Origin of the sequence: Cohnella phaseoli, assembly GCF_003386235.1 — a bacterium.
Taxonomy (GTDB): Bacteria; Bacillota; Bacilli; order Paenibacillales; family Paenibacillaceae; genus Cohnella; species Cohnella phaseoli.
This window is the reverse complement of the sequence record NZ_QRDZ01000033.1, coordinates 1-113,518: the sequence shown is the minus strand read 5'-3', so window position 1 is coordinate 113,518 and position 113,518 is coordinate 1. Positions and strand designations below refer to the sequence as shown.

Here is a 113,518-nt window from a genome sequence, read left to right as displayed (position 1 = left end):
AAAATCTGATTGGAGAATACTTCTACATCACATACCGAAAACCCTTTAAAGCAGAAAACATCTCCCTAGGATTTCAGGGAGACGTAAGTAGTAACTCTGGGAGGGACTTATTCGATCCGTCTGAGCCGATGCCGGGGTAATAGGTATCTGGGAGGGACTTATTCGATCCGTCTGAGCCGATGCCGAGGTGATAGGTATCTGGGAGGGACTTATTCGATCCGTCTGAGCCGATGCCGAGGTGATAGGTATCTGGGAGGGACTTATTCGATCCGTCTGAGCCGATGCCGAGGTGATAGGTATCTGGGAGGGACTTATTCGATCCGTCTGAGCCGATGCCGGGGTAATAGGTATCTGGGAGGGACTTATTCGATCTGCTCGAGCCGATGCCGAGGAGATAGGTATCTGGAAGGGACTTATTCGATCCGTCTGAACCGATGCCGAGGAGATAGGTATCTGGAAGGGACTTATTCGATCCGTCTGAGCTGATGCCGAGGAGATAGGTATCTGGGAGGGACTTATTCGATCTGCTCGAGCCGATGCCGAGGTGATAGGTATCTGGAAGGGACTTATTCGATACGTCTGAGCCGATGCCGGGGTAATAGGTATCTGGGAGGGACTTATTCGATCTGCTCGAGCCGATGCCGAGGTGATAGGTATCTGGGAGGGACTTATTCGATCCGTCTGAGCCGATGCCGAGGAAATAGGTATCTGGAAGGGACTTATTCGATCCGTTTGAGCCGATACCTGGGTAATAGGTATCTGGGAGGGTTCTACTCCAACTAGCGCGCAGCAGCATAAACGGCGGTGCGGGACCCGTTCCCCTGCACCGCCGTTTATGCTGCTGCTTTAGTTACTCGAAGCTGATCTGCACCTTCATCAACTCGGCGGCCTTGCCGGCCTCGAAGAAGGCCGGAACGTCCTCCAGGCGAATAACCTTGGAGACGAGCGGCGCCGTATCGAACCGTCCGGCGGCGATCCAGTCCATCGCCGGCTTGAACGTATGGTTGACCGCCATTGATCCGACCAGCTTCCAGTCGTTGTGATAAATATCGAACGGACGTATGCCGATCACGGCGTCGCGGGGCGCAACGCCGAACTGCAGATGCGTCCCCTTCGGCGCCAAATACTGAAATTGCGACTCGATGACAGACGGAATGCCGGTAACGTCGATAACCGCGTCGAAGCCGTTATGCCGTCTGCGGCCGTCGAGCGCAGTTTCGATCTCGCTGCTGAAATAAGCATGCGTAGCGCCGTTGCGCAGCGCCATGTCCAGCTTGCCCTGCGCGACGTCGACGACGGCCAGCTCCCCCGCGCCTGCGTGCGACAATGCCTGGATCAGCAGCTGGCCCATGCTTCCGGCCCCGAACAGCAGCACGCTCTGTCCGACCTTCAGTTCAAGCTGATTCATGCCGTGCACGACACAGGCGATCGGTTCGATAAACGCCCCTTCGGCAAACGTCATGCCCTCAGGCATCGCGAACGCGGTCTCCTCCGGCACGCGCACGAACTCCGCCATCGCCCCGTTTACCGTGTCGCCCGTCGCCTGCCACTTGACGCAATGGTTACCCCGGCCGCTCAAACAGTAATCGCATTTGCCGCAAAACAAGGACGGATCGACGGCCACCCGATCCCCCGGCCGAAAACGGACAACGCCCTCTCCGACCTCATGCACGACTCCCGCGAACTCGTGCCCGGGAATAAGCGGATAAGCGGGCAGGAACGTTCCCTGATAAATGTGCAGATCGGTGCCGCAAATGCCGCAGGCCATCACGCGGATCGTCAACTCCCCCGGGCCGGGCGCCGGATAGGGAACCTCCTTGACGACCGCTCGTCGTGCCTCCTCCATCACCAGCGCTTTCATGGCATTGCCTCCTCGTGTTCGAAAATAACGTGCGCCTTCGCTTTTCTCCTCGGTCCCTGCTTCAGTACCCATTCCCGCGCTTCCCCAAGCGACAGGCGGTCGCCCAGCAGCAGCTCCGCGTCGACGGTGCCGGCGCTCAGCAGGGACAAGGCCCGGTCGAGCGTCGACGGGCCGACATAGCTGGCCACGATCCGCAGCTCCTTGCGGAACATCGCTTCAGGCTTGAGCGCAACCGTATCCTCCGGATTCATGACGCCGTAGACGAGCAGCGTTCCTCCGGGAGCGAGCGCGTCGAAAGCCGGTCCGAACGCCGACGGCGAGCCGGACGCCTCCACCGCCAGATCGACCTCAAGTCCGATTCTCGCTTCCTCCTGAGTCATCACTTCCGTCGCTCCGGCACGCAGCGCAAGCCTGCGGTGATCTTCATGATGGCTTACGCCGACGATTCTAGTCTGGCCGAGCGCCTTCAACAGCTGAATCATCATGATGCCGGCCGTGCCGAGCCCCCATACCGCGGCTCGTCCTCCCGGCTTGATCTCCGCCCGATCAAGAGCGTGCACAACGCACGACAGCGGCTCTCCCAATATCGCGTGTACGGGAGACAGCCCTGCCGGAAGCGGCGCGAGCAGCTCCGCCGGCACGCACACATAGGGAGCTAGTCCTCCGTCCCGGGTGACGCCTACCGCCTGGGCGTTGGCGCACAGATGGGGCTTGCCCGCGCGGCATCGTTCGCAGGCCCGGCAGGCCAAATTCGGATCGACGCCTACCGCCGTCCCGACAGTCAGGTCCCTGACTCCCGAGCCGACTTCGACGACGACGCCCGCCAGCTCATGCCCGAGCACAATGCCGGGCGCGCCGCGATAGCTGCCGTCCGCGATATGCCGGTCCGTGCCGCAGAGCCCCGCGGCGGCGACCCGGATGAGCGCTTCCCCCGGCTTCGGCGCGGGAATCTCCCGTTCCTCGATGCGGACGTCCCCGGGCTGCTTGTAGACTAACGCTTTCATTTTCTCTCCTCCTGTCCGATCGTAGATTCGATCGCCCTTTCCTTAAAGTACGACAGCAGTCCGGACGCGAGATGCGCCCGGACTGCTTTCCCATCATCCGTTCCTGTCTCGGCCCCGTCCGTTATTCGTATAGAGCGGCTTTAATTTCCTCGCTGTCGATATTGGACTGGTCGTACCAGAAGAAGCCTGTGTCGATAATCGGCTCGACTTTCTCGCCCTTCACCGCGGCGACGGCCGCCTTGACGGTTTCGTAGCCGATGCCGACCGGATTCTGAGTAATCGCCCCGGCCATCTTGCCGGATTTGATCGCATCGATCTGCTGCTTGCCGGAATCGAAGCCGATTACGGTAATTTTGCCTTCGAGGCCGAGCTCGGTCACGGCGTTGAACACGCCGATGGCGGAGCCTTCGTTGGAGCCGAAAATGCCTTTCAAATTCGGATGCGCCTGAATAATTGCCTTAGCAAGGTCGGTCGATTTCAGATGGTCGCCGCCGCCGTACTGAATGTCCACGATTTTAATGTTCGGGTGGTTCGTCTCAATCTCGTTCTTGAAGCCGTCGCGGCGATCGACGCCAGTGCGGCTAGTCTGATCGTGGACAACCATGGCGATCTCGCCCTCGTTGCCGATCAGCTCGGCCATTTTTTTGGCCGCCATCGCGGATGCCGCGACGTTGTTCGTTGCCGCCGTCGTAACCGGAATCCTGCTCTCTACGCCGGAGTCGAAGGCGACGACGGGAATGCCCGCAGCCTGCGCCTGCTCCAGATAAGGCACCGACGCCTGGCTGTCCAGCGCCGCGAAACCGATAGCTGCGGGCTTCTTATCCAATGCCGCCTGCAGCATTTCGATCTGCTTGTCGACCTGAGCTTCCGTCTCCGGTCCTTCGAACGTAATTTCGACGCCGAGCTCGGCCGCCGCTTTCTCGGCGCCTTGCTTAACCGCCTGCCAGAATTGATGCTGGAAGCCCTTGGAGACGATCGGGATGTACAGCTTGCCTTCGCTGGCCGCAGGCGCGCTTCCGCCTGCATTCGATGCCGACGGCTGTCCGCCAGATTCCTTCTTGCCGCCGCAAGCGCTCAGCGTCAGAGCGACGAGCAATGTCGATACGAGAAGCATGGTCCATTTTTTCATAACCGGAGTTCTCCCCTTTTTCCTCATGAAATGGTTGTATGGAAACTCCGGGCCGAAGCCGCGGAGTGCCTACCGCTGTCAATGGTCATCTTTTTCGTCTGCGCAGCATGTCCGTGTACACCGCCAGCAATATGACCAGGCCGACGACGACAGTCTGCCACTCCTGCGGCACGGACAAAATTCTCAGACCGTTCGTCAATACGCTCATGATCAATGCGCCGATGACGGTGCCGACGATCGTGCCTTTGCCCCCGCTCAGCGAGGTGCCTCCGATGACGACCGCCGCAATCGCTTCGAGCTCGTAGCCCGCTCCCAGCGCCGGCTGGGCGGAGTTGAGACGGGAGGCGATCAGCACGCCGGCAAGACCGGTGAACAGACCGGTAATCGTGTAGATGACGATTTTCCAGAAGTTCACGTTGACTCCGGACAACCGCGTCGCTTCCTCGTTGCTGCCCAGCGCGAAGTTGTAGCGCCCGACGATCGTGCGGGACAAAATGATGCCGGCAACAATCGCCGCCAAGAAGAAGATCAACACCGCGTTCGGAATGGTGAAGCCCGGAATGAGATCGCCGAGCAATGAGCCCTGAGCAATTTTGCGGAATACCGGATCGTCGTTGAAATAGATCGGCTTCGTTCCGGAGATAACGAGCGCCAGCCCTTTGGCGATCATCATGACGGCCAGCGTCGCGATGAAGGGCATAATTTTCAGCTTCGCCACGAGCGTCCCGGACAGGAAGCCGCATAGCGCGCCGGTTAGCACGCCCCCGACGACGCCCAGCCATACGGGAAAATCCCAGAAGGTGATGAACACCCCGGTCATGACCGCGCTCAACGTCATCACCGTACCGACGGATAAGTCGATGCCTCCGGTAATAATGACGAAGGTCGAGCCGAGCGCCAGCACGCCGATGACCGCCGTAGAGAGTAGAATGCCGACAATGTTGGAAAACTGGAAGAAGTTCTCCGATGCAAACGAAAACACCAGTATAAGAACGATCAGACTCGTAAACGCCAGCAGCTGCTGCAGCATGCCCGAGCCTAGCTTAAGCGTCTTTTTCGCTTCTGCGGGTTGCATATGAAGCTCTCTCCCCTTTCGATTGCTTGATTCAGGCCATTCGAGCGGTGGCCAGGCTCATGATTTTCTCTTGCGTCGCTTCCTCGCGGGAAAGCTCTCCGGTAATCCGGCCCTCGCACATGACGACGATGCGATGACTCATCCGCAATATTTCCGGAAGCTCCGAGGAGATCATAATAATTGCCTTCCCTTGGCCGGCCAGCTCCTCCAGCAGCTTGTAGATTTCGCTCTTGGCGCCTACGTCGATGCCCCGGGTCGGTTCGTCGAAAATGAGGATGTCGCAGTCGCGGGTCAACCATTTGCCGATGACGACCTTCTGCTGATTGCCGCCGGACAAAAATTTGACCTCCTGATCGATACCCGGCGTCTTGACCTTCAGCTTATCCACGACGGACTCGGCGACTTCAGCGACCGCTCCCGCCTTCATCCAGCCTCCGAGCCGCGTAAAGCCGCGCAGGCTGGCGACGGCGACGTTCGTCTTCACGTCCATGTCGACGAGGAGCCCGAATCGCTTGCGATCCTCGGACAAGTAGCCGATCCCGGCCCGAACCGCATCGTACGGGCTTCGGATACGAACCTGGCGGTCATGGACGCGCACCTCTCCCGAATCGATCGGGTCCGCCCCGAAGATCGCCCGGGCCAGCTCCGTCCTTCCCGCTCCGACCAGACCCGCGAAGCCGAGAATCTCTCCTTTGCGCACGGCAAACCCGATATTTTTGAGCGCCCGGCCGCGGTTCAGCCCGCTCACCTCAAGAGCCGTTTCCCCGTACGTCGAAGCCTTGGCGCGGGATTCCTGATAGACGGCGCGCCCGACCATCATCGAGATGATCCGGTCGATCGTCACCTCGTCCGTACGGACCGTATCGATGTAAGCGCCGTCGCGCATGACTGTCACGCGGTCGGTAATCCGCTTAATCTCGTCCATCCGGTGGGAGATGTAGACGATCCCGACGCCGCTTGCCTTCAGCTCGCCGATGATCCGGAACAGGTCGGCGATTTCGCTGTCGCTGAGCGCCGCCGTCGGTTCGTCCATGACAAGCGCTTTGGCGTTAAACGACAGCGCCTTGGCGATCTCCACCATTTGCTGCTTGGCTACGGTCAGATCGGCAACGGGAGTGTCCGGCTCGAGGTGCAGGTTCATTTTCTTCAGCAACACTCGCACCTGCTCGTTGAGCTTCTTCTCGTCGATGAACAACGGGAAGCCCTTCATTCTCGGCTCTCGGCCGATATAAATGTTCTGGGCCACGGTCAGATCCGGCGCCAGATTCAATTCCTGATGAATGATGCTGATGCCGGCGTCCTGCGCCGCCTTCGTATGGGAAAACTCCACTTCCTTCCCCTGATAGCGGACCGTTCCGGCATCTTTCCTGTACACGCCGGTCAGCACCTTCATCAGCGTCGACTTGCCCGCGCCGTTCTCTCCCATCAGCGCGTGCACCTCGCCCGCAAGCAGCTCGAATTGCGCCTGCTGCAGCGCTTGAACGCCGGGAAACGACTTGTCGATGCCTTCCATGCGGAGCAATGGCTCGCTCATCCTCTCACCCCTTCTGACTTGCCTTGCGGCGGCTTTGCTGTCTATCCGAATTGTAGAGTTAAACGCTTACAGACGAAATGGAATAATCTCTTGGCCTAGTTGAAAAATCTCTGACGATCTCCGGACATGCCAAAAAAACCGTTCTCCGGCAAACCGCGGCCAAGTAGCCGCCGTTGCCGGGAACGGTTGCGCAAAATCGATTTTATTTAAAAGGGAATACGAGCTGCTGGTTCTCCTCTTCGTACATATTCGCCTTCGTAATGACGATCGAGCCGGTGTCTGTGGAGGCCGGCGCCTTCCGGCCGGCGCTCAGATCGACCGCCGTTTTGACGCCGAGATAGCCCATGTTGAACGGGCGCTGGACGACAGTCGCCTGGATGACGCCCTCCTCCAGCAGGCGGACTTCGTCGACCGAGCTGTCAAAACCGACCAGCAGAACTTCGCCGCCGCGCCCCATATCCTTGATCGCCCGGCCCGCGCCTACGGAGGAAGGCTCGTTCAGGCCGACAACTCCTTTCAGATCCGGATATTCGCGCAGCAGCTCCTTCGTCGTCTCGTAAGCGATGTTCTCGTCCCCGTTGCTGTAGTAAGTGCCGACGATCTCGAAGCGGCCGTCCGGCTCCAACACCTCCCGGACGCCCCGCTCCCTCTCGATCTGCGTGGCCGTCTCCTTCACGTAGCTGATGACGGCGATTTGCGACGGCCCCTCGAGCAGCTCGGCCAGCTTCCTCGCCGCCTTCTTCCCGGCCTCCACGTTGTCGGTCGCGATAAAGCCTCGGGGAACTTCGCTGTTCACCCCGGAGTCGATCGTGATGAGCGGGATGCCCGCCTTGTCGATCTCATCGGCGAGCGGCGCCAGCCGGTTATAATCGGCCGCGGCGAGCAGAATGACGTCCGGCTTCTCCCGCACGACCTGCCGCAGCATGTCGATCTGGACGTCGATATCCGTCTCCCTCTGGGGGCCGACGACGCGGGCGTTGACGCCGAATTCCTTGGCCGCAGCATGAACGCCTTCGGACAGCACCTGCCAGAACTCCATCTCCTTGGACACCGATTTGATGACAACGGTGACGTTCAGCGGCTTGTCGGCCTCGTTTCCGCGCAGCGCGGCCAGGCCGTAGCTTCCAGCCAGCGTAACGGCGAGCACCGCCAGCACGAACGTCAGCAATCGCTTCGTATCGCTTCGTCTGGCCATTACGATCCCCTCTCCTTCCCGGACGACTCCGCGCTACCGGCCGGCTTGTCGAGCACCGGAAACTTCACCGTCACCGTCGTGCCCTCGTCGGGTTCGCTGTCGATCGTCAAACCGTAGATCTTGCCGAAATAAAGCCGAATGCGCTCGTGCACATTCATCAGTCCTACGCCCTTGCCTTGTTTGGCGTCGGTCGCGGGGCTCAGCAGCGATTTGCGCGTCTCCTCGTCCATGCCCACGCCGTTGTCGTTCACCCGCAGTACAATCGTCTCCCCTTCCCGCTCTCCCGTTATCCGGATCGTGCCCGTTCCGTACTTGTTTTTGATGCCGTGGTAAATCGCGTTTTCGACCAGCGGCTGCAGCAGTACCTTCAAGGTCAGGTTGCCTTTGATCGCGTCGTCCACGTCGATACAGAAATCGAGCTTGTCGCGGTAACGCATCTTCTGAATCGTCAAGTAGTTGCTGATATGCTCGACTTCGTTGCGGACCGGCACCAACTCGGAGCCTTTGCTGATCGAAGCGCGGAACAATCGAGCCAGCGCCGAAGTCATTCGAACGACTTCCGCCGACTTGTCGTTCTCCGCCATCCAGACGATCGAATCGAGCGTGTTGTACAGAAAATGCGGATTGATCTGCGCTTGCAGCGCGTTCAGCTCGCTCTTCCGCTTGAATTCCTGCTCTTTGACCACCTGGGCCATCAGCTCGCGAATGCGCACGACCATCAGGTTAAAGGCGCGGTCCAGCATCCCGATCTCGCGCGTCGAATCGACCGGCACCTGAATGTCGAAGTTGCCTTTTTCCACCTCGCTCATATGCTTCTGCATCTGATGGATCGGTCGGGTCAGGTTGCGCGACAGCAGAAAGTACAGAAGCAGCGCCACGACCAGGCTGATTCCGCCAAGGATGAAGAACGACGTCTGCATTTCGCCTTTGTTGTTGACCAGCTCGCTGACGTAGGACACGCCGACGATTTTCCAGCCGAAGCCGGAATCCTGCACCGTATAGATGCGGCTCTGGCCGCCTTCGTTCGTAATGAAGCTGCCGTTGTCGAGAGCCAGCGCCTCCTCGATCTTCTCCGTCTTGAGGTTGCTGTACAGCAGCTGCTGCTGCGGATGGTAGACGACGCGACCGCTCCGGTCGATGATGTACACGTACCCCCGCTTGCCCAACTCGATTCCGTTCAAAATATCGTTGATGACGCTGAAGTTGAGATCGACCAGCAAAATTCCGAGCCCTTTCGTATTGTCCGGGCTGCGGATCTCCCGGCTAAGCGAGACGACCCACCGGTAATCCTCCTTGAATACGGGCTGCACGTGCGAGGGGGAAATGAACACCTTGCCGCGTCCCTCCTTCGCCTCGCTGTACCAGCTTTGCTCCTTCACGTCCACGTAAGGATTCAAGTTCCCGCTTCCGCCGTCGGAGACGAAGCGGCCGTTATAGCCGAATACGCCGATAGAGGCGATGTCCTTCCGCGACAGCATGATCGTCTTCAGAAAGTCCGTTACCGCGGCGTCGTCGTCATTCACTCCGCTCAGGTAGCCGCTCAAGCCCCGGTGATTCAGCGCTAGCAGCGAAATATTTTCCATATTGTTGACGTAAGACTGGATGTTGCTGTTGACCTGCTTGATCAGCTCGGCCGTAAAATCCTGGGCGGTCCGCTGGACGGCGGACGTGGACAAGCGATAGGCGCTGAAGCCCATGACCAGAGCGAGAATGACGATCAGTAAAGCGAGCGCCGCGGCGATGTTGGATTGGATCGTGCGGAAGCGAAACAGGTTCATGTCGCCCTCTCCCGGTCAACCGCCGCCTTCTGGCGGTATTCGGTGGGCGTGTCCCCGGTCGCTTTCTTGAAGAGCACGCTGAAATAATGCGGATCGGCATAGCCGACCGCCGCGGCGATCTCGTAGCTCTTCAGATCGGTGGACGCGAGCAGCTCCTTCGCTTTCTCGACCCGCTGACAAGTCAGAAATTCGACGAACGTCTTCCCCGTCCTCGCTTTGAACAAAGCGCTGAAATAACTGTTGCTCATATGGACGATCTCGCACACCGCCTTCAGGGACAGATTCGGATCGGAGAAGTTGTCCCGGATATGCGCTTCGGCTTTGACCATCAGATCGCGGGCCATATCGCTGCGCTTCTCGGCAAGCATCCTGATCGAATCCCTGCACAGCTCCTTGAGCCAGATCTCGATTTCTTCCAGCGTCTTGAAGCGGTAGACCTCCGTGATCGGATTGACGGCTTCCCCGAACGGACTTGCTCCTCCGCCCGGCTCCTCCAGCGCGTTAAGCAAAGAGACGATCAGCTTCTGAATGCGGATATAGACCTGCTCGATGGAAGGAGCGGCCTCCTTCAATCCGGAGACGATCGCGGCGACCGCCTGGTCCGCCTCCTCCCTGGAGCCTGTTTTAATGCCGACGACGAGCCGTTTCTCCCAATCTCCCGTCGTCTCTGCGGACAGACGACGGCGGGTTTCGACGTCCGTAATGCTAATCACCCGATTCGTCCCGAGCAGCACGCGGTAGTCCAGAGCCGCGACGGCGGAGCGATACGACTGGCGGAGATCGGCCAGGCCGAAGACGGGGAGGCCGATGCCGACCGTGACCGTAAAACGCAAATACGTCTCCACCGATCGCCGGATTTCCTCCGCCAGCGCCTGCGCCCGATCGAACAGGCGGATGTCCGAGCCTCCGGACAGAATACACACGACCTTCTCCTCCCGGCTGCGGAACTCGGCCGACGCCGGCTCCCGGGCGGCGATCTCCTGCACGATGTTGTGCAGCGCGAAGCGCAGCAGCTCCCGATCGGCTTCAGGGGCCGCCTCGCCGAAATGATCCGCGTCTGCTGCCAGAACCACATATTCGGGACCGGGCAGATTCAGACCGAAGTAAGCCATTCGCTGCTTCATCTCGCCTACGCCGATCGAGGTGCCGACCATCCTTTCCAGAAAACGCTCCTTAAGGGCGGGCAGGCTTTCCCGCAGCTGGCGTTCCAGCCGCACGAGATTTTCGAGCCGGTCCCTCTCTTCGTCCAGCTCCCGCTTGACGCTCTCCAGAACGCGGATCAGCTCTTCGGCTGTAATCGGTTTCAAAATAAAGTCGTTCACGCGCAGCTTCACCGCTTGCTGGGCGTAATCGAAATCGTCGTATCCGGTCAAGATGACCACCTTCGTCCACGGGAGACGCTCGGACAGCTGACGCGTCAATTCCAGACCGTCCATAAACGGCATATTGATATCGGTCAGCACCACGTCGGGTCTAAGCTGCTCCGCCGCCTCGAGCGCATCCATGCCATTCTCGCAATCGCTTACACATTCAAAGCCGTGCTCGTGCCAGGCGATGCGCCTGCGGATGCCTTCCCGCACCTCCGCTTCGTCGTCTACCAGCATGATTTTGTACACGCCGCGCCCTCCTCTCCTTGGGGATAACGCCCTCCCCTGTCTTCGCATCTTTTTATTATGTCGTCGAATTCGAGGTTAGGCAAGCATTCCGCGGCTAATGCCACAACTTGGACGGCGAAAAGCGCCTGCTCCGCATACGGAAGCAAGGCGCCCTTCGGGCTTTCTATTTTTCAACTGCCTCTTAAGAATTCTAATTGCGTCGGCTTATGCTATTTCTTATTTCAGTTCAGCTACGCTAATAGCGACCTGTTCCATTTGGCTGCTGCTGAGGGAACCGTCAGGGGAGCTGATCGTCACTGTCCGGTCGTCCAATTGGAAGCCCAGCATCGGCGTATCGGAAGGCGTATACCACTTCGCGCTCACGCCGTTGGACAGCTTAACCTCCTTGGATTCATAGCCAGCGGAGTAATCCCGCGGCGACACATTCACGATCATATGCTTAAAGATCAGATTGACTCCATCGCCTGTAGCTGCCGCTTTAACATAACTATCGTTTTGGGCCATTTGCTTCGGTGCGTAAGCCGTCTCAAACGATTCAAACTGGGCATAGGCCTCTTTGATGGCTTTGATCTGCGCTTGACTATATTGGATAGTTGCCCATTGATTTGCAGGGACTTCGGCGTCCTCTTTGGTTTCCAGCCGAATCCGCTGGTTGGCGGCATCGTAGTATACGTTGATCCCGGCCAGGTTGGAAATGGCCCTCACCGGCAAATACGTCGTATTCTGATAAGTGATCGGCGCCAGTTTTTTGCCGTTGCTGTCTAACAAAGATTGATCGGCTCCGTTTACGTTAAAAGTAATGCCATGATTCAGATAGGCGTTGATTTTCTCCAGCTTGCTTCCGGCATACACCCCGGCGGCTCCGGTTACAGTCATTCCCAGTACGATGGCGGTCAACAATGTTTTTTTCATAACGAATCTCTCCTTTTTTCTGAACAAAAATCATTTTTTGAAATCTACAATATGCGTAACGATTAGCTTCTCTTTATCGTCCACGGTAATGCCCAGCCTACTGCCAGAGGGACTCCAGCTCAGCGGATATACCGGGTAATACGATAGCCCTAGCGGCGATACTTTGCCGGAAACCGTATCAAAAATATAGATCCCGTTCATGCCGCCCTTATCCTCGGTATAGACGGCAAAGGCCAGCTTGGAAGAATCGGGAGACCACGATTGATGGGAGAGCAGGTCGCCTTTGCCGATTAGCAAGCCTTGTAAGTGACCGCTCGTATCGTAGATGAGCAGGCGCGAGTCTTCCCTTCCACCGCTCCCTGTCGTGGAAACGGCAATCCGCTGACTGTCGGGCGACAGACTCATGGCGGAGACATCCTCTACAAGAGAGGTTGGCCGGGATTGTGTGGGGGTGAAGCTTTTCATGCGGTTTTTGGAATCGGTATAATAAATCTTCCCATTGCCCGCAGCAAATTCGGTGAAGCTCTCCACATCAGGATCCTGCAGCTCGATTTTCTCACGAGTACCGTCCACGGATATGTTCCATATTTCGCCCCGGTTCTCCATCGAGCCGGCGGCGAGAACATAGGAATCAGAATCAAGCCAGCCGCCCGTTTCCATATAGTTGTCGACCGCGATCTCCTGCCGCTCCCCGGTAGTCCTGTTTTCGATCTCGTTTACGGCCGTATATTTGTCCTTCCAGGTCTGAATAAAGGCGTATTTCCCATCCGGCGACAAGAATGTTTTGACGACTTCTCCCTGAGCCGCTCCTGGCGGTTCCTCGATGCCTTGCCTCTCGCCGGTCTCCAGATCGACACGGAACCGCTGGTAGCTAAATTGCGCTTCCTCCGTCGCGGTAGCTTGTTTCTCCATTGTGGTGACCTGGATCTCCAGTTCATTGTCCGAGAGCCATTTCTCGATATTTGCGGCATCCACCCGGTGGATTCGCTGCACCGCAATTCCCTGTTCGGCAGGCGGCTTGCTCTCTTTGACTACAGTCAGTTCGCGTTTTCCTCCTCCCGTCCCGGAGCCAGGTTGGTCAGTTGTCCCCGGGCTGATGCGTACCTCTGCTGTGTCGCCCTTCCGCTCTGCATTACATCCGGACAAAATGCCAACTGACAGCAGGGTCGCCGCAATCAGACCGGCGATATATTTCTCTTTGTTCATCAGGGACCTCCCGCTCCTCCGCAAATGATTCTGACCTGGGACAATTCTCCCCCACGGCCTTCAGTATAGATTGATAATATTGCGCAAACATATCCGGCTTGTAACTAACTTGTAAACAATCCAGAGATGACTTCTACAGCATGGCGAAAAGAGGCTGCCCCATAAGCCAACCAAGTTGCTGTGAAAGATAGACTTTTATGGCGGATCAACTCGATTCAAGCTCTAACGACGAACATTTGTATGAAAAACCGAAAAACCGCATAAATCAATCAAGATCATGGATTGTAAGTCACTAAAACATCTTCGATTGTTATATGGACAACTACTGGTTATTACCTGGAAGTGTTATGGGCCATGATTAGGTCTCCGGGAGGTACATCCCCCTCTTCTTCTATATATCGATTATCTCAAGCAACTCGGCTTATGAGTCAGCCCCTTCGTCATCTGCTGTATAGATTGTCTTATTCGAATCGCCGGCATGCAGCAGAAGCTCCACTCTAAGGCGCGACCCGCTGGGGCCTGTCTCTACAAGCTGCACCGTTCCGCCTTGCTTCTCGGTCAGATTGCGCACTAGGGCTAACCCAAGTCCGGTTCCGCCGCTGGCTCTTGACCGGTCTCGGCTGACCGTATAGAACGGATCGAAAATGCGCGATACGGCTTCCTTCGGAATGCCGATTCCCGTATCGGCCACCTCGATCCTCATCCGCTGTGCTCCTTCTGCTGACGCTGCTACGTAGTTTAGTAAGCGAACTTGTCCGCCTGGGCGGTTATATTTTATCGCGTTATCCAGCAGATTGAGCATGATGTGCATCACGTTCTCGGGATCGGCCCACACCTCGCCTTCCACAAGCGAAGTATGGATCGTAACGCCGCAGCTGTCCGCCTTGCCTTGCAGCCGGGCCGCGGCTTCCTCCAGCAAGGGTCTCAGCGAAACCGACTCCGCTCGCGTCTCAAACTCGTAAACGTCCATCGCAGACAACTGCAGCGCCTTCTCCACAAGACTGTACAATCTTTGCGCCTCTGCATGGATACGCCTCCCGGCATCGTCCAGCAGGGCAGGATCGTCGCTGTACATCGTCAACAGATCGGCGTACGCGATAATTGAGGTTAAGGGCGTCTTTAGCTCATGGCTAATATTGCCGATGAATTGCTTTTGCTGCTGCTCCAACTCCCTCAGCCGCCCTACCGTTTCAATCAGCTTTTGTTTTTCTTCATGCAGAGCGCCGACCGATGCGGAGATGCTGCCGCTCATCTCGTAGATTCCTTGCGCAAGCTCGCCCAGCTCATCCTTTCTGACAATCGGAAGCGTCAACAGATACTCTCCTTGACCGATTTGCACTGCCGCTTTGTTCAGCCGATCGATCACATTGACCTGCCGCCGGACATACACGTACCCGATTAGAAAACCGACGCCCAGAACGGTCGCTCCGGCAAGTATAAACAACTGACAAATTCGGGCGTAAAAAGCATTCTGCTCGACGAGCGTAGCATGAAACTGCACCGTGCCTAGACGCTGATCGGCATTGTATAGCGGAGCGAGGAACAACAGCTGATCTCCTTGGGTAATGTAAGCCGAATGCCCTTGAGCCGTATATTGCAGGGCATCCTGCACATCGGCCTTAGACTGAAAGGGCAGCGAGGTGCCGGCAAAAGCGCCGTCCGCCGTATACAGCGTCACGGCCATGCCGCTTTGCGCGCCCAGATCCACGGCCAGTCGTTGACCCGTCTGCTCCATAAATCGGTCCGGCGGAATTTTGCTTTCGGACAAATATTCCTCCCGTACGCGCAAATTAGCGGCCTCCGCCTGTCGGGAAAAAGACTGCTCCAGCATCGTGCGCTGATTGTCCCGGATGCCTCTTAACACCAACACGCTCAAGCAGGTTACGATAAAAACGAGCAGCAAGGCGAGCAGCAACGACATTTTCCCCTTCAGGCCCAGCCGAAATTGGCTTGCCATCTAAGGCGTCCCCGTGCTTTTATAGCCGATGCCGTAAACGGTTTGAATCAGTCCGTGGTGACTGCCCAGCTTTTTGCGCAGACGCTGCACATGGATATCCACCGTGCGGGTGCCGCCAGCAAAATCCATATCCCATACTTTCTCCAGCAGCACTTCCCGGGAGTAGACCCGCTCCGGATTGCGCATCAGCAATACCAGCAAATCAAATTCCTTCGGCGTTAAATCCAGCAGTTCGCCTTGGATAGACACTGCGCGGCTGAACAGCTCTGCGGACAGTTCCCCCAATCTCAGCACTTCTTGCTGCTCCTGCTCCTGCTGCGTCTGCTCGACATAACCTCCACGACGCGATAACGCCTTGACTCTGGCCAGCAGCTCCCGCATATCAAAGGGCTTGGTCATATAATCGTCGGCCCCGAGCTCCAACCCCAGCACTTTATCGACGATATCGTCTTTGACGGTCAGCAGCATAATCGCAGGCCGCGGCCGCCCATCCAATTTGCGGCATACGTCATAACCGTTAACACGAGGCATCATGACATCGAGCACAATCACCGCCGGCCGGAACGTCTCCACCTTGTCCAGCGCCTCCTGACCGTCTGCAGCCGTCTCCACCTCATACCCTTCTCTGCGCAGCGCGTAAGCTACAGCCTCCCGAATGCTGCTCTCGTCATCCACCACAAGTATTTTGGTCATGAAAATCTCCTCGTATGATTTGTTCCCTGTAGTATAACAAATAAGGAGAAACCGTTGCCACGGTCTTCAAGGACATAATCCCCACACAGCAAATCAGGCCAACCGGATTTTATCCGATTGGCCTGACGATTGAAAACTACTTAATTTTTCACGATTTCGACGACTTTGCCCCGCACAATATAAATCGTTATCGCATTCCCGTTCTTGAATTCGGACATTAGCATCGTCCTCGTACCTTGGTGAACGTATACTTGAGGATGCAAATCGTACGTATTACTCTCGCTCAACGATGGTCTAGCAACATACAATGTGGTCGAGTTGTGATTGTTGTACGTTTTGCTGATTCCAGGAATGATCTCAATAACGGCTTTGCCGCTCTCATCCACCCGCACTTCGACACGATCGTCCGCTTTGATCGAAGACAGCGAACCGACGACGGAATTGTTCCTCACGACCGATGGAGCCGCTGCGAAAGTTCTCGTAACCGTCGTGCCTGCATTCGTCAACAGTTCGACCGAGTTTGCCGCAGCGTTCACGGACGTCACTTTTCCGTAGGTGACCGGATACGCTTTGATCTTGACCGGCGTTCTGCCTTTGAATGTCACATTAAGCAGCTTGGTGTTTAATTGATTCAATGCGTTCAGACTGATCGGGTTGTCGTTCTCGTCCACAAGGGACAGCAGCGTCGTATTCAGGCTCCATTCTTCGAACACGCCGTCGGACCGTTTCGCGCGAACCTTGTTCAGCGACAGATCCACTTTTTCCAGTTCAAACTGTACTGTTTTCTCTACTTGGACGGCAATGACCGTATCCTGCGTATTGTAATCCATCAGCGCCGTAACTTTGTCTCCGACGCGAATATCAAGATAGCTCGTCGAGGACGTTCCGTAGATTTCAGCCGAGAAATAGTTCGGATAAGGCAGTACGACCTCATTCTTATTGTCCAGCTGCAGCTTAAGCGTCTTGGCCGACAGGTTGTTCTCCAGCACTGTGCCGGAGTACTGGGAAACGACCGAAATGTAAGCCGCGTTCGAGTTGGTGTAGCCTACGTTAATTTTCTTGCCTTTGATGATATATTTTACCGCATCTTTCTTCGTGAGAACTGTTCCATTCAGATCGAACCGGGTCGTCTCGGTGAGAATAAGCGGAACCTTCTTGTTCGTGGAATCGGTCACGATCAGAATGTCGTTATCCAGGTCGGCGGAAAACACCACCGCTCCGTTCAGGAAGTTGACGGAACGACTCGTAATTGTGATGATCGCGACTTTGCCGCTGTCGTTCAGTGTCATAGATACTGTATCGCCCGGGAACAAGTCGTTCAATGTTACATTGGACAGTCCTTCAAGCTTGACAGTGACATTATCCGCCAGCTCCTGGACCTCGAGTTTCCCGTTCACCCGATACTGGATCGTTTTCGTTCCTTTGTCCAGCAGGTTTACAGTACCTACGATCGGAGGCTGAACCTTCTTCGTCACCGTAATGCTCGTCACCGAGCCCATCTTCACTTCATAGGAAATGGCATCGCCGGCGACAAGCTGATCCAGCGTCAAATTCGTGCTGTTATGTTTAACGACTACATTCGCATCGATAGGATATGATTCCGATTCGCCTGCTGCATCCTTAACTTGCAGGGTCAAGCCGCTTACATTGACAGCTTCAACCGTACCTGTGCCAGACTTGTTCGTAACCGCCTTGTTCACCGTTAGTGACAGGAGCTTGCTCTCAGTCGCCACATCCACGCCTAGCGTCACAGGCACGTTAACGGGAAGATCGGCGATCGTAAGCGATTTGCCGTTAATATCTTTGATCGTTAAAGCTTGCGCATTGTAGGAAACGCTTTTAGGCTCCCCGTCGATCGAGACGGTCAGCTTATTTTGCGCTTCGGATACGAGCAGCAGCGTTCCTTCGATATTTTTCACCTTCGGCGTTTCGCTTGTCTGCTCGACATATCCGACCGTTCCGTCGGTATTGCCGATCAGAATCACTTCGCCGTACAGCTTTAAAGCAGAAATATTGGTCGTCTGTTCCGAACCGAATCCGTAGACAAAAGAGGATGAGCTCAGCGTGTAGCTCTTCACGACGCCGTCGGAATGAAGCAGCGTCAGTTTGCTGCCTTCCACTGCGGTTAGCGCTCCGGATACTTGCCCGGAGTAGGCGACGTCGACTTGGGATTGCGCGCGGCTGAACAGTGTGGATGCCATCTCTCGCGTCACCGATGCCGTCGGATCGAACTTGGTCGCCGTAACGCCGTTAACGAGTCCGAGCGTCGTTGCAACGCTGACGTAGCCTTTCAGGCCGGCGTCGATCTGCCCGTCGTCGCTGAACGAAGTCGCTTTGTCCGCGACATCCTTGGCTGCCTGGTCTTTGCCGATGGCGCGCACGAGCAGCTTGGCCATCCATTCGCGCGTAGCGGGGCTGCTGCCCCACTCCTTGCCGCCGTCTTTTTGAACCAGTGCGATTTCTTCCTGGAGATTCAAAATATTTTTTTGTACCGCAAGTTTTATGTAAGGTTTGTAGTCGTCTTTAATGACCAGATCGCTTGGAAAAACAAGAGGATCGCCGACCTTCACTTCGTTCTCGACGCCCATAAATCGGATCGCGATAATAACCGCTTCCTGGCGCGTCACTTTATTGGCGGGGCTGAACATGCCTGCTTGCTTGCCCGTGCCGCCCTTCAAAATGCCTTGCATAGCCAGCTTCGTAATATGCTTCTCCGACCAGCCCGGCTTAACGTCCGTGAAAATGGAAGCGGCCCATACGGCCTTACTTGTGTAGGAGACCCCCGATAACACCAGCGATGCGGCAAGTAAACCGGTAACGCCTTTCGATAACCCCTTTTTCATCGTCAACCTGTCCCCTCTCCCAAAATATGCGCATGCCGGCCCCTGATTCGGGGCCGGACGGCTTATTGCAAATTCAATTGCATTTTGATTCCCGTCGCGATTGCTTCGGCGACGCGGTTTTGTAGCTCTTCAGTCCACAGCTGGGGCTCGTCGATGCTGCTCGACAAGTAGCCTACTTCCAGCAAAATGGCCGGCATCGTCGTCTTCGTCGTTACGGCGAGGTTGACGGAGTGCTTCTTGAAGCCGTTGTCCTTCAGCCCCGTCGACGGAGCGAAAACGGAGTGCATCAGCTCGGCGAACGCCTTGCTGTCTGCGCGAGTATAATAGGTTTCCGTGCCGTTCGTTTTCGGAGAGGTGCTGCTATTCGCGTGTACGGAAACAAAAATGTCCGCCTGAAGCGAATTGGCCAGCGTATATCGATCCGTCAGCGTCGGGTACGTATCGCCTTCGCGCGTCATAATCAGCTTAATCCGCTCTTCTCCCGCGAGCAGCGCTTGCACTTTCAGCACGACAGCGAGATTAAAATCCTTCTCCGAACGCTTCGTAATGCTGATGGCGCCCGGGTCGCTTCCGCCATGCCCGGCATCGAGGACGACGGTGTACAAAGACTTGTCTTCCGGCGGGCGCTTAAGCGCAATGGTAAGAACGCCGGCGCTCGGGTCGTTGTGCAATTCGTAATCCCATGCTTGATTCAAATCGAGCACGAATCTTGGCGCTTTCGTATCCGTGCCGAACATCGAATAACGAATCGATCGCAGCGCCTCGTGTCCTTCAATCGGAATATTGCCTTCATTAGCCGCGGCAAGATCGACCGCAGGCACGAATTCCGGAGAGTAAGCTCCGCCCGAGATATCGATCACAATGCGTTTCGGGCCATCCAGCTTGAAGTCGCGCGGAACGATCAGTCCGTCGTATTTCAGCACGACCGATTCCGTTCCGGGATCGTAATAGATTTCGTTTAACGTTCCCGTTACGACGGGAGGGACGACCGTGCCCGGCGAAGATCCGTTCCCCGAACCTTCCGCGCCTTCGACCGGGTCGACGACTCCGATCAGGCCGCCATCGGAAGGATCTGTCGGCTTGCTTCCGCTCCCATTTTCGGGATCCGGCTTCGAAGGCGAATATAGGAATACGGATTTAATTTGATTATCCCAGAAAACCTGGACGTCCAAAGATTCGCCAAGAAATCTTAAAGGGATAAGAGTAGTGTTGGATTGGATTAGCGGCGGTTTTGTCATCTCTACGGGGGTTCCGTCCAAATAGGCCGTAGGCTTGTCCACCGTCATGACGAGTTCCTTCTTGCCGTTCGATACCGTCACCTGTTTCTTACGGTTGTCGTAGTCCACCTTGTATCCCAAATTTTCGGTCGCGATGCGAACAGGCACCATTACCGTGCTTTTCAGGAGAAGGGGCGGAACTTTAGGCTCTAATTCCATGCCGTCCAAAATTAATTTGGGTGTCGGCGTCTCCGCTTTGGCGGCGTGCGCCATGCCCGAACTCAGAACCAGCATGCCGGCGACGACAAACAACAGGGAGAGCCACTTCTTCATGCTTCACCTCGATGTCTAATAGATTTGCGAACAAGGTCGATTTATGTAAGCTTACGAGCGGTTTGTCCACGAATCATTAGACGTATAAAACGAAGAAAAGTTGCGTAACCGAGGAAAAAAAGACCCTTTGTCCCGAATTTTGCCGAATCGGTGACAAAAGGTCTTTCTCCTGCCGTTTACTTCGTCCGCAGATTCGGCGTTATACGACCGCGCTTGCGGCGCGTTTTTGCTCGTAGGCCGTAATGGCAGCTTCGTGCTGCAGCGTAAGACCGATGTCGTCCAGACCTTGCAGCAGGAAGTTGCGGCGGTGAGCGTCGAGCTCGAACGGAATGTTAAGTCCGTCTTCGTCGGTAATGACCTGATTTTCCAGATCGACGTTCAGCTTGTAGCCTTCCTTCGCTTCCGTGCGCTTGAACAGGTCGTCGACTTGCTCCTCGCTCAGCTTGATTGGCAGAATGCCGTTTTTGAAGCAGTTGTTGTAGAAAATGTCGGCGAAAGACGGCGCGATCACGCAGCGGAAACCGTAGTCCAGAATGGCCCAAGGCGCGTGCTCGCGGGACGAGCCGCAGCCGAAGTTGGCGCGGGACAGCAGGACGGATGCGCCCTGATAGCGGTCCTTGTTCAGGCTGAATTCAGGAATGACGTTGCCCTGCTCATCCCATCTCCATTCGAAGAACAGGAATTGGCCGAACCCGCTTCTTTCGATTCTTTTCAAAAATTGCTTCGGTATAATGGCGTCCGTATCTACGTTAACCCGGTCAACCGGGGCGACAAGTCCGTTCAGTTGTACGAATGCTTCCATGTTGGTGGTTCCTCCCCTTACGCCGTCACTTCGGCTTTGAAATCCCACTTGCGCACGTCGACGAAACGGCCTTGGATCGCAGCCGCAGCCGCCATCTCCGGCGATACGAGGTGCGTGCGCCCGCCGCGGCCTTGACGGCCTTCGAAGTTGCGGTTGGACGTCGATGCGCAGCGCTGTCCCGGTTGAAGCACGTCGGGGTTCATCGCGAGGCACATGCTGCAGCCTGCTTCGCGCCATTCGAAACCGGCTTCGGTAAAGATTTTATCCAAGCCTTCCTTCTCGGCTTGCAGCTTGACACGTCCCGAGCCCGGAACGACGATCGCAGTTACTTGAGAGCTGACTTTGTGACCGCGCGCTACGGATGCCGCAGCTCGCAAGTCTTCGATCCGTCCGTTCGTGCAAGAACCGATAAATACATAGTCGATCTCGATATCGGTCATCGGCGTGCCCGGCTTCAGTCCCATGTACTCGATCGCGCTCTTAGCGGCTTTGCGCTCGTTCTCGGTTGGCAGTTCCTCCGGAACCGGCACGGAATCGGTAATGCCCGTACCCATGCCAGGGCTCGTGCCCCAAGTCACTTGCGGAATCAACGACTCTACGTCGAAATCGAGAGTCAAATCGAACGTTGCGCCTTCATCCGTGCACAGCGCTTTCCACTGTTCAACCGCTTTATCGTATGCTTCGCCTTGCGGAGCGTACTCGCGGCCGCGCAAGTATTCGAAAGTCGTTTCGTCCGGAGCGATCAGACCGGCGCGAGCGCCGGCTTCGATGGACATGTTGCAGACGGTCATCCGCTCTTCCATCGACAGCTCGCGAATCGCTTCGCCCGTATATTCCATAACGTAGCCCGTACCGAAGTCCGTGCCGTATTTGGCGATCAGACCGAGAATCATGTCTTTAGCGGTAATGCCCGGCTTGCGCTTGCCGTTAAAGCGAATGCACATCGTTTTCGCTTTGGCTTGCTGCAAGCATTGCGTCGCCATAACGTGTTCGACTTCGCTCGTTCCGATACCGAACGCCAGAGCGCCGAATGCGCCGTGAGTCGATGTGTGGCTGTCGCCGCAGACGATCGTTTTGCCCGGATGGGTCAAGCCCAGCTCAGGTCCCATAACGTGAACGACGCCTTGGTCGATCGTGTTCAGGTCGTACAGCTTGACGCCGAACTCTTTACAGTTTGCCGTCAGCGTGTCGACCTGCTGCTTGGAGATCGGATCGGCAATGTTGAAGCGGTCTTTGGTCGGAACGTTGTGATCCATTGTCGCGAACGTCAATTCCGGACGTCTCACCTTGCGGCCGGACAGGCGCAGTCCCTCGAACGCTTGAGGGGACGTAACCTCGTGCACCAGATGGAGATCGATATAGAGAATGCTAGGCTTCCCTTGTTCGGCTACGATCTCGTGGTTTTCCCAAATTTTCTCGAACATCGTCTTTTTGCTCATTTGTTGTCACCCCAAAAGTTCTCTTTAACTTGCTCTTATCTTAACATTTCGTCTATCATTGTTCCAAGATATAATTTCTATAAGGTTAATAGTTCCAGACTATAGGAGGGCCGCCATATGGAGTTCCGACAATTGCAATACGCCATCCAGATCGCACAGGAAAGAAACTTCTCGCGCGCCGCGGAGAAGCTTCATATCGCGCAGCCGTCGCTCAGCCAGCAGCTGTCCAAGCTGGAAAAGGAGCTTGGCGTGCTGCTGTTCAAACGGAGCACCAACTCCGTCGAATTGACGCATGCAGGCGACGTATTCGTCAAAAAAGCGCAGCAAATCGTCGATATGGCCGACCAGCTTCGCCGCGAAATGGAGGATATCGCCGACATGCGCAAAGGCCGTCTCGTCGTCGGCAGTCTGCCGATGACCGGCGCTCATGTGCTGCCGCATGTGCTCCCCGCTTTCCGGGAGGCATATCCGAACATCGAAATTGTGCTGATCGAAGAGACGACGCGGCAGTTGGAGCAGTTAACCGCCAGCGGCGGGACCGACGTCAGCTTGCTGTCGCTGCCGCTGATCGAGCCTTCGCTCGCCTATCTTCCCGTCATCGAGGAAGTCATCTGCCTAGCCGTTCCACCTGACCACCCGCTGGCACAGTATCGTGATAAAGCTGTCTCCGTCTCCCAGTTGAAGGACGAACCGTTTATTTTGCTGAAGAAAGGTCAAGGCTTCCGTCTGATCGCTCACGACATGTGCGCCGCAGCCGGCTTCGACCCTCGCATCGTCTTCGAGAGCGCCAACATCGACACCGTTCAGGCTCTGGTCGCCGCGGGCATGGGGGTCGCCTTCCTGCCGAAGATGGTAACGCGCAGCGACTGGCAGGGCCGTGCTCCGGTCTACTTAAGGCTGGAAGGCAATCCAACGCGTACGCTGGTCATCGCCTATCGTAAGGGAAGATACCTGTCCAACGCCGCCGAAGCGTTCATCTCCACTTTCCGTTCTACGATCGACAAAATCGACTTGGGAAAATGACTTGGGGAAATAGTGTACAATTGTGCAATCGGCGACGGGGGAGCGGCAGTATCGACGGCGAGGGCTCATAACGGCCTGTGGGGCCGTTATGCGCACCATCCACACGTTTTCCGAACCTTTAACGATCTGCCAGACCGTTATACGCACCATTCACACGTTTCCCGAGCCTATAACGGTCTGCCAGACCGTTATACGCACCATTCATACGTTTCCCGAACCTCTAACAGTCTGCCAGACCGTTATACGCACCATCCACACGTTTCCCGAACCTTTAACGGTCTGCCAGACCGTCCCTCGCACCATCCACACGTTCCCCGAACCTCTAACAATCCCCCGAGCCAGCCAGCTCAATTGTACAAATGCGGTCTGCGATCGGAAAATACCGGAATGCGGCCGCGCACCTCGTCGACAAGCGCCAAGTCGACGTCGGCGACGACAATCGTCTCCTCTTCGCCTGCTTCGACAAGCACTTCGCCCCACGGATCGATGACCATCGAGTGGCCGAAGAAGCTCGCTCCGCCGCTCTCGCCAACCGTATTGCAAGCGACGACGAACATCTGGTTCTCGATCGCTCGCGCTTGCAACAGCGTTCTCCAGTGATGCAGCCGCGGATGCGGCCATTCCGCCGGAACGATCAGCAGCTTCGCCCCGCCAAGCGCCAACTTGCGTGCAAGCTCGGGAAAACGAATGTCGTAACAGATCATCGCCGCTGCCGGAATCCCTTCCAGTTCGAACGCTCCCGCCGTGTCTCCCGATTCCAGGTGCAGATGCTCGTTCATTAGCTGGAACAGGTGAATTTTGCTGTATTCGGCAATCGCTTCTCCCGTTCGGTCGAATACGTGGAGCGTGTTCGTGACTCCGTCGCCGCGAAGCTGCGCGATCGATCCCGCCAGCACGACGATGCCATGACGTCGACAGAAGTCGGCTACAACCCGCTTCGCGCGCTCCCCGTCCGGGTCCGCCAGCTTGCGGATTTCCGTTAAAGCATAGCCCGTATTCCACATTTCCGGCAGCACGATCAAATCCGGTTTCGGCTTAAACGCAGCGGCTTCTTCCAGCTTCGCCTCCATTTTCGCGAAATTCGCTTCCGTATTCCCCGCTTCTATATTCATCTGAACTAGCGCAATCCGCAATTGACTCACCGCTATTCACTCCACTTCGACAATAGACTTATGTCCTTCATCGTACTGTATCCTCCCCGTTCCGGCAACAAATTCGGATCATTTCACACTATTCCCACCCGTAATATTTGAATTATTTTCTCGAAAACAGCCCGAATCCGTTGCCGAGCCGTTTCCATTATGCTACATTCAACCTATCCTATTTCAAGCATGACGGAGCGTGACGATTGAGCATGAGTTTTAAGATTACTCCGGCGAAGCGGATGCAAGCTTTGCCCGAACAGTTTTTCGCCGCACTGGTCGCCAAAGCGAACGCCCGAGCGGCAACCGGCAGCGATGTCATCAATCTCGGACAGGGCAATCCCGATTTGCCTACTCCGCGCAATATCGTGGAACGACTGAAAACCGCTTCCGAAAATCCTTTGTACCACAAATACCCGCCTTTTCGCGGGTTTGCGTTCCTGAAGCAGGCCGTCGCCGAGCGTTACAAAGCCGATTACGGCGTCGAGCTTCATCCGGAGACAGAGGTCGCCGTTCTGTTCGGGGGCAAATCCGGTCTCGTCGAAATCAGCCAAATCTACCTTGATCCGGGCGACGTGTGCCTCGTTCCCGATCCGGGTTATCCGGATTACTGGTCGGGCGTCGCGCTGGCCGGCGGAGAAATGTGCTTCATGCCTCTAAAGGAAAAGAACGGCTTTCTGCCCGACTACGATGCGGTTCCGTCCGGCGCTCTCGACCGGGCCAAGCTGATGTTCCTCAACTATCCGAACAACCCGACGGCGGCAACGGCAACGCCCGAATTTTACGAGCGAACCGTCGCATTCGCGCGCAAGCACGGCATCGTCGTAGCCAGCGATTTCGCCTACGGCGCAATCGGCTTCGACGACCAGCGTCCGGTCAGCTTTCTGGAAACGCCGGGGGCCAAAGAAGTCGGGGTCGAATTTTATACCCTGTCCAAAACTTACAATATGGCGGGTTGGAGAGTCGGCTTTGCCGTCGGCAATGCGGCCATCATCGAGCAGATCAACCTGATCCAGGACCATATGTACTGCAGCCTGTTCGGCGGCATACAAGAAGCCGCCGCTGAGGCGCTGACCGGTCCGCAGCAATCCGTCAGAGAGCTGGTGGCGACTTACGAAAGCCGGCGCAACGCTCTTTACGCGGCGTTGGACGAGATCGGCTGGATAGCTCCGAAGCCTGCAGGCTCTTTCTTCTGCTGGCTGCCGATCGCCAAGGGACATACCTCGATGTCATTCGCCAATCTGCTGCTTGAACAGGCGGACGTCGTCGTCGCTCCCGGCTCCGGATTCGGCGATAGCGGCGAAGGCTACGTCCGGCTCGGACTGTTGACGAGCGAAGAACGGCTGCGCGAGGTGGCGGCTAGAGTCGGACGGCTCGGGCTGTTCTAATCCCGCCCCTCCCGCCCTCATTCCTTTACAACCCTTGCAGCGCATGGTATTCTTAGGTTATTCGAGCGCCGGGGCGACCGGCGCGATTATAGCAACGCCATGACGGGAAACGAAGCGAACCCGGGCACGCGCAGAGAGCAAGTTCCTTGGCTGAGAGAACTTGCCTTGCCCCCCGCCTCCCCCATCCCCGAGCGGACGGCGACGAGCCGGACAGCGCCCGCTGTTATCGGGAGCATGAGAGGACGGATGCCTCTGTATTCTGGCGCCGTCAACGAAGGTGGTATCGCGGAAGTTAAGCTTTCGTCCTTTACGGGGCGAGAGTTTTTTTTATGGCTGGATAAGGGGTTGAACGTATGAGCAAACGTATCGTAGTCAAAATAGGCAGCAGCTCCCTCACTTCCGAGCAAGGCGGATTGAACCGCAATCAGGTGAAGTTTTTTGCCGACGAGCTGGCGTCGCTGCACGCGGAAGGTCATCAGGTGCTGCTCGTCACTTCGGGGGCAATCGCGGCGGGCTTCCGCCGTCTGGGATACGCGACAAGGCCGAAGCTGGTGCATGAGAAGCAGGCCGCCGCTGCCGTAGGCCAGGCGCTGCTGATGCAGGCCTATCAGGAGGCGCTGGGCGCAAGCGGAATCGCCGCCGCGCAAATTCTGCTCACCCGGCCGGATTTCAGCAATCGGGGCCGAGCGCAGAACGCTACCCGCACGATCGAGGAGCTGCTGAAGCAACAAGCGATTCCAATCATTAACGAGAACGACACCGTCGCCGTCGACGAAATCAAATTCGGAGAGAACGATTCCCTCTCCGCGCTGGTCGCCAATCTGGTCAAAGCCGACGGCTTATACATTCTGACCGACATGGACGGACTGTACACCGGCGATCCTCGCAAAATGCCGGAGGCTGTTCGGATCGAGAGCGTCGACACGCTCACCGAGGAGCTGTACCAAATGGCGGGAGGAGCCGGCTCGTCGGTCGGCACCGGCGGCATGCGATCCAAGCTCGACGCGGCTCGCATCGCCATGCGCGGCGGCGTTCCCCTATTCGTCGGACGGGTGTCGGAGTCCGGCGATCTGCAGGCTGCGGCAGCCGGACGGGGCAAGGGCACTTATTTCGTGCCTGCCCTCCACTCGCTGTCCGCGAAGAAGCATTGGGTCGGGTTTCTGTCCGATCCGCAAGGAAAAATTATCGTCGACGGCGGAGCCGAAGACGCGCTGCTCAACCGGGGAAGCAGCTTGCTTCCCGCAGGCATTACGGCGGCGGAGGGCGATTTTCATCCCGGCGAAGTCGTCGAGGTCGTCGGCAGCGATGGTCGCGTGCTGGGAAGAGGCATTTCCAACTATGCCCCTTGGCAGATCACCGCCGTCGCAGGCTTATCCACCGACGAGGCGCGCAAGCGCGTCGACGTCGCCCGCATCGAAGTCATCCATCGCGACGAATGGGTCGCAGCTACGATCTTAAAGGAGGCGCATGCAAATGAGTGAAGTGATAACGAAAGCTAGAGCGGCACGCGAAACGACTACGGCATTAAACAATCTGACAACCGCGCAGAAGAACGAGGCGCTGCTGCTGATCGCGGACGCGCTGATCGCAGCGCAGGAGCGGCTGCTTGCCGCCAATGAGGAAGATATCGTCCGCGGCCGGGAACAGGGCACGTCCGAATCGATGCTCGACCGGCTGAAGCTGACCCCGGAGCGGCTGCAAGGCATCGCCCAAGGCGTTCGCGAGGTCGTTGAGCTGCCTGATCCGGTCGGCGAAACGCTGCACCGATTCGAGCGGCCGAACGGGCTGCATATCGAGCAGCGCCGCGTGCCTCTGGGCGTCATCGGCATGATCTACGAATCGCGCCCGAACGTCACCGTCGACGCCGCGTCTCTGTGCCTGAAAACCGGCAACGCCGTCGTGCTTCGCGGCGGCTCCGCCGCGCTTTCCTCCAATCGCGCCATTATCGCGGTAATGAGAGAAGCATTGTCCCGCTCCGACCTGCCCGAAGACGCGCTTCAATTGATCGAGGACTCCGACCGCAAATCGGTCGACGAAATGCTGAAGCTGAACGGGCTGCTGGACGTCATTATCCCGCGCGGCGGAGCGTCGCTTATCCGCAATGTCGTGCAGAACGCGACGGTTCCCGTCATCGAGACCGGCGCGGGCATCTGCCATACGTATGCGGACGAGAGCGCCGATTACGCCATGCTGGCGGCAATTGCCCTGAATGCGAAGGTGCAGCGCCCGTCGGTGTGCAACTCCATGGAGACGTTGCTGCTGCACGAGTCGTTCGCGGCCAAGCATCTTGCGGCGCTCGCCGACAAGTTCATCCAATCCGGCGTCGCCCTGAAGGGCTGCGAAGCTTCGCGCCAGATCGTTCCGACAATCGAACTCGCAACAGAAGAAGACTTCGCCACTGAATACAACGACTACATTTTGAATCTGAAAATTGTAAAAGATGTAGACGAGGCGCTCGCCCATATTCGCAAGTACGGCACACAGCATTCGGAATGCATCGTAACGGAAAACGCGGAGAACGCCGACCGCTTCCTGCAGGAAGTCGACGCCGCCGCCGTCTACCACAACGCCTCCACCCGCTTTACCGACGGATTCGAATTCGGTTTCGGGGCGGAGATCGGCATCAGCACGCAGAAGCTGCACGCGCGCGGCCCGATGGGATTGCCTGCCTTGACCTCCACGAAATACCGCGTCGTCGGAACGGGCCAAATCAGAGCTTAGGAGCTGTAAATAAGATGACGAATTCAACCTCATCCCCTTTGCGGGGAGTTCGACTTTGCTTTTACGGTGCCGGCTCGATGGCGGAAGCGATTTTGCGCGGGCTGGTCGAGCCCAAGCTGGCCAAACCGGGCAGCATCTCCGTCATGAACCGGCAGAACGCCGAGCGTCTTCGGGAGCTGTCCTCCCGCTACGGCGTCGTCCCTGCCGATACGGACGACATGAAAAGCGCCGCTCTAACGTCCGCCGACGTCGTCGTGCTCGGTATGAAGCCGAAGGACGCCGCCGGAGCGATCCGCGCGCTTAAGCCGCTGCTTCGTCCGGACCAGCTCGTCGTCTCGCTGATCGCCGGTCTGTCCATCTCCACGATTCATCAGCTGCTTGGCCGGGAGCAGCCCGTCGTGCGCACTATGCCGAATACGTCCAGCACAATTGGACTCGGCGCAACGGGCATCAGCTTCTCCGAAGGCGTCTCCGCGGAGCGTCGCGAATTGGCGCTGACGATGTTCGGCGCGATCGGCATGACCGCTGTCGTCGAAGAGCCGCTGATCGAAGCGGTTAACGGCGTATCCGGCAGCGGTCCGGCCTACGTCTACTACTTAATGGAAGCGATGATCGACGCCGGCGTAAGGCTCGGCCTGACGCCTGAAGCGGCGAAGGCCCTTACCGTTCAGACGGTTAGGGGAGCGGCCGAGATGGTGCTCGTCACTGACGAAGATCCGGAGCAATTGCGCCGCAAGGTGACGTCTCCGAACGGAACGACCGAAGCGGCCATCCAAACGCTGGAGCGGTTCGAGTTTCGCGATGCGATGATCCAGGCCATCGTCCGCTGCGCGGAAAGAGCCCGCGAGATGGGCGACTCGATCCGGGAAGAGGCCGCTAAACTTTGATTTGCACGGAAAGAAGGTTGATCTCGAATGAATCTATCCCAATCCTATAGCTTGGCTACTTACCGTCTGCATGACGACAAGGCCGATTTCGCCAAGAAAGCTCAGGGCATCGCCGTCGGCCTGACCGTCGGCAGCTGGACCGAGCTTCCGGAAGCGGCCAAGGAGCAAATGCAGAAACATCTCGGCCAAGTCGTATCTATAGACGCGCACGAGCCTGAAGGGGCGCAGCCGGGCGAACGTTATGCCGACATTACGATCGCCTACCCGGACGTTAACTTCAGCCGGGATATTCCCGCGTTTCTGGTGACCGCGTTCGGCAAGCTGTCGATGGACGGTCGCATCAAGCTGATCGATATTGCGCCGTCCGCCGATTTCCTGAGCGCATTCCCCGGGCCGAAATTCGGCATTCAGGGCGTGCGGGATTTGCTCGGCGTTCGCGACCGTCCGCTCGTGATGAGCATTTTCAAATCCGTCATCGGCCACGATCTCGCCAATCTTCGCGAGCAATTCCTCCAGCAGGCGCTGGGCGGCGTCGACTTGATCAAGGACGACGAAATATTGTTCGAGAATCCGTTGACTCCGTTGGAACGCCGCGTGGAAGCGTGCGTATCCGCCGCCCGCGAAGCGGAGCGGACGACCGGACAGAAGCTGATCTATTTCGCGAACTTAACCGGATCGACCTTCGAGCTGAAGGCGAACGCCAAGCGCGCGATTGCAGCCGGAGCGAACGGCCTCTTATTCAACGTGCTCGCCTACGGCTTCGATGCGCTGGCCGAGCTGGCCAAGGATCCGGACATCAACGTCCCGATCGCCGCCCATCCCGCCATGGCGGGAGCATTCTATCCGTCGCCTCACTACGGCATCTCCGCGCCCGTTCTGCTCGGCAAGCTGATGCGGATCGCCGGGGCGGATCTGTCGCTCTTCCCTTCCCCTTACGGCTCGGTCGTCATGCCGAAGGCGGAAAATCTCGCTGTGATGGAGGCGCTGCTGACGTCCGAGTTGCCGCAGAAGCCGTCGTTCCCGGTTCCGTCCGCAGGCATTCACCCAGGACTCGTCCCGCTCATTATGGGGGATTTTGGGCCGGAGGTCGTCGTTAACGCCGGCGGAGGCGTGCACGGCCATCCCGGAGGAGCGGCTGCCGGCGGACGCGCCTTCCGTCAGGCGGTAGATGCAACCAAAGCGGAAATCCAACTGGAAAAATACGCTGAAAATCACGAGGAATTGCGCATCGCGATCGAACGCTGGGGGGTACGCACATCTTGAACGGCACGACAGCCAGATTCCCGCGTCAGCCGGTATTGTTCTGCGACTTCGACGGAACGATCACGCTTAACGACAACATTATCGCCGTCATGAAGCATTTTAACCCGTCGGGTTGGGATGCGATCGTACAGGATATTATTGCCGACGCCAAGTCGGTCAAACAGGGTGTGGGCGAAATGTTCGCACTGCTCCCCTCTTCCATGCAACATGAGGTCAAAGACTATATTTTGACAAACGCAGGCATTCGTCCGGGCTTCGCCGAGCTGCTCGCCTGGTGCAAGGCGAACGAAGTGCCGTTTTACGTGACGAGCGGCGGCATCGACTTTTTCGTCCATCCGCTGCTGGAGCCGTTCGGCATTCCGGCCGACCATATTTACTGCAACGGCAGCGATTTTAGCGGAGACCGCATCCGAATTACGTGGCCGCACGACTGCGACGAGCATTGCGACAACCGCGGCCGCTGCGGGATGTGCAAAACCGCCGTCATCCGCGGTTTTCCGGCAGATCGCTACTATCGTATTCTGATCGGAGACAGCGTTACCGATTTCCCCGGAGCGAAGATCGTCGATCTCGTTTTCTCACGCTCCCATCTGACGGACAAATGCCAGGAGCTGGGTCTTCCTCACCTGCCGTTCGAGACGTTCCACGACGTCATACATCATCTGGAGCAAGGGGGCTTGCGCTCATGAGCTTCGCGGACATTACGACCGAAGACAAACGCCGCGTGCTGGGCGAATTTACCGAGGTGAAAGCGGAGTTCGCCTCGCGCGGTTGGTTTGCAGGCACGGGCGGCAATCTGTCGATGCGTATCGGCCCCTACTCGTCCGAGCGTTTTTATTTCGCCGTCACGGCCAGCGGCAAAGACAAGACGCGCTCGACGCCGGAGGATTTTCTATTCGTCGACCAGGACGGCAAGCCGTGCGAGGCGACGGCGCTCAAGCCTTCCGCCGAGACGTCGCTGCACCGCGAAATTTACCGACTGACGGGCGCCGGCGCCATTTTCCATATCCATAGCGTGTTCAACAATATCGTCTCCGAATGGTTCTGGGAACGACGCGCCGTGCCGATTCAAGGGGTAGAGCTGATCAAGGCGTTCAATATCTGGGAGGAGGACGCGCGAATCGACGTGCCGATTCTCACCAATTACGCCGACGTGCCCCGCATCGTTCCGGAAATTACCGAACGGTTAGATCCTCGCGTACCCGGCCTGCTTATCCGCAAACACGGCATCTGCGCTTGGGGCAAGGACGCCTTTGAGGCGAAAAAGCACCTGGAAGCGTTCGAGTTTCTATTCGAGTACGTGTACCGCTGGGAACTGCTGAATAGAGGGAAGCCCTAAGAGGGACCCCTTGCAACTGGTATCAACGAGGCACAAATGGCTTTGTAACGAGCATAAGGCCACTCGTGAAACGGCCCGTCGGGATGCAAGAGACAGAGACCCTGTCAAGCACTCAAACTTCCTTCCGTAAGAGTCTCGCAGGCCCTTAGAGTGGATCGATTTGCCGAATTTCCGTGCATAAGGGTCTCACAGGCACTTAGAGAAGATCGATCTCTCAAATTTCCGTGCATAAGGGTCTCACAGGCACTTAGAGAAGATCAAGCGCTCGAACTTCCTTGCGTAAGGGTCCCGCAGGCCCTAAGGGAAGATCGAGCACTCGAATTTCCTTGCTTAAGGGAGTTCATCTACGCGAATTAGTCAGCCATAGAAAAATCCGCTTCCACATCTGCCCCAAGCAGTCGGAGAAGCGGATTTTCTTTTACGTTCGATTTAGCGGCCCGAGCGGAACTTCTGCGCGTGGTCGCGAGCCTCCTCAACGTTCGTGACACGATTGCGATTCCATTCGAAAAGAATCCGGTCGATATAGCGAAAGCTCAGCTTACCCGCAAACACCGATTCCTTCAGCGCAAAGCGGATCAGTTCCTCCGGATACTGGTCCTGGTCGAGCCAACTGTTCATCGTCTCGAACTCCATCGGCGTCAGCGGGCGGCCGAATTCCTGCTCGAACAGCGTAAACAGGCTGCCCGCCACCGGAGCCAGTGTCGGACGCGCAGACTGTCTGTCGCGGGCCGCAGCGGCCTCTTCCTCTTGTCCGCCCCGAAGCGGCAGCTCGCCGGCCGACAGCAAAGCTCCGATCTCGTAGTAAAGTCCGGACAGGTTGTAACGCTCGGATTGGACGCCGCTTGCCGGATCGAACACTTCGTCGATCGAGACGAAGCCGAGCTTCATCAGCTTCTGCAGCGTCTGACCGACAAGCGACGGCGAGCAGCCCAATCTTTCCTGAAGCTGCTCTATCGTCGGAAAATCGTTCAGCTCCAACTGGCGGTACGCGATCAGATGCAGAAGCAGCATCGTCTCCGTATCGTTCAGTTGAAGCGCTCTGTAGGTGCGAAGCAAGGCGTACGGAACGCTGACGGCTCCGTCCATGTAAGCCTCTGCCATTCCTTTGGCTAAAGAGCTGCGATCATTCATCCTTCGGTCTCAACCCCTTGGCCGACCAGCTTGGTGAGGACGAGCCGGTACGTATCTCTGGCAATCAGCAGCTCTTCGTTGGTCGGAACGACCAGCACGCTGACCGCGGAATCGTCGGTCGTAATTTTACGAGGCTCCGGGGAACGGATCGCATTTTTCGCCTCGTCAAGCTGTACGCCGAAAAACGTCAGCCGCTCGCACACCGCCTTGCGCAGTACGTCCGAATTTTCCCCAACGCCGGCCGTGAAAATGATCGCATCCGCTCCATCCATTGCCGCAATGTAAGCTCCGATGTATTTGCGAATCCGATAAGTGTACATATCGAAAGCAAGCTTCGCGTTGTCGTTGCCGTCGTTCATCGCTTCGACGATCTCGCGCATGTCGCTGCTGACGCCCGAGATGGCAATCAGTCCGCTGTGCTTGTTCAGCATCGAATTGACCTCGTTCAACGTCAGCTCTTCCTTGTTGATCGTATACGGCACGACGGCCGGATCAAGGTCTCCGCTGCGCGTTCCCATCATCAGCCCCTCCAGCGGGGTCATGCCCATGCTCGTATCGAACGATTTGCCGTGCAAAATCGCGGTGCAGCTCGCCCCGTTGCCGATATGGCACGTAATCAGCTTAAGCTGTTCAAGCGGCTTGCCCAAATACTCCGCCGCGCGTTGGCTAACATAGTCGTGCGACGTCCCGTGGAAGCCGTAGCGGCGAATTTTATGCTTGCGGTACAGCACGGTGGGAATGGCGTACAAATACGAGGTAGGCGGCATCGACTGATGGAACGCCGTATCGAACACGACTGCCTGCGGCACGTGCGGCAAGTTTTCTTCAACCGCGGCGATGCCCATCATATGCGCCGGATTGTGCAGCGGAGCCAGGTCGAACAGCCGACGAATTTCCAGCTTGACCTTGGCGTCGACCAGCACCGACTCGCTGAACGATTCGCCGCCGTGAACGACTCGATGGCCGACCGCCTGAATGTCCGAGATGTTCCGCAGCACGCCGAACTTCCGGTGCGTGAGCATGTCCAACACTTTTTTGACCGCTGTCGTATGATCGAGAATTTCGCTCACTTCCCGTACTTCCGGCTGATGCGCGACCTCGTGCGTCAGAATCGAGGAGTCCATGCCGATCCGCTCCACCCGCCCCGTCGCTATGGCCGTTTCCGTCTTCATGTCGTACAGTTGGTATTTGAGCGAGGAGCTTCCCGCGTTGATGACAAGAATGTTCATGACAGCCGATCACCGTCCTTGTTGTACTTGAAAAATCCGATTCCCGTCTTGATGCCGAGCTGACCTGCGCGCACTTTTTTCTTAAGCAAAAATGAAGGCCGATATTTCAGCTCGCCGTATTCCCGGAACATCCGTTCCAAAGCGGCCAACACCGAATCGAGTCCGAACCTGTCCGCCATCTCCAATGGTCCGTGCTCGAAGCTGTAGCCCATGCTCATCGCGTCGTCGATATCTTCGGGAGAGGCCACGCCCTCCTCCAGCACGTGCAGCGCCTCGTTGATAAGCAGGCAAATCAGCCTTGTCGTTACGTAACCCGGCGACTCGTACACCATGACGCCCTTTTTGGATAAAACATCGTCGACAAACGACTTGGTCTTGGCGAACGTCTCATCGGAGGTTTGCAGACCGCGAATAATCTCCACAACGTCGATTCGGAATGCCGGATAAACGAAATGCATGCCGATGACGCGCCCCGGATATCGGCTTGCGCCGGCAAGCTCGGTTAAGCTCAATGTCGACGTATTGCTTGCCACGATCGCATCCGGAGTCAAAATATCGTCAATCTGCCGCATCACTTCTTTTTTGCTGTCGAGATCTTCGCTGATCGTTTCGATGACCAGATCGCATTTGGCCAGATCGTGCAAGGAGGATTCCATATGTATTCGGCTTAGCGTCAATTTCTTCTCCGCCGCCGTAATCGCCCATCTCTCGAGCTGACGATCCAAGCTGGTCTCCAGCATTTCCCTTGCCTGCTGAAGCTTCTCCGGCGTCTTCTCCACCAGGTAGACGTCCAGTCCTTTCACCGCGAGCATCTCGGCAATGCTCTGCCCCATCGTGCCTGCTCCTACAACGCCAATGACTCTAAACATGCTTATGTCCCTCCACCCGGTTGCAGCGATTATTTACTCGCTTATATATAAGAATAAGATGATCGCACCCGTTCCGCATTGAAAAATCTCACATTTCGGAACATTTTATCGGGTACTCTCATCTTATCATATCCGATTCAGTGTGACGAATCAGAGAACCATTCGGTAAACCATTGCTTCCACGTATTTACGTAATTCTCCTGAATCGCCCATTGTACCATAACGATCGATTCATTCGGGGCAAGATCGATTGTCACGGAGCTTCTCTCCGCTTCCGGAAGCCGATGCGCCACAAGCTTCAGTTGGTCGTCCGAGACGATAAGAGCGACGTCGCCGTCCTTGGAAGTATATGCGTCGACCGCATCGGGTTCAATGCGCTCCACCTCGGCCCAGTCGATCGTAAGCGGCTTGTCTTTGACCACCTTTGTGTTCGTCAGCGAGACGTCGACCGACGGCCATTGACGTATTTGCGCCACGTCGTAGACGCCGGATGTTTTGACCGCCTGTTTGGCCACCCAAGCGTTGTTTTCCCGGACGACTGCCCATCTCTCGACCTGAGCGACAGGGTCCTGGGTTTCGAGCGCCTCGCCCAGCGAAACGTTCCCCGCAGTCAACGCATCGGGATTGGCCGCCCGGTTGGCCAGCGTCGGAAGCTGATTGACCACAACTTCGCTCTGCTCGACCTTCGCTCCCTTGACGTCGATGTTGGTCGTCTGCAAAATCGAAACGTACTTATCTCCCGCATAAAGCAGCTTTTCCGTTCTTCTCAGCTGCGCGGCGTCCGTGTCTTTTTGCTTGGACCTCTTGCCCTCCAAGTAAGCGACCAGCCGCTGATCGCCTTTGCCGAGCGAATCGTCCGTCGCTTCGATCTGATAGAACTTTGTTCCATAAGGCATCCAAATTCCGTTCCCGCTGCCGATCTCTATCAGCCGATCGTTCTCGGGTGCGACGACGACCGTCCGATAGCTGCTTCGCCTGTTATCCTCGTCCTTGCGCAGCCCGATGACAACCGCGGAATGAGGCGTCTTGTTCGTTTCGTCCTCATCCTCAACAGCCGAGGAAGCCGAAGCTTGCCCAGTCGGAACGGCGAGCTCCTGACTCTTCTCCGCGCCGTCAAAGCTTCTCCAGCTCCATAACGCGCCGATTACGATCGCAATGAAGAGAAACGAAGCGCTAATGACGCTTAATCTGAGGAAGGAAGGCCGCTTCGCCCCCCGCCTCGGGTTGTCCAAATTATCGTTGATTTTCCTCCGCAGATTCTCATCGAACCCGCTTCGGGAAAACGGACCGCTGCTTAGCTGTTCGAATAAATCTTTATCGTCCATTGCGGTTCGCCTCCTTCATTTTGGCTAGCTTCTGACGGGCGTGGAACATTCGCGATTTGACGGTTCCCTCCGTCACGTCCAATATTTGCGCGATCTCCTTCAAGGACATCTGATGATGAGCGTATAGTATGATAACCTCCCTGTACTTCTTGGGCAATTCGAGCACCATGGCCCACATGTCGCTAACGGCCGATTTCTCCATGACGTCCTGCTCCACGGAATGCCGCTGCCCGTAATCCTCGACGAAGTCCGACAGCGTCACCTTGCGGAAAAAAGCCGATCTCTGAAAGTCGATCGCAGTGTTGCGGGTAATGGTCAGCAACCAGGTTTTGACAGAGGCGTCACGACGAAAAGCATGCATATTGCGAAAAACTTTAATAAACACTTCCTGCGTAATGTCGTCGGCGAGATCCCACTTGCGGGTTATGCTGTAAGCGTAATTCCAAACCTCCTTGCCGTAGGCGGTCATCAGTTCGTTCAGCAACCCCTTGTTATCGTCGCTTTCAACCATATATTTTAGGAAATCGAAATTGCGTTCAGACTCCAATCTTGCCACCTCTAATCCGTTAGACGATTCATAAGCTCACCAGGTTCAATGCTAACATATTTTTTGATGAATTTCCTTCTCTTGAGGAAAAGAAAACGGCGGGAAGCTCCTCCTGCTCGGAAGCTCTTCCCGCCGTTCATTTTCGGTTATACGATCAAGCTTTGAATTGTTCGCGCAGCGACAGGCTAAGATCGTTAAGCTTCGCAACTTCCCGATCGACTTGACGAGCGGATTCCGTCTGTTCGCCGCTCATGCCCCTCAGCGACTCCATGGCCGCCATTTCTTCTTCGATAACGGCGGAGATGCGAGTCATTTCGCCGCTTACGTTCCCTGCCTCCTGCCTAATATCGGTCATCATTCGGTTCAAATTCAAAATAAACTCGAGTACCTCGCGCAGGCGCTGCCGCAATTGCTGGAACTCGGCCGCGAACGTCTCCATGTTGACGGCGGTTTGCCGGATCGCTTCCTGTCCTCGTTCGACTTGGCCCACGCTCGTCTCGCTTTCTTGCCGAATGGCCGCAATCATCGACTGAATATCGTCCGCGGCGCCGCGGCTTTGATCCGCCAGTTTGCGAATTTCGCCAGCCACAACGGCGAAGCCTTTGCCTTGCTCTCCCGCTCTTGCCGCTTCGATCGATGCGTTCAAAGCGATCAGGTTCGTCTGATCGGATACTTCGCGAATTTTATTGACCATGCTCTGAGCCTGAGCCGCCGCCTGCTGCAGATCGTCCATCGACATCACAATGGAAGTAACCGCCTCAACTACGCTCTCGTTCTGCTCGCGAATGGCCAGCACCGACTCGTAATTCGAAGTTACCGCCTGCTCGGTCGCAACGGCGTTAAGCTTCATTTCCTCGAACGCGAAGAAAGCGCTCTGAACGGAGCCGTTAATCCGCTCCAAATTGCTGTCCATTTGCTCGAGCGATATCAGCTGATCCCGCAGCCCGCCCGTCACTTCGTCAAAGGAATGGCGCATCGTTTCATTCGCACGAACGTTGATCTCGGATTTGTCGGACACTGTCTCGGAGGTCGAGCGAATTTGTTCGGACAGCTTCTCGATCTGGTTGATCAGCTGAAACAGGCGCTCCTCCTTGGTTCTCTTCTCCGCCTCCAACTGCGTAGTTATCTTTCTCTTGGATACAATCTGCAGAGACGTCGCACAGGACGTCAAAATTAGAAACAGCGCATGAATAACCAGCATCAGGAACGGGTATGAATCCGTTCCGAACACAAGCTGGGGACTGAGAAAGAAGCCGGCGAGATGTTGAACGGCGAATAGCGTCGTCATTAGAACCATCAAACGTATATCTTCATAATAAGCCGCCATCGCAAGCACCATAAAGATGGAGAAATGAAATTCGACTCCGCCGCCGCTGCCGCTAATAATCGCCATGCTCGAGAAGGTAAGCGTTAGCGTATTAAGCCAAGGCAGGTAGGGATGCTCCCGATTTTGCCGAAAGCAATAGAGAGCGAAAGCCAGCAATCCGAACGGAACAAGCACCAAAATCAACTGCCCCCAAAAAATCGCGGGCGTTATTCCGAAACCGGAGCCATGTCCTCCAGCGTGATCGCGAAAAGGGTCCAACTGTCTCGTGATCGCAAAAACTACCGCGCCAAGCGCGGCTGCAGCGGCGGACAATCGCAGCATCAGGTCGTTTTTTTTATCTTGCATGACTTATTATTCATCCTTTCACCGATACATCCTCAACTCTTATTTATACATTATCGTTCTGAAATTTTTCTGAAAGCGGCGCAAAGAACCCCAGCCTCCGAGAATTACGGATACTGGGATTCATTTTCGATTATTCACTTCGACTTACGCGGCTTCGCCACTCAAAATATCTCTCAACTGCTTGCCGGACAGCGTTTCCTCGCTAATCAGATGGTTGAGAAGCAGCTTAAACGATGCTTTGCGGCGATCCAGCAGTTCTCTCGTCTTGTCTGTCAAACCGCCGAGAATAGCGGCGTTCTCCGCCGACCACTGTTCCTGCGTCAGCGCCTGCGGGTGAACGATGCCCAGTTCGGACATGCCGGATTCGATCATCGTCCTAACGATCGAAGTCGCTTGATCGAAGTCTCCCTTAGAGCCCGTGCTCCGACCGCCGTAAAAAATCTCTTCCGCGACGGCGCCGCCAAGCGCGATCATAATTTGTTCCTCAAGCACTGTCTTCGTATAGAGGTAGCTATCCTGGCGGGGATGATGACGCACGTAGCCTAGCGCTTGTCCGCGCGGCGTAAGAGACACTTGAGCAACGCTGTCCGGACGTACTGTCTCGGCGACGATCGCATGGCCCAACTCATGAATCGCCACCCGCTCCCGCTCCTCGCGCGTCGTCTCGCGATCCATCCGTTCGCCCATCATGACCTTGTCGATGGCCTGCGACAGATGCGCCATCGCAATTTGCTCCGCTTCCTCGCGCATGGCATAGATCGCCGCTTCATTCATGACGCTTTCCAGCTGCGCTCCGGAAAATCCGAACGTCTCCTCCGCCACCTTAACGAGCGAGGCATCGCCGGCCAGCGGCTTGTTGCGAGCGTGCAGCTTCAAAATGTGCTCTCTGCCGTTCTTATCCGGCATATCGACCTGAATATGGCGGTCGAAGCGGCCTGGGCGCAGCAGCGCCGGGTCAAGCAGCTCCTTGCGGTTCGTCGCCGCAATCAGCAGCACGCGCACCGTTTCGTCTCCCTGCACGCCGTCCATCTCCGTCAACAACTGGTTCAACGTCTGATCGTACTCGCGATGCTGGCCTCCGTCTCTTTTGCCGCCGATTCCGTCGATCTCATCGATAAAAATAATGGCGCTGGTGCGCTTCAATTTAACGGCCTGCTGGCGCGCCTCCTTGAATAGATCGCGAATTCGCCCGGCGCCCACGCCGACATACATCTCCACGAACTCGCTCCCGGACGCCGCTATGAATGCGGAGTGCGTGTACTGCGCCGCCGCTTTCGCCAGCAGCGTTTTCCCCGTCCCAGGGGGCCCTGTCAGCAAAATGCCTTTAAGCGGACGAATGCCGAGCTTCTTAATTTTGTCCTTGTAAACAAGAAAATCCAACGCTTCCTGCAGCTCCCGCTTCGGCTGGTCTTGTCCGCCGATATCGTCGAAGGTGAGAAATTCCGGTTTGCGAACGATCGTTTTCTTGCCTCCGGCCGCTCCCATCGCCATTCCGCGCGAACGGCTGAACAAATAAATCCCGCCGAACATGACGAGTCCCATCACCAGTATGGCTGGCGGCAATCCGACATACACTAGAAAAACAAGCGTGACGATCAGCGCTCCGACCGCCATTTCTTTTCCGTAATTTCCGATTTTACGCATTCGGCCACACCCCCAATGTCGCAGGCTGACGCGGAAGCACGACGAATTTCGCTCTGTCTCCGTCCTTTAACGAAACGTAAACGTTGCTCTCGTCGATATCCGTTGTCGCCTCTACGTTTGGAAACTGCTCCGACAGCTTCGTCATCGCTTCGCGAATGCTCGAATATTTGCGGTTCTCCATCGCCTCGGCGACATCGAACAAAGAATAGCTCCATGCCTTGTCCAGCAGCTCGCTGCCGGGAGCCGTCACCTGCAGCTCCAGTTGGCGGCTGCCGATCTGCTGAGCTCCGTTCTTCTTAATCGTACGGTACACTTCGCCCAAGTCGGCGTCGGAATCCAGTTCGACGCTGACTTTTACGAGCGTCCCGGTCGTTTCGATATTTGCGGCCTCCACGCCGGGAATCGATGCCGCCGCTCTATCAAGCGGCTTCTCAATGCCGTAATGGCGATAGGCAAACCATCCTCCGAACAATAGAACTGCGGTCAACGCCGCGGTTATCGCTATCGGTACGATTTTCAGCTTATTCATTAGCCGATCCCCTCCATCATTAAACTTGACTGCGCCGTCGGCGACGATCGGGACTGGTCAGTTTTGGTCAAACGAGAGTTATTAAAAAATGTGCCCATTGCATGCCGAAAGGGAGCTGCTCTGATTGAATTAGGTCGTCTCTTTGACGCAACTCCGTTCAATCTATATCGCAAGTACATCACATAGTATATCAGGAAATGATAGACGAATCGTTAGACGATGACTGGGAATCCAACAAAAAAACGCCTTATCGGCGTTTTTTAAAGGTTCGACAATACATAAGTACGAATGAGCGATCCATCCTCGAACGAATAGAAATCGAGAGACTGAAGTCGCTCGTCGCCTTCGTTCCGATAGCGAATTTCCCACGCCGGCTGACCGTTGAACCAAGCGGGCATAATGCGGATCGGCTTGCCCGTATGAGCTGCTGCGAATTTGGCGAGCATCTGCTCCTCGGTGAGGTTTTCGCTCGCTTTTTTCCGTACGATTTCGTTCTCCAGCTCGAATACGGTCCAGCGCTCGCCGCCGGCATCCTCTCCCGTCACGATCCACACATTCCCTTGCCACGTATGGCGCACAGCCTCGAACACGTTGACGAGCTCGCCCTGAGCTTTGCCGATCCGGATTGCCTCGTTTTCCGCGCGGCGATAGTCCGAATCAGCGGAACGTACGTAAAGCACGAACGAGACGATAAGGAACAGAATAAATCCGCTTATAATGAACAGCCATCTGCCAAGCGTAAAGGAAGGCAGCACCCGCTTGCCTTCGCTTCGGCTCATATTCATGCGCGCAGCCTCCGGTAGCAGAGCTCTGCTTCGGCCATAATTTTCTCCTCGTCAAGCGTCGTCAGCTGACGGTCGCGAAGCAGCTGCTTCCCGTCAACCCATACGTGCACGACATCCGAGCCTCTGCCCGAGTAGACGAGATGAGATACGTAATCCGTACGAGGCACGAAGTGCGCTTGCGCGATATTGACGGCGATGATGTCCGCCTTGAGACCGACCTTGAGTTGGCCTACAGCGCCTTCCAGACCTAGCGAGCGCGCCCCGTACAACGTCGCCATGCGCAGCGCCTCCACGGCCGGGACAACGGTCGGATCGCCGCTCACGCCTTTATGCAGCAGCGCGGCGGTCGTCATCTCCTGGAACAGGTCAAGATTGTTATTGCTGGCCGCGCCGTCCGTTCCGAGCGATACGGTCACGCCCGCCTTGAGCAGATCGGGCACCCGGGCTACTCCGCTAGCCAGCTTCAGATTGCTGATCGGGTTATGCGATACGGCAACCTTGCGCTCGGCCAGCAAAGCGATTTCTTCATCGTTCAGGTGAACTGCGTGAGCAACGAGAGTCGGCCGGCTGAACATGCCGAGACGATCAAGATGCTCGACCGGACGGCAGCCATAGTCGCGCACGTTCTGCTCCACCTCGGCCAGCGTTTCGGACATGTGCGTGTGCATCGGCAAATCCAACTCGTGCGCCGCCTCGACGAATTTCAAAATATAATCTGGAGGGCAGGTGTATGGAGCGTGCGGCGAAATCATAACGTTGATCCGTCCGTTCGCCTGGCCGTGCCACTCCCTCGCAAAACGGATCGCGTCCTCCAGCTTTGCCTTCTGTACGTCTTCCGGACAAAGGCCGATTACGCCGCGCGTCAGGCTGGCCCTCAAACCGGACGTCTCCGTCACTTCGGCCACGCGCTGCATATGGTCGTACATATCGACGAACGTCGTCGTGCCGCTCTTGATCATCTCTACTGCGGCCAGCGCCGAGCCCCAGTACACGTCGTCTCCGGTAAATTTGGCCTCGGTCGGCCACATATGATTTTGCAGCCAATCCTGAAGCACGAGATCGTCGGCCATTCCGCGCAACAGCGACATCGCCGCATGTCCGTGGGTGTTAATAAGACCCGGCATAAACAGCAGTCCGCTGCCGTCCAATATCTCGGTCGCCGACTCGCTCTCCCGCTGCGGAACTTCGCCTTCCCCCATAGCTGCGATTTGGCCGTTCTCTACGGCCAGCCAACCTTGAAACACGGAAAATTGTTCATCAATCGTTACGAATGTCCCTTGCTTGATCAGCAGCCGCGTCATTGCTCCGCATCCCCTTCCTCTTGTTCCTCGTTTTGATCGTCCATGTAGTAGGCCAAACTGAGCAGCTCGGCGGTAAAGTCGGCGTTATGGATGCGTACGCCGGGAGCGGCCTTCAGGACGACAGGGGCGAAGTTAAGCAAGCCGCGTATGCCTGCCGAGACGAACCGGTCGGCGACGTTCTGCGCTTCGCCTGCCGGCACGGTAATAATGCCGACCGCAATATCCAGCTTGCGCACCGTCTCAGCCAGCTCCTGCATCGGTTGCACCTGAAGGTGGTTGATTGAAGTTCCCGCCTTGCTCATGTCCGCATCGAATACGGCCACGATTTTCATATTGTCTTTAATATACATATTATAGTTGCACAAAGCTCGCCCCAGGTTACCCGTACCGACCAAAGCCACGTTCATCGTTTTGTCCAATTTCAATATTTGTCGAATCTTCTCGATCAGATAATCGACGTTATAGCCGACGCCTTTACGCCCGAACTCTCCGAAATAGGCCAAGTCCTTGCGGATTTGCGCCGGATTGAGGTCTAGCTTTTCTCCTAAGTCCTGCGAGGATACGGTCTGAATGTTGCTGAGGCTCAACTCGTTCAGGTAACGCAAATAGATCGGCAGTCTTCTAACGACGGCTTCGGATATTTTAATCGGCTTCATCGCATGTCCCCTCTCTCTTGCCCCGTGGCGAGCGTGTTAAGTTCGCCGTCTTGCGGCTGCAGCCATTGCCGAATGCGCGAAGTCATGCCGGCCAGCGGCAAATGCTCCATCTTCGGACCCGGCAGCGAGTACAGAAAGTACTTCCCGTAGTTCGTATCGATCACTCTCGTATCGTACAAAATGACGATCCCTTTGTCGCTCGCCGTGCGAACAAGACGTCCGAATCCCTGCTTGAACTTGATGACCGCCTGCGGCAGCGACAGCTTCATGAACGGATTCTGATTCTCGGCTTGCAGCTTCTCCGACTTAGCTTCCGCTACCGGGTGGTTCGGCGGCTGAAACGGCAATCTGACAATCGCCAGGCAGGTGAGCGCATCGCCCGGCAAATCGATGCCTTCCCAGAAGCTGCTGGTGCCGAGCAGTACCGAAGCCGGCCGCTTCATGAACTGCTGCGTCAGCCTCGTTCTGCTGCCGTCGTCCACCCCTTGGCCAAGCACCTGGATGCCGGCTTGCTCCAGGCTGTCTTTAAGCGGGCCGTACACATGCCTTAGCATCCGGTAAGAAGTGAACAGAACAAGCATTCTCCCGCCTACCGTCAAGGCGGTCTCGTGCAGCGAAGCGATCAGCGCGCTCACGAAGGCCGCCTCTCCGTCTCTTCCCTTGATGCCCGGGAAATCGCGCGGAATGAGCACAAGCGCCTGTTCACGATAACGGAACGGAGACGGCAGCATCGCCGTTTTGAGTCGCCCGTTTTTCTCCGCATCGCTCAACCCAAGCTGATCGGTCACGTACTTGAAGGATTTGTCGATGGTCAGCGTCGCCGACGTCATGACGACGCTCGCTTTTTTATCGAACATCCCTTCTTTCAGCAGCTCGCTAACGTCCGCAGGAGCCCCGTAGATCCCGACGGAACGATTGCGATACTGCGTATGCCCTTCCGCCCAATAGACGAACTCGGGGCGTCCTAGCGTTACGAACGACTGCGTGTCCGCCCGAATGTTGGATAGGTCTTTTAATACGCCCCCCAGATCTGTGAGCAGGCCCTGCATCCCGAGCTCGTCCGACTCCTCGCGAATTTCGACCGTTAACTTCTCAAGCGGACGAATCAGGTCCGACAACAGCTGAATGACGTTGTTGCCGTCCACGCTGAGCCCGTCCCATTGGGTCGGCAAATCGGCCGGCTTGATTCGCATCGTTAAACTGCCGGTTTCATCGGCCGCCGCGTTGGAAGCAAGCATCGCGAACACCGCCTCCATCCAACGCTCCCAAGCATCGCGAATTTCCTGCACTTTGGGAATTAGCAGCTCAAGCTTCTCGGCCCAAGCTCCGGCATAATCCGAAGCCAGCCCGGAAACGGTTCCGATCAGTTGCGGCAATAACCCTGTACGGGCATCCTTCCACATTCGCTGCAGCGGAATGATCAAGGAGGAATACGAGGTTTTCTGCCCCAGATGGCTGCTGGCTACCTCCTCCAGGTGATGCGCCTCGTCTACGATCAGCCGATCGTAGGCCGGGAGCAGGCGATGCTCGGCGCGCATGTCGGTGAACAGCAAGGCATGGTTCGTAATGATTAGATCGGCTTTGCCCGCTTCGTTCCTAGCTCGATGGTAGAAACATCGTTTAAACCACGGACAAGCCCGATTCAAGCACGATGCCGCATCGCTTGCGACGGCCGCCCACTCTTCGCGGCCGCGCCCCCCGACGTTCAACTCCTCGGACTCGCCGCCAGTCGTCTCGCCAAGCCATACGGTCATGCCCGCTCGGGTGACCGCTTCCTCTTTGCCGAGCGCATGCTCGGGAATTTGCTGTCGACTCTCAAATTTTCTCAGACACAAATAGTTGCTTCTGCCTTTGAATACCGCCGCCTTGAAGGGCATTGGCAACACCTGCTGCAGGAGCGGCAAATCTCTTTCGCGCAGCTGCTCCTGTAACTGGATCGTATGGGTACTGACGACGATTTTTTTGTCCTCTTTCCGCCCATAATAGAGGGCAGGAAGCAAATAACCGAGCGACTTGCCGGTACCGGTTCCGGCTTCGACGAGCAAATGAGCGTCATCCTGGAGCGCCCCATGCACCTCTTGAAACATAATGTCTTGGCCTTCGCGGGATTCGTAACCGGGAAAAATCGTCTGCAAGTTGTTCCGCACCGCTTCCAAATAGCGATCGAAGTCCATGCTTTGCCATTCGAGGGAACCGATAAGCTCATCTTCGCGAGAGGAAGGCTGATCGTCGCTCCAATCGCCGACGTTCATGGCGAACTGACGGAAATGATGAACCCCGTTTTCGGGTAACGGCGGCCGATTCTCCCGCCAAGCAAGGGCGTCGGCAATCAACCACCCGAGGTCGTTCTGGTCGCGATCAAACATCGCTGCCAGCCTTTGCAACGTAAACATCGGCAGCGTTCTCAGCTTGTCGCGACACAGCAGGAACAGCTCGGCGGTAGCGACTGCGTCGCTGTCGGCCTGATGCGGGCGTTCGTGGGCGATGCCAAGCGCCTGCGTAAGCGCCCCCAAAGAGAACGAGGGCTGCGTCGGAAACGCAATTCTGGCCAGATCGACCGTATCGATCATCCGCCCGGCAAACGGCAAATAGCCGCTCTTATCGAGGGCGGCCTGCAAAAAGTGAGCGTCGAAGCCTACGTTATGTCCAACAAGCACGACATCCTGAAGCATTGGCACGATGTCGCTCAGCATATCCTCCAGTTCCGGCGCGTTCGCTACATCGGCGTCGACAATGCCAGTAAGCCGGGTAATTTCTTGGGGAATCGGTCTGGAAGGCCGCACGAAACTCGCATAGGTGGAACAAACGGTCCCCGCTTCGTCAATAAAAGCGAGTCCCGTCTGGATGATTTCATCTTTATCGGACGACATGCCCGTCGTTTCAAAATCGAGCACGGCAAATTTCATTACAGACTTCCTTTCCGTCACGCCTGCACGAGCGATTGCAGCTCCGCGCTGCCGAATTGCAATTGAATTTCGGTGTTGCCTTGGACGAGCGATTGCAAATTATGCTTCGGATCGGCAAAGCCGGGATCGGCTTCGAGCGACTTGCGAAAATACGTTTGAGCTTGATCGAGATGGGCGTACACCGCTTGGATGCATCCGAGCGCATTGTAGGCGATCGCCTGAAGCCGTTTCTCCTCGGCAATCGCCGCGATTAGCTGGAAATGACGCTGAGCTTCGCTCCAGTTTTTTAAATGCATTAGCGACATCGCCAGAAACAGCCTCGCGCACAGAAAATCCGGATAAACGGCAATCGTCTCCTCCAACTGCTCCGAAGAGTGTTTGAACATTTGCAGTTTGAAGTAACCTTGGCCTTTGACGAACGACCCAAGCGTTCGCTGCGGTTCTTGAACGGCAGGCTCGGGCTGCTGCTGCAGCTCGCGGAAGCAGCCCATTTTTTCCTCGAATTGCAGCCATAACTCAATAATATCATCACTTAGCGTTTTGAGCATGTCCCATTGTTGCCCACAGGCGATTTTTTCTTCGGACGAAGCTTGCGGATAACGTAAAATGAGATCGTCGAGCACATCGTTCATCGTTGCGAACCATTGCTGGATCATGTTCGTTCCCCCCCCTTGATCGCAAAGTGATACCGTACTGCTCATTCTGCGTTTCGGAGGGGTGTTTCATACGCATTACAAAACGGTCGAATGCGGCTCTTCCGCCAACAATTTGACGACTCGGTTTCCTTCGTCCATAATGGCGACCCGCGGCTTATGACGACGGGCTTCCTCGTCCGAGAACAGCCCATAATTGATAATAATAACCTGATCGCCCGGCTGGACGAGTCTGGCTGCAGCTCCATTGAGACAAATAACGCCGGAGCCGCGCGGGCCCGGAATAACGTAGGTTTCGAACCTTGCGCCATTGTTGTTGTTGACGATTTGCACCTTCTCATCGGGCAATATATCCACAAGCTCCATCAAATCCTGGTCGATCGTAACGCTGCCCACGTAGTTCAAATTGGCTTCAGTTACCGTCGCGCGATGGATTTTGGCTTTCATCATTTGGCGGAACATGTTTCAACACCTGCTTCCATGGGATTTAACAGCCGATTGTCAATTAAGCGGGTGTTTCCAAATCGAACGGCAAGAGCGACCAACATAAAACCGTCGATGCTTCGCAAAGGAACGTCCGCGTCCGGTGGCAGCAGGTCAGGATACGTCAACGCGTCGGCGTATTCGACGTTCGCCAGCGGCGAGCGCGCAATCTCCCGCTTCAGCAGCTCGGATAGCTCCGCTGCGCCGACGCCTTCCGCAATCCACTCCGGCACTTTGGCAAGGGCGAGCGAGAGCGACAGCGCCTGCTCCCTCTCCTGCGCGTTCAAATACACGTTGCGCGAGCTGAGCGCCAATCCGTCTTCTTCCCTTACGATCGGGCAAGGTACGATTTCCGTCGGAATATTCAAATCCTGCGCCATTCGCGTCACGACGGCGACCTGCTGGGCGTCCTTCAAGCCGAAGTACGCACGATCCGGCTGAACGATGTTTAGCAGCTTGGCGACGACCGTCGCCACCCCGTCGAAGTGACCGGGACGGCTTGCGCCGCACAAGCGCTCCGTCACTTCGGAGACCGTAACGGTCGTAACCCGGCTTTGCGGATACATCTCCTGCACCGACGGCAGGAATACGAGATCGACGCCGCAGGAAGCGGCAAGGGCGACATCCTTTTCCTCATCGCGCGGATATTTGTCCAAATCCTCGTTTGGTCCGAACTGAATCGGATTAACGAAAATGCTAAGCACGGTGAGACCGTTCTCCTGAGACGAGCGGCGCAGCAAGCTGGCATGACCCTCGTGCAGATAGCCCATCGTCGGCACGAAGCCTACGCTGGCCTCCCCGAGCGGCCTCGAATGACGAAAGGAAGCGATCTCCTTCCTAAGCTCGACAATAGTGCGAACGATTGTCGGTTTCATTTACGCTCTCCTCCGTACAGCTTTCCCATTTCGCTCTGGGCGGGATCGGCCGCCTTTTGCGAAGTAAAGGAGTGTTTCTCTTCCGGGAAAGCTCTCGTTTTCACTTCATTAACGTATTGCGCAATCGCCTCGCGGATCGTATCTCCGACGTTAGCGTAGCTTTTCACCATTTTCTTCTCCCGGATGCCCGAGCCGTAGCGCAGAAGATCGTGAAAGACGAGCACTTGCCCGTCGCAGCCGCGTCCGGCTCCGATTCCGATAGTCGGTATGCCGATCGCCTGCGAGATTTCAGCGGACAGCTCTTCGGTCATAAGCTCCAGCACGATGCCGAACGCTCCCGCCTGCTCCAACGCCCTGGCGTCGCTCAGCAGCTTCTCCGCTTCCGCCTCGCTTTTGCCCTGCACTTTGTAACCGCCGATTTGGTGGATCGATTGCGGCGTGAGTCCGAGATGGCCGAGTACCGGTATGCCTGCCGAAGTCAGCAGCCGGATTTCGTCCGCCAGCTCCGCCCCGCCTTCCATCTTAACGGCGTGAGCGCCGCCTTCCTGCATCAAACGCGCGGCGTTGCGCAGCGTCGCCTCCGGTCCCAGTCGATAAGTCGCAAACGGCAAATCCGTCACGACCATCGTACCAGGAGCGCCTCTAACGACTGCTCGCGTATGGTAGATCATATCTTCAAGCTTGACGGGAACCGTCGTCTCGTAGCCCAGCACGACGTTGCCAAGCGAATCTCCAACAAGAATCATATCGACTTCCGCTTCTTCGGACAACACTGCCGAGGGGTAATCGTATGCCGTCACTACCGCGATCGGCTTCCCCTGGTTTTTCATCGCCTTTAATTTGGGCACGGTTAACGCTTGTTTCATGGAAGTTCCTCCTAGGAAGTTCAGACGGAGTAACAGCAAAAAAACCCATTTTGCCCATGAGCAAAAAAGGGTTCCCATTCAACATAGAACGTCCTTCACGTCCTTCTGTCTCGGTCCTTTCGGCTCAGAGCAGAATCCGCCGCGAATCTGTGACGGTATAGAGTTACTATCGCTGCTTACATTCCGTTGTATACTTCCATTATTAGCAAGTGCGGTTCGCCGTTCATGCGATACCACCTCGCACAGCGATTATAACAGAACCCGCGTCTTTCGTCTACGACTGTTTTCCCACATTTCGCCAATGATCTAAGTGCCTGAGCCTACTTCTGCGGAATAGACGGTGCGCGTAGAGCCGTCCGGCAGCTCGACGCGAAGGCCGCCCATATCGTCCAGTCCGCGAGGCAAACCGACGACGGTTCCTTGGGGCGTGTATAGCTCCGTTTGCTTGCCAAGCGTGACCGAACGCGCCTCCCACAGCGTGCGAATCGGCGCGAAGCCTTGCTCGAGATACAGCTTGTACAGCTGCTCGAACTGCTCCAGCACGGCGGCGATCAGTTCGCTGCGATCTACTGTCGCTCCCGAAGCTATCTTTAGCGAGATCGCTTTGTCCATCAGCCCTTCGGGATAATCTTCGACATCCAGATTCGCAGAGATGCCAAGACCGACGACGACGTAGCTCAGACGCTCGTCCTCTGCCGCGGATTCGAGCAAAATGCCGCTGATCTTTTTGCCTCCGACGAGCAGATCGTTCGGCCATTTGATCCCGATCTCAAGCATCGGCAGTTGCTGCGCAATCGCCCTGCTCAAGGCGACGGCTGCCAGCAACGTCAGCTGCGGAGCGAGAGGCAGAGGAACAGGCGGCCTCAACAGCAGGCTCATCCAGATCCCTTTGCCGGCGGGAGACACCCAGCTTCTTCCCATGCGTCCTCGCCCGTTCGTCTGCTGCTCGGCGATGACTAGCGTGCCTTCCGGCGCTCCCTGTTCGGCCAGCTTACGCAACTCGTTCTGCGTCGAATCGGTCACGTCGAGCAGCGTCAAACGGCGGCCGAACGAAGTGGTCCGCAACTTCGGCAGCAGCTCTTGAAGCGTCAGACGCGAAGGCTTGGCGGTGAGACGGTAGCCAAGACGCGGAACCGCCTCGATCCGATAGCCTTCCGCCTCCAGCTTGCGAACCTGCTTCCAGACGGCCGTCCGGCTCACGTTCAGCTCCCGGCTGATCTCTTCGCCCGAGACGTATTGGCCTGCCCGCTCCTCAAGAAACCCCAGTAAGCTTATTTTGCTCATTTGCGTCCCTCCCGCTGTAAAGCTCTCATCTCTTTGGCCGCGGACAGAAGAACGAACTTCTCGTTGGGCAGCCGGCCCGAGGCCGTCTCTGCCAGCAAATGGCAAAGCGTCTCAGCGATCCATGGTCCGGGCGACTGTCCCAAATAGCCCGATAGCTCGTCTCCCTTCACGTCCAGCTCTGCTACGGAAGAAATCGTCATCTGATCCAGCCATGACCTTTCCTCGTCCCATGGAGCTTCACAAGCAGCTCGAATATCCAGCGCGTCCTCTGCAGCCGAACGGCCGAAATCGAGCACCGCTCCGATCCATGCCGCTCTCCGCTCGCCCTCTTCACAGCCGCCCAGGCGTTCGAAAATTCCGGCGACCGCCGCGACCCGGGCGGCTCTCTGTCCGCCGAGCCGCAGCGCGCGAAGCAGCGCCGACGCGTCCTCCGCTCCGATATACATGCCTGACAGCAGCGCCGCCCAACGCAAATCCGGGTCCGGCAGCGCAGGCAGGCACAGCAAATTTCCGAGCGTAGCCTCGTCGGTCGCCAGGGCGCCCCAAGGCTCCCATTGCGGAGGAGCGCCGTTTAGCCGATAGCGTTCCGCGGCCTGCGCGAACGCCTCCGGAAGCGGCTCCTTCACGTAAGCGAGCAGTCCGCTCTTGAACAAGTAATGCATCGCCTGTTCCGGTCCCGCTCCGGCCATCATTTTGTCCCATTCCGTCCCGATGCGCTCGACGGCGACCTGCTTCAGCCTGTCCCGCTGCTTCACGATGCCCTCCCAGACGTCCGGCAGCAGCTCAAAGCCAAATTCGGCGGCAAATCGAATCGCCCGCACCATGCGAAGCGCATCTTCCCCGAAGCGCTCCTCGGCAGCCCCCACGCAATCGACGACGCCGGCCCGCAGCGCATCCTGTCCGCCATAAGGGTCGATTAGCTCTCCGGCTGAGGAGAAGGCCATTGCGTTAAACGTAAAGTCGCGCCGTGCGAGATCCTCGTTCAACTCGCTGACGAACGCCACCTCATCGGGTCTCCGACCGTCCGAATAACCGGATTCCCGGCGAAACGTCGTTACCTCGAACGAATATCCGCCTTCCATCACCGTCACCGTACCGTGTTTAAGACCGGTCGGCAGCGTCCTTTCAAACAGTTCCGTCACTGCCTCCGGCTTAGCCGAAGTGGCGATGTCGATGTCGTTCAGAGGCCGTTCAAGCCATCTGTCCCTGACGCAGCCGCCGACCAAATAGGCCTGGTGTCCTGCGCTTTCCAGCGCCCGCACTACGGCTAGCCCGGCTTCCCACAGTTGGCTGTCTTGGTCTTCCATTCGCATTCCGTTCCTCACTTCCGGTCTTATACTTTGCAGGCAGGCACAGGAACATCCTGCTTGATTCCAAGCACCCGATAATAGATCGCTTCGTATTGCGCCGTAATCAGTTCGTTGCAGAATACATGGTGCGCCCGCTGCAGGCACGCCTCTCGGAAATCCGCGTACAGCTTCTCGTCCGTAAGCAGCTTTAATGCGTTCGCCGCCATATCGTCCGTGTCCCCGATCGGGGACAGGAACCCGGTGCGGCCGTGCTCCACCAGCTCGGGTATCCCTCCGGCCTGCGAGCCGATCGTCGGCACGCCGCAAGCCATCGCTTCGAGAGCGACAAGGCCGAAGCTTTCCTTCTCCGACGGAAGCAGCATCAAATCGGCGATAGAGATAACCTGCGCCACATCGTCCTGCTTACCCAGAAAGTGCACGCGATGGGACAGACCCATCGCTTGAATTTTCGTCTGAATGCGCGGCAGATCCGGCCCTTCTCCAACCAGTACAAGCTTCGCTTTCGTCGTTGCCTGCACTTTGGCGAAGATGTCGACGACGTCGGCCGTGCGTTTCACCGGCCGGAAATTGGAGATGTGCATGAGCACCTTCTCGTCCGGCTCCGCGTATTCTCTGCGCAGATCCCGGCACTCCCGCGGATAATAAATTCTTTTGTCCACGAAATTGTAGGTCAGATCGATCGGCTCTTGAATGTCCAGCAGCTCGCGCGTCTCGCGAATCAGATCGCGGCTGACCGCGGTGACGGCATCGCTCTGACGGATGCCGAGCCGGATAATGTCTTTGAGCGTTTCATCCTGGGCCAGTACGGTAATGTCCGTACCGTGAAGCGTCGTCACGACCTTCAAATCGTCTCCGGCCATCTGTTTGGCCAAAATCGCGCAGATCGCGTGCGGAACCGCATAATGCACGTGAAGCAGGTCGAGCTTCTGCAGCCTGGCTACCTGGTTCATCTTGCTCGCCAGCGACAGATCGTAGGGCGGGTACCGGAATACATAATAATCCGACACTTCGACCTCATGATAGAAAATGTTGCGATGGAATTTGCCGAGACGAAACGGCATGCTGTGCGTAATAAAGTGAATTTCGTGTCCTTTCTCGGCCAGCAGTTTGCCAAGCTCCGTCGCTACGACGCCGGAGCCCCCGAGAGAAGGATAGCAAGTAATTCCGATTTTGAGCGGTCGATTCATGTCGTTCCTCATGCCTCCCAGTTCGAACGCCAATTAACCGGCAGCGGATTCGGCGAATCCGGCGCTGCCGGTCGTCATTCCTTATTGTATTCCCCGATTCTTCGCTGCTAGAATCGTCCCAGCGCGATCGGTCCTTTGGCGATAAAGCCTTCTGCGAATTGCAGCTTGCGCGGTTGGCCAAGCAGCCTGTCCCGCGCGACGATATTGTCCAAGTAAGCGCCCGTAAGCGGCGTCTCCACCCAGTCCGCTTCGTTGCCTTCAGGCGTAAACTGCGAACGGTAGGCGCGCAAAGCGGCCATCTTCGTCTCTTGAACGTCGCTGATATCGATTAGCAGCTGCGGGGTGTGGGCATCGTTGATGAAGTAAAAATAAAGCTGGTCCACCGTCCAAGCCGGCAGCTCGGGCGCGTACTTGCGCAGCTTGGCATTGAACACCGCCTCCTCCGCCAAACGACTGCAAGCGATGTGATCGGGATGGCGATCGATAAAATACGGCGCAAACACAATTCTCGGCCGGTATTTGCGAATGCAAGCAACCATTGCGGCAAGCTGCTCGGAACTTCCCGAGAGACCGCGATCCGGCAGCCCCAGATTATCCCTTGCGGCAAGCCCGAGAATTTGACCGGCCTGCTCCGCCTCGCGTTGGCGCGTCTCGACGTTCCCGTTGGACGACATTTCGGCATAAGTCAAATCGACGATGCCGACGGACCGTCCCGCTTGCGCATGCTTGACAATCGTGCCCCCCATGCCGATCTCCGCGTCGTCCGGATGCGCGGCGAAGACGAGCATGTCCAATGTACCAGGTTGTACGGCATTCATACTCGGTCAGCCTTCCAGTCCCGGTTTGTATTTATGGACAAGCTCACGCCAAGCGAAATCCCCGCGCTCAAGCGCCTTGATCAGCAGCTCGCCCGTTGCGACGTTGGTCGCCACCGGAATGCCCTGCACGTCGCATAGCCGCAGCAATGCGATAATGTCCGGCTCATGGGGCTGCGCCATCAGCGGATCGCGGAAAAACAAAATCAGATCCATTTTATTCTCGGCGACAAGCGCTCCGATCTGCTGGTCCCCGCCAAGCGGACCGGACATAAACCGATGCACCTTCAAGGAGGTGTTTTCCATAATGCGCGTTCCCGTCGTCCCCGTTGCGTACAATCGATGATCCTTAAGCACGGATTCGTAGGCGATGGCGAAATTCACCATTTCGTCTTTTTTGCGGTCATGCGCGATAAGCGCAATGTCGATCATTGATTTCAGTCTCCTCTCCCTGAGGGGAATCGCTTTGTTGGCTGTAGTTGCTGCTATGTTGCTATTCGGGTTAATCCAGGAAATGCTCGAACCCGTATACCATTCCGGTTACGTTCATAATTTTTTTGATCGCCGTGTTCACTCCCGGCATATAGCCCGCACGGTCGTACGAATCGTGACGGATTTTCAGCGTTTGACCGAACGCCCCGAAGACGACCTCCTGCTGTGCAAACACGCCCGGAAGTCTCACGCTATGTATGCGAAATCCGTTGTAATAGCCGCCTCTGGCTCCTTCGATGACTTCTTCTTCGTCCGGATTGCCTTGACGCAGCTCCTGGCGCGCTTCCGATATCCACTCGGCCGTCTTGATCGACGTTCCGGAAGGCGCATCCAGCTTCTGATCTCCGTGATACTCGATAATTTCCACATGGGGAAAATATTTGGCGGCCATCGCCGAAAATTTCATCATCAGAATCGCGCCGATCGAGAAATTGGGCGCGATCAGGCCGCCGATCCCTTTGTCCTTGCATTGCTTGTCCAATTCCGCGATCTGCTCCGGCGTAAACCCCGTCGTTCCGATAACCGGACGAACCCCGTAAGCAAGCGCGGTTTCGGCATTCGGCATAGCGGATTTCGGGCCTGTGAAGTCTACAAGCACGTCGGGGCGGCTAGCTTTCAGTGCCTCCGCAAGCGATGACGATACGATAACGCCGGTATCGGGCTTGCCGGCGAGCGTCCCGGCGTCCACGGGCCCGGCAGACCTAGCGATTGCGGCGACAAGCTCCAGTTCGGGATCCTCCAGCACCATTTTGACGACTTCGCGTCCCATGCGGCCGCTTGCTCCTGCCACGGCTACTGTAATTTTCTGCGACATGAAGATCACCTGTCCCTTTTCAAATAATAGAGGTCGTTCAAAAAGGCCGATACTGATAAGGGAGATCGTTCAGCATATGAGTATCAGCCGTTATCCGTGTTCTTCTTCGTCCAGCGGTTCGCGTCGCGCGTATTGAATTTCTCCATCACCTTGCGATGCGCCTCCGTCATATCGATGCCGAGCGCGTTCGCGAAACAAATGACGAGGAATAAAATGTCGCCCAGCTCCAGCTCAATGGAATTATCGGCTTCGTCCTGTTTCTTCGGTTTTTCTCCGAACCGATGATTCACTTCCCGGGCAAGCTCGCCGACTTCCTCCGTCATGCGGGCCAGCATGGCAAGGGGCGAGAAGTAGCCTTCCTTAAACTGCGAAATATAAGCGTCCACCTCGCGTTGCATATCCGCCAGTGTGCGTTCCTGCAGCGTCAAATCGACAATCCGGGATTCTGCCATCTCCGAGTTTCCTTTCCTGATGGTTTCTATCCTATGTTATCGCAAGATGTAGGCGAAAACAAATGCAATTTTGCACGAATTTCCCGATAAATCGACTAGGAGCTGGCGCAAAACGACGACATGCTCTAAGAGGCTAACCGATGCGATCCTCGTTCGCTTGTCTCTCACATGACGGACAAAAGTAAAAAGCCGCTTCTGCGGCGGGAATCGGTACCGACTCCGCGTCTAATGAAGGGCTTTTCTCATCAACACCGCCGATGCTTTTGACAAACAACAATCGCGACTATGCCAGATTATTTCTTTCTGCGCCAGCGTCCGATGAGCTTCTCCGCGGCGTCCTGGCGCTCTTCGCGCCGCAGAGCGGACGGGCTGCCGCCGAAAGCTTCCTCATACTTGTATTTTCTCCAGCCCGCCCAAGTCAAAATCGTCACGATAAACGTGCCCATCATTGCCGACCACCCCCAAGAAGGAGGAACCGCGCCAAGCGGCGGAACGATCGTCTCGGAGGCTGCGCCTCCTTGCGGAAACAACTCGCGGAACGCTTCCCGAATCGACGGCAGCGTGCCCGCCACAAGCTCCGGCTTCGGCGAGTCCGCTTCATAGATGCGCGACGCGTAGCGAAGGACTGCATCGGCGCGCTCTATTTTCGAAGGCTCCGCACGAAGCAGCGCTGCCGTCCGAATGAGGCTATAATGCTGGGCAAGCTGCTCGTAGGCGATATGAACGGCAGCGGCGGCAGGTTGTTTTCCTGCTGTCTTATCCAGTTCCGCCGCCAGCTTGCCGATGTCTTCCTGTAGAACCGAGCGATAACGATGCCAGATCGGCTTGTCCGGATGCGCCAATGCATCTGCAGCCAGTCTTAAAGAAGCCGCTCCGCGCTTCCATTTGGCTTCGTCCGGCATGACAGCTGCGGCGACCCGCTTCATTTCCGCCACATCATGAGCCAGCGCGCGTACTCCCTCCGCCGAAGCGATTTCCTTCATCGGCAAGCCTCGAAGTTGGCTTTCGATATCGGCTAGCTGCTTCAAAGACATTTCAAGCTGACCCTTGTTAACGGAATCGTAGAGCCGCTCCGCCGAAGCCAGAAAGTTGTCGTAAGCTTGTCCGGGGACGGAAGCCGCCGGAGACTGCGGAGCGCTTTCCCGCGAGGCGGCGGCGTTTCCGGCCGTGAGCAGACCAAATGCGACGACTGCTCCCAGACAGATCGATCGAAAAGAAAACACGGACATCCCCTCCTATCCCAATGGATATGAAGGGATGTCCGCGATTAGAACGCCTTGTCCTTCCGTCGTTCGAACGGAAACTTGGCGAAGGCGGCTGCAAGTACGCTCAAAGCCGTCAACGCGAAGGTAAACATAGCGACATAAGGCACATCGTCGTCCAGTTGGGACGGCAAATACGGGTATACGTCGTAGGTATAATCAACCGTATCGTTCAAAAAGGTCCACGCCGCTGCCGCCAGCAGCGCCATGCCGCCGAAAGTAAAAAAGCGAGCATACAACAGCGCCATAATAGCCATAGCGGAATGACCGATTATGAGCATCCAATGCTCCCAGACCAAAACATCGCCCTGCGCTTGTCCGGCGAAAATAATCGCCGTCGCCCATATGCCGTACTTAACCGAAGTAACGACGCCCAGCGTCTCGACGATGCCGCGAATCGCGTTAATCCAAGCGTGACGCGACCGTTTGGGAGACACCCACAGCCAGAGCAATGCCAAAGCGAAAAACAGCGACGCCGTCGGACTGTCCGGCACGAACGGAAGCTGCCAATGCGGGTGTTCGTTCCAGGTTTCGATCAACTGCCCTTTATACCAATAATACCCGTAGACCGTGCCGGGAACGTAGATGATCATCGTCAGCCATAAAATCGCGGGATGAAGCAATACATTCCTGGACAGCAGCCACCTGATCCATACCATCGGCGCACGTCCTTTACGAAGTTGTTATAAAAAAACCTGACCGATGAAGGTCAGGTTTTGATAGCGTTCGAATTACTCCGCTTTTTGTTGCGCAAGCCATGTTGCGACTTGGTCGATTTGCTCGTCGGTCAGATCGCCTTTGAACGGAGGCATCATATCGCCTTTCCCGTTCGAAATAATATCGACGAGTTCCTCTTTGCTAAGCACGTCGCCGATGCCGCGAAGCGCCGGTCCGCCGCCGCCTTCTAGCTCTGCGCCGTGACATGCGATACATTGCGCTTGCGTCATGACTTCGGTGAAAGCCGGATCGTCCGCAGCGACCATCGCCGGAATCTTCTCTTTGCCCGGAATCCAGCGGCCTTTGCCGGCCTCGACCGATTCCTTGGCTTTGATTGCCCGTTCGATGTGCTCGGGAGTTTGTCCGTTCGCTTCCAGCTCGTGCGTGTAATGGTCCCAGGACACCCAAGTCAGATAAGAAACGGCAACCAGCGACACGAGCATCAGGGAAGATGCGATCGGACGGCGGTAGAAGCGACGCTCTTTGCCCGTATCCAGGAACGGAGCGAGCAGAAGGGCGATAAACGGAATGCCGGACAGACCGAGAATACCGAGTACGATATAGTCGCCCGAAGCGTACGGATATTTCAAGAGCTGATACAGGAACAGGAAGTACCAGTCCGGCATCGGAATAAACGCGCTGTTCAGCGGGTCCGCCGGGTAGCCGAGCGGAGCCGGATGCGCAATAACGAGCGTCAGGAAACCAACGAGTACGACAACGCCGACCATCCATTCTTTCAGCAGGAAGTTCGGGATGAAGGCCTCGGATTTGCCCGGGTATGACGTATAATCGGGCGGAGTCACGTTGGAATAGTCCCGTTTCCGAATCCGCGAATCGCCGATGAATACGACCTTCTCATTTGGATCATGTTTATGTGCCATCGCTAGTCACTCCCCTCTCTTACAGCGGCCCGGAAATGCCCTGTTTTCGAATCATAAAGAAGTGTCCGGCAAGCAATGCGAGCAGTGCGCCAGGAAGGAAGAACACGTGGATCGCGAAGAATCGGGTCAGCGTCTGAGCGCCGACGATCGTTCCACCGTTCATAAGCTCCTTAATGTACTCCCCTAAGAAAGGCACCGATCCGGCAATCTCCAGACCTACCTTCGTCGCATAGTAAGCTTTGTTGTCCCACGGAAGCAGGTAACCCGTGAAGCCAAGGCCCAGCATGACGAAGAAAATCAACATTCCGACAACCCAGTTCATCTCGCGAGGCGCCTTGTAGGAACCCGTGAAGAATACGCGCAGAGTATGTAGGAACATCATAACGATAACAAGACTTGCTCCCCAGTGGTGCATCCCGCGCACGATCGCGCCGAAGGCGACCTGATGCTGCAGATAGTCAACGCTGTAGTAGGCGTTGATAATGTCTGGGACGTAATACATCGTCAAGAACATCCCCGAGAGGATCTGGATGACGGTGATGAAGAACGTCAATCCGCCGAAACAATAAACGAACGCGGAGAAATGATGCGCCGGGTTAACGTGCTCAGGCACTTCATGGTCCGCGATGTCTCTCCACATCGGCGTAATATCAAGACGTTCGTCGATCCAGTTGTACATGTTTTTGAACATGGGACGAAACGCCCTCCTTCTATACGCGACTATTCGGAGTAATCGGTCCGAGATATACCCAGCCGTTTTCCGTTCTGACTTCATATTCGTCAAGCGGCTTAGGCGCTACTTTCAAATTCTTGCCGTCCTTCGTGTATAGCGCTCCGTGGCAAGGGCAGTGATACTCGTTCGGGGCTTCGGAGCCGCCCCAGCTCACCATGCAACCCAAGTGCTTACACACCGGGGACAGCGCGTAGATCTTGCCGTCGCTGCCTTTCGTAATCCAAGCCGCAAGCTTAGGATCGCTCTCGTACCAGCCGTCCACTTGATGAATCTTGAACTTCACCTCGGTCGGTTCGTTCGTCACTTTGCTTTCCTCGATAACTTTGACGAATCCGCCCGATTCCTTCTTCTGCAGGATAGGATCAACCGCAAAACGAATCATCGGTAATATGGCTCCGCCAGCCATAAATGCGCCCGCTCCGCCAAGCGTATACGAAAGAAATTGACGTCTCGACATCTCTTTGCGCTTGACTGGTTTGTGCGCGGTTTCTTGCTGCTTATTGTGGTCCATTTGTTCTACCCCCTTTGCCACACCAATCTCGCGTCCGATACGGACTTAACATTTTGTTCACAAGGACATAACTATAATAGCCCACGCGCTATAGAGCGTCAAGAATAGGCTCCCGTGTTTCCTTGCGCAAGCGGGAGGAACAGAACCAAAATGTTCTCAAATTGTCACATTTCCTCGCAAACCCGCGCCTTGCTATTGTTTGCCCTATGCTGCCAGGCTATTCGCCCGCCGCCGTTTTTTTCCACGATGCTGCGGAGCGAATCAGTTCGCCGATTTTGCCCGACTGCGCCACAGATCCGCTACAGACTGGGCGATCGTCCGGTCGTCAGGTTCTTCCTGTTCAGCCGAAGGGCATATGTATGCATCCGCGTCCGCTTCCGACAGATCAATCGGCTGCCCGCATACGAGCACGACGTACCGAAAGCCATCGTTTCTCCAAGACGCGATCAGTTCGTTGATTTTCCCGATGTGCTCCGGGCCGCCCGCGCCATAGTGATACGCCGGCATCGTAACCGTGCGTCCGCGGAACGCTTCTTCCAGCGGAGACAACCACTCCCCGGTCCGCGCGACCTTCTCCGTCGCTTCGGAGGGCGACTCCTGGCCGGTTAGGCCGGACAGAGGCAGCAGGCACGTATCCAAATAAGGCTGGAGCTCAGGCCAGCTCTGCGGATCAATCTCGCTAAATTTCATCCGCTTGTCCCTCTCCTTTCTATCTTGCTTTCTCTATTTATCGTACCCCAAAAAGCTGGACAAAGGAAGTCGAAGTCGAAGAAAAACGTGAACCCAACGGCAAAAACCCGGCTTCGCCGGGTCGAGTCGTCACGTCTGTTCCGATTTTTTTCGTCACTGCGGACAAATGAAAGCTATTCCTGGATAGCCTTCAATTCGTCGGTCAAGCGCCGAAACGATTCTACGTCTCCTTGCGCAAGCGCGTCATCGATTGCGGTGTAGATTTTTTCCGTCCGGTAATTGCGCAGCGCTTCGTCCAGGACCATTTCTGCCGCCAATCCCAGCATCGTCTCGTAGGCGACTTTCATGTTGTCCATTCGTTGCACCTCCGGTTGTTCGGCTGCGAGCGCATCGGCTCCCAATAAAGCATATTCACCGATGTCCGCCCCGTTCAAGACGATAGCCCTTCTGTCGATCAATATACCTTTGCCTACCTGTTGCGCAGCTTGTTTTCGCCCGCTCCATGCGGCAGTTCATCCTCAAAAGCAAGCGGATGCCCGGAGACGAGCGCTCTCCCCTGGGTCGTCGCCTTGACGACCTGAAGGCCAAGCTCCGTTTCCCCCCAACGCAGCACGCCTAGATGCATCAGCATTCGCAAAATACGCTGTTCGAAAATGTCTGCCGCAGTATCGTAATAATAGGAACGAATCAGCGGCTGCAGCGTTTCCCTCAGCGAATCGACCGTGACCCACTGCGAGGACAATCTTCCGATCCACTGTACTAAAGCCGCGAGATTCGGAATCGGCGACTTATAGAGCCGCATCCAGAAACGATACAGGCTCGCAGGGTCGGGTTTGACAAGCCCGGCGGCCACATCGAATCCGGCCTGCGTAAGCGTTAAGCCGCCTTCGGTTTGCTCTGCGATCAGTCCTTCGTAATAGACGAAGTCGTACAGCAGCGAGAAACGGTCGGGATAATCGCGAAAATGTCGTCCGTATCCGAACCGCCACCCTCCCCGCGTCGGCAGCGATTCCACTACGGCAAGCTGCTCCAATGCTTGGGAGATTTGCCGTTTGTACATGACGCCTTCCGTTGTTAGCGGCACGGTATTGTTCCTTACAAAACGAAGAAAATGCACGGCATCCTCGGCTAGAAGACTGCGTTCGTCCCGATAGGCGAGCGGTTCGTCGGTGTAAATCAGGTTTTCTTTGTAGCGTTTTTCCAGAACGTCGCACAGCCTGGTCTTGATATCCTCCGGCACTTGAAACAGCGAACGGGTTGTCTGCGAAACGCCGTTAAACAACCAACCGAAGCTCTTGAATCTTGAGATCGACAGTCGTGCGTTCTCCTCCGGTCCCGGCGGCGGCTTCTGCTCTTCTTCCTTCGCCTTGCGGGAGCGCGGCTTCCTCCGTGTCGCAGGATTGGGAGCGCCTGAGGTGCCCGGCTTTGTCGGCTGAACCGGATTGGATTGAATCGACTGGATCGTTTGCGCCGATTGAGTCGGCTGTGCCGATTTGTCCAGCGCCCTCGCCTTCAACTCCTCCAAGCTATAGACGGTTCGGTTCTCAAACACGAGAGAATTCAGAAAGCGCAAATCGTTCCCCGAAATTTCCCGAATTCGGGATTCGATGACGTCCCTTCGCTGAACGGTCGCCAAAATCGTCTGGATCAGCTCGTTCTTCGAATGGCTCGTGCTGGCGCAGTCATAAGTGTCGGCAATTTTTTTCAACTCGGAAATGTCTGCGTAGCATAGCATATCGGCCAAGTTCATTCGACGCCCCCCTTTCCTGGAGGATTTACTGTTCAGTATAGTCGCGGGGCCGACGTCTTAAACGTAGAAAGCAAAAACAGGACCGCCCTTAAAGGACGGCCCTGTGCAGATATTCATACTATAAGATGAAGCTATGGGTTCATTAATGTTTCTTCCGTCTCCGCCAAATGCCTCGTGCAATTGTGAATTAGCGGCTCCCATACGTTCTGTCCCTGTTCGAGCACCGTCAGCGACATGTTCAGCAGATGGGAATCGTCCAACCCTTGGCACATCGCTTGCAGCATTCTGGCCAGAAAACTGCCATGCGTAACGACCAACCACGCTTCCCCCGCATGTTTGTCCGTCAGCTCCCGAATGAACGCAAAGCCTCTCTCCCTTACGGAGTCGTCGTTTTCCTGGTCGGGCACAAGCCGTCTCCAGTCCTCTCCCCATCGATCCAATCGTTCCGCCAATGTCGTGCCTTCGGCTTCCCCGAACGATCTTTCGCGTAAGCGTGAGTCCCGAATAACGGGGATTCCTAGCCGATCGGCCAAAATTTCCGCTGTATGCGCGGCACGCTGCAGATCGCTGCAGTAAACGCCGTCCCACCGCCCCTGCTCCCCGTGCAGCCGATCGGCCAGTAGCCGAGCCTGCCTCACGCCTTCCGGACTGAGCGGAATGTCGGTGACTCCTTGAATGATTCCCCGCTGGTTCCACTCCGTAATGCCGTGGCGAACCCAGCCGATGCGCGTTGCTTTATTCATGATCTCACCCTTGACAGCCAATTCAAAATTAACAGCGTCATAATCATGCCTACGATCGAGAAAGCGATCCAATACTCCGGTACCGCCGGAGATACGTTTAGTATGATCGGATCGCTCAGACTGGCGACGGGAATATCCAGCCGAATGTCGTCTCCGTATTGGTGACTGACTGCGAAAGCGTTGGCCGATTCTCTGCCCCCCGCTTGGTCGACGATGATGCCGCTGCCGAACGAAGCGTACAGAAATCCGCATACAAACAGTGCCAATAGCGCGGCAAGAACGCCAGCGACCCGTTTCTTGAACAGAAACGAGAAGGCGTACGTCCGGCGCGTCGCCGGCATGTACCAGCTCTGTTCCGTATAAATGCGGTCCATAACATTCTTATTAATCTGCGCCGAAGAGATTGGCACGACGTCCTGTTCGTCATCCAGCGGAAGCTCATGAATGAGAAGAGCGCTCTCCTCCCACATCCGGAACTCCTCTTCGCAGGCTTTGCAGCTCTGAACGTGCAAATCTATAGCAAATTTATCTGCCGAATCATCCGGCAAATCGCGATATATCCCGAACCATTCCGCAGCTTCTTCACATTTCATCGCAGCTTCATCTCCTCGTACTCCTTCATCATGGCCGGTTCTGCAAAGTAAGATTCCAATTGCACCTTTACACTGGCCCTGGCCCGGAATAACAACGATTTGACGGAACTGACCGTCTGCCCGAGAATGTTGGCGATCTCTTGGTAATCCATTCCATCGTACTCCCTAAGAATAAGCGCGGAGCGCTGCTTCTCGGGCAAGCTGTTGATGGCGTCTCTTACCATGGTTACCTTCTCGTTGCGCAGCAGTCGCTGCTCGGGCGCCTCTTCCAATGGGGCGGCAGGTATGTATGTGGAGTCGTCCAGCGAGAGGTGCGCTGCTTTTTGCTTGCGCAATTCGCTTAGAACGGTGTTGCGTGCAATCGTATATAGCCACGTCGAAAAGGACGCATCCACTTCTCTGAAGGAGTGTAAGCTTCGATAGGCTTTATAGAACGTTTCGGAACATAGATCCTCCGCCAAGATTTCAAGCTTGGCGCTCTTCAGCATATGGTAGACAAAAGAAAGAATCTTCTTCTGGTATCTTCCCATAAGCATCGAGTATAGTTCGACGTTTCCGTCCTTGATTTCCCGTATCAACTGGGAATCGGTCATCATTCCCGCGACCCTCCCCCTATTCAGGGTGAACGTTCGCAGCCGGCGTTCTATCCTAATTGTACCGGCCAAAAACGAAAAAGTTGCGCTCGAAAGCGCAGTAAAATTTGGTGAGCCAGTATTTTACAAATACTATATGCTATTGTAACACAGGAAATAGGGTTATGTGCTTAAAAATTTCTCAAAATTATTGGCGGTTTGTCTTAAGGAATCGCATGGTTTTTCGCGTCCGAATAGCGCAGCGGATTAAGAATCCGCAATCGAATTGCCGCTCAGCACAAAATAAGACGTACCAAATGAGCGAGAAGTTACATCCAACCGTCATGAAACCGTTTCAAAAATAAAATGTAAGCGCTTATTGACAAAATGAAAACGAATACATATAATAAAAGTACAGTATGGTTTCTCTCCACTCCTATCCAATCCTTGCACAATGTGCAGCCACCCTCCGGGGTGGTTTTTTTTTGCCCATTTTTCAGCATATGCGCGGGCCGGGCACTTATTCTCATTGGCTGCTTGCCTTCCCCAGTCGCTTATTAAGACCGCGTGGCGAGCTTATCTCCCACTTCCGACATCAGATCGAGCCAATAAGACCGTGTGGCGGTCTTATCTCCCACTTCCGACACCGGACCGAGCCAATAAGACCGTGTGGCGGTCTTATCTCCCACTTCTGACACCGGACCGAGCCAATAAGACCGCGTGGCGGACTTATCTCCCACTTCCGACATCAGATCGAGCCAATAAGACCGCGCGGCGGATTTATCTCCCACTTCCGACACCGGACCGAGCCAATAAGACCGCGTGGCGGACTTATCTCCCACTTCTGACACCGGACCGAGCCAATAAGACCGCACGGCGGACTTATCTCCCACTTCCGCTCCCGTTCCGGGCCAATAAGACCGCGTGGCGGACTTATCTCCCACTTCCGACATCAGATCGGGCCAATAAGACCGCGTGGCGGTCTTATCTCCCACTTCTGACACCGGACCGGGCCAATAAGACCGTGTGGCGGACTTATCTCCCACTTCCGACACCGGACCGAGCCAATAAGACCGCGTGGCGGACTTATCTCCCACTTCCGACACCGGCACGAGCCAATAAGACCGTGTGGCGGTCTTATCTCCCACTTCCGACACCGGATCGAGCCAATAAGACCGCACGGCGGACTTATCTCCCACTTCCGAGGTAGTGCAAACTGCTGCTTCCTTATGCGCCGATTCCTCGTAGCGGCGTCCGCCCTCTAATGTCGCAGGCTAGCTTCTATTTGTACCGATCCGCCCCCTAATCGCAGGCAAGCCCCTTTATACTTATCTCCCCCACCCAATTACCGCAGAATATCTCCTATTACGCCGATCTACCCCAGCTATCGCAGACTAGCTTCTATTTGTACCAATCCGAGCCAGGGAGTCTAAAATTTGTCGTACATTCGACTCGACCCCGTTGGTATGTGTATGGATCGTGATTTCCGGATGAGTCGGCGGCTCGTAAATGTCCGAAATTCCGGTAAATGCAGCAATCTCGCCTTTGATCGCTTTGGCATATAAACCTTTTACGTCCCGACGTATACATTCCTCCAGCGGGCAATGCACATACACTTCAACATAGGACTCCAACTCGGCTCGCGCGTAGTCGCGCATTTCCGCATAGGGCGCAATCATCGAGATCACCGTCGTAACCCCGTTGCGGTTCAGCAGCTTGCTGATGTAGACGGCGCGGCGAATGTTTTCCAGCCGGTCCTCTCTGCTAAACCCCAGTTCACGCCCGACTTTGCGCCTAAGCTCGTCACCGTCCAGACATTCGACCTTAACGCCGCTTTCCCGAAGCGCCGCCGCAAGAGCGAATGCCGTTGTCGTCTTCCCCGAGCTGGGAAGTCCCGTCAACCATATTGTCGCTGCCAGCTTCCAACCGCAAAGCTCCGTTAACCTTCTCTCTATCTCGGCATCCGCCTCTTCATCTGTCTCCATAGCCGCCTCTCCCCCTGCCTCCGTCCAATGCGCACAAGCCCAACTGCTGCTCCCCTCTATATGAAAGCGATTCGTTCAAGCAAGCGCTCCCCATAAATCGGTCCAAACGCTTGCCCCTCCATATGGATGTAGCCGATATAACAATCGCATCGCTTCATCCGGCACGGACGTTCCTTCGATATTCCCTCCAGACCGTCCCTGTACAAATTCCCGATTACCTGACGATCCTTGTAGCAATGCTTCACGCGGCCGTCTCCCTGAACGTAAAACACTTGTTGCCCGGCACGACACGACTTGCCCATGCTGTCATAATTTTGCACATTAAGCGCAAAATGAGGGTCCATACGTGTCAAAAACGCCAAATCCTCGTCCGAATAATAATCGGCTTGATCTTTATAGGCGTTCACCCACAGGTACACATCTTCAGGCAATGCCTCACGAACGGATGAAATCGCCTGGAACGCGCTCTTGACGCCGACGCAGCCTACGCTAAACGGAATTTTCCGCCGATAGAGCTCACCGCATTGCTGCACAAATCGCTCTTCCTTCGTCTGACCGGGATGGTAGGTTGCCCAAAATGCGGCCGTCGCCGGGTTTAAATCATCTGTCCAATCGAGGCTGGCAGAGAGGTTGGTCTGGATCGCGACTTTACGAACATGCGGCATATGCGACAGCTGAATCATTGCTTCCCTGTACCAGCGATGCGTAAGTCCTTCGCCATAAGGATTAAAAAACACGGACAACTGATGCCCGCTCTTCTCCTGATCCTTTACCCAATCCACGAAGGTGTGAACCTGCAGCCGATCTTTAGCCAACGTTTCCCGGCTATCGATGTTTTTGCTGAAAGGGCAGTACGGGCAGTCGTAATTGCAGGAGCTTAAGCTCCCGCGAAAATAAACCGTCGCTATCATGAGACCACGCAGCTTTCCATAAGCTCCCGTATTTCCGGCGAGATGAACCAATCCCCGATCGCATCGGAATACATCAGCCCTTCCGACGTGAGCCGCAGCGTACCATTCTCAATCGCGGCAAGCTCGGTATCCAGGAGTTGGTTCAGTTCGGGATAATCGGCGAGAGCCGACGCCGTGAACCGCTCCGCATAGCCGTCCAGCGCCAAGCCTTCCGTATGAAGCAACGATTTCAGAATAAAACGGCGCTGTTGGTCGTCCTTGCTAAGCACAACCCCGTAATCGGCATAGCTGTAATCGTTCTGAGCCACATAATCGGCAATAATGCTCGCCGTGGCGGAGCGTCCCACGCTGTAGCGCGAAGAGTAATGGACCGTATTCGTATAAGAGCGCGCTCCGCAACCGAGTCCGATCATACCTTCGTCGTGGCAGCCGTAAGAAAGCAGCGTTTTGTCCGAGCCGGCTTCCGCTTTGGCGAACCTGCGCATCGAATACTGAGTATACCCTCGCTCCAGCAACCGCTCCCGCGCAGCCTTATAGAGCTCCAACCTCCGATCCTCGCCGCTCTGTCTGATCTGCTCCGGCTTGACAATCGTATGCTCCCGCGTATACAGCGGATAAATGAACACTTCCTCCGGCTCGTAAGATAGCGCCCGATCTAGCGAATACATCCAGGATTGGAGCGTCTGATCGGGGAGTCCATAGATCAAATCCAGATTGAGAATCGGAAATTGCTGCTGCTTGAGCAGCTTCAAAGCCGTTTCCACTTCCTGCGGCTTCTGCGGACGGTAGATTGCTTCCGCTTCGGACTCGACGAAGCTTTGAATGCCCATACTGACCCGGTCGACTTGCCTATTTTTTATAATGGCCAAGCGGTCGGGAGTTACCGTTTCGGGAGAGGTTTCTACCGAGATGGAAGCTTGAGACGGGTCCATGCCTACAACATGCTGGGCAATATGAAACAATCGATCAAGCTGTTCGGGGACGAGCAAAGTCGGAGTTCCTCCACCGACGGCAAACCTGGCGATCGGCTTGCTCCGAATGAACGGAGCCCACTGTGCGGCTTGTCTTTCCAGAGCATCCACGTATTCGGCGTGTACGTCCGCTCTTTTGTCAGGTAAAGTGAACAAATTACAAAAGCCGCAGCGAGCCCCGCAAAACGGAATATGCATATATAAAAAGAACGTATCCGCTAGCTCCCGGCTCCATAGCTCGGAAAGCGGCAGCTTCGTCTCCAATGTTCGATAGGCGGTTTTGTGCGGATAAGAGTACAAATAAGAGCGATAAGGCTCCGAGGTCAGATGATCCTTCCAACTGCGTAAATGGTCTACTTGGTTCATCGTAATCCCTCTCCCCTTACAAAATAAATTCCCGATAAGGCACATTCCATACGACCTCATGCGCCAACCTATGGCCTTGATAGCCGTCTTCGCCATAAGCGGTGCCATGATCGGAGAATACCATACAAAATACGGGTCGTTCCCGTTCTCTGAAAGCCTGAAACAGCCGACCGAGCTCACCGTCCGCATAGCGAAGCGCCGCTCGCTGCGTCTCAACCGAGTCCACTTTCGCACCCGGCACGAAATAATGATTCGGTCCATGAATCGCCGATACGTTCATAAACAGAAACAGACGCTGACCCTGATCCGCATTTTGCAGCAGCTTGAGCGCATGGTTGACCTGATGTTCGGTCGAGCGCGGATTCGTCACTCCGAACGTCATTCGCCAGTAGCTCTCCTGAAAATAGCCGGGGAGCACTTTGGCCAGCGGAACTTTTTTGGTGAAAAAAATGACGCCGCCAATGCAAATCGTACGGTAGCCTTCCGCCTGCAGCCCGGATACGAGATCGGTCGAATCAAATTGCCATGTATGCGGATGCGTCTTTAATCCCGTATTCTTCGAATGAAACAGACGCACGTGTTCCGATTTGTTCTTGGTCGCCGGAGTCGGCAGAAATCCGCCAAAAAAAGCGTGATGAGCCGCATAAGTAAAGCTGCCCGGCGTATGCCGCAGCTCCCAATGCCCGCCGCCGCACAAATTCGGGCAATTCTTCTCCTCCAGGACTGCCGCGTCATAGCGCAGCGTGTCCAATGTAATCATGAGAAGATCGTGACTGCCTACAATTTCGTTCATATTAAACATGATTTCATTTCCCATTCGTAAGGATTCGATCCTTCGTAGTAGCAATCATAGAGCAAATCGCCAAACGGATTCACATCCAGCACAAAAGGCCGATAGGAGCCGCTGCTGAGTAACACGTCGATACCGGCAACGGCAGAACGCGGAAATACCGCTAACGTCTGTTCGGCGCATTGGCGTACGGAAGCTTGCAGTTCTTCGGACAAGCCAACCTCGCCTAAACTCAAACGCTGACTGTCTAGATGCAAATTCGTTATTGGTGTTTTGCTTGCTCTGGCGATGCTATGACACGACTTGCCGGACACGACAAGCTGCCGGATATCGAACGTGCGATTCTGATAAGCGGCCTTCGGAATCCATTGCTCCACATGAGCGCCATGCCCCAATACCCAGTTGACGATTTGACGGATGGAACGCTGCTCGGTGTAGTTCACCAGCTTTTTGACGTTATAAAATAACGGAGGTTTGGCCGCATAGTTTTCCACGCCGATTGTCGTGACCGCCGATTCCGCCCCTGTAACCGGATTGACTTGATAAGCGATTACGCCGCAGGCTCCCGAGCCTGTTGCGAGTTTTATAAACAGCCGGCGCACTCTCTCGCTATCCATCGCCTCGCGCAGAGCATCGTAATCCGGGAGCGCTTCCGGAGCAGCCAATCTTCTCGGCACAGGCAATGCGGCGGACGATAACAACCGGTGCGTCAGCCTCTTATCGAACATGGCCGCAATGTCTTCAGGAGCGTTCATCCAACGCGGCTCGGTCCACAGTTGCCCGGCTTCCTGATCCAACTGCGACAGCAAACGGCAATACCCGCGAAACCACTGGGATGGATGATACAGCTTGCCCTTGATTTCCATCATGCTGCGGGCAGCCCGCGATGAAACAGGTTGAAACGGCGCTTTGCCCTCCGTCTTTAGCCAGCGATCGTTGAGGTCACCGAGACCGGGGCGATCCGCATCGGAAGCGCCAAGCGCAATCAGCTCTCTCTCGACTTCAAAATGCTCCCCCGGCGCGTCGATTCGCAGCAGCGGCGGTTCATCCGTTATTTGCCTCAACCGCTCGGCCAGCGAACGTAAAGACGATTTTCCCTGCAGCACATCGATGTAATCTAAAACAAAGGCTGGGGGCAACCCCAGCCGAGCTCTCGCCGCTTGCAGTCCGTTCGTTCTTCTGTTGCCGGAATTGCCGATGATAATCATCGCTTTCATCGTTATTCCGTCAAGGAAGGATAACGATAATCCTCATCTTCTGCGTCGCCCTGATGATCGCTAATATCCGCTTTGATGCCGGACTCCTGCCAACGCTTCATCATTTTATCGGACATATAATGGTAGCTTAGATCAAGAAACTCCAGCTTCTTGACCTTCTCGCTCTGAAGGAGGGCTTCTGCTCCCTCATCCGACAATGTGCCCATGGAGAGGTCTAACGTATGTAATTGATCGACAATCGGAGCGTTCGCTACGGCAATCGCGATTTCATCTTGAATCTCGCTATCCTTGAGGCCGAGATAAGTAAGCTTCGGGAATTTACCGGGTTCGATCAGCGGGAGAATGTCTTCCAGACCGCCGTCAAAACCGTAATCCTCTACCCCCAGATACAGTTCCAGCTTTTTCAAGCTCTTGAAGCTTCCTTCGCTAATGCTGGCGATGACCTCTTTGCCCAGTCCGCCGCAAATAATGACAAGCTCCTCCAGCTTCTCGTGACTAGCGGGATCAAGGCTGAGACCCGTGCTCCCTTTGATCGTCAGCGATGTCAGTTCAGGATAAGCGGTCAAAATCGGTCCGATATTGGATTGATTAATCCAGGAGACTTCGCATTCCTCGTAAGACATATCGCCAATAAACAAACGGCGCAGCTGCGGAAAACGGTCCTTCAAGCGAACAAGCGCCTCGACAACCGGGCTCGAATCATGCTCGTAGGCGCCGCCCCAGTCGCCGATAATGAGACTTTCGAGCTGCGCGTTCTCTGGACTGTCGGCCAGCTTCTCTATTAAATCTACGATCTGGACTCCATTCTCGTGTTGATCATAATCGACAAACAGTTTACATTCAGACATGACGATCCCTCCTGAGAATGAATGCGAATACTTCGTTCATTATAAAAGCCGGATATGGAAATTTCAAATTTACTCACTTAATGCCGACAATACTGCTTCTTATTCACGCACGAAAAAGAGCACCCCGCCACGAAGAAAACGGCAAATGCCGATTCCGCGCACTAGCGGGATGCTCATCTTTATCAAACGATTACATATGAACGTCGTAATTGAGCGATTTGAGCAACGCTGTCGCCCGGTCCAGATCGTCGGCCTGCTTAAACGACAGCCGCATAATACCCGGCACGTCTTCTCGGCTCTCGATAATTTGCAGGTTGCTCAAGTTGATCTTCGCCTGCCCGAGCTCTGTCGCGATCTTGCCGATAATGCCCGGATGGTCCGGCACATCGACGTAGCATTCGAACAACGAAGTTATCATGCCTTTGCGCCGCTCCGGAAGCTGGCTGCGGAAAACCCCTGCCGAGCGGAACTGTTCGGCAATCCCCTCGCCGTCCTCCCGTTCCAGCAGCGCCGCGAAACGCTCCATTTCGCCCTGCCAATCGCGAACGAGCTTTAGCATAACGTCGCGATTGTTTAGCAAAATGTCGCGCCATATAACCGGATCGCTGGACGCGATGCGCGTAATGTCGCGGAAACCGCCGGCCGCCAGCCGCATGTACAGCTCGTTCGACTCGTTATACCCGGCAATCTGATTGACCAGCGCAACGGCGACGATATGCGGAAGATGGCTGATCGCGCCGACGATGTCGTCGTGCTGCACGGCATCGGTTTTGACGATGTGTGCGCGCGTATGCTTAAGCAGCCGTTCCAGCTTGCCCACATACTCGGGCGGCGTTTCCGCCGTCGGCGTAAGCACGTAATAGGCGTTTTCCAGCAAATAATAACTGGCTGCTTCGACGCCCGAACGCTCCGAGCCCGCCATCGGGTGTCCCCCGATAAAGACGGCGCCCCGCAAGCCCAGCTTGTCGGCATGATGCACAACGGAAGCTTTCGTACTGCCAACGTCGGAGATGATACAGCCGCGCTTAAGCGGCAGCTTGGACAGCTCGTCCACGTACTCCTCCAAACGCCCGACCGGCACGCACAGGAAAATAAAATCGGCGTCCTGGGCCGCCTCCGCCAGCGAAGTCGTGGCCGAATCCACAACTCCGAGCGCCACATATTTCTCCGTCGACGCCGCATTGATCGAGTGTCCGACGACGTGCACGCCCGGTTTGCCCTTGAAGCATAATGCCAGCGAGCCGCCGATTAAGCCGACGCCGAAGATGGCGATGCGAATCGGATTCGCTTCATCAAAATCGCTAAAGTCCGTAAAGTCGCTAAACTCTCCGCTCATACCGTCACACCTTTACCGCGATTTCTTTTAGAACCGCAGTTAGCGCGGCGACCACTTTCGCATTTTGCTCCGCATTGCCGACCGTAATCCGCACGCTCGTCGGATATTGCCTATGCCCGGCTCTAATAATAACGCCTTTGCGGAGCAGCGCCTCGAACACTTCCTGACCCGGACGTTGCACGTCGACCATAATGAAGTTTCCGTACGCCGGGAACGCTTTTAAGCCCAAATCTTCGAACGCTTGACGGAAATAGGCCAGCCCCTTCTTGTTCTCTTCGCGGCAGAAGGCGATAAATTCCACGTCCTGCAGCGCTGCCAGCGCAGCCGCCTGACCCATCCGGGACGTATTAAACGGCTCGCGCACCTGATTGATGCTGCGGATGACGCCGGGCTGTCCGATGCCGTAACCGATACGCAGCGAAGCGAGTCCGTAAATTTTCGAGAATGTTCTGAGTACGACGACGTTCGGGTATTTTTGCAGCAGCTTGATTCCGTCCGGGAAGGAAGGATCGTCGAGATATTCGCAGTAAGCTTCGTCAAGCACGACAAGCACATGGCTTGGCACCTTGGATAGGAACCACTCCACCTCTTCCGCCGTATTGATTGTTCCGGTCGGATTGTTCGGGTTGCAGATCCAGACGATTTTCGTCTTCTCGTTTACCTGTTCCAGCATCGAATAGAGGTCGTGAGTGCCTTCTTTAAGCGGCACCTCGATCGACTTCGCATTCTCGATCGTCACATTGTGCTTATATTGCGGGAACGTCTGATCCGCCATCACTGTCTCGTCCCCCGGCTGCAGGAACGCGCGGCAAATCATCAGAATGATCTCGTCGGAGCCCGCTCCGAAAATGACCTGATCCGGGTTCACCCCATGATGCTTGGCCAATGCGTTCGTCAGCTCCACGGCGGCTCCGTCCGGGTAGATGCTCATATTTTCGAGTTCGCGGGAGATCGCTTCCTTCGCTTTCGGCGAGCAGCCGAACGGATTTTCGTTGGACGCCAGCTTGATCACTTCGGTCAAGCCCAGCTCTCTCTTTACGTCTTCTACCGGCTTGCCCGGCTGATACACCGGCAAGTGGACAATATTCGGTTTCGGTTGCATCGCTGTCCCTCCTAAAGATACGGCAAACGGAGCGCTGCCTGTCCCACCGCTAGCGGGACATCAGTCGCTCCGTAAAATTATAGTGCTTCTATTGTGACACACCAACGCGGTGCTGTACAGGTGCCTTTTGGCTTTTTCCCGTAAAAAATGATGGTATCAGGCCGTGACGCGCGGCTTCAGATCGGCGATAAAATCGCGAACGGAGGCCAGACCGCGCTCCCGTTCGCCCGCTTGCTCGGACGTCAGCAGCGGCAGCGCCTCTTCTACCTGGCGCACGATGGCGCTGCCGACAATCACGCCGTCGCATTGGCCGGCAAAGCGCTCCGCCTGCTCGCGATTCGAGATGCCGAAGCCGACGCAGATCGGCACGCTCGCCGCCTTGCGCACCGAAGCCAGGAACGAATCGATACCCTCGTGGAACGAGGAGCGTACGCCCGTCACGCCAAGCGAGGAGACGCAATAGACGAAGCCTTGGGCTCTGGCGGCGATTCGCTCAACCCGAGCTTCCGAGGTCGGCGCAACGAGCGGAATAAGATGGATCCCGCTTGCTTCCGCCAAAGCGCGAACTTCGCCGTCTTCCTCCAGCGGAAGATCGGGGATGATCATGCCGCTGAAGCCATGCTCCTTGAGCAGTTCAAAGTAACGCTCAAGCCCAAGCTGCAGCACCGGATTAAAATAAGTAAACAAAATGAACGGCAGCTTCACGCCGCGCTCCCTTGCTTTGGAAGCGACGGACATGCAATCCAGCAGGCTGATCCGGTTGCGCAGGGCGCGTTCGGACGCCCGTTGAATGACCGGTCCGTCCGCGAGCGGGTCGGAATAGGGAATGCCCAGCTCGATCATGTGCGCTCCCGCTTCTTCGGCCGCTTGCAACAGCTCGACAGAAGTTTCGAGGTCGGGATCGCCCATCGTCATGAACGGAATAAGCGCCGTCTCGCCCGTTTCCTTCAACCTCGCGAATACCGCGTCGATCGCATTGGTCGCGCTCATAACGATTGCCCCTCCTCTTTCGCCAAATACGACATGATCGATTCCACATCTTTGTCCCCGCGTCCCGACAGGCTGACGACGATAATTTCGTCCTTGCTCATCGTCGGCGCGATTTTAAGCACTTGCGCGATCGCATGCGCCGATTCCAGCGCCGGGATGATGCCTTCCGTACGGGATAGCGTGGACAGCGCGTCAAGCGCCTCCTTGTCGGTAATCGGCACATATTCCGCTCGCTCCGTATCTTTCAGATACGCGTGCTCCGGCCCGATGCCCGGATAGTCGAGTCCGGCGGAGATCGAGTGAGCCGGCAGCACTTGCCCGCCTTCGTCCTGCAGGACATAGCTCATCGAACCTTGGAAAACGCCCGGACGACCCTTGGTCATCGTCGCCGCGTGCTCTTCCGTGTCGACGCCTCGACCGGCCGCTTCCACGCCCAGAAGACGAACGCTTTTGTCCCCGATGAACGGATGGAACATCCCGATCGCATTGCTGCCTCCGCCGACCGCCGCCACGACAACATCGGGCAGACGGCCTTCGGCTTCGAGAATTTGCTCGCGAGACTCAAGACCGATAATCCGCTGGAAGTCGCGGACCATCATCGGATAAGGATGCGGTCCGGTTACGGAGCCGAGAATGTAATACGTATCTTCAACGTGGCTGACCCAGTAACGCAGCGTTTCGTTGCAAGCATCCTTTAAAGTGCGGGTTCCCGACAGCACGGGAATGACCTCGGAGCCGAGCAGCTTCATGCGGAACACGTTAAGCTGCTGGCGCTTCGTATCCTCCTCGCCCATAAACACCTTGCACTCGAGCCCCATCAAAGCGGCTACCGTAGCCGTGGCGACGCCGTGCTGGCCTGCGCCCGTCTCGGCGATGACCTTTTTCTTCCCCATCCGCTTCGCCAGCACCGCTTGTCCGATCGTATTGTTGATCTTGTGCGCTCCGGTGTGATTCAAATCCTCGCGCTTGAGATATATTTTCGCGCCGCCGAGTTGGTTGGACAACCTCTCCGCATAGTACAGCGGAGTTGGCCGCCCGGAATACTGCTTAAGCAAATAGCGGACCTCTTCCAGAAATTCCGGATCGTCCTTATACTTCTGATAAGCGTCCTCCAGCTCGATCAAGGCGTTCATTAACGTTTCAGGCACATATTTTCCGCCGAACGGACCGAAGCGTCCGTGCTGATCCGGCACTTGACTCATGCGTAGTTCACCCTTTCTGCAAATGCGGCGATTTTACCGATGTCCTTCGCCCCGTCGGTCTCCACGCCGCTGGAGATGTCGACGCCTGCGGGCCGATATGTTGCGACGAGCTCGTCCGCGTTGTCCGGGGAAAGTCCGCCCGCAACAAACAATCTCAGTCCGCTGTCGGCAGCTGCTTGCTGATAAGCCGGAATCACGTCCCAGCGAAAAGTTTTTCCCGTTCCTCCGCCCGCCGTATCCAGCAGCACGGTCGACACAACGCCGGCATAGGCTTGCAGACGCGCCGCTCCTTCGGCCGAATCCTCGTCCCCCACCGACAGCGCCCGCCATACGTCGACGGATAGACGCTCCCGCACCTCGCGCGCAAACTCCGGCGTCTCTTCGCCATGAAGCTGCACGACATCCAGCGGCACAACGGCTAACGTCTGCGCAAGCTGCTCAAGCGTCGGATTGACGAACACGCCGACGGTAAGCGGCGGTTTGCCTCTCGCCATCGAAACGCGCCGCGCTTCCTCTTGGAGCTGGGCGGCCCGCTCCGGCGTCACCTGCCGACGACTCTTGGCAAACACGAAGCCGATATAGTCGACTTGCAATCCCGCCATGCCCTGCAAGGTCGCTTCCTCTTTGATCCCGCATATTTTCACGGCAGTCGACCGTTCTGCCGCCTTGCGCTCGTCCGTCATTGCGTTGCGCCTTCTTTCAGCGCGGGTCCGAGCAGCGCGTTCACCGCGTCCTCGACGATCGGCTGACGCATAAAATGCTCGCCGATCAGCACCGCCTGCGCCCCCGCCTTGCGAACGTAAGCAACATCGTCCGTCGTGGCGATCGCGCTCTCGCTGACCGCAACGACCCCGGACGGCATGAGCCCGATTAACTGTTCCGTGACGGACAGATCGGTAACGAACGTTTTCAGATCGCGGTTGTTGACCCCGATAAGCGTCGCTTGCCCAAATTCCAGCACCGTCTCGAGTTCCGGACGATTATGCACCTCCACAAGCACATCCAGGCCGAGGTCGCGTCCAAGCGTATGAAAATCCGCGAGCTGCTTCGGAGTCAGAATGGCCGCGATCAGCAAAATCGCATCCGCGCCGATCAATCTCGCTTCGTAAATCTGCCGTTCGTCGATCGTAAAATCTTTGCGCAACAAAGGAACTTTAACCTGACTACGGATTTCCGTCAAGTAATCGTTGCTTCCCTGGAAGTAGTCGACATCCGTCAGCACGGAAATGCAGTCGGTTCCGGCGCGCTCGTACGCCTGGGCCAGACTGACAGGATGGAAATCCGGACGGATCAGCCCTTTGGAAGGACTGGCCTTCTTGACTTCCGCGATCAGCCCGACCGGACGGTTGCGGCCGACAAGCGCTCGCTCGAAGCCCTTACAGGCTGGAAGCTCGGCGATCCGCTTCTCCGCTTCGGATATCGACAGCGTTTGTTTAAGCATCTCCACCTCTTGATGTTTGGTGGCGACGATCCGATCAAGAAACATGGCTCAACTCTCCCGTCGTAGCAATCCATTGCTGCAGTTTGTCGGCGGCATGGCCCGATGCGATCGTCTCGGCCGCCACGGCCACTCCATCCTTCAGCGAGTCGGCGCGTCCGGCAACGTAAATGCAAGCTCCCGCGTTCGCCAGTACGATGTCGCGATACGCGCTCTTCTCTCCGCCCAGGACGCGGCGAATGATGTGCGCATTCTCCATCGCGTTGCCTCCTTGCACGGCTTTCAGGGAGACGGTCGACAGACCGATTTCCTCGGGCGTAATGTCGTAGGTAAGGACCTCGCCATTACGCAGCTCCGACACCTGCGTCGGCGCCGAAATGCTGATTTCGTCCAGACCGTCATGACTGCCGACGACCATCGCCCGCTTCAGTCCGAGACCGGACAGCACCTCAGCGACTGTCGAAGTGCGGGAGCGATCATACAAGCCGATCATTTGGCGGTCAGCCCTGGCCGGATTGGCCAGCGGTCCAAGCATATTAAAGATCGTGCGCACGCCCAGCTCTTTTCTCGGAGCCGCCGCATGCTTAAGCGCCGGATGGTAGAGCTGCGCGAACATAAAGCAGATTCCCGTCTGCTCCAGACATTCGGCCGCCTGCTCTGCCGTCAGATTAATGTTGACGCCGAGAGCTTCCAGCACATCGGCGCTGCCGGCCTTGCCGGACATCGCGCGGTTTCCGTGCTTCGCGACTCTAACGCCTGCGGCGGAGGCGATGATCGCCGAGGCCGTCGATATATTGAACTTATGAACGCCGGAGCCGCCCGTCCCGCATGTGTCGAGCAGATTATTGTGCTCGGTCGCGACCCGGTTGGAGACCGCCCGCATCGCCTCGGCGAAGCCGAGAATTTCATCCGTCGTCTCGCCTTTCATCCGCAGTGCGATCACGGTTCCGCCAATTTGCGCCGGGGTCGCTTCGCCCTTCATAATTGTCGTCATCACGCCGAACGCTTCTTCTCTCGTCAAATCGTCCCCGCTCATCAGCTTGGAGAGCGCCTGCGGCAAACTCAATGCTATCGTTTCGCTCATTTTGCCCGAGTCCTCCTCTTGATCAATCGTAATCCAGATTCGTGCGCCGATCTCCCGCCAGTACGGTCGAGAACTCGCTCGCATTGCGCTTCGCGCCGGCAGGCGGGAACGCCTCTTCGGCTGCCCGGATCGCTTTGAGCATCCCTTTGGCTTTGTTCTGCGTTTCCAGGTACTCGTTTTCCGGAACGGAATCCCAGACAATTCCGGCCCCGGCCTGCACGTACGCTTTGCCATGTTTGAAGATGATCGTTCGGATCGTAATGCACGTATTCAAGTTACCCGAAAAGCCGAGATAGCCGATCGCTCCGGCGTAGGCGCCTCTCGCTTCGTTCTCCAGCTCCGCGATGATCTCCATCGCCCGCAGCTTCGGCGCGCCCGATACTGTGCCCGCAGGCAGACAGGACAGGAATGCGTCGTAGAAATCTTTGTCCGGCCGCAGCTCGCCCGTTACGTTGGACACGATGTGCATGACGTGAGAGTAGCGCTCGATCTCCATATAGCTGTCGCATTTCACCGTACCGAACGTCGATACGCGGCCGATGTCGTTGCGGCCCAGATCGACGAGCATGACGTGCTCGGCTCGTTCCTTCTCGTCGGCGAGCAGCTCTCGCTCCAGTTGCAGATCCTCTTCCGGCGTATTGCCCCTCGGCCGCGTTCCCGCGATTGGGCGGGTTTCGACTTTGCCGTTGTCGACTTTAACGAGCAGCTCCGGCGACGTGCCGACGATTACCTCGTCGTCCAGCTTCAGCACATACATGTACGGCGACGGATTCATCGTTCGCAGCACGCGGTAGACATGAAGCGGATCGACCTCCGTCTCGATGTGAAACCGCTGCGACAGCACCACCTGAAAAATATCTCCCGCTCGAATGTACTCCTTCGCCTGATTGACGTTGTCGATAAACTGCTCCTTCGTCAGGTTGGAGGAAACCTCTCCGAGCTCGGGATCCTGCGGAGGCGTACTTCTTGACGGCTGCACCGGAATCGGCTGCTGAATCCGGCGGATCGTATCGTCGATCCCGTTCAGCGTCTCCAGATAGGAGGCTTCAATGACCGCATCGCTGGCCCCTTCAGGGATGTGCACGTTGCCGATGACAAGCACATGCTGCTTGAAATGATCGAAAGCGATGACCAGATCGCAGAACATAAACTGCATGTCGTCCATGTTTAAATCGTCATGCTTGTGCGGCGGCAGCTTCCGCTCGTAATATTGCAGCAGGTCGTAGCCGAAAAATCCGATCGCGCCGCCTGTAAACGGGGGAAGCTCGGGCACGGCCGGGCTCCGGTAGGATCGCAGCTTCTCCCTTAGCAGTTGCAACGGCTCAGCGGTCGTATACGACTCTACTTTGCCTCTCTCTTCAAGCGTCAGCGCGTTATGCTTGAGCTTGAGCACGAGAAACGGATCCGTGCCGATATAGGAATATCTAGCCCACTTGACGCCTCCCTCGACGCTTTCCAGGAGAAACGCCCGTTTATCTCTGCTCAAATGCTGGAACACCCGGATCGGCGTCTCCGTATCCGCCAGCAGCTTGCGTACGACCGGAATGACGTTATAGCGTCCTGCCATTGCTTTGATTTCCTGAAGCTCACGCTGATCCATCCTGATCTCTCCCCCGTCGGCTCGGGCTGCGCCCTCTTCGCCGAAAATCAAAAAAGCACCTCTGCTGCGCAGAGATGCGTTCATAGATAAGATTATGTTGACCGACTTCCGACACCTGCACGGCAAATCCGCGCTGCACGTCGAATACGGCAACTCCGCTCATCTGATCTCAACTCTGCTAGGCTGCTTCCGCGTAAGTTGTCGTCCCTGTGGCCGACCGTTCCGCTCCGCATAATATGTTTCTTACTATAGCATCAGGCAGTTATGGCGTCAACGCTTAATTTCTCAGCTTAATTTTGCAACTGGGCGGGGGGAACATACTTAGACCTTCACTCCACTTTGTATTCTTCAGAACTCTAGCACACACTCAATCGCTTGCAGCCTTAGCGCCCCCCCGTTTGTCGCTCTAGCACGATACAGTCCTTTCAGCCTCTCATCGTTATCTTCATTTTCCTTCTTTCGCGTTATGAGTCACTTTGTCATCCTGTTCCCCGTCTCTTGCCGCGTACCAAATTGTCGAGCTAGCCTTCTCTTCAAGAACATAATAATGATTTCTTGTTCGATTCAAATAAAGCGGCCTGATTAATCTCTTCTTCAATAAGGATCGAATTACTTTTCTACATATATATTCGCCCTTGTTCGTGCAAGTTTGAACATCCTGGATACTAAAACTTCGGCCCAACCATAAAGCATATCTGATCACTTCGCGCTCGTACAAAGTCAATTGATCTTCAGTAAAATGACTAGTTGGACTACTGAGCCTCCCGTAGATTTCGTAGAGCGCTCTCCGACAAGCCTCTGGTCTCTTATCCATTTCATCGTAGGTGAATGGCGTATAATGGATCCCCTGAGCCATCATTGAACGAATTTTATTTCTTTCAAAATCAAAGCGGGCACGTGTCACCCTCTCCGCATGCGCTACGAATCCTTCACTTTCCAACCCTAATCGGAAATTTTCGTCAAAAGCATCGATATAGGCCTTTGCTCCAGTTAAAGTAACAATTTCTTTCTCCAACGTTATACCTTCTAACGTTTTTCTAACCGGCCAGATGATCTCAACTATCAATTTGCGCTCCCCTACATCTTGCTTCTGAAGCAACTCCAGCCTCATGCCGCTCGCTTTTTTTATTTGCGTTTCCAGCAGATTTTGATACTCAAGCTCTGCCATCGTATTAATGGACATCCCTAATCTCCCCCTTATCGGAAAATAAAAAAACGCCGTCCTCTCACAAGAGAGAAACGGCGTGTGCTTCACGCGTTTATTTATTATCATTATTCCATACTATCTAGCATTTTTCAAGCAAGTTTGTAAGGGAGCATCAGAGCCCTTCAAGCCGACCCATTCGCAGCTGTAACCCTACTCAGCGCGGTTGCAGTCACTTTGCCAACTCATTCGCAGCTCCAACCTTACTCAGCACGGTTACAGCTACTCTGACGACTCATTTGCAGCTCCAACCCTACTCAGCGCGGTTACAGTCACTTTGCCGACTCATTCGCGGCTGCAACCTTACTCAGCGCGGTTACAGTCACTCTGACGACTCATTCGCAGCTCCAACCTTACTCAGCACGGTTACAGCTACTCTAACGTTCATTCGCAGCTGTAACCCTACTCAGCGCGGTTGCAGTCACTTTGCCAACTCATTCGCAGCTCCAACCCTACTCAGCACGGTTGCAGCTACTCTGACGACCCATTCGCAGCTCCAACCTTACTCAGCGCGGTTATAGCAACTCTGACGACTCATTCGCGGCTGCAACCTTACTCAACATGGTTACAGTCACTCTGCGTGACTCAAGCATGCTTTACTGAAAGCTCCCAAACGGTCTCGCTGCGCTGAAACCGCCTTTACTTCGCCGCCAAATCCGGACGAAGAGCTTGCGCGCGGTTCAAGTAGACATGACGAATATCCTTCTGCACCACGTCCGTGTTCACGAGCACCATCAAGCGGATGCATTTCTCCAGGCTGCCCTTGACCGGCACCTCAAGCGAGCACATGAGCGGCACAAGCTCCCATCCCGCCATCTGGCGGATCGCTCTGGCCGGGAACGTAGCGTCCAGGTCCTGCGTAACAGTGACGAGCACGCTGGCGATGTCCTCCGGCTCGAATTGATTCACTTCAACGATTCCGTTCAATAGCTCGACGGTCGCATCCAGAATGAGCTGCTCCTCGTTGTGTTCGACTGTGATGGCTCCGCGGATTCCCCTAACGCTCATGTTCGTCTATTTCCCCTCTCTTAATCCGTTCACGATGTCCGTAACCCATGCAGAAGGCACGTCGCGACGGATTTCCACGCTTCCGATCGCCGTAGGCACGACGAACACCATATTGCCTTCGGAAAATTTCTTGTCGTGCAGCATCGCGCTCATAATTTCGTCGGTCGGGCAGCTTTCCGGGATGCGAACGGGCAGCCCGAACTTGCGGAAAATCCGCTCCGTCGTCTCCTCGATGTCCGCGGCGTAGCCGAACCGTCCCGCCAGCCTGGCCGAGCCAACCATGCCGATGGCGATCGCTTCCCCGTGCAACAGCTCGCCATATCCGGCCACAGCCTCGAGCGCATGCCCGATCGTATGGCCCAAGTTCAAGATCGCGCGTAAGTCGTTCTCGCGCTCGTCGCGGGAGACGACAATCGATTTCACCTTGCAGCCCTCATACAGCGCATAGCCGAGCGCATCCGGGTCGAGCCCGAGCAGCCGCTCCGCATTATCGTCGCACCATGCAACAAACTCCGCGTTCCAGATCAGCCCGTGCTTGATCACCTCGGACAGACCGGCGCGCACTTCGCGCATCGGCAAGCTGGCCAGCGTGTCGAGATCGTACAGCACAAACTCGGGTTGATGGAACGCGCCGATAATGTTTTTCGCCAGGCGGTGGTTAACGGCGACCTTCCCCCCGACGCTGCTGTCATGCGCCAAAATCGTCGTCGGAATCTGCACGAACCTCACGCCGCGCATGTAAGATGCGGCCACGAAGCCGGCCAGATCGCCCACAACCCCGCCCCCCAGAGCGATAACGGTCGATTTCCGATCCAATCCCGCCTTAAGCGCCTGCTCAACGAGAGTGTCCAGCATCTCCAACGACTTGGACGCTTCCCCGGACGGGACGACCGCTCGTGCGACCGTATAGCCCCGCGCGCGCAGGCTCTCTTCAACCGCAGAAGCATACAAGCCTTCGACGGCGCTGTCGGTTACGAGCAGGATCGGCGATTTGACAGGAAAGCCGCGCTCGGCAAATTTCTCCCCCAATTGCGCGATCAGCCCTGTTCCAATATAGATCGGATAGGAACGTTCCCCGAGATCTACGGTCAGCTCTCTCGTTCCGCTCGCCATTAGTACGCCCCGACCTGGCTCAAGTAGCTGTCCAGGTTTGCTTTCATTTCCTCGATGGAATCGCCGCCGAACTTTTCCAGGAACGCTTTCGCCACTTCCCAAGCGACGACATGCTCCATCACGACGCTTGCAGCCGGAACGGCGCAAGCATCCGAGCGCTCTACCTGCGCAGTGAACGCTTCCTTCGTATCGATGTCCACACTTGCCAGCGGCTTGTACAGCGTGGGAATCGGCTTCATTACGCCGCGTACGACGATCGGCTCGCCGGTCGTCATCCCGCCCTCGAAGCCGCCCGCGCGATTGGAGCCCCGATAGAAGCCCTTCTCCTCGGAATACAAAATTTCGTCGTGCACCTGCGAACCCGGAATGCGAGCCGCTTCAAAGCCGATGCCGACCTCGACGCCCTTGAACGCATTGATCGACACGACCGCTTGCGCGATGCGCCCGTCCAGCTTGCGATCCCACTGCACATGGCTGCCCAGTCCAACAGGCAGACCCGTAATGATACACTCGACGACTCCGCCGATCGTATCGCCGTCCGCTTTCGTGCGGTCGATTAGCTCGATCATTTTCTGCTCCGCTTCTTTATCCGCTACCCGAACCGGAGATTCCTCCGTCACCGCGATCAACTCGTCGATCGGCAAGTTAGGAGCGGCGGCTTCGACGCCTCCGATCGAGACGACATGGCCAGCCACCTTAACGCCGAAAGCACCGAGCAGTTGGCGAGCGATGGCGCCAACCGCGACTCGCGCCGCCGTCTCGCGGGCGCTAGAGCGCTCCAGCACGTTGCGCAAGTCGCGCAGGTTGTACTTCAAACCGCCATTCAAATCGGCATGCCCCGGACGAGGCCGGAACACCCGGCGCTTCGTCTCGTCGCTGCCTTCGACTGGCTCGACGTTCATGACGGAAGTCCAATGCTTCCAGTCTTTATTTTCCACAACAACCGCTACCGGCGCCCCAGTCGTCCGGCCGTGACGCACTCCGCCTACGATCTGCGCCGTATCGGTCTCGATCTGCATGCGGCGACCGCGCCCATGACCCTTCTGACGGCGCTGCAATTGAAAATTCAATTCCTCGAAATCCAGCTCCAGGTTGCTGGGCAATCCTTCAATAATAGCAGTAAGCTGCGGGCCATGCGTCTCTCCCGCGGTTAAATAACGTAAACTCAACTCCGGTTCCTCCCTTTATATCCACGCAAGCCGTGCCTATCTCTGATCATTATAGTACAGCGTTAAAGCGTTTGACAAGAAAAGAGCCCGTCACGTACGGACGGACTGCTTCTTGCCGGCTTTCGTTATCGGCGTTCCCGGATCTCTCAAATGTCCGAGTAGCTCCACGTTATCCAGGCCTAATATTTGCGCGCATTCTTGTACAGATATCAATCCTCGCCGATAAGCCGCGATCACTTTGCGTTTGTCCATAGACACCCTCCGCATGGCTCGACTAGCCTTATTATCGGTTGGAAGATTCATTCACATACGTCAATTCACACGTCTGTAGAAAAAAGTATCGGCCGTCTCCAGTCCATACTGTCCCGGCGAGAAAATTTGCTCGGTGCTGCCGACGAACAGCAGGCCGCCCGGCTTAAGCGCTTGCGCGAATTTGCCGTACAAAATATGCTTGGCGTCTTCGGTAAAGTAAATCATAACGTTACGGCATACGATCAGATCAAAATGACTTCCGAACGTATCCAGCAGCAAATTCTGCTTCTGCAGCTTGATCGCTTTCTTCAAGCGGCTGTCGATGCGAAAAGCGCCGTCCTCCGGAATGAAGTACTTTGACTTGAAGTCGGCCGGTACATCCCGCAACGAACGTTCCAAATAAACGCCTTCTCTTGCTTTGGCCAGAACGCCGTCGTCGATATCGGTGGCGAGCACGGTCGATCTGTCGAGAGCGCCCAACGAATCCATAATCATCGCCAGCGTGTAAGGCTCCTCCCCGGTTGAACAGGCAGCGCTCCATATACTCAGCCGAGAGGACTGCTTCAGCATCTGCGTAAGAAACTTCTCCCGCAGCACCTGCCAGCGATTCGGATTGCGCCAGAACTCGGAGACGTTGATCGTCATCCGATCGAGAAATTCGTTGCGCAGCCGGGCTTCGGTCGACAAAGCCGCGAAATACTCGTCGAAAGACCGAAATCCGTGCTTCATTCGCAGCGTCGTCAGCCGCCGCCTCATCTGATTTTCCTTATACTGGGACAGATCGATGGAGGTTAGTCTCTTGATATTCACGATAAACCGCGAAAAATCCTCGTCCTCGGAAAAGCCCGAGCTCAAGCTCGCGCCCGGAATGGAACGAATGTCTCCCATGACGTTCTGCTCTCTCCCTTATATCCACGCTTGAATGGCTTTATCGTAGGAAACCAGCTCGTCATCCGAGAAGAAAATGGCGATTTCGCGTTCCGCATTTTCCAAGGAATCGGCGCCATGAATCAAATTGAAATTCGTATGTACGGCAAAGTCGCTGCGGATCGTTCCCGGAGCAGCTTCCAGCGAATTGGTTTTACCGATCAGCGCTCGGCAGTGAGCCACAGCCTGATCTCCTTCCCACGCCATCGCGAATACGGGACCCGATGTAATGAACTGGAGCAGCTTCTCGTAGAAATCTTTGCCCTTATGCTCGGCATAATGACGTTCGGCGCGCTCGACGGATACCTGCATGAGCTTGGCTCCGATCAGCTTTAACCCCTTGCGCTCGAAGCGTCCGACGATCTCGCCGATCAGCCCGCGCTGCACGCCATCCGGCTTCACCATTAAGTATGTTCTCTCCATGTTCCTCCTCCTTTCCAAATTCAACCTGCTTGTCATTTTCTATATTACCATAAAAACAGCCTTTTCATCACTTCTAGTAGCTGCGTTTCGCCACGAATCTTGCAATATCCGTCAAATTCCGCTTGGCCGGAATATTTGGCAGCGAATCAAGCGCCTTCAGCGCCTTGGCGATGTAGCGGTCCGCCATTCGTTCCGCTTCCTGCACGCCCTTGCTTGAACGTACCAGCTTCACCGCCGCCGAGGAATCAGCGCGGCCGTCACTCTGCTTGATCGCTTCGATCTCCGTCAGCAGACGGTCCCGAATCGAATCTTCCCTAAGCGCGTACAGGACGGGCAGCGTAATATTGCCTTGCCTAAGATCGCTGCCCGGCGGCTTCCCGATCGCCTTCTCGGTACCGCACAAGTCGAGCAAGTCGTCCATAATCTGAAAATTCATGCCTAGATTATAGCCGAAGCTGTACAGCGCGTTGCAGATGTTGGCCGGAGCTCCGGTCGCGACCGCGCCCAGCTGGCAGCTTATGGCGATGAGCAGCGCCGTTTTCCGCCGGATTCTTCGCAAATAATTGCGTATGCTTTGATCGACGTTGAAGAAATCGCGGATCTGCTCCATCTCGCCGATACACACCTGTACGATCGTACCGGACAAAATCTGATGAACGCGCGGCTTGTCCAACTCAGTTACAACCGTCAACGCCTTGGCGTAAATATAGTCTCCGGTATACATCGCGATCCGGTTGTCCCATTTCGACTTCACGGTAAGTTGGCCGCGACGGGTATCGGCATCGTCGATCACGTCGTCGTGCACGAGCGTAGCCATATGTATCAGCTCAAGCGGCACCGCGACCTTCTTGAGCGTCTCGAGCGAATAGTCTCCGAACTTGCCCGCAAGCAGCACGAGCACAGGTCTGATCCTTTTGCCGCCGGCCTTCAGTAGATGAAGCGACGTCTCGCTCAGAATCGGCAAATCCGAGGTGACGGTTCGTGCCATCTGATCCTCGATCGCCTGCAATTCGGGTTTTAACGATGCGTAGAGCTGCATTAATTTCATAAGTTCACCTGCGGTTGGATAGGTTATCTAGAAGATAGGGCAGCGGCAATTCCGCGATATCGGGCTCGCCTTCGATCAGTCCGAGTTCCTTGGCGTATTGAAAATAAAGCTTGAGTCCCGACCTTTGCGCATCTCCGAAATCGTGGCACAAATTGCCGAAGTAGCCTTGCCAGTAAGCGGCCGTTCCCCCGATCTGGCGAAGCGCCTTGTCCACGATCGGCTCCATATCGTCATAGGATTTGCTCTTGCCGGCTATCAAAGCTTCATAGATTTCCCGAATCGCTTCGGGGTAGCGATGCGCTGTTTCCTTATGCACCGCCCATAGCGCGTACGTCATCCACTGGCCAGTCCAAATGTTCCACACTTCCCCGAGGTCCAGCACTCGGTAGCCATGATTGGTCCATGACGCCCGGATTGCGTGATCCCCAATGAGAAGCGCCGCGTCCGCGTTTTCCAGCATCTGCTCCAGTACCGGTTCCGCGTCCTCGTAAGTCGGTTTGCCTCCGTAAAACTTCTCCATAATAATTTTCAGCAGGTTGACTGACGTGGCTGAAGCTGTCGTGAGCGCAATTTTGCCATGCAGCACTTGCTCCAGCGGCGACTTGAGAAACAGTAAAATCGATTGAACTCTTCCGAACGAGCTTACTGACAAATTGGGCAGCAAGTAGTAAGAGTCGGCGGAAATTCCGTAAGCATAAGAAGAAATCGCCGCCATATCGATATCGCCCGCTCTCAGCTTGCGATTAAGCGTCGCGGGCAAATCCGAGTGGATTTCCGTCTGAAACGGAAGTTGCGTCGGATCAAAATGATGAAACACCGGCCAAGCATTCGTGTAAGAGATGCGGCCGAGCCGGATCGGCCGCGAATTCGTATTATTCATTCGGGTGGCCCCATCTTCGATAGAGATTATGTTCAATGCCCATGCCGTCCATGGTTTTGCCGACGATAAAATCGACGACGTCGTCTAACGTCTGCGGCCCGTTATAGAACGCAGGCATCGCCGGAATGATTCGCACGCCTAGACGCGCCAGCTTGAGCATATTTTCCAGGTGAATGGCGTTCAGCGGCGTCTCGCGAGGCACGAGCAGCAGCGGACGTCCTTCTTTCAGCATGACGTCGGCCGCCCGGGTTAGCAAATTTGTGGACGCACCGTTCGCGATCGCGGACAGCGATCCCATGGAGCACGGCACGATCGCCATCCCTTCGCATCTGAACGAACCGCTGGCAATGCTTGCGCCGATGTCGCCGAGCGGGTGGTACGTCATTCTGCCTTCCGCCTGGGCGGAATCGAACGCTTTATTTATACATTCTAACCGATTCGTGACGTTCCAACCTAGCTCTTCCTTCAGAACGCGCCACCCGGCTTCGGATACGACCAAATGCAGATGAAAACCGGCATTTAACAATTGCCGGCACAAAGTAACTCCATATATCGCTCCGCTGGCCCCGGTAATACCGACTACCCAGCGCTTCGTAGAAGCGTTAATGCCGCTCACCACGATCTTATCACCACCAGATCGATGAACGTAAACACGAAAATAACAGCGCTCAAAATGCCATTCATCGTAAAGAACGCCGCATTCAGCTTGCTCAGATCGTTAGGCTTGACGAGCCTGTGCTCGTAAAGAAGCAGCGCGGCCGAGACGATCATTCCCGCGAAGTACCACCAGCTGAGATCGGTCAACGCCAAAATCAGCGCAAACCCGACGGCCGTAAGCACATGGAACGCGCGCGCGATCCAGAGAGCGCCGGCGATTCCGAACCGGGCGGGAATCGAATGCAAGCCTTCCTTGCGGTCGAATTCCACGTCCTGACAGGCATAGATGATATCGAAGCCGGCGCTCCAGAGCGCAACGGTCACATACAGGATCATCGCCTCCAAGGTGACGCCGCCCGTCACGCCGACCCATCCCCCAAGCGGGGCCAAGCCGAGCGTCAGACCCAGCACGATGTGGCAAGCCCACGTAAAACGCTTCGTATACGAATAAATAACCGTCATGAACACGGCGATTGGCAGCAGCTTTACAGCCAACGGATTCAGCTTGGCCGCCGCCCAGAACAACAGAACGAACGAAACGACAATATAGACGATGACCTCGGCCGACTTCAATAGACCGGCAGGCAGCGCCCGATTGGCCGTTCTGGGGTTGCGGGCGTCAATCGCTTTGTCGATCAGCCTGTTCAGTCCCATCGCCGCCGTTCTGGCGCCGACCATCGCTAGCAAAATCCAGCCGCACTCGCTCCATTCCGGAAGCCGCTTCTCGACGGTTACCGCGCCGAGAATAGCCCCGACATAGGCAAAAGGAAGCGCGAACAGCGTATGTTCGAACTTAATCATTTCTAGAAAAACGCGCAATTTGGCGATCATACGATTTCATTCCCTTTCGTGCCCATATGCAGCGCGGCTACGCCTCCGAAAAACGGATAGGCCTTCACGTTGCGCATGCCGGTTTCACGGAACAGCTCGGCAAGAGCTTGAAGATCGGGAAAAGACGCAAGCGACTCCGGCAGCCACCGGTATTGCTCGTAGCTTTTGACGAACCATTTTCCGAATAAGGGCATTACTCTCTCGAAGTAAAAATAATAAATGCTCTTGAAAGGCTGCCACGTCGGCTTGGACATGTCCAGACAGACGATTTTGCCGCCGGGTTTCACGACGCGCTTCATTTCCTTCAACGTCTTGACGATATCCGGTATGTTGCGCAATCCGAAGCCGATCGTCACGAAGTCGAAGCTGTTGTCCTCGAAGGGAAGCTCCATCGCATTCCCTTGGACAAGCTCGATTTGGTTGCTGTAGCCGAGCTTGTCCACCTTCGCCTGACCGATCTCCAGCATATTACGGCTGAAATCCAGTCCTACCGTACGGCCGCCCTTGCTCTCCTTGGCCAGCGCAATCGTCCAGTCGCACGTGCCGCAGCATAGATCCAGGGAAGATTGTCCCGGTTGGATGTCCATTTTGCGCATCGTAAATCGGCGCCATGCCTTATGCCTTCTGAAACTGATGATGTCATTCATCAGATCGTATTTGGGAGCGATGCGCTCGAACACTTCATGCACATGCCGCTCTTTCGATTTCGCGTCCATCATTACGTCTATCCCAGCTCCTTCAATGCGGTTGCCCTGATCTGACCCGTCGCGGTCAAGAAAGGCTCAAGCAGCGGCTGCAGCTCCTTTGTCAGCTTGTCCGACTGAAACCTCTGCACAAGCGTCTGCAGTTGGGCCACGGACTGCCGCAGCAGCGCGCCCAGCTTCTCAGAGACGCCGTATTTGTTCATCAGCGCCTTGATCATTCCCGAATCGGCCTGGCCGTCTTCGAGCTGACGGCGATCCTCTTCCGTACCCTCCTGCAAAATATGCCAAACGCCCCAGCAATCGGACAGCGACGACGTTTGCTCCACTTTGCCGATCTCCTGCAGCAGCAGCTCGCAGCGGCTGAACCGGCTGACGAGTTCCGGCCACAGCTTGGCGTGCAGTCCGTTCATCGCGTCCGTAAAAGAAAGAAAAAGCCCGGCTTTTAAATCAACGCCGTATTGAAGATATTCTTCTGCATTCATCTTCATTTGTTTTGCTTTGCCATAGAAGCTCATCTTCAGCCGATTAATGTCGCAGACCGCTTCGCTCAGACGACGAATCGTCTCGATTTGCCCAGCCTGAGACAGCAGATGGTAAAACCGGCTGCTGAAATAGTCTCCGGCTAACACCCGCAACTGCTGAGTACGCATCCCTAGCGTGCCGACCGCAGCAGCCCCGGTTGCATTTTCGACCATGTCGTGCGTATCTAGCCCCATCTGTACGAGGGAGGTGACGACCGAAAGCAATTCCTTGTGAGAAGCCGCCTGCGGCTGATGGCTTAGCAAGGTGTATAGCAAAGAAATCCTGCCATTCGGGAAATCGGGTAATTCCGTATGCAGGCTAATCATATCGTGGCTCATGTACTTACTTGCCAATTGGTCAATACGTGATCTGCTCATTGCTTCCGCCTCCGAACTAGCTGCCGACACACCATTTCCGACGTTTATCCCAACTAGTATAACATATCCTAGAAAAGCTCGCATAAGCCAAGGATTTTGTTCATGAATTTGCAAAATTTCCGAACCAACGCTTGCCTGCCGCCGTGATCGTCCATCGTATGTTGGTTGAACGCCCGGCAAGCTCCGAACCCGGGTTGTCCGCAGATTGTCTCAGCAGAGCCAGTTCCTCTTCCGTCCAATCGGTTTTACGGGTTTCCGCCGCGAGCAGCAGCACCTTCCGCTCTCCCCGCGATTCGAACGCTCGGATTAGCACTTGTTTAACGTTGCGAACGTCGGAATAGGCAAAGCCGAGCAGCAGCGCGATATCGCGATTAAGAAGACGTGGCTCTTCTCCTCGCAGATCGACGGCCAGAATGCCGTGATTCCATTCCAGTCTAATCGGCCGATTGCTCAGCGGAATCGCCGACAACGCGTCCACAAGCCGATCGTCGGTCAATCTCGCGGCGGACTCCGGTTCGAAGACAGATACCGAGGACAGTCGGTGATTAAGGTTTTGCTCGGCGGCAGGCAGTCGAGCAAGAAGCAGTACAACGGCGAATCCCGTCGCGACGAACGCGATCCAAGAAAGATAACGGCCAATACGCATGGCGATTTCCCCTTTCCTTTCGAGAGGCTACAAGTGCAACCTCTAGAGGTTCCTCCATACCCATTGTACATAGAAAAAGGGCAGGCTATGCCTGCGCCCCTGCGAAGCTTATTTAGGTTAAATCAGGCATCCGTCTCCACAGTTCCGTGTTTCGTGAGAATCGTTGCCTTTCCTCTTATTTTCATCGCGGACGTATGATCGGTGAACTGAACGATCAGCACCTCTCCTTTGTCCAGCTTCTCCGTATGATGAAACTTCGTGTCCTGGCCTCGCGTCAATCCGATGACCTGCACTCCGCTATCCTTGGCTTTAATGACGATGTATTCTTGTTCTCTTTCCATTATTCGCAGCCTCCTTATAGCTTCATGATGAAGGAAAAGACGGAGCAATGTCAAACAAAAACTGCCCCCTCTCCCGAGACGATATCGGGGAGAAGACAGTCGCCGCAATGTTATGGTCGGAACGGAGAGATTCGAACTCTCGACCTCACCCACCCCAAGGGTGCGCGCTACCAGGCTGCGCCACGTCCCGTTCTGTTTCTAGCATATGTATTCTCGACTCATTCGTTAAGTCGTGTACGATTTTCTATTATAGAGTGGGTACTAGGAAAAGTAAAGAGGCAACTTGTATAACCAAAATCCCAGTTCAGCTCTTTTGTTTCAACCCATCCAGGCGACAATATCCTTCAAGCTTGGCAAGCCTTATGTCAATGCCGTCAACTTTAGCAATCAGCAGTTCCTGACCGGCCTTTAAGGCTCTTAAAATCTCTAGCGCTTCTTCATTCACGGATACCGCCTCCTTCTACCCTTGCAACGACATCGCGTAAAGAATCGAATGGTCGGAACGGAGAGATTCGAACTCTCGACCTCACCCACCCCAAGGGTGCGCGCTACCAGGCTGCGCCACGTCCCGTTACAGATACAGCTCGAATTATAGCACACGGCAATCCGAGCTAGCAACAGAAACAAAAGACTATCTCTTGCGCTTCCCGAAGGAGCTTGCAAAAGATAGTCTTGGCGTTTCTTATGGGCGTATAAGGCCTCATCAGAAGGCCGGAGAGCCGCGAAGCTCTTACTTGATTCCTTCTTTGAGAGCTTTGCCCGGCTTAAAAGCAGGGATCTTCCCGGCCGGAATCTCGATTTCAACTCCGGTTTGCGGGTTGCGGCCCTTACGGGCGGAACGTTCGCGAACTTCGAAGTTGCCAAATCCGACAAGTTGGACTTTATCGCCGTTTTGCAGCGCTTCGGAAATGACGTCGAAAACGGCGTCTACCGCTTGCGTCGCGTCTTTCTTGGACAGTTCGGCCAATTCGGCCACTTTGGCAATCAATTCGGTTTTATTCAATTCATTCACCTCCCCGACAGATAGGATGGCATGTTATCTTTTTATCCGTTTCTTCAGAAATTATACACTCCGCAATCGCGAAGTTTCAAGCGCGGCGCGATTTTCGGCTGTTTTAGAGCCCATTTAGCCCGCTTTTCGACGATTGAGGTGGATGAAGGTGACGGCCAGCGCCAGAACGAGCACCGCTCCTTTGATGATGTCGTTCGTATAATACTGAACGTTCATCATCGTCAGGCCGTTAACGAGCACGCCCATTAATACTGCGCCGAAGAACGTCCCGATAATGTTCGGGCGGCCGGCGGCGAATACCGAATAGCCTACGAACACGGCGGCGACCGCTTCCATCAGCATCGGCGCGCCGGCGTCGATCTGGCCGGAGCCGATCCGTGAAGCGAACAGAATGCCGCCGATCGCCGCGAAAACGCCGGAGGCGACGTAGGCGAGCGCACGAACGCGCTTGACCTTGAGGCCGGACAGCCGAGCCGCTTCCTCGTTGCCGCCAGTCATGATCAATTGCCGGCCCCAGCGGGTGTACTTAAAAAATACATGCGCCCCGATCACTGCCAGCAGCATGAGAATTACCGGGAACGGAATGCCGAGCAGCTTGCCTTGGCCGATCCACAGGAAGGACGGATCCATAACGCCCGGTGCGGTCGAGCCGTCCGACAGCGGCATATTGCTGTAAATCGAATACCCCTTCGTATACGTCTTGTGAACGCCATTGACGATGTACATCACCGCCAGCGTCGCCAACAGGTCGGGAATCCGGATCTTGACGATCAGCAAGGCGTTAAGCAGACCTACCAGCGCTCCTACGAGCAGCGGAACGACCAGCACGACGACAAGCGGCATTTCGAACCAGACCATCATCGTCGCCGTTACGACGGTAGACAGCGATACCGTTGCGCCAACCGACAAGTCGAAGCCGTCCACGGTCAGCGAGATCGTTACTCCGATCGCGACAAACGTCACAATGGAAATCGAACGCAAAATATCGGTAATGTTGCTGTAGGTGAAGAAGTATTCGTTCGATAACGAGAAAAACAAAATGACCAAGCCGATAAAAATAAGCGCGCCGTATTTGAACGTAAACGGCAGCAGGCGATTTTTCACGCTAATTCCTCCCGTCCCGCACTCGCGTAGTACAAGAGATCTTCTTGCGTAGCTTCGCCGCGGTTAAATGATTTTACGATCGTCCCGTCGCACATGACGAGTATGCGGTCCGCCAAGCCGAGCGCTTCGGCAAATTCGCACGTCAAGTACAAAATCCCCTTTCCCTCTTGCGCAAGCTTTCCGATAATCCGAAAAATATCGCTTTTGGCCCCGACGTCGACGCCTTTGGTCGGCTCGTCGAACAAATAAACGTCCGCTCCGGTGCCGATCCATTTGCCAATCGCCACCTTCTGCTGGTTGCCCCCGCTCAAATAAGCGACGATTTGCCATACGGACGGCGTTTTGATGCCCAAATCGGCAATTTGCTTGTCGGCGTAACCCCGCTCGGACTTCCCGGACATAAAACCGAATCTGCTGATCGAGCGAAGCAGCGGAACGCTCAAATTGTGGAGAACGGACTCGCGAACGAGAATGCCTTCCTTGCGCCGCTCCTCGGGCACAAGCGCTATGCCGGAGCGCACTGCCTCGGCAGGCGAACTTAGATCGGCCGCCTTGCCTGCGACGGTTACCGTTCCTTGATCGGCTTGATCCGCCCCGAACAGAACGCGGGACAGCTCCGTCTTCCCTGCGCCGACCAGCCCGACGACGGCCACGATTTCTCCGCGCCTCACCTCCAGGTCCACGCCCCGAACGCGCCTTCCCGATCGAAGCCCGCTCACCTGGAGCACCGGCTCGCCAAGCGCCGCCTCAAGCTTCGGATACTCCTCCTCAAAGCTTCTGCCGAGCATCGCCTTGACGACGCCCGCAGCTTCAATATTTTCCTTGTCCTCGGTTAGCACACGCTGACCGTCTCTCATGACGGTAATCCGGTCGCTGATGCGGAATACTTCCGGGAGGCGGTGCGAGATAAAAATGACGCCGATGCCCGCAGCCTTGAGGCCCTGCATAATCTCGAACAGCTTCTCCGTCTCTTCGAGACTGAGCGGCGCAGTCGGCTCGTCCAGGATGACGAATTTGGCGTTCTCGGCGAACAGTCTTGCGATCAGCACAAGCTGTTTCTCCGACAAGGTCAAATCGCGAACCAGAGTCCGCGGCGACAGCGTCAGCCCGATGCGCTCAAGCACCTTGCCCGCTTCCTCGTGCAGCTTGCCCCAGCGCAGCCAGGCTGACTGCCCGGAAGACGCCAGCCGGTCAAGAAAGATGTTCTCCGACACGGTGAGATGAGCGACCAGGGAAGTGTCCACTTCTTGATAGACGCAGTGAATTCCCGCCTTCTTGGATTCCGCCGGGGACCGGAAAACGTACGAGCCTCCGCCAACCTCAATTGTGCCTTCGTCAGACTCATAGGCTCCCGACAAAATTTTCATCAATGTACTCTTGCCTGCGCCATTGGCGCCGAGCAACGCATGGATCTCTCCGCCGCGAACGTTAAAATCCACATTATTTAGCGCCTGAACGCCCGCGAACGACTTGGAAATGCCGTTCATGTGCAGCACGGAGGCTTGATCGGCCAACGCCATCGGAATCCCGCCCTTTCCTCGAAGAATGATATATCGTTCGGACAGCAGGAAACGGCGCGGTATTCTCCCGCGCCGTGCCCAGCCTTCTCTTGCTTGAAATTATTGCGCGCCGACTGCTTGCTCCAGCGCCTTCAGGTAGTCCGTGTTGCCGAGGTCGCTGCTGCCCCATCCTTCGACATATTGCGACAGTTCTGCCGTCGTAATAACTTTGTCGGTAGGAAGCGCGTCGCGATGCACGAATACCGGCTCCAGCTGCACTTCTGCATCCGTCTTGTCGCCGTGAAGCTTTTGGTACAGGTATCTGACCTGAACCGTGCCGATCGAAGTCGGATCTACCGCTGCGGAAGCCACCCACGGACTGGTCGGATCTTGAATCATTTTCAAGTCCTCGTCGCTAAGGTCGATGCCGTACACTTTGATTTCATCGCGTCCGGCTTGCTTGATCGCGTTAGCCGCGCCTTTGGCGAATTCGTCCCAAGCCGCCCACACCGCTGTAATATCGCCTTTGTTCGGATACTGCTTCAGAACGGCTTCCATTCTGTTCTGCGTATCGAGCTGCGGGTTGCTGGCATCGCCGAATGCCGCGATTTCTTTAAGGTCCGGATATTTCTCCGTGAACGCTTTGTAAGAGATTTGACGGCTCTCCATCGGAGGGAAGCCCGCTACCCATACTTTAACGATGTTGCCTTTGCCGCCGGCTTCTTCAGCCAGCTTCTCCAACGTGAACTCGGCCAACAGCTGGTCGTTCTGCGCCAGGTTCGTAATGCCTTCAAAGCTGTTCAGGCCGGAGTCGAACGCTACGATCGGAATGCCGGCTTCTTTCGCCTTGTTCAGCCCGTTCGTCAGCGCCGCCGCATCGCCGTGGTCGACGAGGATTCCGTCGAACTTCTGGTTAACGGCGGAATCCAAGTTGGCCGCCATCTTCGCCAGGTCGTTCTCGGAAGCGAGAATCGTCGCTTCCCCGCCGTATTTCGCCACTTGCTTCTTGACGCCGTCTACGTATTGAGCCGAGAAAGTGCCGGTATTGAAGCGCATAACAACCGCGATTCTCTTGCCTTTAAGCGCTTCGATGCCCGCGTCAGCGGAAGGATCCGCCGAAGCCGATTCGGAAGCGGATGCCGACGGCGATGCCGCTGGCGAGGAACCGCCTGCGTTGTTTTCTTCTTTTTTGCCGCAGGCTGCGAGCACCACTACGAGCGCCAATGCAAGCGCGAGCCATGATCGTTTGAATTTCGGTTGTTTCATCTCTAAGTAAGCCTCCCATTTCATATGTTGCTGGATGATAGAATTACTATAATCATTTAATCCAAGTATGTCAATCGGTTTTATAAAATATTAAAGTGATTCTATTCGTTATGTATGCAGCAACAACCTGTCCAGCTTCGCCCATCAAATCATTCTAGGAGAATTCTCGCAGATTGACAATATCCAAGTTTGCAACTTCTTTTAATCGACAATAGTTTTACGCTTACATTTCCTAGGATGGAACTCGGAGATCTCCCGCCCTCGCATTGCCGTCCCGTTCACCTCCCACGACAAAGAAAAGAGGCCCTCCCTCGGTCACCTGAAAGATGACTTACGGGAAAGCCTCGATTTAAGCGCCGCTTAAAGGATGATAGCAATCAGCCCGCCGGAGCCTTCGTTGATAATACGGCCAAGCGTCTCCTGCAGCTTGTAGCGTGCGTTGTCCGGCATCATCGCGATTTTGCCCTGGATGCCTTCGCGGACAATCGAATGCAAGGAGCGTCCGAAAATATCGGATTCCCAAATTTTGATCGGATCGTTCTCGAAATCCTGCATCAGATAGCGAACGAGCTCTTCGCTCTGCTTCTCGGTGCCGATAATCGGAGCGAATTCGGACTCGACGTCGACGCGGATCATATGAATCGAAGGGGCGGTTGCCTTCAGCCGCACGCCAAAGCGCGAACCCTGACGGATCAGCTCCGGCTCGTCAAGCGCCATTTCGGCCAGAGAAGGCGCCGCAATGCCGTAGCCGGTCGTCTTGACCATCTCGAGCGCTTCCGAGAACCGGTCGTACTCCCGCTTCGCGTGGGAAAACTCCTGCATCAGCTGCAGCAGATGATCCTTGCCGCGAATTTCCGTGCCGACAACCTCCATCAGGATTTTGTCGTACAGCTCGTCAGGAGCGTACAGATCGATTTCGGCGACCCCTTGCCCCATATTCATGCCGCTGAGGCCGGCGCGGGCAACGAAATCGTACTCCATGAATTGCGCGACAACGCGCTCCACATCCCGCAGACGCCGGATGTCCTTGACCGTCTCCCGTACCGAGTTCTCGTAAGCGGAGCGCAGCCAATGACCTTCGCTCAGCACCATAACCCAGCTCGGCAGGTTCACGTTGACTTCGTGTACCGGGAACTCGTACAGCACTTCGCGAAGCACGCCCATGACGTCCTCTTCGCCCATCGTGGCGGCGCTGACCGCCATAACCGGAATATCGTATTTAACGGCCAGCTCGCTGCGAAGCGCTTGGGCTTCCTCGCTCTTCGGCCGCGCGGAGTTGACGATCAGTACGAACGGCTTGCCGACTTCCTTCAGCTCGCTGACGACCCGTTCTTCGGCGTCCACGTAGGCGCTGCGCGGAATCTCCGCAATCGAGCCGTCCGTCGTCACGACGACGCCCAGCGTCGAATGCTCCTGGATCACCTTGCGCGTGCCGATCTCAGCCGCTTCCTGGAAGGGGATCGGATCTTCGAACCAAGGCGTCGTAATCATACGCGGCCCGCCGTCGTCTTCAAAGCCTTTGGCCCCATCGACCGTATAGCCGACGCAATCGACCAAACGCACGTTTACTTCCAGCCCCTCGGCCACCTTCAGCTGCACCGCATTGTTCGGCACAAACTTAGGCTCGGTCGTCATGATCGTGCGGCCCGCCGCGCTCTGCGGCAGTTCGTCGATCGCTCTGACCCGATCGGCCTCCGAAGCAATATTAGGCAGTACAACGGTTTCCATAAACCGTTTGATAAAGGTCGATTTGCCCGTGCGGACGGCACCCACGACCCCGAGGTAGATGTCGCCGCCGGTGCGTTCGGCGATATCTTTGAAAATGTCCACTTTTTCCACTGAGATTCCCTCCCATCGTAATCGCGAAACTTTCGTGACCCGCCGTCAGGGCGGAACTCGTACACGAACTTGGACTAGTAACATTGTATGTGCGAATGTCACGATTATGACGCCGTCCGCACAAAATGTTTGCTGACAAGCCACCGCTCGCCGCGCTCTCCTTCGTTTCCCTCCTGAGCATATGAAAAAAGAGAGACACGTATGTCATCTCTCTTCGTCTTTTTTATAATATTACAAGAATAGCGCAGCTAAGTTACGGTGCGATAGCCCGGGGCTCTCCGTCGACCCAGCGATACTCCGTGGAACGCACGGGAACGAAATAGGAGGCTTCCACGAGCTCGCGGCGCATATCTTCGTTAGCGCTCGGCTGCGTACCCGCCTTTTGGATCGCAGTCGCAATGTCAATCCCGTAGTCCGCATATACTTTTCCTTGATCGTCGACAAGCCAGTTCAGCGTCTGATTGGAAAACATGCTGCGGATTTCCGGGTCCTTCATGCCCAGCTTGGAAAAGTCGACCGTACGGAACCCCGGATAAGCCTCGTCTCCCGCCGCAAGCCGATTTCCTCGGGACGAACGGTATTGGTCCATCTTCTTCTGTACGCCGTCTACCGCCTGGAACGCGGTTACGTCAAGCAGCCTAACGAGAGGCTTCTTCTCCTCGTCGACGATCAGAAACTGATAAGCGCCTCCGTTCTCAAAAGCGGCCGACGGAATATGGCCGATATAGCCCATCCGCTTCAGCTTGCCCAGGTCGACTTTATATTTCTCGTACAGCGGCACCGTCTCGGCCGCATTCTGAATCGGCAGCACGCCGGTCTGCTCCTGAAAACGATCGACGGCGTCCTGAATGGTCAGCACCGCTTCTCTGGCAGTCGCGTCATTGCGAGGCGTTCGATCCTCCGGATATAGACAGCCCGTCAAAGCGACAAGCAGCAGCGCGGAAAACGCCAATCCGACGAATTGCATAAAACGAGCCTTCACCTTACTTCCCCCTGCCTTATCGATTAACTCCACCAATCGTCTTCCTGCTGCTCCGCCAGCTTCTTGCGAATCGCCGCTTTAAGCGGATCTTCAGGCACGATCACGGTGACGTCTCCCTTCGTCCTCGCCTGACACGACAGGCGAACGCCCTCCGACAGCAGCGAACCCAGCTTACGAATTTCGGCTGGCGTAGGGGAGCTCAAGCATGCCGCTTGCTCATCGGACACGTTTACCTTGCACATCAAGCATCCTGCGACGCCTCCGCAGCGGGTGCGGATTGAAACGCCGGCTCTACGCGAAGCTTCCAGCAGCGTCGAACCGATTCGGACGGATGCGCTTCGTCCGTCCGGTTCGAATGTGACCACATGCCGCGCCGTCACGGCCGTCCCTCCCGATTCGACAGCTCCGCCAAGCCCGCAGGCTCTCCCGCTCCCGCCAGCTTCAGCGCAAGTCCCGAGACGCCCTCTGCCAGCCGGTTTCGTTCCAGCAGCAGTCGCAGCTTCGGTATATGTCTCGCCGGATCCGCGGCAATCAGCTTGCCGGCGGCTTCGGCCCGATCCTGCCGCTCGCGCAGCAAATTAAAAATCAGCTCGTGTCCGAGCGGAACGACCGGCAACCCGATGCCGCCTAAATCGATCAGATCGCATGCCGGATGCAGCATCTCCCTGACCTCCGTCAAGTACACCGAATCGCAGGCAGTTACCTGAAAGCCGCCGACCAGTTCAACCATCGCTCCTGCTATCCGATAATGAGACAGCGTGGAACGGTATCTGTCCGTCACGCTGCTTTCCGGCTCGTCCAGAGCATAGGCCCGCAGCAGCCTGTGCGCCAAGCCGACATCCTCTTCGTCGACATAAATGTCAAGATCCCGAGGCGGCCGTCCCAGCTCCGCTCCCCGCAGCGCCAGCCCCGTGCTGCCTCCGATTACGAATCGCACTTCCTCGTCTTTCAGCACCGAGGCCAGCTCGGTCAGGGCGTCTGTCGGAACATCGCTCCCCATATCGGCCACTTCCATTTCCAACTTAGAAATACGTTTTATTGACAGCAACTATAACGCCTTCCCGCTCTACGATCGCTTGACAGCCAAGCCGATAGCCGGCGTCCAGCTCGTCCGGACCGAGACGATCCCATTCGGCGTCGCTCGATTCCGCGAGCAGCTCCGCCCCCTCCTGCACGATGCATCGACATCTCGCGCAAGTTCCTCTCGCGCAATTGAATTGCCAGTCTATCGACGCTTCCTGGGCGATCTTGAGCAGAGTTTTGCCCAACTGCGTCTCGACGGTTTTCGTTACGGTTCGTCCCGTTAAAGTAATCATGCCAGTCTCCCCCGTTCCTGCAAAAAAAAGAACTATATAATAGAGATTAAGCCGCTGATCATGCCGTAGATCAGCACGACGACCGCAACAAGCGTAAGAACGAGTCGAACCCAGCCCTTCGTTTTGGTGCGAGCGTATGTAATAATAAGAGCCGCGACTACCATCAGTCCGATCCCGATGAAGGACATCCACATTTTACTCATCGGGTCCAGCTTGGCCGCCGCATATGCTTGAAGCATTAGAACCATTATTTGTCGCCTCCCTCTTCCAACAAGCTCAAATGCTTAATATTATACCATTCGACACGATAGATGACAAAAAACGCCCAAAAGAAACCCGCGCGCCGCCAGCTTAGACCAAGCGGCGACACGCGGGCAGGTTACTTCTTGATCATCATTTTGACGAGCGACTCCAAGCTGTTCAAGTTCATTCCGCTCTTCTTCACGGTGCCGATGATCTCCTTGATCGTCTCTTCGGTTACCGGAACGTTCGCCATCGCGGACACCTGTTTGATCAATTGCCGCATCTGCGCTTCGCTTTGCATCGTAGTGGAAGTCACATTGTTGGCGATTTTTTTGACCGATTTTTCGGAAATGTTTTTGCCCGACTTTTTGTTGACCGCGCCAAGCAGGTCCTTCGGAAATTTATCCATGCTTCCCCTCCTCCGGGTATTTGCACTGCATCCTATGAGGAGATAGCCGGGAAGGTGTGGGCGTTTCTTATTTCTTGGCAGGCATATGCGCAATCAGCGCAATGTGCGGCCGCGACTGGCTTCCGAAGCGACTTCTTCGATCTCGTGCGTCTTCACGCGTCCCATCAGCGATTCCACGGCCTGCTCCGGCGGACGCCCTTCGAACAGGACGGCGTAGAGCTGATCCGTAATCGGCATTTCGACGCCGTGCTGACGAGCAAGCACGTAGGCCGACTTCGTCGTTCGGACTCCCTCGACCACCATCCCCATCCGCTGCAGCACTTCGTCCAGCGGCAGTCCCTGTGCTAGCATGGAACCCGCTCGCCAGTTGCGGCTGTGCTGGCTCGTGCAGGTGACGATCAAATCGCCCACCCCCGCTAAGCCCGCAAACGTAAGCGTATTGGCGCCCATCGCTTCGCCCAGTCTGGCGATCTCCGCCAAGCCTCGCGTAATAAGCGCGGCTTTGGCGTTATCTCCGTAGCCGAGACCGTCGGATAAGCCCGCGCCCAGCGCGATAATGTTCTTGATCGCTCCCGCCGTCTCGACCCCTACGTAGTCGGGGTTCGTGTAGACGCGGAAGTACGAGCTGTTCATGAATAAATCCTGCGCCGATTCGGCACAGACAATTTCTTTGGCCGCTACGACGATCGTCGTCGGATGCCGGCGGATCACTTCCTCGGCATGACTCGGACCCGATAGAACGACGATGCGCTGCTCGGACCGTCCGAGCTCCTCCGACAGAACGGTGGACATCCGTTTCAGACTATCGGTTTCAAAGCCCTTGGTCGCATGGATGACCAACGCGTCTTGGCCTATGTATGCCGCCGCTTGTCTGGCAACGTCGCGCATCGCCGCCGACGGAGACACGAACAGTACCGCCTCGGCGTCGCTAACCGCCTCCGCCATATCCGTCGTCGCCGTAATGCCTTCCGGAATTTCCGCGCCGGCCAGAAACTTCTCGTTGCGGCGCAGTCGATTGATTTCGTCGGCCTGCGCCGCATTTCGCGTCCAGAGCAGGACGCGATGCCCGTTGTCCGCAAGCACGCGCGACAACGCCGTTCCCCAGCTGCCCGCCACGAGGACGGCTACCTTCTTATGCGCCATGAGGTTCACCCTTTTTGCCGCTGCCGAGTTTATTTTCCGTGCCGTTGATCAGCTTCGTAATATTTTTGCGGTGACGGACGATCGCCAGCACGGCGACGACGAGCGCTCCCCACAGAAACGCCGTATCCTTGTCAAACAAAAATACGAGAATCGGAAGCAGCACGGCGAAAATCATCGAGCCTAGCGAAACGTACCGCGTCACCGCGATAACGAGGATGGCTACGACGCCGGCGATCAGCGTCGGAAGAAATGCCCAAACCACCAATGCGCCGACCGTAGTCGCAATCCCTTTGCCGCCCTTGAAGCGGAAGTAGATCGGCCAGTTATGGCCCGCGATCGCCGCCAAGCCGCAAGCGACTTCCACCGCTGCGCTGCCGTCGCTAAGCCAAGAGCCGATAAGCACGCCTGCGGAGCCTTTGGCGATATCGAGCAAGAAGACGAGGATAGCAGGGCCCTTGCCCAGCACGCGCAACGTGTTCGTCGCTCCCGCATTGCCGCTTCCATGATCCCTGATGTCGATCTTCTTGAGCCAGCGGGCGACGAGAATGCTGAATGAGATCGAGCCAAGCAAATAACTGACGATAATCGCGATAATCGTGTTTACCACGTACGGTCTCCCCTATTCTTGATCGGACTTCTTACGAGTGAACAGCCTGAGCGGCGTACCCTCGAACGCAAATGCCGCCCTGATCTTGTTCTCCAAGTAACGCTCATAAGAAAAATGCATCAATTCGGGGTCGTTGACGAATATAAGCATCGTCGGCGGCTTGACGGCAATCTGCGTCATGTAGTTAATGCGCAGTCTGCGTCCCTTGTCCGTCGGAGGCGGGTTGATCGCAATCGCGTCGGTCAAAATATCGTTCAGCACGTTCGTCGGCACGCGAAGCGCATGCTGCTCCGCCACATGATTGATGACGGGGAACAGCTTCGTCAGACGATGCTTCGTAAGGGCGGATAAGAATACGACCGGAGCATAGGTCATAAACAGAAACTGCTCGCGGATCGAGTTCGTAAAATGCTGCATCGTCTTGTCGTTCTTCTCGACGATATCCCATTTGTTCACGACGAAAATAGCGGCCTTGCCGTTCTCGTGCGCATAACCGGCAATATGTTTGTCCTGCTCGATAATGCCTTCTTCCCCGTTGATGACGACGAGCACGACATCCGCCCGCTCGATGGCCTGCATGGCCCGCATGACGCTGTACTTTTCCGTTGATTCGTATACTTTGCCGCGCTTGCGCATGCCGGCCGTATCAATCAGCACGTACTTCTGGCCGTCCTTCTCGAACGGAGTATCGATCGCATCGCGCGTCGTGCCCGCAATATTGCTCACGATCACGCGCTCCTCCCCGAGGATCGCGTTCACGAGCGAAGATTTGCCCACGTTGGGCCGTCCGATCAACGCGACTTTGATGACGTCGTCGTTGTATTCCTGGTCTTCCTTGACCGGCAGCTTGCTTACCGCCGCGTCGAGCAAATCGCCGATTCCCGTTCCGTGCGAACCGGACAGAGGCAGCGGGTCCCCGAAACCAAGCGAATAGAACTCGTAAATATCGTCCATGCGCTGGAGATTGTCGACCTTGTTCACGCCAAGCACGATCGGCTTGCGAGAACGGAACAACATCTGCGACACTTCTTCGTCCGCGTTCGTGACTCCGGCTTTGGCGTCGACCATAAAAATAATGACGTCGGCTTCCTCAATCGCCAACTCGGCCTGCATGCGTACGGAGCGGAGCAAGCTGTCCTCTCCGTCGATCTCAATGCCCCCGGTATCGATAATATTAAAGGAACGCCCGTTCCATTCGCCCGTTCCGTATAGCCGGTCTCTCGTAACGCCCGGCTTATCCTCGACAATCGCCAGTCTGTCGCCGATAATCCGGTTAAAAATCGTAGATTTGCCTACGTTGGGCCGCCCTACGATCGCAATAATCGGTCTTGCCATATTGGTTTCCACTCCTCAATAAATCCGCACGTCCTCCTGCAGGGCGCGTTCGGCATCTGAAACAATCGCAAATTTCATCATACCAAAAATCGGGCGGCTTGGCTAACGGATATTGCCATTTTCTCGCTATTCCCGCTCTACAATAATGAACAAGTCTTCGTCGATCGTATGGGCGGCGCAGTCCAAAATCTTCTCCAGCAGATGAGAAACTTGCTGCAAACGCGCCCTGTCCTCCGCGTAGAAGATCGGCGCCCCTCCTCCGACCTCCTCCCGCCTGGTCGTCACAATGCCCACGATTCTAGCCATTGGATTTCGCCTCCAAGCTTTTGCGGTTCGCCTTCGTCGGCTTGCGCACCGCCGCTTCCAGCAACGGAACGCCTCTCACCGCTTCATAGGCCTTGTCCGTATCCTTCTCCCGGGGCAGCACGAGCAGACCCAGCTGTCCCGTTCGTAAGCCGAGCTTGGCGATCGGCAGAAGCCCAGGGTCTCCTTCGTCGCGGTAAACGCCAAGACGAGTGGAGACGTCGTGGAGAATCGCCTGACGCTGTCCTAGATTGGCGATTGTCACGCGGGCGTCGTCGCTCTTAGGCGTCAGTATAAATCCGATTCCCTGCTCGCGGATAATGTCCCTGTTCTCGTCCAGACCGACGTTCATCATGTAGATATCGCCAATATACAGATTCGGCCCGTCCAGCTTGATCGGAGCCATTTGGACATGAGCGATATGGGAAATTTTTTTCCCCCTCATGAAAAAATGAGAGACGACCAGCGCGAGAACGCCGGCACCCAGACCCGCCCACCAAGCAATCCATTGAGCGAACAGACTCGTCAGCAGCGCTGTAAAGATCGCCAAATAATTGCGGCCTTCGAACACAACGGATATCCCTTCGATGTAGGCAGCTCCTCGCGGCACAAGCTCCAGCTCGTCGATCGCCGTCAGGGTATTGCGCTCCATATTGCGCACTTCGCGAAACTGCTGCGCTGCAAGCGACAGGAACGTGATTGCCGTGTAATCCTTATTGAACAGGGCCGGAACGGCGACCGCGCCAAGCGCGCCGGCGATCAGCCCGAGCGCCAGATGAATGATTTTGCCGTGCGGATACGCCGGGTACTGCCGATAATCGCTGCGCAGCATGGCGATGCGGGCGGCCATACCGAATGCCGTCCCCATCGCGACGGCGGTCAGCTCCTTGTGAGAATGCAGCCAATCCAGCATCATGATCTTTTGTCCTCCTCATCTTCCGCCTGTCTTAACCGCCCCTTTTCTGACCCACTCGCCCGCCGTTTTGACAAATGCCGTCCACAATCTGGCGCAGAACAACGCGATCCACCAAGCCAGCAGCCCCTCATCCGGCACCGCGACCGGCAGTTCGGCTGATTGGGCGCGGGCAAAAGCGTGAGCGACCGCAATCAGGAACAGACATACCGTAACAGCCAGAGCTTGCTCGGATGCGGTACGAAGCAGCAGCGCAGCCAGCCAGCCAATCAGCGCAGCGATCGCCCAAGACGATCCGGCGGGAGCAAAGCCGGAAGGGATATACGCCAATTTACCGGCCAATACCGCTACCGAACCGATCAGCAGTCCTCCGCATACGGCTGTCCAACCTCTTGCCGCCGGCAATCGCCAACTGACCAGCGCGATGGAAAACAACGTCCATACCGATGCGCCATTTACCGATAAGGAGCCGGTTAGAGGAACTTTTCCCAGCCAGGCCAACGGCCATATGGCCAGAAACAACCCAACCGCCCAACCCGGCAAATCATCCGTCGATTCCTCCCTCCAGCCGCTCCACCACAAGATCGCGGCGACCAGCCACAGAAATGCGGCGCCGAATAATGGCGACATCTCCCCACCTCCATTCGGTAGTATGCGCCGTACGACCCGAAAAAACATGCCGCTTCCGCCATATTAAACAACAGGAGCCTTCCCGGTAATTCCGGAGGCTCCTGCTTGCGATATTATAGCGTTACTTGGAGGTCGCCTTAATGCCCAGCGCTGTTACGATGTTGCGGAATACTTGAGTGTTGTCCATGTAACCCGAGAATAGCTGAGCCCCCGGACCCGAAGCGTTGACCGGCACGTCGTCGAAAGTGTGCACCTCTACCGCCTCGTCATGCGGAATGTTGCCCGTAAAGTGGATACCGTTCGGGTCCTTGTCCGGATTGGCGATGTACCAGGCTTTATCCGTAACGTTCGGGTCTTGAATCGTCGGACTGATTGGCGTCGGATTCGTCAGGAAGTCGTCGTTGTGATCCGGATGGTTGCCCCAGCCTACAGCCAGCTTCCAGGTCGAATCCGGGTCGTCCGGGAACCCGTCCTTGTTCGCGTCGACGTAAGTCGGGAATTTGGAATCCGCGTAGGTACCGACGAACTCTCTCAGCTCTTCGCCCGTCTTGCCTTTTGCCGCCTCTGTATTGTACGTGCCGTTAAGCGTCATCGAATGGCCGTGGTCCGCCGTCACGATAATAAGCGTGTCCGGATGCTTGGCCGCATATTGCTTCACTAAGCCGACGGTTTGGTCGAACTCGATCGTATCCCAGATCAAGCGTTCGAGATCCATCGGGTGCGCCATCTTGTCGATCGAAGCGCCCTCGACCATCAGGAAGAAGCCGTTTTTGTTTTTGCCGAGCACGTTCAGAGCTTGCGAGGTCATCTCCAGCAGCGTAGGCTGATCCGTATATTCGCCGACGATCGCCTTGTTCACCGGCTTCGTATATTCGCGGTCGAAGTAGACGTCGAGATTGCCTTTTTTGAACAAGCCAAGCAGCTTGGAGGCGCTATTTGCCTTATTCAGCTCCGTCGCATTCGTCACGTAAGTGTAGCCGAGCGACTTAAACGCATCGATTTTGTTCGTTCCGTCCTTGCGTTTGCCTCCGGCGCTCTCCGGCAGGAACCATTCGAGACCGCCGCCCATAATTACGTCAGGCCGCGAGCCCGCTTCCAGAAACATGTTCACGATCGCTTCCGATGCGCTTCTTTTCCGGGTATGAATCGCCATCGCCGCCGGAGTCGCATCCGTTACGTCCGCCGTCGTAACTACGCCAGTAGACATCTTCTTCGTTCGCTTAACGAGCTCTACGATGTTCTCGACACGCGGATCGTCAAGCGGGTCTTCCGTATTGTCCGGGTATACGCCTTCGGCGTTAACCGCCGTTTTGTGGCCGGTCGCATAAGCGGAAGCGGAGTTGGCGGAGTCCGTCACGATCGAATCCATTCCGGAAGTCGTGACTAGCCCCATGTACTCCATTTTCTCCATTTCCAGCCATCCGTTGAACTTGCCCTCGTCGATTCCTTTCGAGACGACGCGAGCGGCGGTGCGGATGTTGGCGCTCATTCCATCCCCGATCATCAGAACGACGTTTTTCGCCTTCTTCGGATTGCCTACCGCTTCATAGACTTCGTAAAACACGGTCTTTTTTACCGTTTTGCCGGCCGCTTTCGCTTCGGCCTTAATTCCGATTTTCGCCGCCTTGGAGAAGCTGACTTGACGGATCGTAAGCTCGGAGCTGTTAGCGTTCGCGTTGGTGAATACGCCTTTTTTGCCGAAATAAGCTTCCGCATCCTGTCCGTTTACAGTTACCTTCAGCTCGCTTTTTTTAACCGCAGCTCCGTTCAGCTCTACCCGAAAGTCGAATTTCTGGCCGGCTAGAACAATCGCGCGGTCGATCGGAGCGATCGTAATCGTCGGAGCCGCATCGGCCGCGACTGCTCCGGTAATACCGGCCAGCAACGAGGCGGCTGCAAGCGATAAAGTAAGCAGAAGTGCCGTAAGCTTCCTTGTCAGCTTAATCATTTTTTATTTCCCTCCCAAAATGGTTGACTGCAAGTTCATTCTAGACGCCATTTATTAAACGGGAAGAAAATGAAAGGCACTTTTGTGTAAAATTATCGCCGCCGAGAAAATAAAGAAGAGCCGTCCCGAATACGGGACGGCTCCATCGATTAACGATGTAACGATTACTTGAACTTGCTCAGCTTGTCGCCGAAGCGCTCTCCGAGGTTAAAGCTCATGCTTTCCGCAGGAGGCAGGTTCGACTCTTCGCGAGGCGCGCGCGGCGCACGAGCTTCGCGCTCCGGACGAGCCGGGGCTTCTTCCGTTTCTTTGATAGAAAGGGAGACGCGCTTCTCCGCAGGGTTGAAGTCCAGAACTTTAGCTTGAACTTCTTGGCCTTCCTTCAACACTTCGTAAGGCGTCGCGATATGGCGATGCGCGATTTGCGAAATGTGAACGAGTCCCTCGACGCCAGGAGCGATTTCAACGAATGCGCCAAAGCTGACGAGACGCTTAACGACGCCCGTTACCGTGTCGCCGATGTTGAATTGGCCTACAGCCGATTCCCATGGACCCGGTTGAGCGGCCTTGATGCTCAAGGAGATTTTGCCGATCGAAGGATCGACTTTCAGCACTTTTACTTTAACGTCCTGTCCTTCGGATACGACATCCGCCGGATGGGCAACGTGCTGCCAAGCGATCTCGGAAACGTGGACGAGACCGTCGATGCCGCCGATGTCGACGAACGCGCCGAACGGAGTCAGGCGTTGAACTTTGCCTTCCAGCACTTGGCCCGGCTCCAGGCTGCCCATAATCTGTTGTTTCTTCTCTTCGTACTCAGCTTCCAGAACGTCTTTGGCGGACAGAATGACCTTGTTGTTCTCGCGGTCGATTTCCTTCACCTTGACTTTGATCGTGCGGCCTTTGTAGGAGCTGAAATCCTCTACAAAATGACGCTCTACCATAGAAGCCGGAACAAATCCGCGTACGCCTACGTCGGCCACGAGGCCGCCTTTAACGACGTCGGTTACGACGACTTCGAAAGCTTCGCCGTTGTCGAACTTCGCTTGCAGCTCATCCCAGGCGCGCGGTGCGTCCGCTTGACGCTTGGACAGCACGAGCGATTCCTTGGCGTCGTTGATGCTAACGATTTTCGCTTCGACCTCTTGGCCGATCTGCACTGCTTCAGCCGCGTTGTCGATGTTCACGGAAGAAAGCTCGCGCAATGGAATAACGCCGTCGTATTTATATCCAAGGCTAACGTACGCTTGATTGTCGTCGATTTTGACCACCGTACCTTTCACGGTGTCCCCTTTCTTCAAGGTTACGACATTTTCCAGCGCGTCCTGGCTGACGTTATCCGCCACCGGCTCTGCCGCGTTTTCCTGAACGTTGATTTCTTCAGACATGAAAATTACCTCCTCAGATCTACCCCAACTTTATTTAAACCCGCGCAGCCCGGCCAGCAGGCTCGCGCTTCGCGGCGCTTAAATCTTACTTACCCGAAAACATGAGAACCAAATAATGCCTTTAGTATGAGGGTTTCCGACAAGAAACATGCATCCGTCAAGACGCCGGCTGTCCCGTCTTCATCATTTCCTTAATTCTGGACATGATCAGCTCGGTCGCTTCCTCCATGCTTTCGGTCGTGCCTTGCTCCGCGAAAGGCTTCAGATCGATCGGAGCGCCGTATACCGCAACCATCTTGCGGAAAATACGGTATTCGCCGACCAGTGCAACCGGAACGACAATGGCCTTGCCGCGAACTGCCATCGTAACGGCCCCGCGTTTGCCCATGCCCACCGCTTCGTTGCGAGTGCCTTCCGGGAAAATTCCCATCACATTGCCGCCTTGCAATAGCGTAATCGCTGTGCGAATCGCTTCCTTGCTCACGCCTCCGCGCTTAACAGGAAACGCTCCTACTCCTCGAATCAACGATCCGAACAGCGGAATGCGAAACAGCTCTTCCTTGGCCATATAATGAACTTTGCGGGGTACGCATACCCCCAAAGTGATGGGATCCTGCAAGCTCCTGTGGTTGCTGCACAGCACTACCGGGCCTTCGCGGGGAATGTTCTCGATTCCTCTGGCCTCCAGCCGATAGAGAAGCGCGTACAAGACTCGGAGAATGGCTCTGGCAATCCGGTATAACATAGTCTACTTCTCCTCCGCTGAAATGGTTCTTACTGCCGCAAGTCCCCATTGTACGATTTCTTCCGCCACTTCGTCCACCGTCATGCCCGTGGAGTCCAGCAAGCGGGCGTCCGCAGCCTGGAGGAGAGGCGCTATCTCCCGCTCTCTGTCGAGCCGGTCGCGTTCCTCAATCTCTCGTTCCAATTGATCCAGCGTAATCTCCGTTCCCGGTTCCAGCTCCAGGAAACGCCGCTTCGCCCGCTCTCGCGGAGTCGCGGTCAGGAATACCTTCAATTCAGCGTCCGGCAACACGTGCGTTCCAATGTCCCGACCGTCCATGACGACGCCCTTGCCTGCAGCCATATTGCGCTGAAGCTCGGCCATGCGCAAGCGAACCCGCGACAACCGCGCAACATACGAAACGCTGCGGTTGATCTCGAGCGATCTCAGCTTAGCCGTAACGTCCTCGCCGTTCACGCGCACCTGCTGGCCGTCGCCTCCCGGCAGAAGAACGATATCCAGTCCGTCCGCCAATCGGCCGACAGCTTCGTCGTCATCCTTCGGCACCCCGGAGTCGAGCACCTTCAGCGTAACCGCCCGGTACATCGCCCCCGTATCTATGTAGACATATTGAAGGGCGCTTGCCACCTTGCGGGCGACCGTGCTTTTGCCTGCTCCCGCAGGTCCGTCGATCGCGATATTAATCCGATGAGTGTGAGATACGTCCATGAGCGAACAGCTAGCCTCCTACAGCAGACAACAAGAAAACCTTGATATCAAAAAATAAGGCAGGCTGAGCCTGCACGGATCGAGAAAATTATACCACAGGGCTACACTCTATGCAAAAAAACAAGACGTCAAGGCGGTGAATTCCGATAGGGAACCCCTTCGGAGTGATCCGCAGACGCCAGCCATTGCCGTATTTCGGGGAACTGCAAAGCGACCTGGGACAGGATCAAAAGCACGAGAAGAGTTTTGATCGCCTTGACGATCCATGCTTCCGCGCGATCCGACCATGCCGTGAAATCGGCAGGATCGATTTTGTTGCTTTTTGCCGCCATTCCGCTGCCTCCAAGCTTAGCCTCGAGACACGGAACAGTCGGCTGTGCGGCAGGCGTTAATCCCTGCGCAGCTCCAATTGGCGCTCGAAGCAATAGCGAATAATTTTCTGCTGGTCGGATTCGGTAATATCCGCGAAACGCAGCATAACCAGATTTTTGTCCGGTTCGACGGGAAGCACTCTGACGACTTCTCCTTCGAATTTCGCATGCGAGATCGATCCGCCCCTATAGCTTAATAATAACCAACAAGAGAGCGTAACATTCGGCTCGATCGGCCACCTGCGTTCGCAGAGGAAAGAAGCGCCTCCGCCTCCAAGGTCTTCGGTTACGGCTACGAAGCGCAGCTTGTCTCCAAGTTTGACGCCGATCTCCAGATTGGTTTCCACTCTCAAATAGCTGCGTCTCTGGTCCTTCGTGATCTGTTCCGGGTCGGGCTTGCGAATGGCGACAAGGGAAACCGCTTCCTTGCGAAATCCTTGCACAGAGCTGTTGAACAGATGCTTAACTCCGTCCTGGGTAAAATAGTATACCAACAATTGCTCACCGACGCTCGTGCGGTATAAACGGCGGTTCTTCTCGTTCAACGGAATTTCGATATAAATATTCCTGTCGTCCACGTCGGCTACGCGCGAACGGAGCGTGACGGACTCCGAGTCGGGTTCGGATTCGGTTTGTATGTACATCATCTGATTGATTTTTGGCAGCATCCCTAACCCTCCATGCAAACATGTTCGGAGCAACTTCATTGCGTACCGACATATTATATCACGGGGGCGAACATTGGGGAATGAAAATGAGGCCGTCCCTAAGTTAGTCGAAAAATCGTACAACACTGCTCGAATCAGGCTCATACGACGGACGTTTGTGGGAAAAACCATACAAAGCTGCTCCACTCAGGCTCAAACGACGGACGTTTGTGGGAAAAACCATACAAAGCTGCTCCACTCAAGCTCATACGACGGACGTTTGTAGGAAAAACCATACAAAGCTGCTCCACTCAGGCTCATACGACGGACATTTGTAGGAAAAACCGTTACTACTTAGGTACCCTGGGGGAAAGCGAAGTTGTCTTGGAAAATTGCAATGAGCGACGGAAGGACAGGAAGACCTTGTTTGCGCAATGTGGAAATAAATCCATGAGCGCGCGCAAATTGATGCGCCCCCTCCCAAGTACGGAATGAGCCGGATACTTTTTGCTTCACCTTGGTCATCCGCAAATC

At 55.9% G+C, this 113,518-nt stretch carries 114 protein-coding genes, 2 tRNA genes and 1 pseudogene; 8 read left to right on the top strand and 109 right to left on the bottom strand.

Annotation, left to right across the window (positions count from 1 at the left end):
* Positions 1-73: 73 nt before the first annotated feature.
* The 17 genes from DFP98_RS38760 to leuC all read right to left on the bottom strand — a co-directional run bounded on the left by DFP98_RS38760 (position 74) and on the right by leuC (position 22,594).
* Positions 74-796: a hypothetical protein gene (locus DFP98_RS38760; protein WP_147310306.1), complete on the bottom strand. Its 723-nt coding sequence runs from the start codon at positions 794-796 to the stop codon at positions 74-76.
* 54 nt (positions 797-850) lie between these two features.
* Complete coding sequence (locus tag DFP98_RS31045; protein ID WP_116064516.1) at positions 851-1,861, bottom strand: zinc-dependent alcohol dehydrogenase family protein; 1,011 nt, start codon at positions 1,859-1,861, stop codon at positions 851-853.
* Positions 1,858-2,865 (bottom strand): alcohol dehydrogenase catalytic domain-containing protein, encoded by a 1,008-nt coding sequence (locus tag DFP98_RS31040; protein ID WP_116064515.1) that lies wholly within the window; start codon positions 2,863-2,865, stop codon positions 1,858-1,860. The genes DFP98_RS31045 and DFP98_RS31040 overlap by 4 nt, the downstream gene beginning before the upstream one ends.
* A 121-nt stretch (positions 2,866-2,986) precedes the next feature.
* Positions 2,987-3,994, bottom strand: a complete 1,008-nt coding sequence (locus tag DFP98_RS31035) for an ABC transporter substrate-binding protein (RefSeq protein WP_116064514.1) — start codon at positions 3,992-3,994, stop codon at positions 2,987-2,989.
* Between the two features lie 85 nt (positions 3,995-4,079).
* Positions 4,080-5,069, bottom strand: coding sequence for an ABC transporter permease (locus DFP98_RS31030; RefSeq protein WP_116064513.1), 990 nt, complete (start codon positions 5,067-5,069; stop codon positions 4,080-4,082).
* Positions 5,070-5,100: 31 nt separating this feature from the next.
* Positions 5,101-6,603, bottom strand: coding sequence for a sugar ABC transporter ATP-binding protein (locus tag DFP98_RS31025; RefSeq protein WP_116064512.1), 1,503 nt, complete (start codon positions 6,601-6,603; stop codon positions 5,101-5,103).
* A 202-nt stretch (positions 6,604-6,805) separates the two neighbouring features.
* Positions 6,806-7,798: a substrate-binding domain-containing protein gene (locus DFP98_RS31020; protein ID WP_116064511.1), complete on the bottom strand. Its 993-nt coding sequence runs from the start codon at positions 7,796-7,798 to the stop codon at positions 6,806-6,808.
* Positions 7,798-9,576: a cache domain-containing sensor histidine kinase gene (locus tag DFP98_RS31015; protein ID WP_116064510.1), complete on the bottom strand. Its 1,779-nt coding sequence runs from the start codon at positions 9,574-9,576 to the stop codon at positions 7,798-7,800. Before DFP98_RS31015 ends, DFP98_RS31020 begins: the two co-directional genes overlap by 1 nt.
* On the bottom strand, positions 9,573-11,192 hold the full coding sequence (locus DFP98_RS31010; protein WP_116064509.1) for a response regulator: 1,620 nt from the start codon (positions 11,190-11,192) through the stop codon (positions 9,573-9,575). The genes DFP98_RS31015 and DFP98_RS31010 overlap by 4 nt, the downstream gene beginning before the upstream one ends.
* Positions 11,193-11,408: 216 nt before the next feature.
* Positions 11,409-12,104 (bottom strand): stalk domain-containing protein, encoded by a 696-nt coding sequence (locus DFP98_RS31005; protein ID WP_116064508.1) that lies wholly within the window; start codon positions 12,102-12,104, stop codon positions 11,409-11,411.
* Between the two features lie 30 nt (positions 12,105-12,134).
* Positions 12,135-13,310 (bottom strand): TolB family protein, encoded by a 1,176-nt coding sequence (locus DFP98_RS31000; RefSeq protein WP_116064507.1) that lies wholly within the window; start codon positions 13,308-13,310, stop codon positions 12,135-12,137.
* Positions 13,311-13,731: 421 nt separating this feature from the next.
* Entirely contained in the window at positions 13,732-15,267 is a 1,536-nt protein-coding gene (locus DFP98_RS30995; RefSeq protein WP_116064506.1) for a sensor histidine kinase, read from the bottom strand.
* The gene (locus tag DFP98_RS30990) at positions 15,268-15,960 is read right to left on the bottom strand and encodes a response regulator transcription factor (protein ID WP_116064505.1); all 693 of its coding nucleotides are present in this window, start codon (positions 15,958-15,960) and stop codon (positions 15,268-15,270) included.
* Positions 15,961-16,100: 140 nt separating this feature from the next.
* Positions 16,101-18,803, bottom strand: a complete 2,703-nt coding sequence (locus DFP98_RS30985; protein WP_147310305.1) for an S-layer homology domain-containing protein — start codon at positions 18,801-18,803, stop codon at positions 16,101-16,103.
* A gap of 62 nt (positions 18,804-18,865) precedes the next feature.
* Positions 18,866-20,353, bottom strand: coding sequence for an N-acetylmuramoyl-L-alanine amidase family protein (locus DFP98_RS30980; RefSeq protein ID WP_116064503.1), 1,488 nt, complete (start codon positions 20,351-20,353; stop codon positions 18,866-18,868).
* 199 nt (positions 20,354-20,552) lie between these two features.
* On the bottom strand, positions 20,553-21,155 hold the full coding sequence (leuD, locus tag DFP98_RS30975; protein ID WP_116064502.1) for a 3-isopropylmalate dehydratase small subunit: 603 nt from the start codon (positions 21,153-21,155) through the stop codon (positions 20,553-20,555).
* Positions 21,156-21,172: 17 nt separating this feature from the next.
* Positions 21,173-22,594 (bottom strand): 3-isopropylmalate dehydratase large subunit, encoded by a 1,422-nt coding sequence (gene leuC, locus DFP98_RS30970; RefSeq protein WP_116064501.1) that lies wholly within the window; start codon positions 22,592-22,594, stop codon positions 21,173-21,175.
* Between the two features lie 117 nt (positions 22,595-22,711).
* Between leuC and DFP98_RS30965 the strand changes: the two genes are divergently transcribed.
* A complete protein-coding gene (locus tag DFP98_RS30965; protein ID WP_116064500.1) occupies positions 22,712-23,617 on the top strand; it encodes a LysR family transcriptional regulator in 906 nt (301 codons plus the stop codon).
* Positions 23,618-23,964: 347 nt separating this feature from the next.
* On the opposite strand, the gene DFP98_RS30960 is transcribed toward DFP98_RS30965, so the two are convergent.
* Positions 23,965-24,765 carry a carbon-nitrogen family hydrolase gene (locus DFP98_RS30960; protein WP_425455565.1) on the bottom strand — a complete coding sequence of 267 codons (801 nt, stop codon included), beginning with the start codon at positions 24,763-24,765 and terminating at the stop codon, positions 23,965-23,967.
* 206 nt (positions 24,766-24,971) lie between these two features.
* On the opposite strand from DFP98_RS30960, the gene DFP98_RS30955 reads away from it, so the two are divergent.
* The 7 genes from DFP98_RS30955 to mtnB all read left to right on the top strand — a co-directional run bounded on the left by DFP98_RS30955 (position 24,972) and on the right by mtnB (position 32,357).
* Positions 24,972-26,147 carry a pyridoxal phosphate-dependent aminotransferase gene (locus tag DFP98_RS30955; protein ID WP_116064527.1) on the top strand — a complete coding sequence of 392 codons (1,176 nt, stop codon included), beginning with the start codon at positions 24,972-24,974 and terminating at the stop codon, positions 26,145-26,147.
* Between the two features lie 353 nt (positions 26,148-26,500).
* On the top strand, positions 26,501-27,628 hold the full coding sequence (proB, locus tag DFP98_RS30945) for a glutamate 5-kinase (protein WP_116064498.1): 1,128 nt from the start codon (positions 26,501-26,503) through the stop codon (positions 27,626-27,628).
* On the top strand, positions 27,621-28,868 hold the full coding sequence (locus DFP98_RS30940; protein WP_116064497.1) for a glutamate-5-semialdehyde dehydrogenase: 1,248 nt from the start codon (positions 27,621-27,623) through the stop codon (positions 28,866-28,868). Before proB ends, DFP98_RS30940 begins: the two co-directional genes overlap by 8 nt.
* A gap of 14 nt (positions 28,869-28,882) precedes the next feature.
* Positions 28,883-29,755, top strand: coding sequence for a pyrroline-5-carboxylate reductase (gene proC, locus DFP98_RS30935; RefSeq protein WP_116064496.1), 873 nt, complete (start codon positions 28,883-28,885; stop codon positions 29,753-29,755).
* 27 nt (positions 29,756-29,782) lie between these two features.
* The gene (locus DFP98_RS30930) at positions 29,783-31,018 is read left to right on the top strand and encodes a 2,3-diketo-5-methylthiopentyl-1-phosphate enolase (protein WP_116064495.1); all 1,236 of its coding nucleotides are present in this window, start codon (positions 29,783-29,785) and stop codon (positions 31,016-31,018) included.
* The gene (locus DFP98_RS30925; RefSeq protein WP_116064494.1) at positions 31,015-31,707 is read left to right on the top strand and encodes a 2-hydroxy-3-keto-5-methylthiopentenyl-1-phosphate phosphatase; all 693 of its coding nucleotides are present in this window, start codon (positions 31,015-31,017) and stop codon (positions 31,705-31,707) included. Before DFP98_RS30930 ends, DFP98_RS30925 begins: the two co-directional genes overlap by 4 nt.
* A complete protein-coding gene (mtnB, locus tag DFP98_RS30920) occupies positions 31,704-32,357 on the top strand; it encodes a methylthioribulose 1-phosphate dehydratase (RefSeq protein WP_116064493.1) in 654 nt (217 codons plus the stop codon). The genes DFP98_RS30925 and mtnB overlap by 4 nt, the downstream gene beginning before the upstream one ends.
* A 429-nt stretch (positions 32,358-32,786) precedes the next feature.
* Here mtnB and DFP98_RS30915 read toward each other — a convergent pair whose 3' ends face one another.
* From DFP98_RS30915 to DFP98_RS39550, 91 genes and pseudogenes are all read right to left on the bottom strand, one after another.
* Complete coding sequence (locus tag DFP98_RS30915) at positions 32,787-33,488, bottom strand: DnaD domain-containing protein (RefSeq protein ID WP_116064492.1); 702 nt, start codon at positions 33,486-33,488, stop codon at positions 32,787-32,789.
* A complete protein-coding gene (locus tag DFP98_RS30910; RefSeq protein WP_116064491.1) occupies positions 33,485-34,717 on the bottom strand; it encodes an acetate kinase in 1,233 nt (410 codons plus the stop codon). Before DFP98_RS30910 ends, DFP98_RS30915 begins: the two co-directional genes overlap by 4 nt.
* Entirely contained in the window at positions 34,714-35,586 is an 873-nt protein-coding gene (locus tag DFP98_RS30905; RefSeq protein ID WP_116064490.1) for a 3-hydroxyacyl-CoA dehydrogenase family protein, read from the bottom strand. Before DFP98_RS30905 ends, DFP98_RS30910 begins: the two co-directional genes overlap by 4 nt.
* A 137-nt stretch (positions 35,587-35,723) precedes the next feature.
* Entirely contained in the window at positions 35,724-36,911 is a 1,188-nt protein-coding gene (locus tag DFP98_RS30900; RefSeq protein ID WP_116064489.1) for a hypothetical protein, read from the bottom strand.
* On the bottom strand, positions 36,901-37,467 hold the full coding sequence (locus tag DFP98_RS30895) for an RNA polymerase sigma factor (RefSeq protein WP_342772522.1): 567 nt from the start codon (positions 37,465-37,467) through the stop codon (positions 36,901-36,903). Before DFP98_RS30895 ends, DFP98_RS30900 begins: the two co-directional genes overlap by 11 nt.
* 145 nt (positions 37,468-37,612) lie before the next feature.
* Complete coding sequence (locus DFP98_RS30890) at positions 37,613-39,130, bottom strand: methyl-accepting chemotaxis protein (protein WP_116064488.1); 1,518 nt, start codon at positions 39,128-39,130, stop codon at positions 37,613-37,615.
* Between the two features lie 144 nt (positions 39,131-39,274).
* On the bottom strand, positions 39,275-40,765 hold the full coding sequence (locus DFP98_RS30885) for an AAA family ATPase (RefSeq protein WP_116064525.1): 1,491 nt from the start codon (positions 40,763-40,765) through the stop codon (positions 39,275-39,277).
* A 1-nt stretch (position 40,766) separates the two neighbouring features.
* On the bottom strand, positions 40,767-41,303 hold the full coding sequence (locus DFP98_RS30880) for a hypothetical protein (protein WP_116064487.1): 537 nt from the start codon (positions 41,301-41,303) through the stop codon (positions 40,767-40,769).
* Positions 41,304-41,563: 260 nt separating this feature from the next.
* Positions 41,564-42,088 carry a hypothetical protein gene (locus DFP98_RS30875; RefSeq protein ID WP_116064486.1) on the bottom strand — a complete coding sequence of 175 codons (525 nt, stop codon included), beginning with the start codon at positions 42,086-42,088 and terminating at the stop codon, positions 41,564-41,566.
* Complete coding sequence (locus tag DFP98_RS30870; RefSeq protein WP_116064485.1) at positions 42,085-43,389, bottom strand: amidohydrolase; 1,305 nt, start codon at positions 43,387-43,389, stop codon at positions 42,085-42,087. Before DFP98_RS30870 ends, DFP98_RS30875 begins: the two co-directional genes overlap by 4 nt.
* Positions 43,386-44,045, bottom strand: a complete 660-nt coding sequence (locus DFP98_RS30865; RefSeq protein WP_116064484.1) for a redox-sensing transcriptional repressor Rex — start codon at positions 44,043-44,045, stop codon at positions 43,386-43,388. The genes DFP98_RS30870 and DFP98_RS30865 overlap by 4 nt, the downstream gene beginning before the upstream one ends.
* On the bottom strand, positions 44,042-46,951 hold the full coding sequence (gene dinG / locus DFP98_RS30860; RefSeq protein ID WP_116064483.1) for an ATP-dependent DNA helicase DinG: 2,910 nt from the start codon (positions 46,949-46,951) through the stop codon (positions 44,042-44,044). Before dinG ends, DFP98_RS30865 begins: the two co-directional genes overlap by 4 nt.
* A 17-nt stretch (positions 46,952-46,968) precedes the next feature.
* Positions 46,969-47,607, bottom strand: coding sequence for a tetratricopeptide repeat protein (locus DFP98_RS30855; protein ID WP_116064482.1), 639 nt, complete (start codon positions 47,605-47,607; stop codon positions 46,969-46,971).
* Between the two features lie 75 nt (positions 47,608-47,682).
* Positions 47,683-48,066, bottom strand: a complete 384-nt coding sequence (gene panD, locus DFP98_RS30850; protein ID WP_116064481.1) for an aspartate 1-decarboxylase — start codon at positions 48,064-48,066, stop codon at positions 47,683-47,685.
* A complete protein-coding gene (gene panC, locus DFP98_RS30845) occupies positions 48,051-48,962 on the bottom strand; it encodes a pantoate--beta-alanine ligase (protein ID WP_116064480.1) in 912 nt (303 codons plus the stop codon). The genes panD and panC overlap by 16 nt, the downstream gene beginning before the upstream one ends.
* Positions 48,959-49,828, bottom strand: coding sequence for a 3-methyl-2-oxobutanoate hydroxymethyltransferase (gene panB / locus DFP98_RS30840; protein WP_116064479.1), 870 nt, complete (start codon positions 49,826-49,828; stop codon positions 48,959-48,961). The genes panC and panB overlap by 4 nt, the downstream gene beginning before the upstream one ends.
* A 306-nt stretch (positions 49,829-50,134) precedes the next feature.
* Positions 50,135-51,112 carry a biotin--[acetyl-CoA-carboxylase] ligase gene (locus DFP98_RS30835; protein ID WP_116064478.1) on the bottom strand — a complete coding sequence of 326 codons (978 nt, stop codon included), beginning with the start codon at positions 51,110-51,112 and terminating at the stop codon, positions 50,135-50,137.
* A complete protein-coding gene (locus DFP98_RS30830; protein WP_181918045.1) occupies positions 51,109-52,419 on the bottom strand; it encodes a CCA tRNA nucleotidyltransferase in 1,311 nt (436 codons plus the stop codon). The genes DFP98_RS30835 and DFP98_RS30830 overlap by 4 nt, the downstream gene beginning before the upstream one ends.
* Before the next feature lie 26 nt (positions 52,420-52,445).
* Positions 52,446-53,609 carry an N-acetyl-alpha-D-glucosaminyl L-malate synthase BshA gene (gene bshA / locus DFP98_RS30825; RefSeq protein WP_116064476.1) on the bottom strand — a complete coding sequence of 388 codons (1,164 nt, stop codon included), beginning with the start codon at positions 53,607-53,609 and terminating at the stop codon, positions 52,446-52,448.
* Between the two features lie 107 nt (positions 53,610-53,716).
* A complete protein-coding gene (bshB1, locus tag DFP98_RS30820; protein ID WP_116064475.1) occupies positions 53,717-54,427 on the bottom strand; it encodes a bacillithiol biosynthesis deacetylase BshB1 in 711 nt (236 codons plus the stop codon).
* A gap of 6 nt (positions 54,428-54,433) precedes the next feature.
* On the bottom strand, positions 54,434-54,856 hold the full coding sequence (locus DFP98_RS30815; protein ID WP_116064474.1) for a methylglyoxal synthase: 423 nt from the start codon (positions 54,854-54,856) through the stop codon (positions 54,434-54,436).
* Positions 54,857-54,926: 70 nt separating this feature from the next.
* Positions 54,927-55,730 carry a 4-hydroxy-tetrahydrodipicolinate reductase gene (gene dapB / locus DFP98_RS30810; RefSeq protein WP_116064473.1) on the bottom strand — a complete coding sequence of 268 codons (804 nt, stop codon included), beginning with the start codon at positions 55,728-55,730 and terminating at the stop codon, positions 54,927-54,929.
* Between the two features lie 83 nt (positions 55,731-55,813).
* The gene (locus DFP98_RS30805) at positions 55,814-56,182 is read right to left on the bottom strand and encodes a nucleotide pyrophosphohydrolase (protein ID WP_116064472.1); all 369 of its coding nucleotides are present in this window, start codon (positions 56,180-56,182) and stop codon (positions 55,814-55,816) included.
* Positions 56,183-56,475: 293 nt separating this feature from the next.
* Positions 56,476-57,405: a sporulation protein YpjB gene (locus DFP98_RS30800; protein ID WP_181918044.1), complete on the bottom strand. Its 930-nt coding sequence runs from the start codon at positions 57,403-57,405 to the stop codon at positions 56,476-56,478.
* A 44-nt stretch (positions 57,406-57,449) separates the two neighbouring features.
* On the bottom strand, positions 57,450-58,103 hold the full coding sequence (locus DFP98_RS30795) for a DUF1405 domain-containing protein (RefSeq protein ID WP_116064470.1): 654 nt from the start codon (positions 58,101-58,103) through the stop codon (positions 57,450-57,452).
* Positions 58,104-58,175: 72 nt separating this feature from the next.
* The gene (locus DFP98_RS30790; RefSeq protein ID WP_116064469.1) at positions 58,176-59,042 is read right to left on the bottom strand and encodes a menaquinol-cytochrome c reductase cytochrome b/c subunit; all 867 of its coding nucleotides are present in this window, start codon (positions 59,040-59,042) and stop codon (positions 58,176-58,178) included.
* A 19-nt stretch (positions 59,043-59,061) separates the two neighbouring features.
* Positions 59,062-59,733, bottom strand: a complete 672-nt coding sequence (qcrB, locus tag DFP98_RS30785; protein ID WP_094042727.1) for a menaquinol-cytochrome c reductase cytochrome b subunit — start codon at positions 59,731-59,733, stop codon at positions 59,062-59,064.
* Between the two features lie 19 nt (positions 59,734-59,752).
* Positions 59,753-60,286: a Rieske (2Fe-2S) protein gene (locus DFP98_RS30780; RefSeq protein ID WP_116064468.1), complete on the bottom strand. Its 534-nt coding sequence runs from the start codon at positions 60,284-60,286 to the stop codon at positions 59,753-59,755.
* Between the two features lie 261 nt (positions 60,287-60,547).
* Positions 60,548-60,976: a DUF2487 family protein gene (locus DFP98_RS30775; protein ID WP_116064467.1), complete on the bottom strand. Its 429-nt coding sequence runs from the start codon at positions 60,974-60,976 to the stop codon at positions 60,548-60,550.
* A gap of 173 nt (positions 60,977-61,149) precedes the next feature.
* Positions 61,150-61,332 carry an IDEAL domain-containing protein gene (locus tag DFP98_RS30770; protein WP_116064524.1) on the bottom strand — a complete coding sequence of 61 codons (183 nt, stop codon included), beginning with the start codon at positions 61,330-61,332 and terminating at the stop codon, positions 61,150-61,152.
* Between the two features lie 113 nt (positions 61,333-61,445).
* A complete protein-coding gene (locus DFP98_RS30760; RefSeq protein ID WP_116064466.1) occupies positions 61,446-62,726 on the bottom strand; it encodes a hypothetical protein in 1,281 nt (426 codons plus the stop codon).
* A 131-nt stretch (positions 62,727-62,857) separates the two neighbouring features.
* Entirely contained in the window at positions 62,858-63,469 is a 612-nt protein-coding gene (locus DFP98_RS30755) for a histidine phosphatase family protein (protein ID WP_116064465.1), read from the bottom strand.
* Positions 63,466-64,062: a hypothetical protein gene (locus DFP98_RS30750; RefSeq protein WP_116064464.1), complete on the bottom strand. Its 597-nt coding sequence runs from the start codon at positions 64,060-64,062 to the stop codon at positions 63,466-63,468. The genes DFP98_RS30755 and DFP98_RS30750 overlap by 4 nt, the downstream gene beginning before the upstream one ends.
* The gene (locus DFP98_RS30745) at positions 64,059-64,655 is read right to left on the bottom strand and encodes an RNA polymerase sigma factor (RefSeq protein WP_116064523.1); all 597 of its coding nucleotides are present in this window, start codon (positions 64,653-64,655) and stop codon (positions 64,059-64,061) included. The genes DFP98_RS30750 and DFP98_RS30745 overlap by 4 nt, the downstream gene beginning before the upstream one ends.
* A 536-nt stretch (positions 64,656-65,191) precedes the next feature.
* Positions 65,192-65,815 carry a hypothetical protein gene (locus tag DFP98_RS30740; protein ID WP_116064463.1) on the bottom strand — a complete coding sequence of 208 codons (624 nt, stop codon included), beginning with the start codon at positions 65,813-65,815 and terminating at the stop codon, positions 65,192-65,194.
* 213 nt (positions 65,816-66,028) lie between these two features.
* Complete coding sequence (gene cysC, locus DFP98_RS30735) at positions 66,029-66,619, bottom strand: adenylyl-sulfate kinase (RefSeq protein WP_116064462.1); 591 nt, start codon at positions 66,617-66,619, stop codon at positions 66,029-66,031.
* A gap of 56 nt (positions 66,620-66,675) precedes the next feature.
* Positions 66,676-67,530, bottom strand: coding sequence for an STM4011 family radical SAM protein (locus DFP98_RS30730; protein WP_116064461.1), 855 nt, complete (start codon positions 67,528-67,530; stop codon positions 66,676-66,678).
* Positions 67,527-68,867: an STM4012 family radical SAM protein gene (locus DFP98_RS30725; RefSeq protein ID WP_116064460.1), complete on the bottom strand. Its 1,341-nt coding sequence runs from the start codon at positions 68,865-68,867 to the stop codon at positions 67,527-67,529. The genes DFP98_RS30730 and DFP98_RS30725 overlap by 4 nt, the downstream gene beginning before the upstream one ends.
* A gap of 16 nt (positions 68,868-68,883) precedes the next feature.
* The gene (locus tag DFP98_RS30720) at positions 68,884-69,669 is read right to left on the bottom strand and encodes an STM4013/SEN3800 family hydrolase (protein ID WP_116064459.1); all 786 of its coding nucleotides are present in this window, start codon (positions 69,667-69,669) and stop codon (positions 68,884-68,886) included.
* The gene (locus tag DFP98_RS30715) at positions 69,657-70,874 is read right to left on the bottom strand and encodes an STM4014 family protein (RefSeq protein WP_116064458.1); all 1,218 of its coding nucleotides are present in this window, start codon (positions 70,872-70,874) and stop codon (positions 69,657-69,659) included. The genes DFP98_RS30720 and DFP98_RS30715 overlap by 13 nt, the downstream gene beginning before the upstream one ends.
* Before the next feature lie 2 nt (positions 70,875-70,876).
* Complete coding sequence (locus DFP98_RS30710) at positions 70,877-71,722, bottom strand: STM4015 family protein (protein WP_116064457.1); 846 nt, start codon at positions 71,720-71,722, stop codon at positions 70,877-70,879.
* Between the two features lie 190 nt (positions 71,723-71,912).
* The gene (locus DFP98_RS30705; RefSeq protein ID WP_116064456.1) at positions 71,913-73,058 is read right to left on the bottom strand and encodes a prephenate dehydrogenase; all 1,146 of its coding nucleotides are present in this window, start codon (positions 73,056-73,058) and stop codon (positions 71,913-71,915) included.
* A 4-nt stretch (positions 73,059-73,062) separates the two neighbouring features.
* Positions 73,063-74,160, bottom strand: a complete 1,098-nt coding sequence (gene hisC, locus DFP98_RS30700) for a histidinol-phosphate transaminase (protein ID WP_116064455.1) — start codon at positions 74,158-74,160, stop codon at positions 73,063-73,065.
* Positions 74,161-74,316: 156 nt separating this feature from the next.
* Complete coding sequence (gene trpA, locus DFP98_RS30695; protein ID WP_116064454.1) at positions 74,317-75,150, bottom strand: tryptophan synthase subunit alpha; 834 nt, start codon at positions 75,148-75,150, stop codon at positions 74,317-74,319.
* Positions 75,147-76,352 carry a tryptophan synthase subunit beta gene (gene trpB, locus DFP98_RS30690; protein ID WP_116064453.1) on the bottom strand — a complete coding sequence of 402 codons (1,206 nt, stop codon included), beginning with the start codon at positions 76,350-76,352 and terminating at the stop codon, positions 75,147-75,149. The genes trpA and trpB overlap by 4 nt, the downstream gene beginning before the upstream one ends.
* Complete coding sequence (locus DFP98_RS30685) at positions 76,349-77,035, bottom strand: phosphoribosylanthranilate isomerase (RefSeq protein WP_116064452.1); 687 nt, start codon at positions 77,033-77,035, stop codon at positions 76,349-76,351. The genes trpB and DFP98_RS30685 overlap by 4 nt, the downstream gene beginning before the upstream one ends.
* Positions 77,032-77,838, bottom strand: a complete 807-nt coding sequence (gene trpC, locus DFP98_RS30680; RefSeq protein ID WP_116064451.1) for an indole-3-glycerol phosphate synthase TrpC — start codon at positions 77,836-77,838, stop codon at positions 77,032-77,034. Before trpC ends, DFP98_RS30685 begins: the two co-directional genes overlap by 4 nt.
* Complete coding sequence (gene trpD, locus DFP98_RS30675) at positions 77,828-78,874, bottom strand: anthranilate phosphoribosyltransferase (RefSeq protein ID WP_116064450.1); 1,047 nt, start codon at positions 78,872-78,874, stop codon at positions 77,828-77,830. Before trpD ends, trpC begins: the two co-directional genes overlap by 11 nt.
* Before the next feature lie 22 nt (positions 78,875-78,896).
* Positions 78,897-80,474, bottom strand: coding sequence for an anthranilate synthase component I (gene trpE, locus DFP98_RS30670; RefSeq protein WP_116064522.1), 1,578 nt, complete (start codon positions 80,472-80,474; stop codon positions 78,897-78,899).
* 445 nt (positions 80,475-80,919) lie between these two features.
* Positions 80,920-81,657, bottom strand: coding sequence for a hypothetical protein (locus DFP98_RS30665; protein ID WP_116064449.1), 738 nt, complete (start codon positions 81,655-81,657; stop codon positions 80,920-80,922).
* 660 nt (positions 81,658-82,317) lie between these two features.
* Positions 82,318-82,686 (bottom strand): chorismate mutase, encoded by a 369-nt coding sequence (gene aroH / locus DFP98_RS30660; protein ID WP_116064448.1) that lies wholly within the window; start codon positions 82,684-82,686, stop codon positions 82,318-82,320.
* A 6-nt stretch (positions 82,687-82,692) separates the two neighbouring features.
* Positions 82,693-83,799, bottom strand: coding sequence for a 3-dehydroquinate synthase (aroB, locus tag DFP98_RS30655; RefSeq protein WP_116064447.1), 1,107 nt, complete (start codon positions 83,797-83,799; stop codon positions 82,693-82,695).
* Positions 83,799-84,968, bottom strand: a complete 1,170-nt coding sequence (gene aroC / locus DFP98_RS30650; RefSeq protein ID WP_116064446.1) for a chorismate synthase — start codon at positions 84,966-84,968, stop codon at positions 83,799-83,801. The genes aroB and aroC overlap by 1 nt, the downstream gene beginning before the upstream one ends.
* A gap of 90 nt (positions 84,969-85,058) precedes the next feature.
* Complete coding sequence (locus DFP98_RS39300) at positions 85,059-85,220, bottom strand: hypothetical protein (protein WP_181918042.1); 162 nt, start codon at positions 85,218-85,220, stop codon at positions 85,059-85,061.
* A 60-nt stretch (positions 85,221-85,280) separates the two neighbouring features.
* The gene (locus tag DFP98_RS30645; RefSeq protein WP_116064445.1) at positions 85,281-86,108 is read right to left on the bottom strand and encodes a CheR family methyltransferase; all 828 of its coding nucleotides are present in this window, start codon (positions 86,106-86,108) and stop codon (positions 85,281-85,283) included.
* Between the two features lie 18 nt (positions 86,109-86,126).
* Positions 86,127-86,570: a nucleoside-diphosphate kinase gene (ndk, locus tag DFP98_RS30640; RefSeq protein WP_116064444.1), complete on the bottom strand. Its 444-nt coding sequence runs from the start codon at positions 86,568-86,570 to the stop codon at positions 86,127-86,129.
* Between the two features lie 73 nt (positions 86,571-86,643).
* A complete protein-coding gene (hepT, locus tag DFP98_RS30635) occupies positions 86,644-87,618 on the bottom strand; it encodes a heptaprenyl diphosphate synthase component II (protein ID WP_116064443.1) in 975 nt (324 codons plus the stop codon).
* A gap of 4 nt (positions 87,619-87,622) precedes the next feature.
* On the bottom strand, positions 87,623-88,498 hold the full coding sequence (locus DFP98_RS30630; protein WP_116064442.1) for a menaquinone biosynthetic enzyme MqnA/MqnD family protein: 876 nt from the start codon (positions 88,496-88,498) through the stop codon (positions 87,623-87,625).
* Positions 88,491-89,117 carry a UbiX family flavin prenyltransferase gene (locus tag DFP98_RS30625; protein ID WP_246016898.1) on the bottom strand — a complete coding sequence of 209 codons (627 nt, stop codon included), beginning with the start codon at positions 89,115-89,117 and terminating at the stop codon, positions 88,491-88,493. Before DFP98_RS30625 ends, DFP98_RS30630 begins: the two co-directional genes overlap by 8 nt.
* Complete coding sequence (locus DFP98_RS30620; RefSeq protein WP_116064441.1) at positions 89,111-89,986, bottom strand: UbiA-like polyprenyltransferase; 876 nt, start codon at positions 89,984-89,986, stop codon at positions 89,111-89,113. The genes DFP98_RS30625 and DFP98_RS30620 overlap by 7 nt, the downstream gene beginning before the upstream one ends.
* Positions 89,983-90,702 carry a demethylmenaquinone methyltransferase gene (locus DFP98_RS30615; RefSeq protein ID WP_116064520.1) on the bottom strand — a complete coding sequence of 240 codons (720 nt, stop codon included), beginning with the start codon at positions 90,700-90,702 and terminating at the stop codon, positions 89,983-89,985. Before DFP98_RS30615 ends, DFP98_RS30620 begins: the two co-directional genes overlap by 4 nt.
* An 8-nt stretch (positions 90,703-90,710) precedes the next feature.
* Positions 90,711-91,589: a heptaprenyl diphosphate synthase component 1 gene (locus DFP98_RS30610; protein WP_181918041.1), complete on the bottom strand. Its 879-nt coding sequence runs from the start codon at positions 91,587-91,589 to the stop codon at positions 90,711-90,713.
* Positions 91,590-91,689: 100 nt separating this feature from the next.
* Positions 91,690-92,235 (bottom strand): hypothetical protein, encoded by a 546-nt coding sequence (locus DFP98_RS30605; protein WP_116064439.1) that lies wholly within the window; start codon positions 92,233-92,235, stop codon positions 91,690-91,692.
* Positions 92,236-92,357: 122 nt separating this feature from the next.
* Positions 92,358-92,576: a trp RNA-binding attenuation protein MtrB gene (gene mtrB, locus DFP98_RS30600; protein WP_116064438.1), complete on the bottom strand. Its 219-nt coding sequence runs from the start codon at positions 92,574-92,576 to the stop codon at positions 92,358-92,360.
* 113 nt (positions 92,577-92,689) lie between these two features.
* Positions 92,690-92,766 (bottom strand) — tRNA-Pro (locus DFP98_RS30595).
* A gap of 114 nt (positions 92,767-92,880) precedes the next feature.
* Entirely contained in the window at positions 92,881-93,021 is a 141-nt protein-coding gene (locus DFP98_RS39295; protein ID WP_181918040.1) for a hypothetical protein, read from the bottom strand.
* Between the two features lie 49 nt (positions 93,022-93,070).
* Positions 93,071-93,147: transfer RNA gene (locus DFP98_RS30590), tRNA-Pro, on the bottom strand.
* Positions 93,148-93,306: 159 nt separating this feature from the next.
* Positions 93,307-93,579, bottom strand: coding sequence for an HU family DNA-binding protein (locus DFP98_RS30585; RefSeq protein ID WP_116064437.1), 273 nt, complete (start codon positions 93,577-93,579; stop codon positions 93,307-93,309).
* Between the two features lie 123 nt (positions 93,580-93,702).
* Positions 93,703-94,692, bottom strand: coding sequence for an ABC transporter permease (locus tag DFP98_RS30580; protein WP_116064436.1), 990 nt, complete (start codon positions 94,690-94,692; stop codon positions 93,703-93,705).
* Complete coding sequence (locus tag DFP98_RS30575; RefSeq protein WP_181918039.1) at positions 94,689-96,212, bottom strand: sugar ABC transporter ATP-binding protein; 1,524 nt, start codon at positions 96,210-96,212, stop codon at positions 94,689-94,691. The genes DFP98_RS30580 and DFP98_RS30575 overlap by 4 nt, the downstream gene beginning before the upstream one ends.
* A gap of 99 nt (positions 96,213-96,311) precedes the next feature.
* Positions 96,312-97,457 carry a sugar ABC transporter substrate-binding protein gene (locus DFP98_RS30570; protein WP_116064435.1) on the bottom strand — a complete coding sequence of 382 codons (1,146 nt, stop codon included), beginning with the start codon at positions 97,455-97,457 and terminating at the stop codon, positions 96,312-96,314.
* Between the two features lie 360 nt (positions 97,458-97,817).
* Positions 97,818-99,296 carry a stage IV sporulation protein A gene (gene spoIVA / locus DFP98_RS30565; protein WP_116064434.1) on the bottom strand — a complete coding sequence of 493 codons (1,479 nt, stop codon included), beginning with the start codon at positions 99,294-99,296 and terminating at the stop codon, positions 97,818-97,820.
* A 253-nt stretch (positions 99,297-99,549) separates the two neighbouring features.
* Positions 99,550-100,278 (bottom strand): hypothetical protein, encoded by a 729-nt coding sequence (locus DFP98_RS30560; RefSeq protein WP_147310304.1) that lies wholly within the window; start codon positions 100,276-100,278, stop codon positions 99,550-99,552.
* 23 nt (positions 100,279-100,301) lie between these two features.
* On the bottom strand, positions 100,302-100,658 hold the full coding sequence (locus DFP98_RS30555) for a 2Fe-2S iron-sulfur cluster-binding protein (protein ID WP_116064432.1): 357 nt from the start codon (positions 100,656-100,658) through the stop codon (positions 100,302-100,304).
* Entirely contained in the window at positions 100,655-101,326 is a 672-nt protein-coding gene (locus DFP98_RS30550) for a nucleotidyltransferase domain-containing protein (RefSeq protein ID WP_147310303.1), read from the bottom strand. The genes DFP98_RS30555 and DFP98_RS30550 overlap by 4 nt, the downstream gene beginning before the upstream one ends.
* A complete protein-coding gene (locus tag DFP98_RS30545; RefSeq protein ID WP_116064430.1) occupies positions 101,301-101,594 on the bottom strand; it encodes a 2Fe-2S iron-sulfur cluster-binding protein in 294 nt (97 codons plus the stop codon). Before DFP98_RS30545 ends, DFP98_RS30550 begins: the two co-directional genes overlap by 26 nt.
* A gap of 32 nt (positions 101,595-101,626) precedes the next feature.
* Positions 101,627-101,842, bottom strand: a complete 216-nt coding sequence (locus tag DFP98_RS30540; RefSeq protein ID WP_246016896.1) for a DUF2768 family protein — start codon at positions 101,840-101,842, stop codon at positions 101,627-101,629.
* 131 nt (positions 101,843-101,973) lie between these two features.
* The gene (locus DFP98_RS30535) at positions 101,974-102,246 is read right to left on the bottom strand and encodes a stage VI sporulation protein F (protein ID WP_116064429.1); all 273 of its coding nucleotides are present in this window, start codon (positions 102,244-102,246) and stop codon (positions 101,974-101,976) included.
* A gap of 93 nt (positions 102,247-102,339) precedes the next feature.
* Positions 102,340-103,389, bottom strand: coding sequence for an NAD(P)H-dependent glycerol-3-phosphate dehydrogenase (locus tag DFP98_RS30530; RefSeq protein ID WP_116064428.1), 1,050 nt, complete (start codon positions 103,387-103,389; stop codon positions 102,340-102,342).
* Positions 103,379-103,996 (bottom strand): glycerol-3-phosphate 1-O-acyltransferase PlsY, encoded by a 618-nt coding sequence (gene plsY / locus DFP98_RS30525; RefSeq protein WP_116064427.1) that lies wholly within the window; start codon positions 103,994-103,996, stop codon positions 103,379-103,381. The genes DFP98_RS30530 and plsY overlap by 11 nt, the downstream gene beginning before the upstream one ends.
* Before the next feature lie 12 nt (positions 103,997-104,008).
* The gene (gene der, locus DFP98_RS30520) at positions 104,009-105,331 is read right to left on the bottom strand and encodes a ribosome biogenesis GTPase Der (RefSeq protein ID WP_116064426.1); all 1,323 of its coding nucleotides are present in this window, start codon (positions 105,329-105,331) and stop codon (positions 104,009-104,011) included.
* Between the two features lie 126 nt (positions 105,332-105,457).
* Positions 105,458-105,637, bottom strand: a complete 180-nt coding sequence (locus DFP98_RS30515) for a capping complex subunit for YIEGIA (RefSeq protein WP_116064425.1) — start codon at positions 105,635-105,637, stop codon at positions 105,458-105,460.
* Entirely contained in the window at positions 105,630-106,547 is a 918-nt protein-coding gene (locus DFP98_RS30510; protein ID WP_116064517.1) for a YIEGIA family protein, read from the bottom strand. Before DFP98_RS30510 ends, DFP98_RS30515 begins: the two co-directional genes overlap by 8 nt.
* Positions 106,548-106,565: 18 nt before the next feature.
* Positions 106,566-107,177, bottom strand: coding sequence for a hypothetical protein (locus DFP98_RS30505; protein WP_116064424.1), 612 nt, complete (start codon positions 107,175-107,177; stop codon positions 106,566-106,568).
* A 121-nt stretch (positions 107,178-107,298) separates the two neighbouring features.
* Entirely contained in the window at positions 107,299-109,125 is a 1,827-nt protein-coding gene (locus tag DFP98_RS30500; RefSeq protein ID WP_116064423.1) for an alkaline phosphatase, read from the bottom strand.
* 164 nt (positions 109,126-109,289) lie between these two features.
* Entirely contained in the window at positions 109,290-110,513 is a 1,224-nt protein-coding gene (gene rpsA, locus DFP98_RS30495; RefSeq protein ID WP_116064422.1) for a 30S ribosomal protein S1, read from the bottom strand.
* Between the two features lie 157 nt (positions 110,514-110,670).
* Positions 110,671-111,258 carry a lysophospholipid acyltransferase family protein gene (locus DFP98_RS30490; RefSeq protein ID WP_116064421.1) on the bottom strand — a complete coding sequence of 196 codons (588 nt, stop codon included), beginning with the start codon at positions 111,256-111,258 and terminating at the stop codon, positions 110,671-110,673.
* A 3-nt stretch (positions 111,259-111,261) separates the two neighbouring features.
* The gene (cmk, locus tag DFP98_RS30485) at positions 111,262-111,966 is read right to left on the bottom strand and encodes a (d)CMP kinase (RefSeq protein WP_116064420.1); all 705 of its coding nucleotides are present in this window, start codon (positions 111,964-111,966) and stop codon (positions 111,262-111,264) included.
* A 128-nt stretch (positions 111,967-112,094) separates the two neighbouring features.
* Positions 112,095-112,298: a hypothetical protein gene (locus tag DFP98_RS30480; protein ID WP_116064419.1), complete on the bottom strand. Its 204-nt coding sequence runs from the start codon at positions 112,296-112,298 to the stop codon at positions 112,095-112,097.
* 56 nt (positions 112,299-112,354) lie between these two features.
* Positions 112,355-113,005, bottom strand: a complete 651-nt coding sequence (locus DFP98_RS30475) for a flagellar brake protein (protein WP_116064418.1) — start codon at positions 113,003-113,005, stop codon at positions 112,355-112,357.
* A gap of 333 nt (positions 113,006-113,338) precedes the next feature.
* A pseudogene (locus tag DFP98_RS39550) lies at positions 113,339-113,518 on the bottom strand (hypothetical protein); the annotation flags it as partial.

Excerpts from the sequence above, each read along its gene's own strand:
- DFP98_RS38760 (WP_147310306.1), bottom strand. The coding sequence starts at position 796 with ATGCTGCTGCGCGCTAGTTGGAGTAGAACCCTCCCAGATACCTATTAC.
- DFP98_RS31045 (WP_116064516.1), bottom strand. The coding sequence starts at position 1,861 with ATGAAAGCGCTGGTGATGGAGGAGGCACGACGAGCGGTCGTCAAGGAG.
- DFP98_RS31040 (WP_116064515.1), bottom strand. The coding sequence starts at position 2,865 with ATGAAAGCGTTAGTCTACAAGCAGCCCGGGGACGTCCGCATCGAGGAA.
- DFP98_RS31035 (WP_116064514.1), bottom strand. The coding sequence starts at position 3,994 with ATGAAAAAATGGACCATGCTTCTCGTATCGACATTGCTCGTCGCTCTG.
- DFP98_RS31030 (WP_116064513.1), bottom strand. The coding sequence starts at position 5,069 with ATGCAACCCGCAGAAGCGAAAAAGACGCTTAAGCTAGGCTCGGGCATG.
- DFP98_RS31025 (WP_116064512.1), bottom strand. The coding sequence starts at position 6,603 with ATGAGCGAGCCATTGCTCCGCATGGAAGGCATCGACAAGTCGTTTCCC.
- DFP98_RS31020 (WP_116064511.1), bottom strand. The coding sequence starts at position 7,798 with ATGGCCAGACGAAGCGATACGAAGCGATTGCTGACGTTCGTGCTGGCG.
- DFP98_RS31015 (WP_116064510.1), bottom strand. The coding sequence starts at position 9,576 with ATGAACCTGTTTCGCTTCCGCACGATCCAATCCAACATCGCCGCGGCG.
- DFP98_RS31005 (WP_116064508.1), bottom strand. The coding sequence starts at position 12,104 with ATGAAAAAAACATTGTTGACCGCCATCGTACTGGGAATGACTGTAACC.
- DFP98_RS31000 (WP_116064507.1), bottom strand. The coding sequence starts at position 13,310 with ATGAACAAAGAGAAATATATCGCCGGTCTGATTGCGGCGACCCTGCTG.
- DFP98_RS30995 (WP_116064506.1), bottom strand. The coding sequence starts at position 15,267 with ATGGCAAGCCAATTTCGGCTGGGCCTGAAGGGGAAAATGTCGTTGCTG.
- DFP98_RS30990 (WP_116064505.1), bottom strand. The coding sequence starts at position 15,960 with ATGACCAAAATACTTGTGGTGGATGACGAGAGCAGCATTCGGGAGGCT.
- DFP98_RS30985 (WP_147310305.1), bottom strand. The coding sequence starts at position 18,803 with ATGAAAAAGGGGTTATCGAAAGGCGTTACCGGTTTACTTGCCGCATCG.
- DFP98_RS30980 (WP_116064503.1), bottom strand. The coding sequence starts at position 20,353 with ATGAAGAAGTGGCTCTCCCTGTTGTTTGTCGTCGCCGGCATGCTGGTT.
- leuD (WP_116064502.1), bottom strand. The coding sequence starts at position 21,155 with ATGGAAGCATTCGTACAACTGAACGGACTTGTCGCCCCGGTTGACCGG.
- leuC (WP_116064501.1), bottom strand. The coding sequence starts at position 22,594 with ATGAGCAAAAAGACGATGTTCGAGAAAATTTGGGAAAACCACGAGATC.
- DFP98_RS30965 (WP_116064500.1), top strand. The coding sequence starts at position 22,712 with ATGGAGTTCCGACAATTGCAATACGCCATCCAGATCGCACAGGAAAGA.
- DFP98_RS30955 (WP_116064527.1), top strand. The coding sequence starts at position 24,972 with ATGAGTTTTAAGATTACTCCGGCGAAGCGGATGCAAGCTTTGCCCGAA.
- proB (WP_116064498.1), top strand. The coding sequence starts at position 26,501 with ATGAGCAAACGTATCGTAGTCAAAATAGGCAGCAGCTCCCTCACTTCC.
- DFP98_RS30940 (WP_116064497.1), top strand. The coding sequence starts at position 27,621 with ATGAGTGAAGTGATAACGAAAGCTAGAGCGGCACGCGAAACGACTACG.
- proC (WP_116064496.1), top strand. The coding sequence starts at position 28,883 with ATGACGAATTCAACCTCATCCCCTTTGCGGGGAGTTCGACTTTGCTTT.
- DFP98_RS30930 (WP_116064495.1), top strand. The coding sequence starts at position 29,783 with ATGAATCTATCCCAATCCTATAGCTTGGCTACTTACCGTCTGCATGAC.
- mtnB (WP_116064493.1), top strand. The coding sequence starts at position 31,704 with ATGAGCTTCGCGGACATTACGACCGAAGACAAACGCCGCGTGCTGGGC.
- DFP98_RS30915 (WP_116064492.1), bottom strand. The coding sequence starts at position 33,488 with ATGAATGATCGCAGCTCTTTAGCCAAAGGAATGGCAGAGGCTTACATG.
- DFP98_RS30910 (WP_116064491.1), bottom strand. The coding sequence starts at position 34,717 with ATGAACATTCTTGTCATCAACGCGGGAAGCTCCTCGCTCAAATACCAA.
- DFP98_RS30905 (WP_116064490.1), bottom strand. The coding sequence starts at position 35,586 with ATGTTTAGAGTCATTGGCGTTGTAGGAGCAGGCACGATGGGGCAGAGC.
- DFP98_RS30900 (WP_116064489.1), bottom strand. The coding sequence starts at position 36,911 with ATGGACGATAAAGATTTATTCGAACAGCTAAGCAGCGGTCCGTTTTCC.
- DFP98_RS30890 (WP_116064488.1), bottom strand. The coding sequence starts at position 39,130 with ATGCAAGATAAAAAAAACGACCTGATGCTGCGATTGTCCGCCGCTGCA.
- DFP98_RS30880 (WP_116064487.1), bottom strand. The coding sequence starts at position 41,303 with ATGAATAAGCTGAAAATCGTACCGATAGCGATAACCGCGGCGTTGACC.
- DFP98_RS30875 (WP_116064486.1), bottom strand. The coding sequence starts at position 42,088 with ATGAATATGAGCCGAAGCGAAGGCAAGCGGGTGCTGCCTTCCTTTACG.
- DFP98_RS30870 (WP_116064485.1), bottom strand. The coding sequence starts at position 43,389 with ATGACGCGGCTGCTGATCAAGCAAGGGACATTCGTAACGATTGATGAA.
- DFP98_RS30865 (WP_116064484.1), bottom strand. The coding sequence starts at position 44,045 with ATGAAGCCGATTAAAATATCCGAAGCCGTCGTTAGAAGACTGCCGATC.
- dinG (WP_116064483.1), bottom strand. The coding sequence starts at position 46,951 with ATGAAATTTGCCGTGCTCGATTTTGAAACGACGGGCATGTCGTCCGAT.
- DFP98_RS30855 (WP_116064482.1), bottom strand. The coding sequence starts at position 47,607 with ATGATCCAGCAATGGTTCGCAACGATGAACGATGTGCTCGACGATCTC.
- panD (WP_116064481.1), bottom strand. The coding sequence starts at position 48,066 with ATGTTCCGCCAAATGATGAAAGCCAAAATCCATCGCGCGACGGTAACT.
- panC (WP_116064480.1), bottom strand. The coding sequence starts at position 48,962 with ATGAAACCGACAATCGTTCGCACTATTGTCGAGCTTAGGAAGGAGATC.
- panB (WP_116064479.1), bottom strand. The coding sequence starts at position 49,828 with ATGAAACAAGCGTTAACCGTGCCCAAATTAAAGGCGATGAAAAACCAG.
- DFP98_RS30835 (WP_116064478.1), bottom strand. The coding sequence starts at position 51,112 with ATGAGCAAAATAAGCTTACTGGGGTTTCTTGAGGAGCGGGCAGGCCAA.
- DFP98_RS30830 (WP_181918045.1), bottom strand. The coding sequence starts at position 52,419 with ATGGAAGACCAAGACAGCCAACTGTGGGAAGCCGGGCTAGCCGTAGTG.
- bshA (WP_116064476.1), bottom strand. The coding sequence starts at position 53,609 with ATGAATCGACCGCTCAAAATCGGAATTACTTGCTATCCTTCTCTCGGG.
- bshB1 (WP_116064475.1), bottom strand. The coding sequence starts at position 54,427 with ATGAATGCCGTACAACCTGGTACATTGGACATGCTCGTCTTCGCCGCG.
- DFP98_RS30815 (WP_116064474.1), bottom strand. The coding sequence starts at position 54,856 with ATGATCGACATTGCGCTTATCGCGCATGACCGCAAAAAAGACGAAATG.
- dapB (WP_116064473.1), bottom strand. The coding sequence starts at position 55,730 with ATGTCGCAGAAAATTACAGTAGCCGTGGCAGGAGCAAGCGGCCGCATG.
- DFP98_RS30805 (WP_116064472.1), bottom strand. The coding sequence starts at position 56,182 with ATGGCAGAATCCCGGATTGTCGATTTGACGCTGCAGGAACGCACACTG.
- DFP98_RS30795 (WP_116064470.1), bottom strand. The coding sequence starts at position 58,103 with ATGGTATGGATCAGGTGGCTGCTGTCCAGGAATGTATTGCTTCATCCC.
- DFP98_RS30790 (WP_116064469.1), bottom strand. The coding sequence starts at position 59,042 with ATGGCACATAAACATGATCCAAATGAGAAGGTCGTATTCATCGGCGAT.
- qcrB (WP_094042727.1), bottom strand. The coding sequence starts at position 59,733 with ATGTTCAAAAACATGTACAACTGGATCGACGAACGTCTTGATATTACG.
- DFP98_RS30780 (WP_116064468.1), bottom strand. The coding sequence starts at position 60,286 with ATGGACCACAATAAGCAGCAAGAAACCGCGCACAAACCAGTCAAGCGC.
- DFP98_RS30775 (WP_116064467.1), bottom strand. The coding sequence starts at position 60,976 with ATGAAATTTAGCGAGATTGATCCGCAGAGCTGGCCTGAGCTCCAGCCT.
- DFP98_RS30770 (WP_116064524.1), bottom strand. The coding sequence starts at position 61,332 with ATGGACAACATGAAAGTCGCCTACGAGACGATGCTGGGATTGGCGGCA.
- DFP98_RS30760 (WP_116064466.1), bottom strand. The coding sequence starts at position 62,726 with ATGAACTTGGCCGATATGCTATGCTACGCAGACATTTCCGAGTTGAAA.
- DFP98_RS30755 (WP_116064465.1), bottom strand. The coding sequence starts at position 63,469 with ATGAATAAAGCAACGCGCATCGGCTGGGTTCGCCACGGCATTACGGAG.
- DFP98_RS30750 (WP_116064464.1), bottom strand. The coding sequence starts at position 64,062 with ATGAAATGTGAAGAAGCTGCGGAATGGTTCGGGATATATCGCGATTTG.
- DFP98_RS30745 (WP_116064523.1), bottom strand. The coding sequence starts at position 64,655 with ATGACCGATTCCCAGTTGATACGGGAAATCAAGGACGGAAACGTCGAA.
- cysC (WP_116064462.1), bottom strand. The coding sequence starts at position 66,619 with ATGGAGACAGATGAAGAGGCGGATGCCGAGATAGAGAGAAGGTTAACG.
- DFP98_RS30730 (WP_116064461.1), bottom strand. The coding sequence starts at position 67,530 with ATGATAGCGACGGTTTATTTTCGCGGGAGCTTAAGCTCCTGCAATTAC.
- DFP98_RS30725 (WP_116064460.1), bottom strand. The coding sequence starts at position 68,867 with ATGAACCAAGTAGACCATTTACGCAGTTGGAAGGATCATCTGACCTCG.
- DFP98_RS30720 (WP_116064459.1), bottom strand. The coding sequence starts at position 69,669 with ATGTTTAATATGAACGAAATTGTAGGCAGTCACGATCTTCTCATGATT.
- DFP98_RS30715 (WP_116064458.1), bottom strand. The coding sequence starts at position 70,874 with ATGAAAGCGATGATTATCATCGGCAATTCCGGCAACAGAAGAACGAAC.
- DFP98_RS30710 (WP_116064457.1), bottom strand. The coding sequence starts at position 71,722 with ATGTCTGAATGTAAACTGTTTGTCGATTATGATCAACACGAGAATGGA.
- DFP98_RS30705 (WP_116064456.1), bottom strand. The coding sequence starts at position 73,058 with ATGAGCGGAGAGTTTAGCGACTTTACGGACTTTAGCGATTTTGATGAA.
- hisC (WP_116064455.1), bottom strand. The coding sequence starts at position 74,160 with ATGCAACCGAAACCGAATATTGTCCACTTGCCGGTGTATCAGCCGGGC.
- trpA (WP_116064454.1), bottom strand. The coding sequence starts at position 75,150 with ATGAGCGCGACCAATGCGATCGACGCGGTATTCGCGAGGTTGAAGGAA.
- trpB (WP_116064453.1), bottom strand. The coding sequence starts at position 76,352 with ATGAGTCAAGTGCCGGATCAGCACGGACGCTTCGGTCCGTTCGGCGGA.
- DFP98_RS30685 (WP_116064452.1), bottom strand. The coding sequence starts at position 77,035 with ATGACGGACGAGCGCAAGGCGGCAGAACGGTCGACTGCCGTGAAAATA.
- trpC (WP_116064451.1), bottom strand. The coding sequence starts at position 77,838 with ATGTTTCTTGATCGGATCGTCGCCACCAAACATCAAGAGGTGGAGATG.
- trpD (WP_116064450.1), bottom strand. The coding sequence starts at position 78,874 with ATGAGCGAAACGATAGCATTGAGTTTGCCGCAGGCGCTCTCCAAGCTG.
- trpE (WP_116064522.1), bottom strand. The coding sequence starts at position 80,474 with ATGGATCAGCGTGAGCTTCAGGAAATCAAAGCAATGGCAGGACGCTAT.
- DFP98_RS30665 (WP_116064449.1), bottom strand. The coding sequence starts at position 81,657 with ATGTCCATTAATACGATGGCAGAGCTTGAGTATCAAAATCTGCTGGAA.
- aroH (WP_116064448.1), bottom strand. The coding sequence starts at position 82,686 with ATGAGCGTTAGGGGAATCCGCGGAGCCATCACAGTCGAACACAACGAG.
- aroB (WP_116064447.1), bottom strand. The coding sequence starts at position 83,799 with ATGGCGAGCGGAACGAGAGAGCTGACCGTAGATCTCGGGGAACGTTCC.
- DFP98_RS39300 (WP_181918042.1), bottom strand. The coding sequence starts at position 85,220 with ATGGACAAACGCAAAGTGATCGCGGCTTATCGGCGAGGATTGATATCT.
- DFP98_RS30645 (WP_116064445.1), bottom strand. The coding sequence starts at position 86,108 with ATGGGAGACATTCGTTCCATTCCGGGCGCGAGCTTGAGCTCGGGCTTT.
- ndk (WP_116064444.1), bottom strand. The coding sequence starts at position 86,570 with ATGGAGAGAACATACTTAATGGTGAAGCCGGATGGCGTGCAGCGCGGG.
- hepT (WP_116064443.1), bottom strand. The coding sequence starts at position 87,618 with ATGAAATTAATGCAGCTCTACGCATCGTTAAAACCCGAATTGCAGGCG.
- DFP98_RS30630 (WP_116064442.1), bottom strand. The coding sequence starts at position 88,498 with ATGAATAATACGAATTCGCGGCCGATCCGGCTCGGCCGCATCTCTTAC.
- DFP98_RS30620 (WP_116064441.1), bottom strand. The coding sequence starts at position 89,986 with ATGATCGCCAAATTGCGCGTTTTTCTAGAAATGATTAAGTTCGAACAT.
- DFP98_RS30615 (WP_116064520.1), bottom strand. The coding sequence starts at position 90,702 with ATGGACGCGAAATCGAAAGAGCGGCATGTGCATGAAGTGTTCGAGCGC.
- DFP98_RS30610 (WP_181918041.1), bottom strand. The coding sequence starts at position 91,589 with ATGAGCAGATCACGTATTGACCAATTGGCAAGTAAGTACATGAGCCAC.
- DFP98_RS30605 (WP_116064439.1), bottom strand. The coding sequence starts at position 92,235 with ATGCGTATTGGCCGTTATCTTTCTTGGATCGCGTTCGTCGCGACGGGA.
- mtrB (WP_116064438.1), bottom strand. The coding sequence starts at position 92,576 with ATGGAAAGAGAACAAGAATACATCGTCATTAAAGCCAAGGATAGCGGA.
- DFP98_RS30575 (WP_181918039.1), bottom strand. The coding sequence starts at position 96,212 with ATGGCGTTGGCCGATCAAGCCTCCGTGCTGCACATGAACGGCATTTCC.
- DFP98_RS30570 (WP_116064435.1), bottom strand. The coding sequence starts at position 97,457 with ATGAAACAACCGAAATTCAAACGATCATGGCTCGCGCTTGCATTGGCG.
- DFP98_RS30545 (WP_116064430.1), bottom strand. The coding sequence starts at position 101,594 with ATGATTACTTTAACGGGACGAACCGTAACGAAAACCGTCGAGACGCAG.
- DFP98_RS30540 (WP_246016896.1), bottom strand. The coding sequence starts at position 101,842 with ATGGTTCTAATGCTTCAAGCATATGCGGCGGCCAAGCTGGACCCGATG.
- DFP98_RS30535 (WP_116064429.1), bottom strand. The coding sequence starts at position 102,246 with ATGGATAAATTTCCGAAGGACCTGCTTGGCGCGGTCAACAAAAAGTCG.
- DFP98_RS30530 (WP_116064428.1), bottom strand. The coding sequence starts at position 103,389 with ATGGCGCATAAGAAGGTAGCCGTCCTCGTGGCGGGCAGCTGGGGAACG.
- der (WP_116064426.1), bottom strand. The coding sequence starts at position 105,331 with ATGGCAAGACCGATTATTGCGATCGTAGGGCGGCCCAACGTAGGCAAA.
- DFP98_RS30515 (WP_116064425.1), bottom strand. The coding sequence starts at position 105,637 with ATGGCTAGAATCGTGGGCATTGTGACGACCAGGCGGGAGGAGGTCGGA.
- DFP98_RS30510 (WP_116064517.1), bottom strand. The coding sequence starts at position 106,547 with ATGCTGGATTGGCTGCATTCTCACAAGGAGCTGACCGCCGTCGCGATG.
- DFP98_RS30505 (WP_116064424.1), bottom strand. The coding sequence starts at position 107,177 with ATGTCGCCATTATTCGGCGCCGCATTTCTGTGGCTGGTCGCCGCGATC.
- DFP98_RS30500 (WP_116064423.1), bottom strand. The coding sequence starts at position 109,125 with ATGATTAAGCTGACAAGGAAGCTTACGGCACTTCTGCTTACTTTATCG.
- rpsA (WP_116064422.1), bottom strand. The coding sequence starts at position 110,513 with ATGTCTGAAGAAATCAACGTTCAGGAAAACGCGGCAGAGCCGGTGGCG.
- DFP98_RS30490 (WP_116064421.1), bottom strand. The coding sequence starts at position 111,258 with ATGTTATACCGGATTGCCAGAGCCATTCTCCGAGTCTTGTACGCGCTT.
- cmk (WP_116064420.1), bottom strand. The coding sequence starts at position 111,966 with ATGGACGTATCTCACACTCATCGGATTAATATCGCGATCGACGGACCT.
- DFP98_RS30480 (WP_116064419.1), bottom strand. The coding sequence starts at position 112,298 with ATGGCGGCAAAAAGCAACAAAATCGATCCTGCCGATTTCACGGCATGG.
- DFP98_RS30475 (WP_116064418.1), bottom strand. The coding sequence starts at position 113,005 with ATGCTGCCAAAAATCAATCAGATGATGTACATACAAACCGAATCCGAA.